The sequence below is a fragment of the Pseudidiomarina halophila genome, assembly GCF_003987215.1.
Lineage (GTDB): Bacteria > Pseudomonadota > Gammaproteobacteria > Enterobacterales > Alteromonadaceae > Pseudidiomarina > Pseudidiomarina halophila.
In genome coordinates, this window is the sequence record NZ_PIPW01000003.1 from 172127 (window position 1) to 287469 (window position 115343).

A 115343-nucleotide genomic window follows, 5' to 3' on the forward strand; every position below is an offset into this window, starting at 1 on the left:
CGGCACAAAAACATCGGTTTGCAGCGTCTGATTTGGTGGCAGGCTACGGAAAAACGAAGTTGTTACCAAGGGATATGGTTCCAGTGCCGATTGTTTTTGCTCTGCCTGGTCCACGGGCCGCGGGGCATTGCGTTGGAACAAAAACTGACGTTCGGGATCAGTTTCAAGCCAACGCAGATAGGCGTTGCGATCAAGGTCTATGGCGATCTGTTGTTCTGCCTCAACGACATAAAAAGGTAGTAAAATCGAACGGGACAGCAACTGCGTACCCTGACTCAAAGTATCGTTGTAGCGGGTTGTGGTATCGAGTTGCGCCTCCAGCTGAAACGATTTTGGGCTGGCGAAACCAGCTGACTCAGCTGCCATTGTCAGCACTTCCCGCAACTGATACGAAGCATCCCAGGGCAGCTTTACTTCAAGGTGGTAAAGTCCCGGCTCGGCAAATTCGATAGTGTAGTTGGTATCAGCGTGGATAAACTGAAAGTCGTGAGACTCGAATCCCGACTCCCGCGTTAAAGTACTGGTATCGTGTGCGTCGCTCAACTTGATCCGGGCATCCCGGGTGTGTTCTGGCATGGCCTCTGTTTCGGAGCGATAAAACTGCATCGCCACCTGCTCAGCGTCAGTAGTTTCCAGCAGCACTATACGTTCGGCCGGTGTCTGCAGATGATAAAAGTAATCGGTGAAGTCATCTTCGGAATGCGCATCCAGAGGGTCGTGACTGATAAAGACGCCATCTCCTTCCGATGACCAAACCTGCGGTGTCTGTGACGCAGTCTCGTCCGTATTATGGTAAACCCGAAGTCGCCACCATTCGCTTGGTGCGACCTCGAGTCTGACGTGCGACGCACCGTGCCGCGTCACATCGACCTCATACCAGAGCGTACGACTGAAAGGCTGTGCTGCTGCGGACTGCAAAATTAGCAGTGCAAGGCCCAGGACTACACTACGAATCATTCGCTCGCAGCTCCTACGATGCACTGCATCGCCCGGAGGGTTTTGTCTTTATCGCTAACCAGGCTGTCGCGTACCCCGCGACTCATTTCAACGTGCACGAATTGCTCTGATTTACCCCAGCGGGCCAGTGCCTGCGCGACGTTATTTTGTGTTCCGCCAAGCTCACCAACTTCTTCCGGGTAACGTAAAACAGTTACATTTAACTGTGCAGCGAGGCAGGACTGGATCTCGTGCAGGCGCGTCTCATGCATGAACTGATCGCTGGTACCGTGACTGAGAATAATATCAGCGCTGCGGCCGGCTTCCGTCACTCGCTTACTTTTGGCATAGCCATGTAACTGCACAATCACACCATCCGGTTGCTCTGCCATCCAGGCCTCTGATGCTGCCAGTAAAGGACTGCGGCGGGCATTGGAAATATCGCTATTGGTCTTTGGCTTTTGCTCCTGTCCGGCATAACGATGGATGGAATTGGACATATACACCTGGGCAAGATCATGCTGCCAGGCGGTTTCGGCGATAGCAGCCGTGTGCAGGTCAAAATAGCGATGCGGCGTTTGCAGGAACACTGCATTTTCGCTACTTGGCCGATAACCGAATGCACCCCATCCCAATTGTGTTTTGCTGGAGGCCAGAATAACTTCAAGATTTTGCCACGGCGCACGCTGTAACTGGTAAAACTCCGTCAGGCCATCTTCCCGCTGGTCACGGAATAATGACAAAAATGACGCTTCTAAGGCCGCCTGGTTCGGTGAAGAAACACTTTGGTAGTAATCACTGCGCGGCACGTTATCAAACCATGGCACTTCGAGAGTTTGACTCTGGACCGGTAACGCTTGAAGTAACAAACCGATAGCACAGTAAAATTTAAAATAGCGCATTGCCGTCCTCCGTATAAATCTCAACTTGATAAGTAGGGGCTTCAGCCAGATATCCAGCCTGAATATATCCGGAATTCGGGACTGAACTGCTAACGATGATTCGGTAGCTATTGTCGTTCAAATCGCGACCCAAAAGAAAGGGTAGTCGTGTTGGTTGCCAGAGCGCAGGCTGATTCTGATTTAACAACAGTACTTGCGGCGCAGCTGTTGCTTCATCTATCTGAAATGTCCGCTTGCTTACAGTATAGTCGGTGAACACTCCAACCTGCTCTTGCTTCACTAATGTTAGAGTCACTTGGTGTGGTTCGGCAATAGCCGGAAAATAATTAAATGTTACCCACTCTTCGGCAGTGCGTTTTTGCAGCTCAAATGACAGCTGATTCTTTAGTTTATAGGCATTCCGGACACGGAAAGGGTGCTGACCCGACATGGGTTGGTAGTTGCTGAACCAACGCACTGAATTCGATGGCGATATTGATAACTGGTAGTTGCCTTGCGGCAGCGCTGGTAGAAATAATTTACCTGTCTGCGCATTGAGCCAGTCGCGTTGCAGCAATTCACCGTTTATCGCAATTTCTATAGCAAGTGGTGCCGCATTCGCTTTTTGATAAACCAGCTGTGGCCGCACTTCCTGGGCGTGATCAGGAGCTGTTAATGTATAGTCCGCATCAACGGTATTGATGGGGTAATAGAGCAGGTTTGCTGGCCGCTCTGTCACATCCGTTCTTAGTTCACTCTTATCCGCAGCCATAAACAGCTCAAAATAAGGGGCATCTTCCAGATTGCTCAGACTGTACCAGTGCTCGCCTTCAAGGGCGTCATCACGAGTCGCTGCCTCCGCCAGCGGCACCTGCCAGGATAACAATCGCGTCACTGGAACCGTTGATTCTGAGGTGCTCAGCGGCCGGGTTAAAAACCACTTTGGAATCTGTTGTTGCTCGGGTTCATTCTCATCCGAGGGATCAACGCGATAAGGCATATCTGCCGGACGCGTGTAGACATTGACCAGCACATCCGCCGCATCAGCGGGCTCTGAGGTCATCAGACGCACTTTGAGCGCTGCCGCAGTGGCAGGTGCCACAATGTATTGTGACGATTTGTGATGAACCTTTGCCGCCAGACTTGAGTCAACCGCCACTTGATAGGGGTTCACACCAAGTTCAGGTCTTAACTGACCGGACAGCAACTGTTCGCCCGCTTCATTGACAACCGACCATTGCAGTTGGGCATCGTTGCCAAAATTTGTAGTATCGGTGGTCAGCCAGCGGGCGTCGAGTCGCAGCGGTTGCAACCGTTGTGATTCACTGACGAGGGTGAATGTTAGCTCGGTATCTGCCTGCGCTACCGCGCTGCGCAAATAGTGATACTCCGGCACAACAACATCGCCGCGCGCATCAAAGAAATTCAATTCACAACGCTGGTCGGCAGCAAACCGGTAAAGGTTCGGTTCGGCTGGCATCGCCAGCCGCTCGGTTGCTGAATTTAGCTGTAACGGAGTGACGACGAGAGCTTCGCTCTCATTGACTCTGCTTAGCTGCAGATTCACCGCTTGATTAGCTGCGAGGCTGGCGCAGCTGAATCCCGAAATAGTACGCTGTATACGGGTATCAATGGTTAGCCAACGTTGCGGACCGATCACTGCCAGTTCGTCGACGACGCTGGGCTCTTCGCTATAGATTTCCGCGTTTTCGTTCACGAACAGGGCACGCGAGATGATGTCGCCGTTGCTGGCTGATGAAGGTCCAATCGGTTGCCAGCGTTGCATTAGTGCCGCAGTGCGCTCGCGTTCCGGAATTAGATCGACCGGATAAATATGGTCTTCAAAATAGGCTGCTCTTTGCTCGTCGTTAAGCCGTTGCCAGGTGCGTGTTACTGATTTCTGATCGTAGCGTTCAAGTACTGCAACGCGAATAGCTAACGGTCGTGAAGCAGCAGTTAAAGTCAGTGCGAACTCGGTCAGTTGCTGGCGATCTGTGAAACTAACCACATGCAGCTGGGTAAGACCTGCGCGGTCATCCTGAGGTGAGTCAAAGAAGCGGGGCGGTAGTTCATTCGCGCCGATTGGTTCGTCGTCACCATGCATAGTGACGGTGTAGGTTTGACTGAGTTCAGTGTCTGGCCGGGCCTGAAATCTCAGCTCAGCCTCTTCATCAACGGCTGGAACGCCGACGGGAGTATGTAAGATACGTACCTGGGTTGCCTCATTTGGCACGTCGAAGTTTAAGGTTTCCCCGGGGCGGAGAATGTAAACAGTCGACTGCTCATAGTTATCTTCCCACGGTTGCACATCGCGTATGGTAAAGGTCGTTATGTTACTAACCGCATAGCCGATCACAAGTAAAACTGTCAGCAGCGTGAACAGCAGCAGGAGGCGCCCGATCATTCTCATTCTGAGGCCTCCCGGTGCAACCATTGAAGACGTGTGCGTACAAATTCATGAACCATTGCCTGGATTTGCATGTTATCGGCAGCCAGCTCAAGCGTTGTGTCCGATAACGGCGCCAGATTCTTCACGGCAATAATTTCATCTTCCGCATTGCTTAATACAAAGTAGCTTTGTAACGACTCGTCGTCCTGCCAGAGCTCCAGCTCAAGCTCCGGGAAGCGGTGTTGCAGGGTCGCCAGCAGTTGAATATTCTGCGATTGCTCAAATTGATTAAGCAAGCGCTTGACGATTTGTAACCTTGATGGCGATATCGCTGCAAAGGATTGCTGAGTTAAAGCCAGCTTCACATCGTAATTACGAACCGGGATCCCAAGGGCCAGCATCTGCTGGTACAACACTGAGTCTGAGGCAAGGGTTCTGAAACTCTCCCGGATGCCACGGGGCAGCCAAATTTCTGCATAATGCGCTGAGGGTATAAATTTGGTAAAGCGTGCTTGTGCGGTATAGCTTGGCGGCGCAGTTTCGATCAATTCATCGGCTGCTGCAATGCCGGCGCCTGCCAGTAACGACTGCAAATAATACCGCAGCTGGACGAAGCCAGGATGTTGCGCGGCGAAAGGTTTATTTAGTTCATAAAAACTTAGTCTGACGTGGTCAGCTTCATCTTCATCATCAGCACTGTAGCCCCTTACTTGCACAGCGGTGACACCTTCGTCCGCATGATGCCTAAGGGCTGCCTGATGGATTAGGTTGAATAAAGACATTGGATTACTTCTGGCGACGACCCGAGCCGAGCCGTCGGTATTTGCCATTGGGTGTGCGCCACTTACCAGTAACGCACTGGCCTCCATTTGCTGGAATAGTGTGCCAGCAAACTCAAAACTACCGGTCTCAAATAGCGGCGACGGTGCTTCAATCACGTAAGGGGTTGTTGCGCCTAATTTGAAAACGAAGGTTCCCCAATGCCGTAATTTATTTGTCTCTGCATCTACTTGTTCCCGCAGTATAAAATACTCTGATCCACTTGATATATGTTTGTACAGAATGATTTGGTAACCCAACTGGGCAGCTGACTGCGCAATCTGATTAATCAGCGGTCTGGCTCTGCTCATCCATTCGCCTGCATCATACTGGTCGATAACCATAAACAGAGGCTTGAGTACCGTCTGATCAAAATAAAGCAGCTCAGACTGTTGCGGAACCACGTAATCCTGGGAGTTCTTTGCCGCAAGCAACCGTTTGTTCTCTTGCAGGAAAGAAAGCAAGTAACCGGCAATTTGTTGTTCGTTGGCGACCGTCTGGATATCATCACTCACGGCTGCATTTGTTAGGATCGAAAGCACCGCCGATTGGGTCAGGAATAGTTCGGCGAATCCGTAACGTGAGACCTCGCGTTGACGGTTTTGAAAATCCGGGGTATCCCAGATGATCTGATAACCTGAAGTTAATTGTTCGAGCGTCGCCAACGATAGATCTGCGGGCGGGCGATCCTTCACCCACATTTTGGTTTCACTGGCGTCAACATCAAGTGCGTCAGCCGAAGCGCGCTGGCCGAGCAACTGGCGCGCCAGGCTTGGCGAGTACTCGCGAACTTGTATGGTGTTGTTAAGCGCTAACGTCTGATGAAAAACCTGGAATAGCGTTTGCGAGTTGAGCAATAACTGATCGCTACCGTCTCGCGCCCTGTTTGCCCGGGCTGAAGCGACAGCGAGGTATTTCGCGTTGAGCCGTTCAAACAGTGGAACCATGACCAGCGCGGTCAGACTTTCATCCATTACTGTAGGAAATTCTAGAGCCAGTTCAGTGCTTTGCGACAGGTCGAAAACAAAAAATCCCCAACCACGCTCAGGCTGATTATCGCGCAATACCAGATAACGTGATTCCGTCCAGATCGCCTCGTAACCAAAGTCATTCGCTAGCCCGGCAATCTGGTTTAACTGCGCTGTGGACGGTGATGGCCCGAGTGTATCGATTGCTAAAAGTGTTTGGCGAAACTGATCAAGCGTTATAGGCGAAATGGTGACACCGCGCTTCATCGATTCCGAAGAAAAATTTGCGCGCCTGGACTCTTCGACGACGGCTGACAAGGATCGCTGTGTCACCGTTATCGTGTTCGACTGTGTCGACGTTACCGTGGGGACGTCGGTTACTGGATTATACAGTGTCAGCGAAAAGCCGATAAGGCTGGCGACAACGGCTGCCACCAGTGATGTTTGTACCGTGGTTCGGGTCAATTTTATGGCGATATTTTTCTGATACATCTTTATCGCCAGCAAAGTCGCCAACAAATAACCAAAACCGTAGAGGTCGGTAATTTTTTGCTCCGGAAACCAGGTAATGATGATGTAACCGAGAATTAACTTGTAAGCGAAGCCGATATTAAAAAACATCAACAGCTGGCGCGCGCCTTCAATGTTTCGATTGCGTATCAAGGGCAGTTTGAGAAGCCAGATAGCAAAAAACAGAATGACGAAAGCTTCAACAAAAGTGGTCAGGATTTTGATCGGGTTATACCACTGTAAAGCCAGCAAGCTGGGAATGAGAATACCGTTAAAATCCCACCCATATCTGAGGTTCAGTCTTGACGATAAAAATGCTGCAGTGATCAGGATGATATAAGCTTTCGGACTCGCGAGAATGTTACTGGCGACGTCTTCGTACATGTAACCTAAAGTACTGATATTAAAGTTGGTGAGCGGTATGAGTATGTAGCTGATGATGGCATAAGTTATGGCCAGATGAACCAACAACGTCGATAGCCCACGCTTAAGTCCACTGTTCCAGAACTGGTTGGCGCTTAGTGCAATGATGATCAGACCAAAGCTATGCAGACTGCTGCGAAATTCATATTCTACGCCGCGTTGTAATAAATAGTCGTCCAGGGCGACAAGCAAATAAGCGTCGAACACCACCCGCACCAGGACACTGACCAGAATAAGAATAAAAAATCGGTCACGGCCAAATAGTTCGCCAAGGCCAAAGCGCACCAATAGTCGATCCGCCAGGGCTCGGGTTAGCAGGTAGGTAACGATACTTTCGATGATGATGACAACAGCTGAACCGGGTCTGACCAACAATAGGGGCACGATATAACCGGGCACCACCAGACCTGATAAGGTGGTACCAAATCGCAGGTTCAGGAACACGACAACAATGACACCAATCCATACGGTGGTGACGACTGAACTTGCTAATCCTCCCGTAGGGAACAGCTCCAACGGCAGCCAGTCCATCATTGCGCTGGCCTTTCGCGATCATTCAGGTCAGCGTCAAAGGTTGGCAACAGGAGCTTAATCTGAAATCCTTTGCCTAACTCTGTAGAAAGTTCGAGCTGCGCGCCCCAATCTTCTATTTGCCTGCCGAGATAAATGATCGTAAACAGTTCGCTACCCTCATTGAATAACTCAAAGTTGGTCAGTTCCCGGAGGCTATCCAGACGCTCTTGCGGAACACCGTAACCGTTATTGGTGAACAGGATCTGAGTACGGCGGCAGCTGTCTTCATATACACATGCGTTCATCGCTACCTTAATGACGCCGGCATCAGTGTCGACATCCTTTACCAGTAGATTAAGAATGGCATCGAGTAACTGCCGGAACGGCTCAAGTGAAACCATCACCAGAGGTATGACGTCGGGCCATTCGTAATCGAATTTGACCACTTTGCTTTCCGGAGTTTTTACTAATTTACGAACCCGGTTGGTGATCAGACGCGCCGGATTTGCAGGAATAATTTCGCTACTGTGTTGCTGCAATTCCAGCATGCGTTCAACGGTAACACTGAGTCTAGAGGCCTTATCCAAGGTCGACCTGAGCTGTTTGAGGTAGTGCTGATGCTGTGTACCGGTCACTTCAGCTAACTCTTCAGTCACCTGCCTGATCGTGGTGAAATCAGCTTCCAGTTTGTTGAAGTAATACTGATGAAGCTCGCGCTTACGTTCAACGACCTGTTGTACTGAATGAACGTCTACAAACTCAAATAAAATACCGGCAAGCAGGAAGGGTGACATATCGTCATTGCGATTGTTTTCGCGTTCAATTGGTAACACGCGAAGAATATAATCTGATTCCAGTTTCGGACTTGAGATTGGCCATTCGACCGTTCGCTGATGCAGCGTGATCTGCAGCATGAGGCGTTTTATATTGGCAGACTGCTCTCCCGTCAATTCGACCAGCAAGTCGTGGGCACTCATGGTAAAAATCTTCAAATCAAGCGCGTTGGCAATTTTGTCCATTTTTTGATTGGACGTCAGTACCTGGCCAAACAAATTGTACAAAGCTAAGGCTGAAGTATTGCGGTTAAAAACATTCTGCAGCAGACCCAAACGACGCTCCAGCAATTCGATGGCGGAATCAAGTTCACGGTGTTCCTTGACTGCATAGTTGAGGTTGACCACCTGCCGCAGCCAGCGATTTTCTTTTGTCGTCCGTTCTACAAATTTACTGCGGTGATAAAGAAGTTCTGCTAACTCGCGTGAAAAGCTAATCAGATTCTGTTCAAAGATGTTAGCGTTCCACTGTTCATCGGGTTCGACAGTTAATGCCCAAAAGCCCAATACATCGCCTGCGAATACCAGCGGAACGATATATTCAATTTCGCTCCTGGTCGCATTTTTAAAGTAACTTTTACCCTCTCCTATGCGATGGGGCCGTTGGGTTTGCAGAGCGTCGCTATAGGGCGCCCGCTGGAAGTCACGCCGGCGCTCCTCAATATCCTCAATGGTGCAGTTGAGCGAGTGAATTGCGACTAAACGATGATCCTGTGCAACCCGATCCAGTAAAATAGAACGTTGCATGTTGAGGTGTTGATCGATAAAAACATGTAAGTTTTTCCACGGATCCTCAGCCTGCAAAAAGGAACCTGGCAGCATTCGCTGATTTAAGCGCGTCTGCAGTTTTGCGGTTCTGGAGGACATGATTTGACTTTCGCGGCGGCGTTCGCTGATTAAAAACTGGAGCAACGCAATCAGTTGGGTAAGGAACAGCTCGCCAAATGGGAACACCAGCTGAAAACTGACAAACAGCAGGTAGGAAAGCAGTAAAGCAATAGCAAGCTGCGTACCTTCGAAGAGCAGAATGCCGTTGGTATTAAATACCTGTAATAAAAAGAACGCAGTGAAGTAAGCGCTCAGCAGGAGAAGTACGATAACCACCATTGGCAGGGGCTCTAAGTCCAGATCCTGAACGATGGTCTCTACCGCTAACGCTTGCATTTCAACATAGGTCTGATAGTCCTGCTCGAGCGACTCGGCGACGTAAAATCGCTCATAGCGATTGCCTGGACTGACTTGAATAAAGACGATTTTATCAGCGACCAGACTCCTGATAATGTCGCCATTCAACGCTTGCTGTGCGGTGATATTCGGCAGCAGACCTGGGCGTATTGCGAAATTAAAAAAGCGCTGCTCGTCAGTATCGGAAACTTTACTGAAGCTCTTATTTGAATTAAGTAATGTAAGTATTGAATTATCCGCACTTGCAAGACTAAATGAGCGATAGTTGCCGTTGTCGGAGTTGAGCTCAAATAACTGAAGTGAATTTGGGTATTCCTTTAAGAAGTCCTGGCCACGTGATGAGGTTACATGGACATTATTGGGCCAGTTATAAGCACGTGTTGTAGAGCGCGAGTAATTATCCAGTATCAGAATATGAGCCGCACCAGCGTTGTTTAACTGCCGCACAAGAGAATTTATTTCGTTATCAGTGAGATCGACGCTACCGGTATTTTTTATCGTAAAGGTTGTGGGCGTAAAGTCGGGGGCCGGGGAGATATACAAAAACGCATCAGTAAGCTTTGCATTAAAGATGCCTAACGGCATCGTCAGCGACAGCGCCAGAACTGCTGCTACAGCAACAACACCGATTGTTATATCAATCAAAAAGCCTTTTATTCTCAAAAGATACCTCGGAGCCAGAGTGCGACGTGAAGTTAACCATGTAATTAGATTGTGCTGGCAAACAGCACCGGTACCTTCAATTTCGACGCTAAATTTTTACTTATATTTAACCAACATTATAATTGTTTGGCCAGTCGATACAATTGTAGATTAACCAATCAGTTGAAAAGATAAAATCAGATTGATTCTGGGTAGCTGTACTGAATCAGTTTGCTTCACTGCGGTCTTGGTGGCAGGATTCAACTAATACAGGTGAGAAAGCACTAGGGGTGGTATCTGATGGCATGGCAGTTAAAAACTCTTGTTGCAGCGGGGGCATTACTTTTATTGGCTGGCTGCGCCTCGCCCTACACCACCAATGTAATTGGCAAGACCCGCCCGGCCATCGCGCCGGAGCAGGTCACCATTTACACCCAGGAACCTGAAAGTTTCGAGGCGATCGCGCTGATCACCGCGACCAGCGATGCGTCCTGGCGGTTGACCGATGAAGCGAAAATGGAAGTGGTACTGACGCGCTTGAAAGAGGCGGCCGGCAAAGTCGGCGCAAACGGCGTATTACTGCGTGCCACTGGTGAACAACAGGACGACTCGGTGCATATCGGCACCGGTGTCGGGCGTAGCACCGGTAATGTTGGCTTTGGCATCAGTCTGGGTAAAACCTTCGGCTTAACGGATAAAACCGCCGAAGGCGTCGCCATCTACGTACCCGAACGCCCATAAAAAAGCCACTCACAAGATAATCATATAGACTACCCGAAAATACATCCACTTTGCAGTCGCCAGGTTACAACAGGAGGTCACATGTCGTTGACTCATGAAGCTGAATTCAGTTGCCCGTATTGCATGGCACCCAACAGCATCGAAATCGATCCAATGAACGATATTCAGCAACAGCAAATTGTTGATTGCCAGATCTGCTGTCAGCCGATTGAAGTTATTATCAGTGAAGGTATGGATGGCGACTTTGAAGTGATCGCCCGCACCGATGACGAGTGAGAACTTATTCGCTGTTGGCCCAGCGGTTGACCGCGCGGTTTAGCCATGCCGGCGAGAGTTTGCTGCCGAGATAGGCAAGTTTGGTTTGGCTACCAACGGGCCAGTGCACCCGGTAACCGTTATGCTGGCTAATTTGCCAGACAGTTCTGGCAACGTCTTCCGCGCCCAGACGCACGCCGAAGCGTTTGATACTTTGCGTCTGCATGCCATCAATCATTGCGGTTCTGACAAAAAGTGGCGCTACTGCCATCACCCGGATGCCCTGGGATTGCCATTCAAGACTCAGTGCCTCACTGAGTCCGTTTACGGCAAATTTGCTGGCTGAGTAGCTGGCCAAATCAGGTTGACCATAAATCGTACTCGCCGAACTCATATTCACAACCCGTGAACCAGGGGTTGCCTGAAGATACGGAAGCGCAGCGTGGCAGCCGTTCATTACGCCTTGCACATTAATGTCCACCAGAGTCTGGTGTTGCTCGATTGATGTATCAGCGAACGGACCTGAACACAGAATTCCGGCATTGTTGAAGAGCAAATCTAATTTACCGTCATTGGCCTGGCAAAATTCAGCCAAGACCTGTTGCCATTGCTCGTGATCCCGTACATCCAGTGCAAAGGTCTGACAACGCTCATGGCCGAGCTCAGCCAACAGGCTAGCCAGGGAGTCCTGGTTGATATCTGCGGCGCCCACGCGCCAGCCCCGCTGGTGAAACAGTTTCGCGGTTGCCCGACCAATTCCGGCGCCAGCGCCGCTGATAAAAAGCGATGGTGTGTTAGTCAAAATGGGTATCCTTTGAACGCGCCTGGGTGGCTTAAGTCATCTTTTGCTCGCAATCTCAAAACTGCGCAAACGTGCGTCATGATCATAAGCATGGCACGTCAACATGAGTTCGTCGACATCGGTTGCTGCAACAAAATCATCCAGGTAGGCATGCACCTGATCAGGCGTACCGCAGGCAGTATATTTTAACGCGTGGTTGGCGCCTGCCAGAGCCATCGGTTCGACCTGCTGCTCAATGTCGTCGATGGGGGCAGGCAATGGGCCGGGGTTGCCCTGGCGTAACGCGATAAACTGCAATTGCATTGAGCTTTTCATGCGCTTGGCTGCCTCTTCGCTATCTGCAGCGAATACATTGATTGCTGCCATCGCATAAGGTTTATCCAGGTATTTCGAAGGTCGGAAATTGTTGCGATAAGCCTCAAGTGCCGCATGCAGATGATCGGGCGCAAAGTGCGAAGCAAAGGCATAAGGCAAACCTAACAATGCCGCCAGCTGGGCGCCGAATAAGCTCGAGCCAAGAATCCATACAGGCACTTTTGAGCCACTACCGGGAACTGCTTTTATGCGCTGGCCGGGTGCCGGATCATCAAGGTACTCCAGCAATTCCTGTACGTCGTCCGGAAAACCGTCGGCGCTGTCATAGCTACGGCGCAGCGCGCGCAAGGTTGCGCCATCAGTGCCAGGTGCGCGACCCAGTCCCAGATCAACACGATCGCCATACAGTGCGGCCAATGTGCCAAACTGTTCCGCTGCTACGAGCGGCGCGTGATTCGGTAACATAATGCCGCCAGCACCAATGCGAATGCTGCTGGTTTGACTGCCAATGTGCGCTAGTGCCACTGCCGTGGCGGCGCTGGCGATACCGGTCATGTTGTGGTGTTCCGCCATCCAGAAACGACGGTAGCCCCATTTTTCAACGTGCTGCGCGAGGTCAGCTGAACGCTTAATTGACACTGCTGCTGAGCTGCCCTCGGTTATGGGCGCGAGATCGAGTACGGAGAGAGCAACCATGGAGACTCCTGAAGGGGAACAGCCCGAAGTTTTATATTCACTTCGGGCTGCGACTACTGCATTCGATTAAGATTCTAACTTAGCATCCAAAGTAATCTTAGCGGTTAACAGCTTCGATATTGGACAATTTTCTTTCGCGGTGTTTGCCGCTTTTTCGAAAGCGTCTTTGTCAGCACCAGGGATGCGTGCTTTCAGGTCAAGGTGAACATGGGTGACCGCAAAGCCGTCGTCTTGTTCTTCCAGTTTCACCGTAGCTTTGGTGTCGATACTTTCGGCTTTCAGATCAGATTCACCGAGTACCATCGACAACGCCATCGAAAAGCAGCCTGCATGGGCGGCACCGATAAGCTCTTCGGGGTTGGTACCTTTGCCATCTTCAAAGCGTGTGCCGAAGGCGTACTGCTGCTTGTCGAGTACGCCACTTTGCGTTGAAATCGTGCCTTTTCCGTCTTTTAATCCGCCTTCCCAATGTGCATTTGCTGTGCGTTTCACTAAGCACCTCCAACTAATTGTTGTGAATGTACTTATTAGTATAGACCATGGGTCAAGTTATAGATCAGCTAGCGGGTGCCAAAGATCTTATCTCCGGCATCACCAAGTCCCGGCACAATGTAGCCGTGGTCGTTCAAATGGTCGTCCAACGCCGCGGTATAGATCGGAATCTCTGGATGCGCTGCGCTCACTTTCTCAACCCCTTCTGGCGCAGCAACCAGAACCAGTACGCGAATATCGTTACAGCCCTTTTGCTTGAGCATATCCAGCGTGGCAATCATGGTGCCGCCAGTCGCCAGCATCGGGTCGATGACCAGCGCCGTGCGCTGGGAAATTTCACCGGCAAGCTTTTCAAAGTAAGCTACGGGCTCCAGGGTTTCTTCATTACGGTAAAGACCGACAACGCTGACTTTCGCACTGGGCAGCAGACCAAGCACTCCCTCCAGCATGCCGATACCGGCGCGTAAAATAGGTACCACGGTGACCTTTTTACCTTGTAGCCGCTGCACTGTGACAGGGGTACCGTCCCAGCCTTTTATCTGATGTGGCTCCAAAGCAAAATCTTGCGTGGCTTCGTAGGTAAGCAAGTTACCGAGTTCGTTGGCTAGTTCGCGGAAGCTTTTGGTGGAAATGCCGGCTTCGCGCATTAAACCGAGTTTATGTTGCACTAACGGATGTTCGATCACATGAAGAGGCATGGTTAATCCCCGCAGTCTGTTCGCTATGAATACCTAGAGTTTAGTTTAAGCCGATGCTGGTCAAGATTGAAGTGGAGAATAAAAGCGCAAGGGTAATTATCGGCTACTCAGCAAATCCGATTGACCTAATCGCTTTTTCCTGTAGGGAATAGAGATCCCAATCTAAAGGAAAAGGTCTATAGTATTTTTGCTGTACCTAAAGTACGTCAATCTTACCCGGTCAATAAGAAAGGAAAATAGCCATGATTAGAAAGTCCCTACCGGTGATTTCTGCGCTTGCTCTCGCGATGTCGATGGGCTTGGCCGCTAACGCGAGCCTTGCGCAGGAAGCCAAATCAAAAATGTTCTGGTGGCCAGAGCAACTCGATTTAACCCCACTCCGTGATCACGATGCAAGCTCGGACCCGTACGGTGAAAACTTTGATTATGCCGAGGCATTTAAGCAACTCGATATCGAAGCAGTGAAGCAGGATATAGAAGCCCTGATGACAGATTCGCAGGACTGGTGGCCAGCTGATTACGGTCACTATGGCCCGTTCTTTATCCGCATGGCATGGCATGGTGCCGGTACTTATCGTGTCAATGACGGACGTGGCGGCGCTGGTGGCGGTCAACAACGGTTTGAACCGCTGAACAGTTGGCCTGACAACGTCAGCCTTGATAAAGCACGGCGCTTGTTATGGCCGATCAAACAAAAGTACGGTCGTAGTATTTCTTGGGCAGACCTGATGGTGCTCACCGGTAACGTAGCACTGGAGTCGATGGGCTTTAAAACCTACGGCTTTGCCGGCGGCCGTGAAGATGAATGGGAGCCGGACAACGTTTATTGGGGGCCGGAAAAACAGTGGCTTGAAGATAAACGCTACAGTGGCGACCGCGAACTTGAAAAACCACTTGCAGCAGTACAAATGGGTTTGATTTATGTGAACCCGGAAGGCCCCAACGGCAACCCTGATCCATTGCTCGCCGCCAAGGATATCCGCGATACCTTTGGTCGTATGGCAATGAATGACGAAGAGACTGTGGCTTTGATCGCGGGTGGTCACACATTTGGTAAAGCCCACGGTGCGCACAAGCCGGACGAATGTCTGGGTGCTGAGCCCGCGGCCGCGCCGCTTGAAGAACAAGGCATGGGCTGGAAAAACAAGTGCGGCAAAGGTCACTCGGAAGATACCATTACCTCTGGTTTAGAAGGTGCCTGGTCCGTTAATCCAACCGCATGGACCATGCAATATTTCGACAATCTGTTCGGTTTTGAGTGGGAACAGACACGTAGCCCGGCGGGTGCGATTCAGTGGATTCCGGTGGATGGTCAGGCGGCCAATCTGGTTCCGGATGCCCACATCGAAGGCAAGCGTCATGCGCCTATTATGTTCACCACAGACTTATCACTGAAGTTTGATCCTGAGTACCGCAAAATCTCAAAACGCTTCCACGAAAATCCGGAAGAGTTTGAGCTGGCGTTTGCTAAGGCCTGGTTCAAGTTGACGCATCGTGACATGGGGCCGCGGGCACGTTATATCGTAGATACCTCCCCGGCAGAACCACTGTTGTGGCAGGACCCTCTGCCTGAAGCGGATTACACGCTGATTAACGCAAGTGATGCGGCGGATTTAAAAGCCGCTATTTTAGCTACTGATCTGACTGTTGCTGAACTGGTTCGTACTGCCTGGGCGTCTGCCTCCAGTTTCCGTGGTACCGACATGCGTGGCGGTGCCAATGGTGCGCGCGTTGCCTTAGCGCCGCAAAAGGACTGGCCGGTAAACAATCCAGCAGAGCTGGCGCGGGTCATTGCGGTACTGGAAGACGTGCAAGCGGACTTTAATAACGACCAAAGCGGTGACAAGCGTGTGTCCCTTGCTGACGTTATCGTGTTAGGCGGTGCTGCCGCAATTGAAAAAGCCGCAGCTGATGCTGGTTACGATATTACCGTGCCATTTGCGCCAGGTCGCACGGATGCAACTCAGGAAATGACTGAAGTTGTTTCGTTTGAATTTCTGGAGCCAAGTGCTGATGGTTTCCGCAACTACTACAGTGAAGAAAGTCGCATGTCACCGGCGGAAATGTTGGTCGACCGTGCTGATTTGCTCACTCTGACCGTACCGGAAATGACAGTCTTGCTGGGCGGTATGCGCGCTTTAGGTGCCAACCATGATAACGCCTCACATGGCGTGTTCACTGACACCCCAGGGCAACTCACCAATGACTTCTTTGTCAATTTGCTGAGCATGGACACTAAGTGGCAGCCAGCTGACACTGCAGGAGTTTACGAGGGCTATGACCGTGCGTCAGGCGAACTGAAATGGACCGCCACACCGGTGGATCTGATCTTCGGTTCGAACTCTGAGTTACGGGCGATTGCAGAAGTTTATGCGCTGAGCGACTCAAAAGAGATGTTCGTGCATGACTTCGTGGATGCCTGGAGCAAAGTTATGACACTGGATCGCTTTGATCTTGAATAAGCACTGCTTATTCTACGCGGAGGCGGCCTATGGGCCGCCTTTTTATTGGCTGGCTATGCACGCCATTCAGTTTAATGTTATTCAGCCTTCATTAGCGTAAGTACCAATCCCCGGCTCGCCGCACGATTCCGATGCTCACATAAATAAATACCTTGCCAGGTGCCTATATTCATCCGGCCGTTGGTGATCGGAACGGATACACTGCTACCTAGCAAGCTTGCTTTAAGGTGAGCGGGCATATCGTCCGGGCCTTCATAAGTGTGACGATAATAGGGAGCATCCTCAGGCACCATTTCATTAAAATGACTCTCAAAATCCTCTCGCACCGTGGGGTCGGCATCTTCGTTGATGGTTAATGATGCAGAGGTGTGCTTGATAAAAATATGCAACAGCCCAGTGGTCACTGGTGTGAGCGTATGAAGCGCCTGTTCGATTTCGTCAGTAATTGAATGGAACCCGCGCGGCCGCGGCTGCAGGGTCAGTTCTGTTTGGTAAGTTGCCATGGGACCAGTCGCTCTGATGTTTACCTATGAAATAAGGGCAACTATGCTATAAAAAAGGACACAAAAAAAGGACGGAATCATGGACAGCAACATCCGCTTTTACTCAGACAACGCCGCTGAATTCAGCGACCAGTACGATAGTCTGACGTTTGAGCAGGTGCACGGTGACTGGATACACCTGCTCGACAACCTTCCGCAAGGAACCGGGGTGCTTGATATTGGTGCAGGCTCAGGGCGTGATGCGCGGGCGCTCGCGGGGCATGGTTTCAAAGTAACCGCGGTCGAACCTGCGGCCGCGTTGCGCACCCTTGCCAGGCAAAAGTCACCGGGCATTCACTGGGTGGATGACCGGCTACCTGATCTCGAAAAAATTGACACGACCTATGCGCTGGTTTTAGTCAGTGCCGTATGGATGCATCTCAACCTGTACGGTCAAATCGAATCGCTCAAGCGCGTATCACAACTGCTCGCCCCCCACGGCTACCTGATACTAACCTTGCGGCACGGTGCATTCCATGACCAGCGTAGCGGCCACGACTTAAGCGAAAAGCACATCATTGAAAGCGCCGGGCAACTCGGCCTCCATCTGGCTCTGTCAGCAGAAAAAACTGATCAACTGGAACGGCCCGATGTCCGTTGGCAAACACTGGTATTCAAGAAGAACGATTAAAGACTTGTCTCTGTATTAAGCTTGGTGACCCTGTTGCGACCGCTGGATTTGCTGATATAAAGCGCTTTGTCGGCGCGACTGATAATGCGATTAAGTGTTTCGTTAGGGCCGAGCTCGCTGACGCCGATGCTAAGGGTAACTGAGAGATCTTTTTTGAGGTTATCGCGCCAGTTGTAGCCATTGATGGCAACTCGCATTCGTTCAGCGACCTGTTCAGCGGTGAGAATGTCTGTTTCTGGCAATACGATCAGGAATTCTTCGCCACCCCAGCGACCGACTAAATCATGCTGGCGCAGTTCCAGCCGAATCAACTTGGCCAGATGCTGCAATACCTGGTCGCCTTTTGGGTGTCCGAAAATATCATTAATGAGCTTAAAGTGATCGATATCGATGAGCAGAACGGACAACGGTTTGTTGTAACGTTCGGCACGGGTAATTTCGGCTTCAGCCAATTCAGTTAAGTGGCGGCGATTATGTAACAGCGTCAGCGAGTCGGTACTGGCCAGACGATTGAGTTCGCGGCTGGCGGAGCTCACGGTGCGGACATAAAAGAAGCCGAGGTAGCTGAACATGGCGAAAACAATGCTGAGGTTGAAGATATTCACGCCGATCAGCGCTTCGGCAGAAATTGGCTGGACTGGCGGAAAATAAAGTCCAGCAGCATAAAGGCCGACGTAATAAAGCCATAACAGGCTGAGAGCTACGATCGCGTAGCGCGCTGACATGGTGACCGCGAGTGCGGGGATAAACATCAATAAATAGTAATGGAAGCCGCTGTCCCAACCGATCAGAATACTACCCAAGGCAGCATGAACCACTACTTCGGTCCAAACCAGCCAGGTGCCGAGGGCATTTTGTCGGCGACCGAAGGCGTAAAACGCCCAGGCATACATGGCAACGCTCACCACATTGACCCAGGCCAGGATGGGGGAGCCCAAGGCCAGGAAAATCCCAAAGAAAGCAATATCAACGGTTGCCGCTATTTGACAACAGCGTCTTGCGACGCGCCAAAACTGCGGACGTTGGCGATTCAAAGTGGTGCGTTCCATGCTGCTCATTGAAGCCCTTATGAATAGTGTTGCGAAACGTTAAGTTTAGGTGAAAAGGACATAAGTATAAAGCGATCCTTGCTTAGCATCTCATATATGTTTTACCATATATTTCAGTTCATATCGTTAATGTGGGTAAAGGCATGAAAGTTCTGTTTTTATGCAGCGCAAATTCAGCGCGATCGCTTATGGCGGAGGCCATATTCAGACAACTCGCTGGCTCCGACTTTGAGGTGATGAGCGCTGGAACTGAACCGACACAACCACAAGCTGAGGCATTAGACGTTTTGCAAGCCATGGGAGTGAGCACGACCGGGTTGAAATCAAAGGCGATTGATGAACTCGAAGATACTGAATTCGACTACGTGATCAGTTTGTGTGATCGCGCTCGGGTCGAATGTCAGGCGGACTTTACCGAGCAAAATTTTGTCGCGTGGGACTTCCCCGACCCTGTGGAGAGTCGTGACAGCGAAGCGTTCAAGAAAACCGCACATGAACTAAGCGAACGGATCCGTATGTTTCTGTTTATTTTGCGGAAACAATCAGACACTCCGCACCTTTATAATTCGCCTCAGGATTTTTTTAAGGTGATGGCTGACCCGTTGCGCTTACAGTTGATAGTACAAACAGCCGGTACTGATGAAATCTGTGTTTGTGACTTTGTTAGCGCTACCGGCATGTCACAACCTAAAGTTTCGCGCCATTTAGCACAGTTGCGCGAATATGGCTTGCTGCTCGATCGTAAAGAGGGACGGTGGGTATATTACCGACTGAACCCCGCGCTTCCCGATTGGATGCGTGAGGTCATTACGACCACGCGCAGCCACAATCCTCAACTCGTTAAGGATCAACAGAATGAGTGTGTTTGAGCGTTGGCTGTCGCTGTGGGTAGCGCTGGCGATTGTTGTTGGTACTTTTTTAGGTAATCAATTCCCCGATGCATTTTCCTGGTTGTCGCGTATTGAATTTGCCAATGTGAATCTGGTCATCGCGGTGTTGATTTGGTTGATGATTTATCCGGTTATGGTGCAGGTCAACTTTACTGCGGTAAAACAAGTCGCCAAAGAGCCACGTGGACTGGTGCTTACCCTGATCATTAACTGGTTGATCAAACCCTTTACCATGGCGGCGATCGGCTGGTTGTTCTTTAAGGGCATTTTTGCGGACTTCATTTCACCTGAAACAGCTAATGAATACCTTGCTGGGGTTATCCTCCTGGGCATCGCGCCCTGTACTGCTATGGTGTTTATCTGGAGCCAACTTACCAAAGGCGATGCCAACTATACCTTGGTTCAGGTATCGGTAAATGATGTGGTAATGATTTTCGCTTTTGCTCCCATTGCGGCGCTGTTGCTTGGCGTAGCTGAAATAGAAGTGCCTTGGGAAACTTTGGTTATAAGCGTAGGTTTGTACGTGATTGCGCCATTGTTAGCCGGCGTCCTGACGCGGCGACAACTAACGCGGGCTGTTTTGGTGGCCAACGAGAAGCTAGCTAACTTTGACCGCACCATGAAACCCTGGTCTATCATTGGTTTATTAATGACCGTAGTGTTGCTCTTTGCGTTTCAAGCCGAGGTGCTACTCACCCGGCCTTTAGATATTGCGATGATCGCAACACCGTTACTGATTCAAACCTACGGCATATTTGCCATAGCCTTTGTGCTGGCGCTATTCCTTAAGCTGCCGCATCGTATTGCCGCGCCGGCATGCTTAATTGGTACCTCAAACTTTTTTGAACTAGCGGTGGCAGTAGCAATTTCGCTATTTGGATTGCAGTCAGGCGCAGCATTGGCGACCGTTGTCGGGGTGTTGGTCGAGGTGCCGGTGATGTTATCACTGGTGTGGTTTGCGAATAGAACCAAACATTGGTTTAGCGTTTAAAAGGAACAGTTATGACAATTAAAGTAGGTATTAATGGATTAGGTCGGATTGGTCGTTTGGCATTGCGCATTGCTACCGAGCGTGACGACCTGGAAGTAGTGAAAGTGAATGATCCGGGTGGCGCTGCGGAAACCTTTGCGCATTTGCTGAAGTTTGATTCGGTACACGGTACCTGGGCGCACGATGCGGCTGCCGAGGGCGGCGACTTGGTGATCAATGGCCAGACGATTGCCTTTTCCCAGTACAAAACCATCGAAGAAAATGACTGGAGTGACTGCGATATTGTGCTTGAGGCATCCGGTAAGATGAAAAGCGTTGAGGTGCTCAATGCTTATCTCGAGCAGGGCGTAAAACGCGTGGTGGTGTCTGCACCAGTTAAAGAAAAAGGTGCGCTGAACCTTGTGGTGGGGGTGAATGACCACCTGTTTGACCCGGCAGAACACCGGATCATTACTGCGGCTTCATGCACCACCAACTGCCTGGCGCCTGTTGTGAAAGTATTGCATGAGAAAATTGGTATCAAACATGGTTCACTGACCACCATTCACTCCATTACCAATACCCAAACCATACTTGATGCGCCGCACAAAGACTTGCGGCGCGGACGTGCCTGCGGTGAGAGTTTGATTCCAACGTCAACCGGCTCAGCGACTGCGATTATTGAAATCTTCCCTGAGCTTAAAGGCCGGCTTGATGGTCACGCGGTGCGGGTGCCTTTGGCGAATGCGTCACTTACCGATTGCGTATTTGAGATGGAACGGCCAACCAGCGTTGAAGAGATCAATGGCTTGTTTGAGGAAGCGGCTAAGGGCGAGTTAAAAGATATTCTGGGCTACGAAGAACGGCCGTTAGTATCCATTGATTACCGCACCGACCCGCGTTCAAGTATTGTCGATGCTTTGTCTACCCGGGTAATCAACGGCACCCACGTTAAAGTTTATGCCTGGTACGACAATGAGTGGGGTTATGCGAACCGCGCGGTCGAATTGGTGGCGAAGGTCGGCGCATGCTAAGTCAGTTCTCCCCTGAGGTGCGCCAGTACTTTCTGGTTACCGGAAATTATTGGGCGTTTACCCTGACCGACGGGGCGTTGCGGATGCTGGTGGTGTTACATTTTCACCAGCTCGGCTACAGCGCTATCGAAGTGGCGATGCTGTTCCTGTTTTATGAGTTCTTTGGCATCGTGACCAACTTATTCGGTGGCTGGATTGGCGCCCGCTGGGGGCTTAACCGCAGCATGAATATCGGCCTTGGTCTGCAGGTTGTTGCGTTAGCTATGCTGCTGGTGCCATCGGCCATGCTGACGGTGCTCTGGGTTATGGCGGCACAGGCACTGTCGGGTATAGCTAAAGACCTGAATAAAATGAGTGCGAAAAGCACCATTAAGTTATTGATACCCGATAGTGAACAAGGTCGGCTGTACAAATGGGTAGCGTTTCTCACTGGTTCGAAAAACACCCTGAAAGGAGTCGGTTTTTTCCTCGGCGGATTGTTGCTTACCCTGATGGGTTTTCAGGGCGCTATTCTGGCGATGGCGGTGATGCTGATCCTCGTTTGGGTAGGAAGCCTGATTTACCTTAAACATGGTGCAGGGAAAGCCGAACATAAGCCGAAGTTTAAAGAGCTATTCTCAAAAAGCCGGTCGATTAACATTCTGGCAATGGCGCGCTTCCTGCTCTTTGGGGCCCGTGATGTCTGGTTCGTGGTTGCTTTACCCGTGTTCCTCGCCAGCGAGCTGGATTGGGGCCATTGGCAGGTCGGCAGCTTTCTTGCCAGCTGGGTTATTATTTACGGTGTGGTGCAGGGTAGCGCACCAAAGTTCACCCGTAATGCCGATATCAGCCCGCGCAAACAGGCTAGGTTTTGGGGCGCATTGTTGACCCTTTGCCCATTGGCATTAAGTTTAGCTCTGTGGCAGAACGCTCCGGCTGCAGCAAGTATTATGCTGGGTCTCAGTTTATTTGGCGTTTTGTTCGCCGTTAATTCATCGTTACACAGTTATCTGATTGTGTCCTATTCGCGGACGGACGGCGTTTCTCTGGATGTTGGTTTTTACTACATGGCCAATGCCGCCGGGCGGCTGCTGGGTACTGTCCTGTCAGGCTGGATCTATCAGGTGTACGGACTAGTTGCCTGTTTAATTATTTCGACGCTGTTGCTGTTGCTTTCCACCATCACCATCAGTGTGCTGCCACAGCGGGTTGCTGGAAAATAACCGGGTTGTCTCCTAATGTTGTGTTACGGCAACACAAATGCAACGCAAATTAGGGACAACTCCACATGTTGATGAAAAAACTTATTCTCTCAGCGCTAGCTCTTTGCTGTTCGAATCTTGCATGGGCAGATGGCAGTGCGACGATTATGTCTGGTGGTACGACGTCGAAGGTCGAATTCGCCGAAGGTAAGTATCTGCGCATGGAAGCGCCGGAAAGCGGCGGCTACATGCTCATGCGCGACGACAAGCTCTATTCGGTAGTAAGCGAAGGTGGCGCTGTCATGGTGGTTGATATTGCTGCCGCGATGCGTGCTATGGGGAGTGCAGGCCAGCAAGAAAGCTTCTGGGATGACGATATTGCCGAAGTAAAAAGTTTTTACAAGACAGGTGAAAGTGAAACTGTCGCGGGTATTACGGGCGAAGTTTACAAGTTAGAGACGCTTAATCAAAATGGCAACGCACAGACCTCCATCCTGGTATTAACCGAGCACGAAACCGTGGTGGAACTCTCGGAAGCCATGTATCACATGAGTCAGACACTGGTCTCCGCCGCGGGTGAAGAAACCCCACAGTCACTTGCTGCCATGTATAACAATGTGATTGCTCATGGTATGGGAATTTTACGTCAAGGTGATGAATTTGAACTTGTGTCTGTTACCGACACAGCCCCGGAAGCGGACCGGTTTCGATTACCAGCTGAACCCATGCAGATACCTGTCAATCGCTAGCTAGGACGACGAGGCATCAAAGCTCGCGCTAGGGCGTCCAAACAGGTAGCCCTGAAAAAACTCGCAGCCGAGATCCTGCAGCCGCTCGAATTGAGCCTGGGTTTCGACCCCTTCAGCAATGACCGCAAGGTTCATGCTGCGGCCAAGGCTAATGATGGTTTCCGCCAGCAAGGCGCCTTTGCTCTGGGGTTGTAAATCATTGACAAAGGCGCGATCGATTTTCAGCTCATCAAGGGGCAACTGCGTCAGATAAGCCAATGACGCGTAACCTGTGCCAAAGTCATCGAGCGAGAGCGAAATACCGAGCTTCCGCAGTTTTTTCATCTGTTCAATGATGAAGCCAAGGTCATGTGCCATCAGACTTTCGGTCAGTTCGAAACGCATTTTTTTCGGATCGGCACCGGTGCGGGTAATAATATCCTGCACCCGATCGACGAAATCCGCTTGGCGAAACTGCAGTGAACTGACGTTTATCGACAACGATAAGTGTTCGAACTCCGGTCGCTTCGACCACTCCACTAATTTTTCGCCGCAGCTTTGCAAGACCCACTCACCTATTTCAATGATGCTGCCGTTGGCTTCGGCGATAGGAATAAATTCGGCCGGTGAAATCGCGCCGTACTCCGGATGCTGCCAGCGAAGCAGTGCTTCGCAACTGATTAATTTCTGGTAGCGGTTCACCTGAGGTTGATAAGCGATCTGGAATTGCTGGTTTCCAACGGCGTGATGCAGAGCTTGTGACAGGTGCAGGCGTTGATGAAGCGACGCCTCCATTTGTTTATCAAAAAAACTAATGGGCGAGTCAAGCCGCCGCTTGGCGGATTTAAGCGCAATATCCGCCTGAGTTAAAATCGTATTCCCGTCCAGGTTATGGTTTCGATCAAATAAAGTGATCCCGACGCGAGCATAAAGTTTGTGGGTCTTATTATTGAGTGTCAGTGGTTGCTGTATCTCGTCCAGCACACATTGCGCTAGCTGCTCTGCTTGTGTCGCCGCCTTAGCAACATCATTTCCCAGATCGGGAAGTAATAATGTGAATTCGTCTTTGCCAAGACGTGCCAGGCCGTCACTGGTTTTGGCAAAATTCATTAGACATTTGGCGCAGTGAATAAGCGCCTGATCACCACTTTCATAACCGAGGCTATCATTAATGCTGTGAAAATTATCAATATCGATCAGCAACAATGCGCTCATGGTTTTTTCAAAGGGACTGACACCATTGATGGTATTCAACCGCTCGAGGAATAAACGCCGATTCGGTAAATCCGTCAGGGGGTCAAAATAGGACAGGCGCTGCACTTCTGCCTCGGCGGAGTCGAGTGCGCGTAGGTCAGCGTCCATACAAAACATGATGGGTTCATCGTTGGGTAAATCGACGACGGTGTGGCTTGAAAAAACCGGGACAGTGGCGCCGGATTTATGTTTTAAGTTCAGCCGTGCCGGTGGAATGCCCCGACGATTTGCGAACATCCAGTCGACATCATGCCGCACCAGGTCGGTCATCCCTTCAGGAATAATGAGCTCAAACAGACTGCCGCCTAAAGCTTCTTCGGCGGAGTAGCCGTAGATTTTCTCTGACGCTGCATTCCAGTAAACAACTGTACCATCGGCTCGGTAGCCTTGAATCGACATTGCCTGAGTGTCATCACACAGCTTGCGGAACCTGGCTTCGCTGATATTTTGCGTGCTTCGTTTGGGCATAAACCTGCAACTAGTGGAGAATTTTAAAACTTTCTACAAGTGTAGAATATGATTGATAAAACCGTTAATTTAGCTACTGTACTTTCAAATCTGAAATAGGCATTACTGCGTGGCAACGAAACAGCATTATGAAGTCATCATCATTGGCACGGGCTTCGGTGGACAGTCTGCCGCATTGCGCTTGAAAAAGCTCGGTATTGATGACTTTATTATGCTTGAACGGCGTGACTTTATGGGCGGTACCTGGTGCCAGAATTCCTATCCAGGCGCCCAGGTGGATGTGCAGTCCCCATTGTACTCGCTGGCAAGTGAGCCTTACCCCTGGTCGCAGATGTTTGCTGAACAACCCGAGCTTGAGGCCTACACCCACCATGTTTTATCGAAACACCAGCTCGCAAATAAGGTGCGGTTGCGCTGCAACGTTACAGAATTACGCTGGTTGCCCGATCGGCTCTGCTGGCAAGTGACAACTAATCAGGAAACCTACTTTGCCCGTTCAGTTATCAGCGCGCAAGGGCCACTAAGTAATCCTCTTATTCCGGAATTCCCCGGCCGCGAAACCTATCAGGGCAAGAGTTTTCATACCAATCAGTGGGACCATAGCTTTGATTACAGCGGTAAACGCGTGGCAATTATTGGCAGCGGCGCCAGTGCCGCTCAGGTGATTCCCGCGATTGCCGATAAGGTTGCCGAGTTGCATGTGTTTCAACGCACCCCACACTGGGTGATGCCGCGTCCGGATCGGAAATTCGCCCCTTGGTTTCAGCGCTTACTGGGGGTTAATGTTTTCTACCAGATGTTGCGTAAATCAATTTATTGGGCCCTAGAATGGCGCGTATTGGCATTTAAATACTCAAAAACATTAATGAAGCTGTTCGCCGAGCGCGAAGCACGCAATCATCTGCGCAAACAGATCCCGGATCCGGAACTGCGCCGGCAGTTGACGCCAGATTACATGATCGGTTGTAAACGCATTATTGTCTCGAATACACTTTACCCTGCGCTGGCGCGGGATAACGTGACCCTGCATGACAAAACGGATGGTATCGCCAGCTTCACTGAGCAGGGCCTGAGAACCGCACAAGGCACTGAGCTCGAATTGGATTTAGTTATTTACTCAACCGGATTTAAAGCGACCGATGGCGCTTTAGGCTTCAATGTTGTCGGTCGCGATGAGCTGCGTCTTGATGAAGTCTGGGAGGATTATCCGCGCGCTTACCTGGGTACCACGATGCCCGGTTTTCCCAACCTGTTTTTGGTGACCGGACCGAATACCGGCATTGGCCATACCTCGGCAATTTTTGTCATTGAGTCACAGATGTATTACATCATGCGAGCGCTTACCGAACTGCGGCGCCGCAATAAAGCTGCTATTGAAGTGACCGCCGAGGCGGAACAAGCTTATACCGATATGATTCACCATGAGATGGCGAAAACCGTGTGGCAAAGCGGTGGCTGCGAAAGTTGGTACAAGAGTAAAAGTGGTAAGGTTACGGCGATGTTTCCGGGCTTTAGTTTTGTCTACCGATTGCTGGCGCAGCGTTTCAAGCCGGCCCACCACCGCTTTAGTGACGGAGAGCAAGCATGAAGAAGTTTCTGATCTCAGTAGCACTGATTGTGCTTCTGCTTTGGGCTGCGACCTGGCACCCGGCCACGGGCCAGTGGGTGTATCAAGCTACGACTCGCGCCGAAGCTATGCTCTATGGCTTTGAAAAAAAATCTGTGGCCTTAGCCGATATCACGTTCTCAGTTTATCAGCGACCAGGCACTGAAGCAGCGGCGCCCACCCTAGTCTTATTGCACGGCTATACCGCCTCGAAAGAGCTGTGGTTACGTTTTGCGAATCAACTTGATGATCGCTATCACGTGCTGATCCCTGATCTTGCAGGGCACGGAGACACCGGTTTTGATCCGCAATGGAGTTACCGTCCGCGGGCTCAGGCGGCACGAATTGAGCGCCTTATGAGTGCTCTGGATGTAAAACACGCGGTGCTGATAGGGAACTCAATGGGCGGTTTAATTGCTGCCAACTTCGCTTTGGATTTTCCGCAACGGACGCAGGCACTGGTAGTGATTGATCCGGCGGGAGTGATTGCACCTCAGCCGAGTCGGGCGGATTTGCTTTTTAAACAAGGACAATCGCCATTTGAAATCGAGTCCTGGCAAGATTTTCAGGAATTTTACGCCATGACCATGGCAGAGCCGCCTTATGTCCCGGAGTTTGTACTGCGCGGCATGGCAGCACGTTACCAGAAGCGCAAAGCACAGTACGTGCAGATTGCTGAAGATTTTCGCAATTTTGATCAACTAGATGGGCGACTTGAACAGCTGACCACGCCGACTCTGGTTATCTGGGGCAGTGCTGATCAACTGTTAGACGTCAGTAGTGCCGCGGTTTGGCAACGCCAGTTACCGAACAGCGAACTGGAAATTTTCGAGGGCATCGGTCACATGCCGATGGTTGAGCGCCCAGCACAAACCGCAACGCGTGTTCAGGAATTTCTGCAGGGGATAGAGCAATGAGCAAAAGACCTGGTGTTAATCCAGTGTTACGGCAATCGTTAGGCTTCGTTGTTCTGGTCCTGCTGGCTTACTTGTTATTGTGGCCGGTAAGCATTGATCCCCGTGCCTGGAATGCGCCCCGCGACCGTGGTTACGTTGGAGCTTATACGGTAAATACCGAACTGCAAGAGGTTCAGGAGGTGGCGCTTCCGGATTCTGTCGGGCCGGAAGATATTGCCATTGACCCCAGCGGCCGTCCTGTTTTTGGGGTGTTAAGCGGCGACATCCTGCGGCTTGAGAGCGATGGTAGTTTTACCACTCTGACCACTACCGGGGGACGTCCCCTTGGTCTGGAGTTCGATGATCAGGGTGGTCTCTGGATTGCAGATGCCTATCAGGGTTTAATGCATTGGTCACCTGCGACAGGCTTAGAATTACTGGTCACCGAAGTTGACGGGGTAGCGGTTCGCTATGCCGATGATGTTGATATTGCCGCCGACGGCACGGTGTATTTTTCGGACGCATCGACCCGATTTCCCGCCGGCAGTGTCGGAATCTATGACGCGAGCTTACTTGATATCATGGAACACTCCGGGAATGGGCGACTTTTAGCATTCGAGCCGGGCAGCGGCCGCACTTATACGGTTCAGGGTGGACTGCATTTCGCCAATGGTGTCGCTGTCAGTCATGATCAACAGTGGGTATTAGTCGCTGAGACAGGCAGCTACCGAATTTTAAAAATAGGCATTGGTCAGCATAATAACGGTGAAGTTTATACCTTGCTGGAGAATCTGCCGGGCTTTCCGGATAACATCAATGATGCTCCTGACGGCAAGTTCTGGATTGGCCTGGTGAGCCCTCGCAGCGCACTACTTGATGAGCTATCGGGTTACCCGTTCCTGCGTAAAATGGTACAACGTCTGCCGGCCTTTATGCGCCCCAGTGCCCAACGCTATGGACATCTCATCGCTATTGATATCAACGGCAATGTGCATCAGAACCTGCAAGACCCAGAAGGCGGCTTTGCCCAGGTGACCGGCGCTGCTGAGTCAGCGGATAAGCTTTATCTCAGCAGCTTGCACGAAGATGCGATTGCTATTCTCGAACGCTAGTCACTCTTGCTGGGACTGAGATCTGAAGTACAGCTGGGACAACGGGTTGCCTTTAATGGAATGGTAGAGAAGCAATAGTCGCATGCCTTGGTGTTGACTGCTGCGGGTTCTTCTTTAGCTTTCAGATTATTCATCCCTTTAACCAGTAAAAATACCGCGAAAGCGACAATGATAAAACTAATGGTATTGGTGATAAACAAGCCGTAATTCATGGTTACCGCGCCGGCCGCTTCCGCGTCAGCAAGAGCGATATAAGGGCCCGGGGTTTCGGCGCCCGCTTTTAACACCCAAAACATATTATTGAAATCAACACCGCCGAGTAACAGACCTATGGGCGGCATAATAATATCCGCGACCAGGCTTTTGACGATGGTACTGAACGCGCCCCCGATGATGATCCCCACCGCCATATCAACCACGTTGCCTCGCAACGCAAACTTCTTGAATTCGTTCAACATAATTAGCCTCTCATAAAAACTCCGCAAGCCGATTGTTTGCGGACACGTATTTTTTATAGCGTATCTGCGAGGGAAGATAAACCTAACGGCTAAATTCGCACCGGTACTTGTCGGTTTAGCTTAGCTCTTTCATAATGAGTACCACGCACTCTGAACAAGGCGCTAAACTGATGATGAATCTGGCCGACTTGACGACCCCTTACCTGTTACTCGATCCGGATAAAATGCGAGCCAATATTGCCCGCTTGCAATCCCATATGGCTGACTTAAACGTACCCCTGCGGCCGCATGTAAAAACCGCCAAGTCGGTCGATATCGTCCGCCGGCTATTTCCGACCGGCAGCGGACCTATTACCGTATCGACTTTAAAAGAAGCTGAGTACTTTGGCGCCCATGGTTTTGATGATATGACCTACGCGGTTGGTATCAGTCCGGATAAGCTGCCGCGGGTGGCACGGCTGATTCGCAGTGGTGTGCGATTAAGTGTTTTGCTCGATAGTAAAGCACAAGCCGAGGCAGTAGTAGCGTTCGCCAAGCGTGACAACCTCGCGCTGCCCGTGTTAATTGAAATTGATTGTGATGGCGAACGGGCAGGGTTACGGCAAGGGGACGGAAAGATCGTCGAAATAGCACGCATTTTGCACGAAAATAAACAGTTTATGGGTATTTTGATGCACGCTGGCGGCTCTTACCACTGTCCGGATAAAGCAGCCAAGGAAGCCGCTGCGGAACATGAGCGTGAAACAGCAGTAGCCGTCCGTGACGAATTATTGGCCGCAGGTTTACCTTGTGATGTGGTGAGTGTCGGCTCCACCCCAACCGCGCATTTTGCCAAGGATTTGACCGGTGTCACCGAAGTGCGTGCCGGGGTGTATGTGTTTCACGATTTGGTCATGGCCGGTATCCATGTATGCAAGTTAGAGGATATTGCGATTAGCGTTGTTGCGACGGTGATCGGACACCGGCCTGACAAAGGCTGGATTATGACCGACGCCGGTTGGATGGCGCTTTCGCGCGACCGCGGCACCGCCAAACAAGAGGTCGATCAAGGCTACGGATTGGTGTGCGCGATGGACGGCACACCTTACACCGACCTGATCGTCACCAACACCAGTCAGGAGCATGGCGTCTTAAGCATACGCAAAGGCAGTAAGGCTAAGCTGCCGAAGCTTGAGGTAGGCAGCAAGGTCCGGATTTTACCGAACCATGCCTGTGCGACAGCGAGCCAGTTCGATGGCTATGTGGTGCCTGATGGTGATGATCTGGTTTACTGGCCACGCATCAACGGTTGGTAATCGCCGGGATTGCGTTTGCATTACTCGGCCGCCGGCGCGGCGCGGGTAGCATTCCAGTTCACGGCTTGCCAGCCATCGCGGCGGTTGACCAGTACCCCGGTATTAAGGAAGGTTTCACGAGTTTGATCCGCAAGCTGCGTTGAAACCAAGGTGAAGTTGACAATAATGGCCTCGCCGAACGATTTGAGTTCAACATCTTCTGCGGTATACCAAGCCGTTACTTCACCTTCCTCAAGCCGCTGCGCCTCGGTTAGGCCTTGCATCAGTTCGGCTTTGCCGTAGCGGGTCCCGCGTGAGCTGGTATAGGTCAGTTCCGGAGCCCAAAATTTATCATGGGCCTGCACATCGTTAATCGACGCACCATAGAGGAAGGCATCGATTGCTGCTACAACCTGCTGTGCTTCCTTGGCGCTAATGGGACGCGCCTCCTGCGCAATACTGGAACTACTGAGAAAAAGTAAAAAACCAAGCAAAAAGGTACGCATGATAAATTCTCCTAGGTTTCGTTGGCAGAAATCCATTTGGGTTGCTGCGGTGCTTTGTGATCTTCCATTAACGCGAGAAGCTGCTTCGGTTCATCATGGCTAATGAGCAGGTGGCGGTGTTCGGCGCGAATAAAGCCTTGTGAGGTAGCGTTCTCAAGAAAGTTGAGCAAGCTGTTGTAATAACCATCGACGTTGAGTACCGCGCAGCTTTTCTGATGCAAGCCAAGTTGCGCCCACGTCAGCATTTCAAACAGTTCTTCTAGTGTTCCCATACCGCCGGGCATAGCAATAAAGCCGTCGGCGAGTTCAGCCATTTTGGCTTTGCGGGCATGCATGGAAGACACCACATGTAATTCTGTCAGACCATGGTGCGCCAGTTCTTTATCAACCAGCGCTTGCGGGATGACGCCAATCGCCTGGCCACCCAGGGTTAACATGCGATCAGCAATAGTACCCATCAGGCCCACGCTGGAACCGCCATAAACTAAGGTAATGCCTGCGGCGGCCAGGGTGTCTGCCAAAGCTATCGCGGCGTCTTTAAAGACCGGGCTAAAGCCCGGATTTGCGCCACAATAAACACAAATTGTGGATAATTTTTGCGCCATCAATACACTCCGTTTAGCGAATCACATGCCACTGGGTTTGCCGCCCTGCCAGATAAGTCACCTGCTCACCGTCAAAAAGCGCACTTTGCTCGAGCATGATTTGCACGTTCTGGCCGTCCCACATGCCTAACGGCACTTTCACATTTCCTTCCAGAGCATAGGCGGTATTAGCGTAGATGGGCCAGTCTCCGCGCACCGGGGTCGGTCCTTGGTTGTCCCACATGCCGATCGTAGGACCTGGCGCATGACCATAGAATCCCAGTGGATGCGTGTAGGTACTGGACATCAGACTGGCTTCGGAGCTTTTGGCGATAACGGCTTCCAGAACTTCATTGCCGGTGCGACCGGTTTTAAAGGCGGCAGCGAGATGATCCTGCCATTGGTTGCCGTGCGCCAGCGCATTCTGCAGTTCTGCGGGCACCTGATCCTCGCCAAATGGCAACACATAAGCCATTTCCTGAGTGTCGGTGCAGAGTTTCAGATAGCAGATACCAACATCCGTATGGATCACGTCGCCCCGTTGAATCGTTTGCCCGCTCTGACCACAAAAAGCTTGCTCATCGGTGCAGCCGTTACCTGCCCGTTGCAGAGTGACATAAGGCATAAACCAGATGGGCAATTGCAATTCTGCAAAGCGATCGCGAATGAACCAGGCGACATCTTCGGTGGTGGTGACCCCGGGCGTAATGACTTTGTTACTGAAAGCTTCAGCGATGACCCCGCGTGCCAGGCCGACTACCTGGGGATAAACTTCGATTTCTTTTGCGCTGCGGGTTTCGACCCAGCGCACCACCAGTTGCTCAGCTGAGACCAGGCGTTGCTGAAACTCCGCGGGCAGAACCTCACGTAAGCGCTGCTGTAAGCCATGGGTCAGACCGTCGGCGACCGGCCAGTCACGTGACACATTGATGCCGATACGCGCAGGATCTTTTTCCGCAATGAGGTCCGCTAACGCCTGCCATTGGTCATCAAGATTGCCGCCAGACCAGACTGACTCATAAGGTTCACCTAAGGGGTAGCGGTTCACCGACAGGCGTTCAACCGAGCCATTTTCTGTCCGGTAGAATACCAGCATGGTGGTGCGCCGGGCAGCAAATGTGGGCTGTGGCACCAGGGTATAGTAAACCGGGTCTTCCGCGTACTCGCGATTGATCACCAGCCACATGTCGAGTTCCGTCTCTGCCATCAGTGCCGGTAGCAGGGCCTCCATACGCTCGTTGAGCATGGCGTTCTCTGGTGCAATACGCGCTTTATGGCTGAGCACAGAGAATTCATCAGCGCCGCTGATGACGCGGCCTTGCTGAAACTCTTCAGCGTTAATCTGAGTCGTACAGACACCTGCTAAAGCAATGGCTATAAAGGTTTTAACGATCGAATGCATAGCTAGTTCCCCGGTCATGGGTTGGCAATGTAGTGGCCAACAAAGCGTAATTTATGCATCGATAGTAGCCAGCTTTACCGGCTTTACGCAACGAACAATTTGTATTCTTCGTTTGCTCACAGATCGATGACAGCGCATCAGACCTTGCGTACACTAGCCTTATTGACTCAAGGAAAGTCTGGACTATGAACGATCTGTTATCAGCACTGCGCCACGCCACCCGTGACGCGCACAGTCAACTGGATCATCATCCGGTATTGGCGCAATTGCTCGCGTCTGAGCTATCGCTTGAGCGTTACGCGGAGGTTTTACTGCTGCTTTACCCTGCCCACGCTGGTATGGAAGATGTGCTTACCGAGTATTGGTGTAAGGCTCCGGTCAGTTACGATTTACATCGGCGCGAAGCCTTATTGAGAAGTGACTTAAAGCAGCTTGGACACCATCCTGCCGAGCCATCCCGCTGGCCAGCGCCACAGAGTTTTTCGGCAGCGGTTGGTATGACCTATGTTATCGAAGGCTCGCGGCTCGGCGGCACTATGCTGGCGCGGCGTATCATGCGCCAGCTTCCGGACGCACCCTGCCGTTTTTTTGCGGAGGATGGCAGCCAACAGTGGTCGGCTTTTCAAAAATTTGTTTTACAACATCAGCAGCTTATCGATCACAATGAAGCCATAACCGCTGCCCTGAAAGGCTTCGACTGTTACCGGACTGTCATAAACCTGGGTTACCCTGAACAGACTGAAAGCTGATTATTGCAGAGGGAGAAAACCATTGAGTTCATCTCGTCTTTTACGGTCTACATCATTACCTGGCGCCATCGTGTTAGGGCTCGGTTCAATTATCGGTACTGGTGCTTTTGTCAGCCTCGGCTTTGGTTACGCATTGGCCGGGGATATGTTACTTGGCGCAATCCTGCTGGCGGCTTTTGTCGCTTTATGTAATGGACTTTCCAGCGCGCAACTGGCTGCGGTGCATCCGGTAAGTGGCGGCACTTATGAGTACGGTTATCAATTTCTCAATCATGATTTAGGCTTCGTTGCCGGTTGGTTTTTTATCTGCGCCAAGAGCGCCTCAGCAGCAGCTGCTGCACTCGCCAGTGCCTGGCTGTTGAATCACTATCTTAACTGGCCGGAGTCTGCTGTAGTGGGCTTAGCCGTAGCTTTGTTGGTTGCTATAACCGCGCTAGTTCTTGGTGGATTAAAACGCTCGAACCAGGTGAATGGGGTATTGGTGACCTTGGCGATACTGAGTTTAGTTTTGTTTGTCATCTGGTCATGGCAACAGCCGCAGGCAGCTTTATCGGGTCTGATGAATAACAAAGCGGATGCGGGTTCAGCGAGCCGGGATGTACTGGCTGCTGCTGCGCTCCTTTTCGTTGCTTACACCGGCTATGGCCGCATTGCCACCATGGGTGAGGAAGTGCTGAACCCCCGGCATACCATCCCACGAGCGATCGTCGCAACGATGTTTGTGGTGACCGTACTTTATTGCGCAGTGGGGATGGCTATCGTCCATTTAGCGCCAGTCACTATTGGTGATGACTTTATCCTCACCCAGCTGCTACCTGCGGGCTGGGTACATAACCTGATTTTCATCGGGGCAATTCTGGCCATGCTTGGGGTGGCGCTGAATCTGGTGCTCGGAGTTTCACGCGTGGTGCTGGCTATGGCGCGTCGTCGCGACCTGCCGTTGGGCTGGGCGAAACTGAATCTGGGCAATACCTCCGCACCGGCGGCCACCTTGGTTACTGCAGCAATTATGATCGTTATTGCCTTGTTTGGCGGTATAAAGTTAGCTTGGACATTTAGCGCATTTACTGTTCTTATCTACTATAGCATCACCAACCTGGCCGCTTTACAGGTAGCTACAGAGCAACGGTTTATCGCTAAGTTTTGGTCTGTGCTGGGGTTAGTCGGTTGTTTGAGTTTAGCCCTTATGGTGGATGTCCAGGTGATAACCGTAGGCGTGCTGCTTCTCGTTGTCGGCCTTATCTGGCATCGCTACCGTTTTGCGAAAACCTATTGATAGACAAGTAATCTTTAGCAATACTCGTTCTGTGGGTAGTATTTACCCGAAGCGCAATTGAAAGGATGGTCTGTGACGATTGGACAACTTGAGTGGCAGCACCAGTTTCTGGTTTACGGGCTGCTGCTTGCACTTTTTTGCATCGCGATTGGCTGGTGGATCGGCCATCGTGAGCGTGTGCGTCTGTCTCGTCTGGTTGATGCCAAATTCCGTACCTTAGCTTCACTTGCCCAAAACAAACCCCTTGAAGAAAAATTGACCGATATTTGTACCTTGATCGAAGGGCAAATTAGCGATGCGATGTGTTCAGTCATGTTGGTCGATCCTGTTAAAGGTGTACTTAATGCCGCAGGTACCCTAAGTCTGCCCAAGGCTTTTACCGACGCGCTACAAGGATTGCCTATAGCTGATGGTGCGGGGGGTTGTGGCACCGCGGCCTATCGTCGCGTTCCTGTGGTGGTCGAGGATATGACTAAAGATGCGCGCTTCGACAGCTACGCAAAACTTATTGAGGACTATAAGTTGCGCGCTTGCTGGTCATATCCGGTCATGTCGCCAACCCATAAAAACGTCATTGGTACCTTTGCTGTTTACTTTACTAAACCGCGTAAACCCTGCCTGAGAGAACTGGATCTGATTCAGCGCAGCCGTGACCTGGTTGCGCTGGTGATCGATCAACATAATGATCGGATACAGCGTGAGCGCAGCGAGCAGCATAATCGTTCACTGTTTAGTTACAATCCAGAGGCTGTCTTTACTCTCGATCGGGACGGTAACTTTATGAGTCTGAACCGCGCTGGCTCAGATCTTATTGGTTATGAAGAGTTAGAAGTACTGGGTCAGCATTATGAACTGGTGATACCTGAGTTTGATCGGGCGCGGACGAAAAACCACTTCGAAGTAGCCTTGTCAGGTAAACCGCAGCGTTATGAGATAAAAATATATGACCGTAGCGGTAAACTGCACGATCTTGATGTCACCAATATGCCTATTGTCATTAATGGGGAAATCACCGGTGTGCATGGGATCGCCAAAGATGTAACTTCCGCGCGTCGTAATGAATCTCAATTGGCGTTGCTTGAGCGAAGTGTTGAATCCAGTACCAACGGTTTGATTATTTGCGAAGCCAATAAATCAAATTTCCCGATCATTTATGTCAATCCAGCATTCAAAGAAATCACAGGTTTTCTCGATGATGAAGAAATTATCGGGCGCAACTGCAGGTTTTTACAGGGGCCTGATACTGATCCGGCAACCGTACAAAAAATTCGTGATGGTCTTAGTACCCGCAGTGAAGTCCGCGTTACCATTCTTAACTACCGCAAAGACGGCACCCCGTTCTGGAATGATTTAATCATTTCGCCGGTGCGCGATAGTGGTGAGAAGGTCACCCACTTTATTGGATTGCAGAGCGATATTACCGAGCGTGTAGAACGCGAAGAGCAACTGAAATTTCTCGCTAAACATGATGTCTTGACCCGGTTACCTAATCGCAATGCCTTAGAAGAGCGTTTGGCTGAATGTCTGGAAGAAGCCTCGGCGGATGATGAAGGATTAATTGCAGTTTTATTTATCGATCTGGACGGTTTCAAACCGATAAATGACAGTCTCGGCCATGCTGTTGGCGATCGCATCCTGGATGAAACCGCTCAGCGCTTACTGGGACAAATGGGTTCGAACGATTTATTGGCACGCTTTGGCGGTGATGAATTTGTCGCGGTGGTGTGTACGACACATGACCGCGACGCAGTAAGTGAGCTCGCGGGTAGTTTGTTAGACCAATTTCATCAACCGTATCGTTTTAATGAGTTGGAAGTATCGCTGTCAGCGACCATAGGTATCGCCGACAACAGTACCCTGTTTACCAATCCGCTTGAGTTAATTCAACGGGCCGATGTTGCCATGTATGAAGCCAAACGCCGTGGCGGCAGCTCGTATCATTGGTACAGTGCTGATCTGGATGCCGGTATGCAGCACCAGATTGAATTACGCACACAGCTGCAAGAGGCAATTCAGGCCGAGCAGTTTGAACTCTTTTACCAACCCATCGTTGATGTTAACGGGCAACCGCGTGCGGTCGAAGCTTTGGTTCGTTGGCGGCATCCGGAAAAGGGTTACATTTCACCTGGCGAGTTTATCCCGTTAGCTGAGGCTACGGGTCAAATTATCGCAATTGCAGACTGGGTGTTCAGGCAAGCCTGTAGTGATGCAGAGACACTACTTGGAACCGGCCTGGAAACTATTAGTATAAACTTCTCGCCGCTACAGTTTTATCGTGACGACTTCATCGAAAATGTTAATGACATCCTGACCGAATTTGCGATACAGCCGGGACAGCTGACCATCGAGATTACTGAGAATGTATTTATGCGCGACAGCAACAATATGATCGCGTTGTTACATAAGCTGCGCGAGCTTGGTCTGGGGATTTCAATCGACGATTTTGGTACCGGTTTTGCCAGTTTAAGTTATTTGAATCAGTTGCCGGTCGATGGTTTGAAAATCGATCAGTCCTTTATTCACAATGTCGATAGCACCCGGCGTAATTCTGCGATCACGCGTGGGGTCCTGGCTATCGCCAGCGAACTAGATATTAGAACGGTTGCGGAAGGCGTGGAAACCGAGGCAGAACGTGCTTATGTGCTTGAGCATGGTTGTGACTTGATGCAGGGGTACTTGTTCTGTCATCCGCAGCCACTTGCCGAGGTGCTGGACTGGATAAAAAAACAGCAAGCGCAATCCTGATTGCGCTTGCTGTGGGTTATTGCATTAACAGCGAAGCTTAGAAACGATAATCAAAGCCTACTGAAACGGTTTGCGGCTTGTTTGGCCGTGCACCATAAGGTAGTCGTGAAATAATAACTTGCTCATCAAATACGTTGTCGACCTTCAAAAATACAGTGGTTTGCTCAGACAACGGATAACGACTTACCCAGTCCATGGTCAGTAGCGCTTCAGTCACCTGCAGCGGGTCGTTTTCACGCTGACAGCCTACGCTGACACAGGTTTCATCCATGTATTTAATGATGAAATGGTTGTCCCAGCCGTTGTCGTGCAAGAAACCAAAGCGGGCACTGAAAATATGCTCCGGAATGTCAGCTAAGGTATCGCCATCTTGTACGCCGCTGACGCTATTATCTTCACTGATTTCGGCACTGGTATAGGTATAGTTGAAGCTTGCAGGAATGGTTACAGCGCCTTGACGCCAGGTTTGTCCCAGTTGAACTTCCAAGCCCTGAACCAAAGCTTCACCGGTAACAAAACTTCCCGAAGTTGCGCCATTGCTACATGGGCTGGCAACCGAGCAGCTTTCTGCCTGATTGTTAAAGTCGCTGCGGAACATGATAGCTTCGGCAAAAAAGTCGGCCTGATTGTAACGTGCGCCAAATTCGAAGTTGGTGCTTGTCTCAGGTTCGTCAGTTTCTTTCGCACCGCCGCCTAACGGGGCAAAACCACGGTGAACACCGGCTAATAGCTGTACTTGCTCATTGAGGTCATAAGTGAAAGAGACGCCCGGCAATACTTCTTGTGCATTGCTGCTGCGGAAGCTTGGCTCGTCGCTACGGTCTGTGTTGCTAAACTGTTTGCGATAGGTTTCAACGTCTTCATAGCGCACTGTTGCCTGAACTTTCAACGCGGCTGTTGCCTGCCAGGTATCCGCGAGCCAGAACGCATTGGCGTCAGCACCTTCCAGGCGATTGTTACTGCCGGTAGGCTGAATGGTTTCCTGATAGACCAGGCTGCCATTGATTTGGTCGTAAACTTCGACTGGCTGGAACCGATCCATACGGTCGCTGTGGTCACGTGCGCCAAACTCAAGCTCATGCTCGCCGAGCAGTGCGGTCAAACGCAGTTCAAGACCATAAGATTCGTAGGCACGATTGTTGTGTTTATAATCCAATCCCGCGTAATCCTGTTCACCATGCAATACGGCGATTGCGTCAGCATCGCCGGCGTTAGCTGCATCAATAAGACCGCCAGGACTGCCTTTGAACCAGTCGCGCTTATAGTCATTGCGGTAGGCGATAGCGGTAAAGTCCACGGTATCTGTTAACGAAGCATCGTAAGTTAAAGTGAAACCAGAATGCTGATTATCCATCTGATCAATTGCGGTCAGACCATAACGGCGATTTGGATTTTCCGCGAAATCTGCTTCGGTAAGCCCGGCGTAGGTCTCGTTAGAAATTTGCTCAGAGTATTGTAACTTAGCGGTCAAACTTTGATTGATCCCAGACCAGCGCAACTTCACCAGATAATCTTCGATATCGTAACCTGCATCACGGTTGCTGCGGTCGATGTCTTTAAAACCATTCGAATCACGCTGCACAGTGTCGATTAGCCAGCCAAAGGAGCCTGCTGTGCCGCCATAGTAGGCATGGATATCGCGACTGTTATTCTCGCCCATACGCAGGGTGACCTGCCCCTGAGGTTCCTGTGGAATAGGCGTGGTCAGCAGGTTGATGACACCGCCTGTCGTCTGCGGACCGTAACGCAGTAAAGGCGCGCCTTTCAGTACTTCAATACTGTGCATACGGTAAGCTTCAGGGAAGTAATAAGCAGCGGGATTGGAGTAGGGAGCAGGTGCAATCAGCACGCCGTCTTCAAGCAGAGTGACTTTGCTTGAGCGACCACCAGCTGCAGCGCGGATACCGATATTAGGACGTAAGCCCTGGCCATCTTCTTCACGAATGTAAACGCCTGGAACTGTTTTTAACAGCTGGTTAATGTCAGCGTTAACTTCCACGTCGAGTTGTTCAGGTGCAATGACGGCTCCTGATCCTGCGACGGTTTTTGCATCAGCTTTTGAGCCGATAATCTGGATAACTTCCGTGCCATCTGGCGCGCTTGTTTCTGCTGCAACGCCGGTTGTGCTTGTTAACGCCACCGCAAGGGCGCTAGCAATCATCGAATAACGCATATTTTCCCCCAATGAAATCAAGTTATTATTAGACGGGGGAGAGTATAAATAAAAACTATTCGCATTTGCAATAGCAAATGCGAGTTATTCCTATTTAGGTAGTCGGGATTTAGCTCAAAACTGTTTAAATCACAAACAAGTTACGATACATGCGTTCCGCGTAATCGTCGGTCATGCCAGCGATGTAGTCACATAAAATCCGGTCAGCTGCAGCTTGCCCGGCCTGTGTAAAAGCTGCCTGCCAGCGCGCTCGCGTGTTTTGCGGCAGCAATCGCATGGGTTCGGCATGGAAGGCGCTAAACAGGTTTAGCAGCATATTTTGACTGCGATAACGTAGTTGCTGAATGGCTGGCTGATTGATGACGTGCTCGAACACCACAGCCTTCAAACTATCGAGTAAATAACGTTCAGGTTGCGGTAAACATGCATTAAAACGTACCAGTGGCTCTTCAGCCTCAGCTAAGACCTCGGTCAGATGTACCTTGGTGACAAAAATATTCACCAGTGCACCAATAGCGTCTTTGCGCACACTGTGTTCCTGAGAGAATAACTGACGGCCGAGTTGCTGCATCAGCTTAGCCAGGTCACTGTCAAGATTAGCAACCACGCCGTCGAGGTGGGCATGCCACTGGCTTTCGGACAGAGTACCGGTAACCACTGCGTCTTCCAGGTCGTGAACACCATAAGCAATGTCGTCAGCCAGCTCCATTAAGGAAGCGTCGAGACTTTTGTGTCTGGACCGCTGCCAGGGGCTTTCTGGTAAAGTATCCACCGCCTGAAACAGCCCCCGGTCTGCCGTTGACAGAGGTTCGAGAACCCAATCCAGCAGGTCTGAATCACAGGCGAACAGTGCCTTTGCCGGACGCCATTGAGCTAGACTACCGGGATTCTCCGCAGCTGATGGTTGCGGCAGTTCGGGCATCAACACCGGGTATTTAAGCAACCCCAACAGTGTCCGGCGGGTAAGGTCCATACCATGTTCAGGGTGATAGGCCTCCAGTTTGCCGACAATACGAAAGGTCTGGCCGTTGCCTTCAAATCCACCGGAGCCGAGCATTTTGAAATTAAGTGCTGTTTCACCACCGTGTCCAAAAGGTGGATGGCCAATATCGTGGGCAAGACAGAGGGTTTCCATGAGATTGAGATCCGGCAGCATCGCGACTTCGTCTTCAGTTCCGACATGGGCCAGTTGATTAATTAGAGATGCCCCTATTTGCGCAGCTTCTAATGAATGGGTCAGGCGGGTTCGATAGAAATCGTTTTCACCTACGTTCATAATTTGAGTTTTTGACTGCAAGCGCCGAAAAGCAGCGGAATGTAATACCCGGGCCCGATCACGCTGCCAGGCGGTACGGCGGTCACCAGGGCGTTGAGTGGAAGGACCTGAGCGGCGTGCTTGCCAATGTGCAGTCATGTTAAATCCTTGCGAACTAGGGTGTTAAAGGTAATGGCTCTAGTATGCTATGTTTGGTCGAAGATACCAACTAAGGACCTGCTGAATGACAAACTTTGTGCAGGGCCGGGAGGGTGCTGCTTAAGGTTGCTTAATCGGGTAGGCGGAAAATCATCGCATCGTCACTGGTGTAAACGTTGTCGAGCTGCCAGTGGTGGGCGAGCCACGCGAAGCTGTTGATATGAAAAAAGCTGATGTGGGTCGGGTCATTGCGGTAAGACCAACCTTTGAACTGTTCGAGATCGCGCCGGCGTTTGGTCATAAATGCCAGGTGGCCCCCCGGGACTAAACAGTCGACAAGCTGTTGAATCACCTGTGCTGGCTGTCCCAGATGTTCGATGACTTCGGTGCAGGTAATGTAGTCATAACTTTCCCGCAGGCGTTCCGGATGAGGGGCGTAATAAATATCGTAGACGCTGCAGGGAAAGCCGGCTTCAGTCATCATTAACGGTAACGTAGGGCCGGGTCCGCAGCCGTAATCAAGACCCCGGGCTTCCGGTGCTAACTGTTGCTGAAGAGGTATCGCGATCCGTGCCAGGAAATCGCGATAACGCTGATCATCGGGCGAATTCTCGTGAAAATCGTAAATGGCTTTTTCTTCGTCGGGAGTTAACCGCTGTTGCTCAGGCACCTGAATAAGTTCACAGCTACAACAGCGCCAGTACTCACGACCGCGTAAACGGCCGCGTCGCTGGGTATAAAACAACTCGTGATTTTGTTGATTGCATAATCCACAGTTCACATCAGGGCCCTGGAACAACTAATCATTTTTGCAAGTGGCGATGCGTACACAGTTGCGACCGTCGATCTTGGCCTGGTACATGGCGCGGTCAGCACAACGGAGAATATCACCGGCCTGACGGGCATGAGCAGGGTAGATTGCGATACCTACACTTGCTGAAATTGTCAGCGTCAGCTGTTCGATAGAAAACGGTTTTGCCAACTCTTCGCGCAACCGATCGGCAATATTACGTGCCACACGTTGGGCTGCTTCGACGTCGGCCAAATCGTTGGCCAGGATCAAAAACTCATCGCCACCGGTGCGACAAGCAACATCCGTATCCCGCAAACAGGACTTAATACGACGGGCAACATGAATTAACAGTTGGTCACCGACACTGTGCCCGTAGGTATCGTTCACGGGTTTAAATTTATCGAGATCGACAAATAGCACCGCCAGTGCCCGCTGTTGCTGGGTGCAGAGTAGTAAGCTACGTTCAAACAGCTCATCAAAATACGCCCGGTTGGGTAGATTGGTGAGCATATCCTGGCGTGCCATGCGCGCCATTTTCTCACGCTGCTGACGCTGTTCAGTTATTTCGCGGGCAATGCCCAGCAAGTGCGGATGCTCGTCCTGGTTATCGTGAATGCACGAGGCGCGACAGGTGAACCACAACCATTCGCCGTTAGCATGACGGATACGGAATTCGATATCCTTTACCGGCGGGCCGCCGTTAATTGTCGAATGAATAAACGCATTGCACGATGGGACATCATCCGGATGAACGATTTCCTCAAAAGACTGATCTATGGATTCGTCAATCTCATAACCGACATGTTGTTTCCAGTTCGGCGATAAATAGCCAATGATGCCGTTAATATTTACCGTGAAGATAATATCATTAGCTTCTTCGATGAGGGTGCGAAAGCGGTGCTCGCTGGCAATCAGCTCGTTCTCGAGGCGCTTGCGCTCGGTAGCTTCAACCAGGTAACCGGTCCAGATCAGGGTGCCATCTTTCTGCTGCTCGCCGCGCTCATGGGCATCGAGCCAGAGTACCTGGCCACTTTTATGGATAAAGCGAAACGGGTGGTGCCAGTCGCGATGCTGCTCTGCAGAAAGCTGCTTACCGTTCATGACCTCAGCGTAGTCGTCCGGGTGGATGGCTGTGAGAAAGTCGTTCGCATCGTTTAACAGATCTTCAACTTGCAAACCCAGCAGCGCCTCAACAGATGCACTGATATAAGTAAAACGAAAACACCCCGCTGGATCACGAATGAGTTGATAGGTGATACCGGGCATTCGCTTAAGGAGACTGTATCCTTTCATTCTCGGCTCATTGCTGCGGGGCTTAATTAAGTAATAGTCTTAATCGCGAAAGTTCTCAAATTGTAGCGGCAATTCGATGTCAGCTTCACGCAGCATTGCCATGGTCTGCTGCAGGTCATCGCGCTTCTTGCCGGTGACCCGTACTTTATCGCCCTGAATTGAAGCCTGGACCTTGAGCTTACTATCTTTGATCAGCTTCACTATCTTTTTGGCTAAAACTTGATCAATACCTTGTTTTAAAGCGACTGTGGTACTATAGGTCTTGCCGCTGTGGGTTAATTGATCGGGTGATTCACTCCCCGCCAGACTAACGTTGCGTTTGGCGCAGTGGTTAGCAAAGATGTCGTGCAATTGCTGGACCTGAAAGTCAGACTCTGAAGCAAGCGTCACGACCAATTCTTTAAGTTCTATACGCGCGTCGACACCACGAAAATCAAACCGTGTTGCTAATTCGCGATTGGCATTATCTACGGCATTTTTAAGTTCGACCGTGTCAATCTCAGAAACAATGTCAAAAGAAGGCATAGTTTTTACCTTTCTAATCAGTTTTACGTAAAATTATGTTTTATTATCTTTAATAAGTGCGCGTATAACAAGGAAATGTATGCAAAATAATCAGCTTACCGCATTAAATGTTATTGGCATCGGTGCCTCAGCAGGCGGGCTTGAGGCTGTCTCAAAGCTACTCCAACATCTGCCGGAATCGATTCCGGCAGCATTAGTTATTTTGCAACATTTGTCACCTGACTATGAAAGCGTGATGGCAGAGATTCTTGGGCGCGAAAGTAAACGTAAGGTGATTGAACTGACCTCAGATACGCTGCTCGAAGCTGGCGGTATCTATCTGGTACCCCCGGGCTATCACGCCAGCTATGCCGACGGTAAGGCCGTACTGCAAAAGGCAAAAGCAGAGGTTTCGGTAAAACCCTCGGTAAACACTTTCTTTGCTTCGCTGGCAGCGCAACTACGAGAACGTGCCATAGGCATTGTGCTTTCGGGGACCGGCTCGGACGGTACCTCAGGTTTGCGTGCCATTCAGGCTGCAGGCGGTATTGCCATTGTCCAGGAGCCGGCTGAGGCGAAATACGATGGCATGCCACGTTCGGCAATCTTAGCCGACGCCGCTGACTTTATTCTTCCGGTGGCCGAAATCGCAGAAAGAATGAATGAGTTTTGTAAACTGGCTGATGTCCATGAGATGCAGGAAACAGCCCAGTTAAAACGTCTGATTAAATTAGTAAAAGCGTCCATCGGTCATGATTTTTCTGGTTATAAGCAGGCAACGCTGTTACGTCGTATTAAACGGCGAATGGCGGCTACGGAAAATGCATCCATGGATGACTATCTCACTTATCTGGAGACACATAAAAAGGAAGTGTCTTTGCTGGGGCGTGACTTGCTGATTTCGGTGACGACGTTCTTTCGTGATCCAGCATCCTTTGCCCGTTTCAGCCAGGTGTTGACTGACTACTATCAGAGCAACACTGAGCTCGCCGAGTGGCGCGTATGGATTGCCGGTTGTGCTACCGGCGAGGAAGCTTACTCGGTGGCGATTCTAATGGCAGAGTTGATGCTCGCAGAAGGCATTGACAAGCAAGTGCAGTTATTTGCCACAGATATTGACGAACAGGCGCTGAAGATTGCCCGACGCGGCCGTTACAGTAAAGGTGCATTGACTGAAGTCGATGAGCAGTTTATTTCCCGTTATTTCGTGGAAGACGGCGACTACTATGAAGTAGGAAAGAAATTACGCGATATGGTGGTGTTCGCCAAGCATAACCTGGTCAGTGATCCGCCCTTTATGCGGGTAGATTTTATCACTTGTAGAAACGTATTGATCTACTTCGATGCGGAGTTGCAACAGCGAGTACTCAAACGCTTTCATTTTGCTCTCAACAGCAATGGTTGCATGTTTCTGGGCCGATCAGAGAGCGTCGGCACAGAAGATGACCTATTCACCGTGCTTGATCGCAATCAGCGCCTGTTTTGTAAGTCAGCGCAGTTAACACAAGCAAAATCAGCGTCGTCGACCCGCCCGCTTACATCAACACAGAGGAAGAGCAATGTTGCTCATGACCACAAGCTGTTAAGTGCGATTACTAAAGAGCTTGGTTGGATTATCGTCGAGTTAAATAGCAAGCACAGAATCAAGCGCAGCTGGGGTAATGTCGGCCAGTTCTTTGAGCTTCCCGAGGATCAAGCTGAAAGCCCGGTGCAGGACGCTATAACAACAGCGTTTCGATCAGAGCTTATTACCCTGTTACATCGGTTCCAGCGCCAACCTCAGTTGCTTGAAGGACAACGCCAGGAGCTCGACGGCGAAGGCTGGCAGTTGCTGATTCTGCCGCTAAAAACCGCAGTGCAATCGTTACCGGTCGTGGTATTACGACCCTTTGGTATGCACAGCGTCATGCACAGCAAAGACAGTTCGATAACAACCGATGATGAACAAACTAACTGGTTACAGGAAGAACTTGTAGCGACCAAGGAGTACTTGCAAAGAGTGTTGGAAGAGCTGGCAAGCTCAAACGAAGAAATGCAGTCGCTTAATGAAGAGTCGCAAGTATCCAATGAACAGTTGCAAGCGAGTAATGAAGAGCTTGAAGCTGCAAATGAAGAGCTTCAGACCAGCAACCAAGAGTTACTGAGTCTGAATCAGGAACTGAATAGCCGCACACATCAGCTGGCTAAACTCAACGAAGAATACACGCACGTTTACGATGCTCTCGATTTCCCTATTCTGGTGTTTAACCGCGAGGCACGACTGCAACGTTTCAATGCTGCTGCCCAGCGCATGTTCGGTCTGCGCCAGAACATGCAGCAACGTTTACTCAGCAAACTGAAGTTCCCGAGTTATTTGCAGGACACAGTGAAAACACTGGCTCAAGCTGCGCTGGCGACCAGTGATGTGCAACAGCACTGGTGCCGCGACCGTGACCAGGTAATGCAAGTCACGGTAGCGCCGGGGTTGGGGTCGAAAGAAACGATTGAAACCCTGTTGCTTACCTTCATCGATGTCACTGATATTGCGCAGGCGCATGAACAGCTGCGAGCCTCACAAGAACAACTGAATAAAATTTTGACCAACACTACAATTTTGCTGGCGATGAAGGATCTGAGCGGGCACTACTCACTGGTCAATCCGCAGTTTTGTGAGAGTTTCTCAGTTGCCGAAGAACAAGCGATAAAACACACTGATTTTGATCTGTTTCCGCATGCATTCGCCAGCGCTGTATGGGAGCATGATTTACGCGCATTACGCGAACTCGAACCCGTTGTTGCTGAACACACCTATCAGTTAAACGACGGTAGTAAACGTATTTTCCGCATTGTCCACCAGGCGCTAACCGATACTAGCGGTAAGGCTTATGCGATCCTTAACGAAGCCGAAGACATCACAATCAAAAAGAACGCCGAACAGCAGTTGCAGATCGCTGCCCGGGTTTACGAACAAGCCGGAGAAGCGATCGTGGTGTTGGATGCAGAGGGTCAGGTGCAAACGGTAAACACAGCGTTCTTAAAGCTGACTCATGAAACCGAAGAGAAAATCGTGCTGCGCTCGTTCTGGCAGTTGTTGGGGAGTTCAGATGAGCGGCATATGGTAGCCGAACGGATTCAGCAGGAAGTCACAGAGGTGGGCTTCTGGCAGGGTGAAACCGCGATTATAGCCGCTGGTGATCATGTCTTACCCATCTGGCTTACAATCAATCGTATTCAGGCTGCAAACGACGCAGAAGCGAACTACGTTGCGGTATTCGCGGATATTTCCAATCTCAAGGAATCGCAACGTAAAGTCGAATATCTGGCAACGCACGATAGTCTGACTGGGTTGCCAAACCGGACGTTATTTCACGACCGGTTAGATCACGCACTGGAACTTGCAAAACGCAAAAAGACCGAAGTTGGCTTGCTGTTTATCGATTTAGATAACTTCAAAAATCTTAACGATACTCTTGGTCACGATGCCGGTGATGAACTGCTAAGACAAGCCGCTGAACGTTTGCAGGATGTGGCGCGCGATATGGATACAGTAGCGCGTCTAGGCGGTGATGAGTTTACGATCATTATCGTAGATTCGACGATGGCGGCGGTTGAACGCGTTGCGCGCAGTGTTATCGAGGTGCTGAGTAAAGCATTTTACATTCAACGTGAACGCCATTATCTGGGCGCCAGTGTTGGTATTGCTATTTTCCCCGACGATGGCATGAGCGTTGCGGCGCTGTTGAAGGCTGCTGATACCGCTATGTACCGCGCGAAAGAAAACGGTCGCGGGCGCTATGAACTCTATAAAGAAGAGCTGCAGTCACAAATGTTGCGGCAAACGCGGCTGGAGAATGACCTGCGGCTTGCGCTACAGAAAGATGAACTTAGCTTGGTCTATCAGCCGAAATATGCATTGCTGGATACGCCTGAGTTTGTTGGTGCTGAAGCTTTGTTGCGCTGGAAACACCCGACGCATGGCTTCATTTCACCGGCGGAATTTATTCCCGCAGCGGAGATATCAAATTTGATCGTCGATATCGACTGCTTTGTGGCTCGCAAACTCATTCGGCAAATCGCGAAGTGGCATGAACAAGGTCTGAAATTCCCGATTATGGCACTTAACGCGTCGCCGAAGAGCTTCCAGAATGAGTCCTATGTCGATTTATTATTGCGCCTTTTAAAACAGTACAAAGTAAGTTCGTTGATGATCCAGATCGAGTTGACTGAACGCACACTGGTGACCCAGCAGAATACCGAGTTAGGGAACATTGAGCGACTCCGAAATGCAGGTATCCAGCTTAGCATTGATGATTTTGGCACAGGTTATTCTTCCCTAAGTTATTTAAAACGTTTACCTTTAGCTGAATTGAAAATAGATAAATCCTTCGTTGACGGGGTTGTGTCGAACACCAACGATGAAGCTATCGCCCGGGCGATATTGGCAATGGCTAAAGCCTTGAATATTCGTACTGTCGCTGAAGGTGTTGAGACCCGGGAACAAGCGGAGTGGCTGCGCAAAGAGGGCTGTGATTACGCACAAGGCTACTATTTTTCCAAACCCATGGCGTTAGCCAAATTTGAGCAACTGATACAGGCAAAAAAGGACGAGCAGGATGGCGACATCGACAAGTGAGTTCATCACCCAATGTGAACAGGAAGAGCTGCATTTAACCGGTGCGATTCAGCCTCATGGCGCCGTGTTTGTGCTTGACCATGACTATCAGGTGACTCATGTGTCCGTTAATATGGCCGCCGTCTGGCGCGGTGATGCGCGGTCCTACCTGGGACGCCAGATACCTCCGCAAATGCGTGGTTTACTTAAGCAATATACCGGCGAGCGGATTTATTTCGCCGCTGAGCTTGAGCGCGAAAATGATTATTTAGATGTGATATTCAGCCCGGTACCTGGTGGCGGCATAGTCGTTGAGCTTATGCCCACCCAACGGGAAAGGCGTATTCCCTCGGCTATGAGCCGATTTCCTGATGCAATTCATTCGCATGACGAGATGCGAGATTATCAGCAATTACTGATCAGCTATATTGCAGAGGTGACGAAGGCGACTCGGGTCATGTACTACGAGTTTCTTGGCACCGGCGACGGTGAAGTCACCGCAGAAGCCAAGCACGAAAGAGCAAACGGCAGCTACTTGCAGCTGCGATTTCCAGCTAGCGACATTCCGCAAATCGCCCGTCATTTGTATCTGCAAAATCCATGGCGCGCAATCTATGACACCCAGGCAACCGCTGTGCCCTTGGTTAGCGCCGAAGACTTGCCAGTACCAGATCTGACCCACGCCGAGTTGCGCAGCGTATCACCTGTACACCTGCATTACTTATGCAATATGAAGGTCAGTGCATCAGTGTCTTGGCCGATTGCGGGTAAAAATGAGCTGCTGGCGTTGATTGCATTGCACCACGATGAACCCCGCGCTTTTGATTACAGCATACTCAGTCATATCAGCGAACTGGTAAAGGATTACAATTTTGCACTGCGTGATTTCCGTACTCAGCAGCGTATTGAAATGCATGAACGGATGCAGCATCAGTTTAATTATTTCCATCAGCAACTAATCAATCGCGAGGATTATGAGCTGTACTGGCAGGAAATGTCTGAGTGGCTAATGCAGGAATTTGCCTGCGACGGCGTGATGATTTCCACCCCCCGACAAATCCTCAAAGCTGGCCTGGAAATTGAGCCTGAAACGCGGGAAGTAATCATTGAACACCTTGCACAAGAGGGCGAGATGTCGTGGTTTTCTGATAACCTTTTAAAGGACTTACCGCAGATTGACTTAACCGCGATAGCTGGTGTGGCAGTGCTGACTAATGTACTGGCACCTGATCATGAGGTCGAGTTTTTTGCCCTTAGGCAAGCTCATATGCACGAGGTCATGTGGGGAGGACGTCCGGATAAACCAGAAGAAAGTTATGATCCTGATGTGCCGATTTCACCGCGGCGTTCCTTTGAAAAGTGGATCGAGACGCGATATTCCAACAGCAAGCCCTGGGATCGGAACACCCGGATTAAGCTGATGAAGCTACGGTTACTGCTAAACGAAATTTAGTTTGGCAGTCTAGAAGTCTATATTGACATAACCAACCTACACCATTAAAGTCGCTTTAACACCTGAGTGACGAGACCCACCTTTGCATGAGCTACCGCCAGTCCGACCATCTGATAACCATTCCACAAGGGCAACTTGCGCTGCGCCAACAGGGCGCCGAGGGCGCGCCTGACGTACTGGTGTTGGGCGGCATATCAGGCGGTCGTGAAATTTATACGGCTGCTGGCAAGGGGTGGTGGCAAGGCTTAATTGATAATGCTGGACTGCTCGGCTATAACCTGTGGAGCCTGGATTACCTTGGCGGAATGGGGGCAAGCACCTGTCAGGTCACGCCAACGACCGTCGAAACACAGGCGCAAGCCATCCAAACTGCGCTAATGAGCCTTGGTGTCGAGCAACTGCATGCAATTATTGGTGGTTCTTATGGTGGCTGTGTCGGCATGGCCATGGCAGCTGCTGGTGATTTGCAGATTGACCGTCTGGTGGTGCTCGGAGCTGCGCATCGCCCTGCGGCGCAAGCGATCATGCTGCGTAGCTTACAGCGCGACTTTGTGGGGTTAGCGGAGGAGCTTGGCGATGCTGAGCGTGGCGTTGCGCTGGCACGGGCTTTGGCGATGGTGAGCTATCGTGGTAGCAGTGGTCTTGATGCGCGGTTCCCCAATGGGGTAGATGCGATTGACTTCATGCACCAAAGGGCGCTCCGTCTGGTGCAACAGGATCCTGTGCGCGCGCGACAGTTGTTTACAGTGTTTGGTCCCGCATTGGACGTTTTTCGGGTCGCGCCGCAACAAATCAAGGTTCCTACTTTACTGATTGGCTTTAAAGACGATCTGCTGGTGCCGGAACATTTGCTGACCGAATTAGCCGGGTTACTGCCTGACTGTTACAGCTATGAAGCAGTTGACACCGCCCACGGCCATGATGGGTTTATCCTCAACACAGCAGCATTTGGTCCTGGCATTAAACACTTCCTGGAGGAACTATGAGTCAGGCAGAAATTGCTATCGGCGTGGTCGGTGTCGGTACCATTGGCGGTTATTGGCTTGACCACTTTGCAGATCAGTTGACGCTCGCGTCTCAGGCCAGAGTCACTGCATTGTTCCGCAGCACCTGTTGGCTTGATGTACCGCGCGGTGTGGATTTAAGTGCCTGGCGAAACAGTCTGAATGACGAGGCTGAACCGGGCTCGGCAATGACAGTAGAAACCTGGCTCCAGCGTACCCGTGAACGCGATCAGCAGGCCATTGTCATCGATTTGACTGCCGCAAAAGCGGTGAGCCGGTGTTATCCAGCCTGGGTTGCTGCTGGCGCGCACATTATATCCGCCAACAAATACGCTGGCTCAAGTGCCCTTAGCTGGTACCAGGAACTACGCCGGGTACAGCAACAATATCAACGCCAGTGGTATTACAACACGACCGTCGGGGCAGGACTGCCAATTTTGACCGCTTTGCGTGAACGCTGCCTGTGTGGTGATAAAGTGCTACGCATAGAGGGCAACCTCTCAGGTTCACTGTCGTGGATTTTTCAAAATTACCGCAGCGGTGAGAAACTCTCAGACTGGCTGCAACAGGCACAGCAGCAGGGGCTGACTGAACCGGATCCGCGACTTGATCTTGGCGGTATGGACGTGGCACGCAAACTGATAATTCTCGCGCGGGAAGCGGGTTGGCCCCTGCAATTAGAGGATCTCGCTATTCACAACCTGGTGCCTGCGGAGTTACGCGAGTGCAGCACGGCAGAATTTGTCGCACAAGGGGACGCCTTTGATACAGCCTTCGATCAGTGGCGTCAGACAGAGCATCCAGACGCGCAGCAGTGGGTGTATCTTGGCTACATTACTCAGGATGATGATGGCAATTACCACGGCGGCACTGAGCTGGTACCCATCAATCAATCATCGGTCTATGCCAACTTGCCAGCCGGCAATGCTAATTTCACCGTCCGCACTAAACAGTATGATGCCAATCCGCTGGTTATTCAGGGACCTGGTGCTGGGCCAGAGGTGACTGCAGCGGGTGTTCATAGCGATGTATTGCAACTGATTGCACAACTTAAAAAACATTAAAGGTAGGGCTTGCAGGACGGCGAAATTTAGCTAATATGGACGTCTAAACGTATAAACATCTATATTGAGGCTGTTATGACACACAACTATCGCGCCGCGACCTTAGCGATTCATCATGGTTATGAAACGGACCCTACCACCAAGTCCGTTGCCACTCCTATTTATCAGACTGCGGCTTTTGCCTTTGACGATGCCCAGCATGGTGCAGATTTATTTGATCTGGCGGTACCGGGAAATATCTACAGCCGCATCATGAACCCGACCAATGATGTGCTTGAGCAACGCGTTGCCGCGCTTGAGGGAGGTATTGCAGGCTTGGCTGTCGCGTCCGGTATGGCGGCAATTCAATATGCCCTGATAACCCTCGCCAAAAATGGCGATAACATTGTCACCACACCGCAGCTATATGGTGGCACCTACACATTGTTTGCGCACATGCTGCCGTCACTGGGTATCGACGTGCGTTTTGCCAAGTCAGAGAAAGCAGAGGATATCGCAAGCTGCATCGATGACAAGACGAAAGCGATCTATTGCGAAACCATCGGTAACCCAGCCGGAACTATCGCTGATCTTGAAGCTTACGCTGAGGTCGCTGAACGCAACGGTGTACCGCTGGTCGTCGATAACACAGTGGCGAGCCCAAGCCTGTGCAAACCCATCGACTGGGGTGCTCATATAGTCGTGCATTCGTTGACCAAATATATCGGTGGTCACGGCACCACTATTGGTGGTTTGATTGTCGATAGCGGTAAATTTGACTGGGTCAAACATGCGGATAAATTTCCCCAGTTCTCGCAACCGGAGCCAGCGTACCACGGTATCGTTTACACTGAAGCCTTTGCCGAGGCAGCTTTTATTGCGCGGGCGCGGACTGTGGCGCTGCGTAACACGGGTGCAGCACTATCACCGTTCAATGCGTTTTTAATTCTGCAAGGTCTGGAAACACTGGAGCTAAGAATTGAGCGGCACTGCCAGAATACCTTACGGGTGCTGCATTTTCTGCAAAACCACCCCGACGTCGCCTGGGTGAACTATGCCGGACTCGAGGGGCACGCGGACTATGCTCTTGCGCAAAAGTATATCCGCGGTGGCTTACCCGCATCGTTGCTGACCTTTGGTCTTAAGGGCGGTTACGAGGCCGGCGTCGCTTTCTACGACAAGCTTAAGCTGTTTAAGCGTCTGGTAAATATTGGTGATGCCAAATCTTTAGCCTGTCATCCGGCCTCGACCACACACCGGCAGTTAACCACTGAAGAGCAGGAAAAGGTGGGTGTAAGCCCTGAAGCGATCCGTTTGTGTGTAGGAATTGAGCATCCTGATGACATTATCGCCGATTTAGAGCAAGCGCTGGTGGTAACCTCTGAAGAAGTAGCTCTGAGTTAACAGTTTGGTTATAGTGTCGGCCTTTCTTTCGACGTTTTAAAGCAGTAGGAACAGGCCATGATACGAGCGAGTTACTGGGGCATGTTGTTGATTGGCAGCATGCTCTTGTCTGGTTGTGCAAGCTATATCGAGCATGAACTTTCACAACGACCACAAGGTGTAAACTGGGAAGACAAATCCGAAGCGGGCATGCGCACTTTGCAGCTCAACAAGCGCGAATTTTGCTTACCTCACCTGGGTGGATGCACTGGCTATTATTTTGGCAAACCCTACCATTTACTCCACACTGAAACCGACGACACAGCGTTCCAGAAGCTAACCCTGGACGTTGATCTGGAAGTGAATGGGCAGGTGGATAATTCATTGCTGGAACTGAATCGGGACGCGATAGCACCGCATAATGGTACGGTCGTGCTGTTACACGGTTACGGCGGTGATAAATCGACCATGGGCTTTCTTGCCGCGTATTACATGTTCCTGGGTTATCACGTTGTCGTTCCTGATTTGCTTGGCCACGGCGGTTCGAGCGCGCAACATGTCGGGTTTGGGGTGCTTGACGCACCATTGATCAATGCTCTTATCGACAGTTTACCGAACCGCGAGGTGCCGCGGCCGCTTTATTTAGCAGGCGTTTCCATGGGGGCGGTGGCCGCCACCCACGTCGCGAAGCAACGTCAGGATGTTAGCGGACTGATGTTATTTGCGCCGATGCGACCTATGGATCAGGCAACCAGCGCCATGATCCAGCTTATGTACCCTAATCTGAGTAAAGTCATGCCGGCGGATTCGATTCAGGATGGCGTCGTCGCGGCGATGCGAAAACAAGGCGTGCCGATGGCAGCGACGGATCTGCTCAGGTTATTGCCGGAGCTGGAGATACCGACACTGATCGTTGCCAGTGATAAGGACGAAATTGCACCCTATGATTATTATTTACCTTTAGAGTCGGAGCAGGTCCGGGTAATCATGGCTCCCGGCCTGCACCACATGAGTCTTGGCGTTATGGACAACGCACGGCATGAGTACGTCAAGGCCTGGCTGGACGAACGTGCAGACTAATTACTGCAACATTTCGTCCGGCAATGGCACCTCGATACAGGCACAGAGAATCGCCAGTAACTGACGTTCAGCTGGCGATATCACAGCGTCAGCCCGAACTGTATTCAGCCAATTATCCACCAGGGTCGCTTTTGCTTTTGGTGCCCAGCCGCGACAGGTATTGAGAGCAAGACACAGGGCCTGGCGATCGACCTGTTTACCCGCATCGGTGCGTTTCAAAGAATCGACCGTTACTTGTAATGCCTCAGCATTATCGATGGTCTCTTTGAAGCGTGATTTAGGCAGCAGCTGGCGCGCCAGAAGTTGATACAACCCCCAGTGAAACAGGTCCTGGCTGTTCGCCATCGCTTCCAGGTCTTTAAGCAGGTTCAAGCGATCTCCTTCACTTGCTTGCCGCAACGCAGGTATCGCGACCTCAACCAAGGCCAACTGTTGTGCGGGTTTCAGGCCTTGCAGTGCTTTATTGGGTTCGTCAAGCAACTGACTAAGTACCAGATCATGTACCAGCTTGGGCGCCTGCTGCGGGCTATGCGCCTGCTCCATCAGCACCGCCGGTAGTGCCAGTAACGCCAGCTTGTTCAGTGCGGAAGGCTTAGGTTGCGCGGCAACATGCTCCTGCTCGGAGCGACTGCGGGCGGTACGTGGTTCCGGAAAGTGACCATTCCAACGCGGCTCGATACGCTTGATGCGTTTATCCAGTGGTGGATGGGTCGCCATCATGCTAAACCAATGATTCAGTGCCTCACCAAAAAATAAATGGGCCGCTTCGTCAGCGTTTTTATGTTTAACCTGACTGCCATTGTCCCGCGCACCAATTTGCTTCAAAGCACCAGACAGCCCATCAGGGTTGCGGGTGAACTGCACGGCTGCGGCGTCGGCTAAGTATTCACGTTGCCGACTTACGGCAGATTTAATCAGATTGCCAAATAAAATGCCGATACCACCAAGGATAATCAAACCTAAACCAAATAACGGCAACGCGTTTTTATTACGGCCCCGGCCACCGCGGCCTGAGTAAAGCAATATCCGGCCGAGGTGAGCCACAGCCAGGATACCGGCTAAGGCTGCAATCAAACGGATATTCAAGCGCATATCGCCGTTCAGTATATGACTGAATTCATGGGCTACGACGCCCTGCAGCTGTTCGCGCGAGAAGGTATCCACTGCGCCGCGGGTCAGGCCAATCACCGCATCGCGGGTATCGTATCCTGCCGCAAAGGCATTGATGGCAGCTTCGTTTGGTAAAATGTACACCGCTGGCACCGGCATATTGGCGGCAATTGCCATTTCTTCAACGACGTTCAGAACACGCCGTTCAACGGCATCCTGAGTATCCGGACTTACCAGTGTGCCACCAAGGTGCTCAGCAATGACTTTACCGCCTGCCTTAAGCTGCAACCACTTAAACAGCATTACGGCGAGGATGCCGCCGCCAACGCTTAAACTAACCCAGATAAAAGGTTCCCAGCTCAGCTGGTACTCGCCCTGGCCATTGGTGCCTACAGCACCAATAATAAATGCGGCGACCAGGGTCACCGCACCAATAATCAACGCGAACGCGAGGAAGAACAGAACCACCAGCAGGCCGGTATTACGCCGCGCCTGCTGTTGATGTTCAAAGAAGTTGACCATAATGCCGCCGGATTAATTAAAACGAAACTTTCGGCGCAGCCTGGATCTCTGCACTATCGGCAAATTCCAGTAAGCTGGCATCTTTGCCATGACCGAAGAAACTGGCAAAAACGACCGGCGGAAATGACTGACGGTAGGTGTTATAACTCATTACCGCATCGTTAAACGCCTGCCGGGCAAAGGCAACACGGTTCTCGGTGCTGGTGAGCTCTTCCGAAACCTGCATCATATTCTCGTTGGCTTTGAGTTCGGGGTAGGCTTCCATCACCACATTTAAGCGGCCTAAAGCACTACCAAGTGCAGTTTCTGCGCCACCTAATTCCTGCATGGCACTTGAGTTGCGGGGGTCTTGCGCGGCTTTAGGTAACGCCGCGGCCGCCTGATTGCGCGCCTGAGTCACCGCTTCGAGCGTCTCACGTTCGTGACTCAAATACGCCTTGGCGGTCTCAACTAAATTAGGGATTAAGTCATAGCGCCGTTTGAGTTGCACTTCGATCTGCGCAAAAGCGTTTTCAAATTGATTTTTCAAGCGCACTAATTTGTTGTAGATACTGATTAGGTAAATAAACAAAGCAATGGCAATGATAATGATGATCCAACTGGTACTCATGGACAGCTTCCTCGTTGTTAAGATGTCGCACCGAAAGATGCAACATGCTATGCTTTGCCGTCAATCGCAAGTGAATAATGTGACCACCAAACCATGACCACTACATCTGCCGCTGCTGACGGAAATCTATTTATTGTTGCCGCACCAAGTGGTGCCGGTAAATCCAGTTTAATCCGCGCATTACTGGAACGCCACAATGACGGCAGCATGCAAGTCTCGGTTTCGTGTACCACGCGCGCGCCGCGACCCGGAGAAATCGACGGAGAGCATTACCACTTCCTCGATGTTGCCACGTTTCAGCGTAAAATCGAAGCGAATGAGTTCTATGAGTGGGCAAAAGTCTTCGATAATTACTACGGTACCTCACGAAAGGTCATCGAAGATACCCTCAAAAGGGGCATTGATGTGTTTCTTGACATCGATTGGCAGGGAGCACGACAGGTTCGCGAAGCTTATCCGCAAGCCCAGTCCATTTTTATTATGCCGCCGAGTCTGGCGGTTTTAGAACAACGCTTGCGCAGTCGCGGACAAGATAGCGACGACGTAATTCGCGGGCGTATGGCGAAAGCGCAGGCGGAAATGTCGCATTATCATGAGTTTGATTACTTACTGGTAAATGACGACTTTAATGAAACGCTGACAAATTTTGAACATATCGTGCTGGCGCGTCGCCATCGAATGGCGTTGCAGCAATCACGGCATGCGACTAAACTGAAAGATCTCTTGGCGAACGACGGGTAAATCCGTATAATTCGTGACCCATTTTGCAATTGCAATCTAATTATTGAGTTGGAGTAACTATGGCGCGCGTAACTGTAGAAGAAGCTGTTGATCGTATTGGCAACCGATTTGACCTGGTATTGGTCGCATCGCGTCGCGCTCGTCAACTGGCGATCCAGGGCAAAGACGCTTTGGTGCCGTGGAAAAATAACGAGAAGGCAACTGTTATTGCCTTGCGTGAAATCGAAGAAGGCTTGATTGATGCTGCACGCCTGGACGTTGAAGAGCGTTCGCAGATGATGCAACAAGAATCAGACGAACAGGCAGAGTTTGAAGCGATTCGTGGTGGTGAGTAACGCGGGTGTATCTATTTGAAGGGCTTCGGCAGCAATTAGCCGAGTACTTACCACCTGATCAGGTGCAGCGTTCGGCTGCGGCCTTTAAACTGGCCGCAGAAGCGCATAAAACGCAAAAACGCCATAGTGGCGAACCTTATATTACCCATCCCGTGGCCGTTGCCGGCCTGCTTGCAGATATGCGTCTGGACCATGAGACCATCATGGCGGCGTTGCTGCACGATGTAATTGAAGATACCGAATTTACCCGTGAAGACCTCGCTGAGCAGTTTGGCTCGACGGTTGCTGAGCTGGTTGAAGGCGTATCGAAGCTCGATAAGCTGACCTTTAATTCCAAAGAAGAATTACAGACCGAAAACTATCGCAAAATGATTATGGCGATGGTGAGCGATATTCGGGTGATATTGATTAAACTTGCCGATCGTACCCACAACATGCGCACGATCGGTCACTTGCGCCCTGATAAACGCCGTCGCATCGCCCGCGAAACTCTCGAAATCTATGCGCCGCTGGCGCACCGATTAGGTATCCACGACATTAAAAACGAGCTTGAACTGCTTGGTTTTTATGCCCTTTATCCGTGGCGCGCAAAGTTACTTGAGTCGCAGGTTAAACAGGCGCGTGGTAATCGTCGCGAGCTGGTCGAACGGGTGCGTAAAGAAATTGAAACCCGGTTGCTGGATCATGGCATTCAGGCACGTGTGATTGGTCGCGAAAAGCACCTGTACAGTATCTATCAGAAGATGTTGCACAAAGAATTGCACTTCGAACAAGTCATGGATATCTATGCATTTCGCGTCATTGTTGATGAAGTGGACACCTGCTACCGCGTGTTGGGTGCTTTGCACAACCTGTACAAGCCAATCGAAACCCGCTTCAAAGATTACATTGCGATACCAAAGTCGAATGGTTATCAGTCGCTGCATTCGTCCTTGAAGGGGCCACATGGTATTCCGGTTGAAGTGCAAATTCGTACCGAAGAAATGAATTTAATGGCGGATCGCGGTGTTGCCGCGCACTGGCTGTATAAGACGGAAGAAAACAGTGGTACCACGGCGCAGGTGCGTGCTCGCCGCTGGATGCAAAGCTTGCTTGAGTTGCAGCAAAGCACCGGTAACGCATTTGAGTTCATTGAAAATGTGAAGTCAGAGCTTTTCCCGGAAGAAATCTATGTATTCACTCCTGAGGGGCGCATCATTGAATTACCCCAGGGCGCGACGCCAGTAGATTTTGCTTATGCAGTGCACACCGACATCGGCAATACCTGTATCGGTGCGCGAGTGAATCACAAAGTGTACTCACTGAGTAAACCGTTGGAAACCGGGCAAACCGTAGAAATAAAAACGGCATCGGGCTCACGCCCCAATATTGCGTGGCTGAACTTTGCCGTAACCGGCAAAGCTCGGGCGAAGATCCGCCAATACCTCAAAGGTCAGGAAACCCGCGAAGCTGAACAGCTTGGGGAGCGTCTGCTGCGGGCAGCGCTCGGGCCGGTTAGCTATAATGATATTAAAGAAGAAGATTTTGCGCGGGTGTGTGGTGAAGTAAAAATCGAATCGAAGGCACAATTGCTGCGTGAGATTGGCTTAGGCAATATGATGTCGGTAGCCATTGCCAAGCGTCTGCTTGGTGAAATGCAGCAGGCCAGAGATGAGCAAGTCGTCACCAATAATTACCGTAGTCTCGCCATTAAAGGTGCAGACGGGCTATTGGTCAGCTTTGCTAAATGCTGTCGGCCGATACCCGGCGACGACATCATTGCTCATGTTAGTCCAGGTAAAGGTCTGGTGATTCACCGTAGCGAATGTAAAAACGTGCGTGGCCATGAAGAAGAGCCCGGCCGTTACTTCCCGGTGCAATGGGATAATAAACCCGACGATGAGTTTATTACTGAAGTGCGCGTTGAGGTAGTCAATCACCAGGGCGCATTGGCGAAATTAACATCAAATATTTCCGCCACGGGCTGTAATATTCACGGCCTGAAAACAGAGGAAGTTGATGCCAACATTTACTATATCGATGTGGCGTTGACGGTTCATGATAGGAAGCAACTTGCGGATGTAATTCGTTATATTCGTAAAATGCCTGATGTGCAACGCGTAGCGCGTTTGAGGAAATAACATGTCAAAAGTCATTATTAGTACTGAAAATGCGCCGGCGGCAATCGGCACCTATTCACAAGCGGTGAAAATCGGCACGACAGTTTATTTATCCGGCCAGATCCCACTTGAACCTGAAACCATGGAGTTCGTTAGTGAGGATTTCCGTGCCCAGGCGGTGCAAGTATTTAAAAACCTCGCGGCTGTTTGTGAAGCTGCAGGTGGTGAATTGCAGGATATGGTTAAATTACAGATCTACCTTATCGATCTTGGCCAGTTCGCGATCGTCAATGAGGTGATGGCTGAATTTTTCAACACGCCATACCCTGCTCGCGCAGCCATCGGCGTCAAAGCTCTGCCGAAGGGTGCGCAAATTGAAATTGACGGCGTTATGGAATTACCGAGCACCGATTAAGTGGTGCTCGGTTCGAGTTTCTCGCGGCCTTCTAACGGCTTACGCCAGATAATCATCGCAATAGCTACGGCTCCCAGGATAAAGCAATAACCGGTGTGCACGCTGACTTGAATTGGCGTTAGCCCAAAGCTGGCGCCCATAAAGAGTGCTTGTGCACCATAAGGCAGTGCACCCTGTACCACACAAGCAAAAATATCGAGCAGGCTGGCACTTTGGCGCGGCGCAAGATTACCTTCCTCAGCTAGTTTCTTACTAACTTCACCGGACAGCAAAATCGTCACGGTGTTGTTTGCCACCGCGAAGTTGGTCAGACCGGTGAGTCCGGCAACACCAAATGCGGCGCGCTGCTGTGGCTGCTTGAACAAACGCTTGGTTAGGTTACCGACGGTGCTGGCCAAAAACTTCAGGCCACCTTGCTGGCGAATCAATGCTGACAGGCCGCCAATCAGCAAGCTAAGCAGGAAAATTTCCTGCATGCTGACGAAGCCTTTGTAGATGTCCTGACTAAACGCTACCCATTGGTAATCGACAGTCACCATACCAAAGGCTGCGGCGAGGATGATACCGAGCGTCAATACAGCAAAGACATTAAGCCCCATGACCGCGAGTACGATGATAAAGAAGTAGGGTAGGCTCAACCATAAGTTAGCATCCGGAATTTGTGGTGGTGTTGCGCCAGTGTCGTAACTAACCAACCACAGTATGGTGATGATGGCGGCCGGAATGGAGATTTTCAAATTAGCTTTGAACTTGTCGCTCATGTTGCAGCCCTGAGTGCGCGTTGCTGCAATCGTGGTATCCGAGATAATGGACAGGTTATCGCCAAACATCGCACCACTGACCAGTACCCCTGCCAAGAGCGGGAGGTCGATACCCGATGCCTGACCCAGCCCCAGTGCTACAGGCGCTAGTGCACCCAAGGTACCCATTGATGTGCCCATCGCGGTGGATACTACGGCGGCAATAATAAACAGGCCAGGTAACAGGAAGCTGGCTGGAATAACATGCAGACCAAGGGCGACCATGGCATCAACGCCACCAGTTGCAGCGGCCACTGTAGAAAACGCGCCCGCCAACAGGTAGATCATACACATGGTGACAATGTTGCGGTCGCCAACACCGGCTACGAAGGTGTTAATTCGCTCTTCAAAGGCTTGTTTACTCAGCAGGACGCCAAGAATAATCGCCGGGAGGATGGCGACCGGGCTGGCAAGCTGGTAAAACGCCATCTCTACGCCAGCGAGCTGGAAGTAAATACCTGCGCCAAGAAAGAGTGTAAGAAAAAGTCCAAGGGGAAGTAGCGCACGTGCACTGGCAGATTCTGTCATGGTACAGCCAACCTTTATTATTAGAGTTAGTTTCGATTTTAGACGTCCAGAAGTTTATATGTCTTAACTTTTGGATGCAATAGCGAAAGCCTATTGGTTGTTGCCAATTACTACGACTTCGTCATACTAGTTATATGTTGTACTAAGGATTACAAAGGATGTCTATGAGTCCCGATGAACTGCACTTGCAATTACGCAATCTGCGCAAAGAAGATTACCCGCAATTAAAAGCATTGATGGATAAGGTGTATACGGATATCGGCGGAAGCTGGGGTGAACACACCATACAAAAGCTGGTGAAAGAATTTCCTGAAGGCCAGATTCTGTTAGAAGATAACGGTCAACTGGTTGGCGTGGCGCTTACCGTGCGGGTGAAGTATGCACGTTTCAGTAACCCGCATACCTACGAAGACTTGATGGATGCACGAGAGAATATTCTCAATGATCGCAAAGGCGACGCGCTGTATGGATTAGACGTACTAATTCATCCTGATTATCGTGGTTTCCGGCTGGGCAGGCGCTTGTATGATGCGCGTAAAGAGCTTTGCCGCCAACTGAACTTAAAAGCCATTTTAGCCGGTGGCCGGATCGTCAACTTCCATAAATACGCAGACGAACTGACCCCCGGGCAATACATTGAAAGTGTTCATCGCCGTGAAATTTACGATCCGATCTTAACCTTTCAGCTGGCCAATGACTTTACTGTGAAGCGCTTACTCGGCAAATATTTGCCTGAAGATAAGCGCTCCGAAGGTTTTGCTACACTGCTTGAGTGGAATAACTTTTTATACGAGCCGTCGGATAATATTTTAGGTAGCCGGATCCGTAACGTGCGTATCGGTGCGGTGCAATGGCAGATGCGTGAAATCGATTCGGTGGAAGAAATGCTCAAGCAGGTGGAGTACTTTGTCGATGCAATGTCGAACTACCAAAGTGACTTTGCCGTCTTCCCTGAATTCTTTAATGCGCCGCTTATGGGGCTAACGGATCAGAGCCAGCAAAAAGATGCGATTCGCTTTCTGGCCGGTTACACGGAACGCTTTAAGCGCGAAATGTCGCAAATGGCGGTCAGTTACAACGTCAATATCATCACTGGCTCGATGCCACTCGACGAAGACGACGTTATCTATAACGTATCCTACTTATGTCGCCGTGATGGCACCGTGGAAGAACAGCGCAAAATACATGTCACCCCGCACGAGAAGCGCGACTGGGTTATCGAAGGTGGCAATCGGGTGCAAGTTTTCGATACTGATGCGGGCAAAATCGGCATCCTTATCTGTTATGACGTCGAATTTCCTGAGCTGGGACGGATCATGGCAACCGAAGGCTTAGAGATTCTGTTCGTACCTTTCTGGACCGATACCCGTAATGCGTATCTGCGAGTGCGGCATTGTGCTCAAGCGCGCGCCGTAGAAAATGAATGTTATGTGGTCACTTGTGGTAGCGTCGGTAATCTGCCGCAGGTGGAAAGTCTGGACGTGCAGTACGCGCAGTCCGCCGTATTCTCACCGTCGGACTTTGCTTTCCCTTATGATGCGATTCTGGCGGAAACGACGCCAAATACCGAGCAGCTGATCTTCTCTGATCTAAACTTAGATGAATTGCGGTATTTACATCACGAGGGGTCAGTGACGAATTTGAAAGACAGAAGAACAGACATCTACGAAGTCACCAGGAAATGGTAAAAAAACAAGAGCGTTATTGGTTCACAGATATTAGTTAGTGGTTGAAACCTAATAACTGATATCTAATAACTAATAACGCAGTTGCATTTTAAGGAGCTATTATGGCTGTGAAACTGATACCACCAGCGGATGAAGCTTACAACTACCCGCTACTTATCAAGCAGTTGCTGTTGTCCGCGGAACGTTATGGCGGCGATAACGAAATTGTTGGCGGCAATAACGGTAAACGTTACAGCTATAGTGAATTCATTGAGCGGGTGCACCGTTTAGCTAACGTGCTGACCGAGGCCGGCGTTAAAGAAGGCGATACCGTTGCCGTGCTGGACTGGGATACTCCACGCTACTTAGAGTGTTTTTTTGCTGTTCCCATGATTGGTGCAGTGCTGCATACGGTAAACGTGCGTCTGGCGCCTGAACAGGTTGTATACACCATGAATCATGCCAAAGATGATCTGGTGTTGGCGCATGACGATTTCCTGCCGTTACTTGCAAAGGTGCAGGGCGAACTGACGACAGTGAAAGGCTATATTCAGCTGAGCGATGAAGCGCAGGCTGCTCCCGCGGGTCTGGAAACTCTGGGTGAGTACGAGGATTTACTTGCCGGCGCCTTAACCGAGTTCGACTTTCCTGATTTTGATGAAAACGCAATTGCCACCACGTTTTACACCACAGGCACTACGGGCAATCCCAAAGGCGTATTTTTCTCCCATCGTCAGCTTGTGCTGCATACCCTGGCGTTAGCGGCGACCACCAGTATGAATGACAACATGCAGCTGATGCAGTCGTCGAGTGTGTACATGCCGATTACGCCAATGTTTCACGTACACGCCTGGGGTGTGCCTTATGTGGCAACCATGATGGGGCTGAAACAGGTTTATCCGGGGCGTTATGAGCCGGCGACACTGCTGAAACTCTTCATGACCGAGAAAGTGACCTTCTCGCACTGTGTGCCAACTATTTTGCAAATGGTGCTGAGTAGTGAGAAAGCGAAAGCCATCGACTTCAGCGGTTGGCAGGTGCTGATTGGTGGCAGCGCGTTGACTGAAGGTTTAGCTAAGGCGGCACTCGAGCGCGGTATTCAGATTTATACGGGTTATGGCATGTCGGAAACCTGTCCACTGCTAAGTACCACCTGGTTACCGCTTGGTGCAGAAGACTTTGATCTTGAACAACAGGTACGTACCCGCGTGAAGACCGGCAAACCTGTGCCCTTGGTGAATATGCGTATTATTGACAGTAATGGTCGCTTCCTGCCCCACGATGGCGAAGCTATGGGTGAAGTAGTCGTACGCACCCCCTGGTTGACCCAGGGGTACTTGCATGAGCCTGAGAAAAGCGCTGAGCTGTGGGAGAATGGCTGGATGCACACCGGCGATGTAGGCAGTATCGATAGCAGCTACACGCTGCAAATTCGTGACCGCATTAAAGATGTCATTAAAACCGGTGGCGAATGGGTGTCGTCGCTGGATATTGAAAACCTGATTAGCCAACACCCTGACATTGAATTATCTGCTGTGGTCGGGTTGCCTGACGATGAATGGGGTGAGCGTCCCCACGCGGTGATCACCGCCCGTGCTGGTGCTGAGGTCGATCATGCGGCAGTGGTTCAACACATGCAGAGCTTTGTTGACGAGGGCTTAATCGAGAAATGGGCAATTCCTGATACCATCAAAGTGGTGGACGAAATTCCGCGAACCAGCGTTGGCAAAGTGGATAAAAAACTGATCCGCAGCCAGTTGCAGGACGACTAAATCAAGCCTTTGATAAATGCGACCACACTTCTGCCCAGGGAGCTGTGGTCGTAACCACCTTCTAGCATAGCAAGCACCCGGCCGCCGCAGTGTCGTTCAGCCATTTCCTTTAGTCTTTTTGCGATCCAGAGATAATCTTCTTCGCGCAGATTAAAATTACCCATGTCATCTTCCGCATGGCCATCGAATCCTGCGGAAACCAGAATGAGTTCAGGTTTGAAATGGTCGATGGCGGGCAACCAGCGGTTTTTAACCTCGGTGCGCCATTCGCTACCACCGGTGCCGGCCGGCATGGGACTATTAATAATATGCGGGCTGATGGTGTCGGCCCCAGTGTCAGGATAGAAAGGGTGCTGAAAGGAAGAGCAAAGCAAAACGCGCTCGTCACCCATGAAAATATCTTCAGTGCCGTTGCCATGGTGTACGTCAAAATCAATGATAGCGACTCGCTCAAGGTCATAATTTGCCATGGCATAGGTTGCCGCCACAGCTATATTGTTAAAAATGCAGAAGCCCATAGCTTGATCATGGGTAGCATGGTGACCCGGCGGGCGTACCACACAAAACGCGCGGGCATTCTCCCCCTGCATGACTTCATCCACGGCATTGATGCCACAGCCCGCAGCATAAAGCGCAGCTTGCAGGGAGCCCGGTGTCATTAAGGTGTCCGGGTCGAGCCAGACGTGGCCTTCGGTCGGTGCTTTGTTGAAGATCTCATTGACGTAATTGACGTCATGGGCGTGATACAACTGCTCTTGCGTTGCGGGGGTACCATCGCGTTGGCTGATAGCCAGTTCCAGTCCGGAGCGAATAATCTGATCATTAATAGCGCTTAACCGCGCCGGTTCCTCAGGATGAATTTCGGTAACCTGGTGTTGCATACAAGCAGGATGACTAAATACAGTGATCGACATATTACGACTCGTCGGTTAAGGCTAGTTTCAGATGAACCTCGCCGGGCTCTTCACTGGGCAGACGCTTAAAGCCTGCCCGCTCAAATACCGTTAACATTTTATTATTTTCCGCGCGGACGTAGGCCACCATATGCGCTAAACCTCGCAACCTGGCGATACGGATCATTTCATCTAACAAGCGGCTGGCCATGCCCTTGCCCTGGTGGATTTCACGGGTGACAAAAGCGACTTCACAACTGTTATCCGCAGGCACGTAGTAGTAACGACCTACGGCTTGTATTTCTGCCGCAGAACCTTTCTGCCGCACGATACACAAGGCTAAATCGGTGGCTTGATCAACACTTACCAGAGTACAGGATTTCTCCCGACTCATTTGCGTAGGCACAGTGTTGTAACGCATTTGCAGGGTTTCTTTCGTATGCGAGTAAAAAAACTCCTGTAACCGGCGCTCGTCACTTGGATTAAGTGGACGTAAATCGTAGAACTCACCTGCGATATTCAGTTCTTTGAAACCAACATCACCTAATTCGGGTACCTCGACGGACTTGATCGTCTGATAGTTGGGTACATGATAGTGCTGGCGTACTTCGTCGAGTAACTGCTGACGAAATTTGGGGTGGGCAACACGGATCAATTCCAGCGCGCGTTCACGGATACTTTTGCCGCGTAGCGACGCGACACCAAATTCGGTGACCACATAATAGACATGGGCACGGGAGGTGGCCACACCCACGCCTTCGGTCAAATGCGGGACGATACGCGAAATGGTACCGTCTTTCGCGGTCGACGGCAGGGCAATCACGGGTTTACCGCCCTTACTCATCGATGCTCCGCGGCTGAAATCGACATGACCGCCGATACCACTGTAGAACTGATGGCCTATGGAATCAGAAACCACCTGACCGGTGAGGTCGACTTCGATGGCACTATTGATGGAAATCATAGTGTCATTGCGGGCAATATTGGCGGGCGAATTGACATATTCACTGGGGTAGAAGCCGATATGAGGATTGCCGTCCACGAAGTCATATAAAGCTTTGCTGCCGATACAAAAGCTGGTCACGGTTTTGTGTTGATGGTACGTCTTCCGGCGGTTATTGATGACACCATTTTGCATAAGTTCCATGATGCCATCGGTAATCATTTCGCTGTGCACGCCAAGGTCTTTATGGTTCCCAAGATAGCGCAACACCGCGTCGCATATATTGCCAAAGCCAATTTGTATGGTAGCGCCATCTTCAACCAGTAAGGACACATACTGACCGATGCGCTCGGTAACCGCATCCAGTTCCGTCGTTGCAATTTCAGGTAAGTCAGCTTCAGCATCGAAGAACGCATCAATTTGGCCTTTGTGAATAAAAGCCTGACCAAAGGTAACCGGCATTTTGGGATTGACCTGAGCGATCACTTTTTTCGCTGAACGTAGTGCTGCCGAAACAATATCGACGGAGACCCCCAGCGAGTGGTAGCCGTATTCATCTGCCGGACTGACCATGATCAGTGCGGCATCCAACGGGAGTATGCCGTCCTGAAACAATGAGGGAATGTCTGACATAAAACAGGGGGTGTAATCGGCACGTCCTTCCGCGACAGCGCGGCGCACTTGCGGCCCGCCTATGAACAGCGTATTCACCTTGAATTGTTGCGTGTATTCGGGTTCTGCCCAGGTGTTATCGCCAAGCGCATACACTTGCACGATTTCAATATCGTGCAAGTGCTGGCTATGGGCACTGAGGTCAGCAATGAGCGCATGTGGCACGGCAGCATGAGAACCAATGAAGATTCGACTGCCTGATTTCAGCAACTGCGGCCAGTGAATGGTTTTGCCTTCACTGCGCAGGCTTCCGTGTTGCGCGCTCATCAGCATATCCTCTTTAGTTGCGGAGTTTATTTTGAGTAGTCAAACACCCAGTTGACGTACATTTCAGTACCAACTTTCAGCGCTGCTTCGTCAGCGTAAAAATAAGGTGAGTGATTACTTGGCGCGGTTGCCGGGTCCTGACCTTCCGGCGTGACGCCCAAGAAAACGAACAATCCAGGCACTTCCAGCGCATAGAACGAGAAGTCCTCAGCGCCAGTGATTAGCGGACTGACAACCACTTTATCGGCACCGGCAACCCGCTTCATAGTAGGCAACATCTGTTCGGTCAGCTCGGCGTCATTCACGGTCACCGGATAGCCTTCGTCGATGTGGACATGCGCTTCTGCACCTGAGCTCTTCGCGGTGTGTTCAGCAGTGGTTTTCAGGTCCTCAAAAATTTGCGCGCGATTATCCATATCGAAGTTACGAATCGTCCCTTCAAGATAAACCTCATCAGGGATAATGTTGTTGCGCACACCGCCATCAACGATACCAAAACTGACAACGGCCGGGCCGTTGGTAATGTTGGTTTGACGACTGATAATAGTTTGCGTGTTATTGATAATTTGCGCTGCTGCAACAATAGGATCTACACCACCCCATGGACGTGAACCGTGGGTCTGCACGCCTTGCACATTGATTTCAAAGCGATCGGCAGACGCCATTAATGGTCCGCTGCGGTAGGCAATATAACCCGTTGGGGCAGAGGAACCGACGTGAATTCCGAATACAGCGTCCGGCTTAAGGTCAGCGAAAAGCCCTTCTTCGAGCATTAACTCAGCGCCGCCTTCTTCACCCTTTGGTGCGCCCTCTTCAGCGGGCTGGAAGATAAACATCACAGTGCCGGCGATGTCTTCGCGCATAGCGGTTAATTTCTCTGCTGCGCCCATCAACATGGCAATGTGCATATCGTGGCCGCAAGCATGCATAACGCCGACTTCTTCACCGCGATATTCAGTGGTTACTCTGGACTTAAAAGGTACATCCGTGCGTTCGGTGACCGGCAGGGCATCCATGTCGGCGCGCAAAGCAACCACAGGACCCGGCTTACCACCTTTTAAAATACCTACCACGCCGGTATGTGCGATGCCTGTTTGCACGTCCATGCCAAGCTCGCGTAAATGTTCGGCAACGATTTTCGACGTGCGGAACTCGCGATTACTCAATTCAGGGTTTTGGTGAAAGTCACGTCGCCATTCGATGACTTGTGACTCAAGGTCCGCAGAAATACGCACGGGATCTTGGGCGAAGCTGGCATGACTTGCCAGCAAACTTGTAACACAGGCTAGCGCCAGAGCGGTAGGTTTCAACATGACAATGTACCTTGCAGGTTTGGGTTAAGAACGTGTCTTGAGTATGCCCTGAACCTTGTTAATTTGCCAATGCGTCTTTGGTCGCAAGTTCAACAAATAATCCGTACTCAGGTAATGGTGCGGTGGCGTGTATTTGCGCGCCCTGATAACTGAAGGCCAGTTGCCAGGCGTGCAGATGCAGATAGGCATGGGGTTCACCGCCATAGCGGTGATCACCAACGATAGGGACACCGAGACTTTTTAGCGCGACCCGTAGTTGATGGGTTTTGCCAGTGCCTGGCTCTAGGCGGTAATAGCGATAGCCGGGACAGAGTGATTCACTGCTAAAATAGGTACGTGCCGGATTCTTTTTACTGTGCAATAAACGCCATCCGCCACGCCGGGATTTTGCCATATCACCGATCACCCAACCTTGCTTTTTCTTTGGTTTTCCAGCGGCAATGGCCAGATAGGTTTTGTTCATTTGTCTATCGGCAAACAGTTGGCTTAACTCTGCCGCTGCGGCTGCATTACGTGCTACCAGCAGCGCGCCGGAAGTAGGCGTGTCGAGCCGGTGGACCGGCCACAGTTCTTCCTGCAATTGGTGGGCCAGCTGATGAACTACGCTTAACTCTTCGGTATTGGCATGCATAGGTGCCCCTGCTGGCTTATTCAACACATAAAAATCAGTATGTTGAAATACTAGGGTTAGCTCGCGCATACCGTTATACTCCTGAACAACAAAAGCGTTATTGGATACTAGATATTAGTTATTAGAAGAACAAAAGCGTTATTGGATACTAGATATTAGTTATTAGAAGAACAAAAGCGTTATTGGATACTAGATATTAGTTATTAGTTGAAACAAAACACCCAATAACTGATATCTAATAACGCTCTAGGATTTTAATATCCAATAACCGATATCTAATAACGCTCTAAGGTTTTAACATCCAATAACTGATATCTAATATCTAATAACTAATATCTAATAACTAATAACGAACTTGGTTTTCTCTATGTCGCCGGAACGATTTGCTCGAATTAATGCACTGCTTGATCGCCGACAGGCCGATCTTACCCTTTGCCTTGAGAGTGTCCATAAAAATCACAATCTGTCTGCACTGATTCGTACCGCCGACGCAGTTGGCCTGCATGAAGTTCATGCCGTCTGGTTTGATCGCCGCGGAAAAGTAAAAGGTGGCACTGCTATGGGCTCACAGCAGTGGGTTAAGGTGCATCATCACCCATCTACTGAGGCTGCCATTGCGCAGCTCAAAGCTGAGGGGAAGCAGGTTCTGGTCACCCAGTTATCTGGTACTGCCATTGATTTTCGTGAGGTTGATTACACTAAGCCAACGGCGATTTTACTGGGTCAGGAAAAGCAGGGGGTATCGGCCGATGCCCTGCGTCTGGCTGACCAGCATATAGTGATCCCCATGGTCGGTATGGCGGAGTCGTTGAACGTATCGGTCGCCGCCGCGGTGATCTTATACGAAGCGCAGCGCCAGCGTGAAGCTGCGGGCTGTTACCAGAGGTCAAATCTGGATCCGGCGGAACGCCATCGGGTATTGTTTGAGGGCGGGCATCCAATTTTTGCCAAGATCTGCCGGCGTAAAAACTTGCCGTATCCTGAGTTGGATGAGCGTGGCCAGATTGTTGCTGACGACGCCTGGTGGCAGGCGGTGAGGTCCAGTTAACTATGGCAACAGAAAGAATGGCGAACCAAGGCTTACATCGTATTCCGCTGTCGGTACTCAAGGGTGTTGGACCCAAGTTGCAGGAGCGGATGGCGAAACTCGGCCTGGCAACCATACAGGATGTGTTGTTGCATTTGCCTTTGCGTTACGAAGATCGCTCACGTATTTATCCTATAGCAGCACTGCAACCGGGAACCACGGCAACGGTTATTGCAGCAGTGGTGAAAGCTGAAGTGGTTTATGGCCGCCGGCGGATGCTCAAAGTAAGAGTTCAGGATGCCAGTGGCGGGCTAAACCTTGTGTTTTTCCAGTTTAGTGCAGCCCAATTAAAGCAGTTTGAGCAAGGTACCCGGTTACAGTTATTTGGCGAAGCCCGGCGCGGTCTGCAGGGCCCCGATATGATTCACCCGGAATACAAAATAATCACCGGAGCGGCGCCGGAACTTGCCGAAAGTTCGCTGACACCTGTGTACCCAACCACTGAGGGAGTGCAGCAGGCCACCTTAAGAAAGATAAGTGAGCAAGCACTAACTTACCTGACCGATAAAGCATTGCCGGAGCTAATGCCTGAGCAACTGCAACCCAACGGCATGGGGTTGGCGGCGGCGATCCGGTTATTACACCGCCCGCCACTGGACGTCAGTTTGGGTGAACTGCAGGATGGGACGCACCCAGCGCAAGAGCGTCTGGCGATGGAAGAGTTGGTTGCGCATCAGTTGAGCCTACTAAAATTGCGCGCCATCAAACAACAGCATCAGGCGCGATCACTGCAACCCCACTCGCAGTTGCAACAAGAGTTTTTGAGTCGCCTGCCCTTTAAGCCAACTGCCGCTCAGCAACGTGTGGTGAATGAAATTCAGCAGGATTTATCTGAACCGATTCCGATGATGCGACTGGTGCAGGGCGATGTCGGATCGGGCAAAACTCTGGTCGCTGCGTTAGCGGCTCTGACCGCAATCGGGCAGGGGTATCAGGTGGCATTAATGGCGCCGACTGAAATACTTGCTGAGCAACACGCGCTGACCTTCCAGCAATGGTTTGCGCCACTCGGCATTCAGGTGGGCTTTTTAATGGGTAAGCAAAATGCCAGACAGCGCAAAGGGAATCTTGCTGCGCTGGCCAGTGGCGAACTTAATATGGTGGTCGGTACCCATGCATTATTTCAGGCTGATGTTGCGTATCACAATCTGGTGCTGGTGATCATTGATGAACAACACCGCTTTGGCGTTCACCAACGTCTTGGCTTGCGTGAAAAAGGTGTGCAACAGGGGTATCAGCCGCACCAGCTGATCATGACGGCAACACCTATACCGCGTACCTTAGCTATGACCGCTTATGCCGATTTAGCCACCTCAATAATTGATGAGTTGCCTCCCGGGCGGACTCCGGTCACCACGGTGGCCGTGCCGGATACCCGGCGTGACCAGGTGATTACCCGGGTGCACGATGTCTGCGTCAAAGAAAAACGCCAGGCCTATTGGGTCTGTACCCTGATAGAAGAATCGGAAGCATTACAGTGCCAGGCTGCTGAAGATAGTGCGAACCAACTTGCTGAAGCGCTGCCGGATCTGCGAATTGGTCTGGTCCATGGTCGCCTGAAAAGCGCCGAGAAAGAAGCTGTGATGCAGGCGTTTAAGGCGCACGAGTTGGATCTGCTGGTAGCGACGACCGTGATTGAGGTCGGTGTTGATGTGCCCAATGCCAGTTTGATGATCATCGAAAACCCGGAGCGGCTGGGGCTGGCGCAATTGCATCAGTTACGCGGCCGGGTGGGGCGTGGCGCCGTAGCCAGTCATTGTGTGTTGCTTTATCATGCGCCGTTATCGAAAACTGCAACCCAGCGATTGGGTGTGCTGCGTGACAGCAACGATGGCTTTGTTATTGCCCAACGCGATCTCGAATTACGCGGACCGGGGGAGTTACTTGGCCAGCGGCAAACCGGGGTGACCGAAATGAAGGTTGCTGACGTAATGAAACATAACTACCTGCTGGATGATGCACAACAGTTAGCGCAACAATTATGGCAGCAGTATCCAGAGACTTCGGAAGCGTTAATTCAACGCTGGTTACCCCGTCGTGACCACTACGCCCAGGCGTAAATTCGTAGTACACTAGGCGTCCATTAATGAAAAGGCAGCATGATGAAAGATTCAAAGTCTGACACCATTGATTTTGGCTACAAGCAAGTTGCTAAAGATGAAAAGCAAGGTCTTGTCGCTAATGTATTTAATTCAGTGGCGCAAAAATACGACATCATGAACGACGTCATGTCGTTTGGTATTCACCGTATCTGGAAACGCTACACCATCGATTGTAGTGGCGTTCGCGCGGGCATGAAGGTGCTGGACATCGCTGGTGGCACCGGTGATTTGACCGCACAATTCTCGCGGCGGGTTGGTCCCAAAGGTGAGGTCGTACTGGCAGATATCAATCAGGCCATGCTCGATGTTGGCCGCGATAAATTGCGCAATAAGGGCATCGTTGGCAATGTCGATTACGTGCAGGCCAATGCCGAAGATTTACCTTTTGCTGATGACACTTTCGATATTATTACCATCGCTTTTGGTTTGCGTAATGTAACTGATAAACAAAAAGCACTGGAATCAATGTTCCGGGTGCTAAAACCAGGTGGCCGCTTGCTGGTACTTGAGTTTTCCAAACCGGTACCGCCAATGTTGTCTCAGGCCTACGATTTCTACTCCTTCAATGTGTTGCCTAAAATGGGTCAACTGGTTGCTGGTGATGCCGAAAGTTATCAGTATTTAGCTGAGTCGATTCGTATGCACCCTGATCAGGAAACCCTGAAAGGAATGATGGAGCAAGCCGGCTATGAACGCGTGACCTACGACAATCTCACTGGCGGCATCGTCGCCTTGCACCGCGGGTTTAAATTTTGATGTTGTGGACTGTGCTACCAACACAATTGGTTGAGAGCTTCGCCAACCATATTCTCCATCTTGATGGACAAACGCCACAGCGTCTGCAAAAGCTTGAGGGGCGCCGTTTACGGCTGTCGTTAAAAGAGCTGGGTAAGCCACTTACCCTAGGGGTAACAGCACAGGGTGTGATGCTCAGCTGGGTCGACGACAGTATCGTTGACTGCCATATCGTAACGGAAATTGCAGTACTGCCGGAGTTACGCGACAGCGCCAATATTACGCGATTGATCAAAGCAGATAAGCTTGATATTGAGGGTGACCCGATGTTGGCGCAGCAGTTAAGCAAATTGTTAACTGATCTTGATATCGATTGGCCGGAGCAGCTGTCGCAACGGCTGGGCGATGTACCTGCACAACTGCTGGTAAATGCGTTTCGTCGCGGCCGTAAGCGCGCAGAGCGATTCCAGGCAGATTCACAGCAGTGGGTCAGGGATGCCTTGGTAGAAGAGCAACACCTGCTGCCGGCGCGCGAGAGATTTATTCAGTTTCAACAGGACATGCAGGCACTGCGTGCCCAGGTCGATAAGCTGGAACGGCACCTCAAAGAGCAGCAAGGTTAACCATGCGAACGAAACGACTGTATCAGATCACCCGTACCTTTTTGCACTATGGCCTCAACGAGCTGATTCCAGCCCGTTGGATGCCATGGTCAGTGCGGCTGGCGCGCTACAGCTTATTCTGGTTACCAAACCGCCATAAAGATAAGCCTGCGGGCATGAGGTTGCGGCTGGCGCTTGAATCGCTGGGGCCGGTTTGGGTTAAATTCGGGCAGATGCTCTCTACCCGGCGTGACCTGCTGCCGCCAGACATTGCACTGGAGCTGGCAAAGCTGCAGGACAAGGTAAAACCATTTCCCGGTGAACAGGCACAACAGCTCATTGAAAAAGCACTGGGACTACGCAGCATTAACGATGCCTTTATCGACTTTTCGGTAACGCCGCTCGCTTCGGCATCCATTGCCCAGGTACACACCGCGACCCTTAGAAATGGCGATGACACAGGCGCTGATGTGGTCATTAAGGTTATTCGTCCCGATATCCGCGGCGTGATCGCTGCCGATTTGCGGTTGATGGAAACCCTGGCCGGCGTGTTGGCTAAACACTTGCCGGATGGGCGCCGGCTAAAACCAAAAGAAGTGGTAAAAGAGTACCGTAAAACGCTACTCGACGAATTAGACTTAGCGCGCGAAGCGGCCAATGCCATACAACTGCGGCGCAACTTTGAAGATTCGAAGTTACTCTATATTCCAAAGGTTTATAGTGATTTCAGTCGCCCGAATATTATGGTGATGGAGCGGATTGACGGCATACCTATCAGCGATGTTGATGCGTTACTCGCTATCGGCGTGGATATGAAAAAGCTTGCTGAGCGCGGGGTGGAAGTGTTCTTTACGCAAGTATTCCGCGATAGTTTCTTTCACGCTGACATGCATCCGGGAAATATTTTTGTTTCGCGCGAGAATCCGCAGGATCCCCAATATCTGGGCATTGATTTCGGCATTGTCGGTACGCTCAATCGTGAAGATAAACGTTATCTTGCGGAGAACTTTTTAGCCTTTTTTAATCGCGACTACCGGAAAGTTGCCGAGCTTCACGTTGACTCGGGCTGGGTGCCTGCACATATTAATGTTGAAGACTTCGAGTCGGCGATTCGGACCGTCTGCGAGCCAATTTTCAATAAGCCGTTGGCAGAGATTTCGTTTGGCCATGTATTAGTGAATTTGTTCAATACCGCGCGACGTTTTGAAATGGAAGTTCAGCCGCAACTGGTGTTGCTGCAAAAAACATTACTTTACGTTGAGGGGCTCGGCCGCACCCTCTATCCTCAGCTCGATCTTTGGCAGACAGCGAAGCCATTTCTTGAGCGCTGGATGAAAGAGCAGTTGGGCTGGCGTGCAGTGTTACGCTCAGTAAAAGAACAAGCGCCATATTGGGCAGAAAAAATGCCCGAGATGCCGAACTTGCTGCACGAATATTTAAGCACGCAAAAGCATCAAATCGAACACCAACAAGCGGCGACACAGGCTCTGCTACGAAGCCAGCGGCAATTCGCCTGGCGCCTTTGGTGGGGAATGACAGGGGCGGCATTGCTGGTAAGCACAACCCTGTTGTGGACCAGTAATCAACCGCTATGGCTGACGTCCGTGAGTGGCGTATTAACAGTCCTGAGTATTGCAATGAGTTGGCGCAAAGCCAGCCACAATTAAATGAGGGTGTTATGGGTATTAGTATTTGGCAACTGCTGATCCTGCTGGTCATTATCGTGCTGTTGTTTGGCACGAAGCGACTGCGGTCGCTGGGTGGTGACTTAGGTTCAGCAATTAAAGGTTTCAAAAAATCAGTCAGTGATGACGAAACCACAAGCAACAATGAACATAAAAAAGTCGACACTAAGTCTGAGCATGACAAGGACAAGGACGCTTAAGCGGTATGTTTGATATCGGCTTCTGGGAGCTGCTATTTGTTGCGCTCATTGGATTGTTAGTTCTTGGACCAGAGCGTCTTCCCGTCGCCCTGCGCGGTTTGCAGCGTGGCATACAGAAGATGAAAAGCTTTGGCACATCGGTGCAGGCTGAATTGAATCATGAGCTGCGCATAAAAGAACTCCACGATCATCTGAAAAAAGCGGAACAAATGGACGTTGAAAAACTCTCGCCAGAGTTGCAACGTTCTATGGCCGAGTTGCGGGAAGCCGCAGCTGGCGTGCAGCGACCCTACGCGAAAAAGCCGAACGCGCAAGATGACGAAAGCGAACCTCCCGCAACCGATGAGTCAAAACCGTCCTCATGAGCCAATCGCCGCTAATTGATCACTTGCTCGAGTTACGGCGCCGGTTGCTTTGGTGCGTCATTGTAGTACTGCTGATTTTCTCGGTTTTTGCAGTTTTTGCCGATGAGCTTTATCGCTACGTAGCAGCGCCGATGCTCGCCAGTTTGCCACAAGGCAGTACGTTAATAGCTACCGACGTCGCAACGCCCTTTTTTACTCCGTTTAAACTTGCGTTGGTCAGTGCTATCGCAGTTGCTGTGCCGATGTTGTTATGGCAGGTTTGGGGGTTTATTGCGCCGGGGCTGTATAAGCGCGAAAAACGTTTAGTGGTACCGCTCATGGTATCGAGCAGTTTATTGTTTTATGCTGGCGTTGCATTCGCTTATTGGGTTGTTTTGCCGCTGGCATTGAACTTTTTGGCAAATTCAGCACCTGAAGGTGTTACGGTCGCGACGGATATCGCCCGGTACCTCGACTTTGTGCTGGCAATTTTTATGGCTTTTGGGATTGCGTTTGAAACTCCCGTAGCGATAATTTTACTGTGCTGGACCGGTGTGACTAACGTCAAGTCGTTGCGCGCCAAACGTCCCTATGTCATTGTCGGTGCGTTTGTGGTGGGGATGATACTGACTCCACCGGATGTTATTTCGCAAACATTATTGGCTATTCCAATGTGGTTGTTGTTTGAACTTGGACTAGTGATTGCTAGTCTATATCAACGCAAGCCACGTGATGCAGATGCAGAGCATGAATAAACTATTGAAGTGGGAATCATTTAAAATGATGAAATTGTTTGGTTTGGGGAGTGTTGTCGGTTGTATCTCGTTGGCAGCTTTAGCAGCTCCAAACGCTATCGCACAAGATGTGTCGCAACAGCAATTGCGCAATTGTGCAAGTATCGAAAATCCGCTACAGCGACTGGTTTGTTTCGATAAACTTGCCGCTGGTGAGGCGCCGGCGCCAGCACAAGAAACTACTGCTGCGCCACAGAACCGTAGTACCATGGAAGATGAATTCGGACGCGAGCACCTTGACGATCCAACCAGCGATCGGCCCGACAAAATTTATGTAAAAATTGCTGATGCACAACGCAATTTTTATGGTAAATGGGAGATAGTGCTCACCAACGGACAGCGTTGGGAGCAGATTGATTCTCGTACGGTTCCGCTTCCTGATGATGCCGAATTCTATATCGAGCGTGGCGTCTTCAACAGCTTCTTCCTTGGTCGTGATGATGACACCCGGCGTATTCGTGTGCGTCGCGTAGAGGACTGAGGTGAATCAGCGGCGGTGGTTCGATGCGGGAGTTAATTTAACCCACTCCCGCTTTACGGAGAATCCTGACGCTATTTTACAACGGGCGCATGCAGCTGGCGTTGAGCGCATTGCCGTCATCGCCTGTAATCTTGCCGAGGCCGAACAGGCCATCGCGTTGGCGGAACGCTTTCCACAGCTAGTTGTGACTGCTGGCGTGCATCCTCATGACGCAGTCAATGCCCCAGCCGACCTACAGCAACAGTTACGTGAGCTGGCGCGCCATCCCAGTGTGCATGCCATCGGCGAATGCGGCCTTGATTTCAATCGCAACTATTCACCAGCGGCGATCCAGCTCGACGTTTTCGAGCAGCAGCTTGAACTGGCGGCAGAACTTAATATGCCGGTGTACCTGCATGAGCGTGATGCTTTTGCGGAGCAACATCGTCTGTTACAAAAATACGCCAGTAAAATACCAATAAAATTAGCACATTGCTTCACTAGTGGTTGCGAAGAGCTCGAAGAGTATCTAAAGTTAGACTGTTTTATAGGAATCACTGGTTGGGTGTGCGATGAGCGACGTGGGGGAGCTCTGCGCAAGGCTGTACCACTGATTCCGCGTGAGCGTTTGGTTATAGAAACGGATGCACCGTTTCTGGTGCCGCGAACGCTTAAGCCCCGCCCAAGCTTTAATGAGCCATGTTGGCTTCCTGAAATTGCAAAAGTTGTTGCTGAGCTACGTCACGAATCATTAGATGATCTGGCTGCAGCGACCTGGCAAAACAGTCACTTATTATTTGGATGCGAAGGATGGCTAAAACCTTAGTTCGATGGTTGGCACTGGTTGGAATAGCTTTCTACTGGGGATTAGGTGCTGCAAGTGCCTCAGCTCAAGAGCCCATGCCACCAATTTATTACCATGTCGACACCAATGGCAGCCAGTCGGTTCAGAATCTAATCGACAAAGAGCCTGGCTTTTGGAGTGTGCTTAATAATAACGCAGCGTCCTTTGGTTATACCTCCGCGACCTACTGGTTCCATTTCACACTACCTCCGGTCGATCATGATCGGGTGATCCGCATTGCTTATCCATTACTGGATAAGGTCGATATCTACTATGTTGCCAATAATGAAGTTATAGAACGGGTTAGCGTTGGTGACGCGCAAGAGTTTAATGAGCGACCCGTTGAGAATCGTAACTTTGTCGTTCCGGTGGCTTCACGTGACCGCGTCCAGGTTTATCTGAAAGTTGAAACCACAAGCTCAATGCGGGTACCGCTGAGTGTCTGGGAACCCACAGAGCTGCTCGGCGATGAGCAAGTCGTTAATACCGCGACAGCGATGTATTTTGGCCTATTGCTGTGCATGATTATTTATAACTTGTTTAGTTATAGCGTCACCCGCGATCCCCGCTTCGGCTATTACAGTGCGTATATTCTCGCCATCGGTCTGTTATTAGCGAGTCTTGATGGTACCGGTTATCAATATTTATGGCCGTGGTCTGAGTGGTTGCAGAGTAAGGCGATACCGCTGTTTGGTAGCGTAGCGTTTATTTTTGCAAGTCTGGTTGCCAGCCAGATTTTGCAAACCAAAGAACGCAGTCCAAAACTACATTTGGGGCTCCAGGCAATTATGGGCATTGCTGGCTTGCTGTTCCTGGCCAGCCTGATATTCCCCTATGAGGTCATGATTTCCATTGTGTTGATAATGGCTATTCTTGCCAGTAGTTTCCTTATCTTCACCGGCTTTGTGTTATGGCGCCAGGGCTTAGCTTACGCCCGGATCTATACGCTGGCCTTAAGCGTATTATTGCTGGCGATTATCATTAATGCCATTGGCTATTTAGGGTTCTTCGATTCGTTCTTCATCCAGCGTTATCTGATCATGTTGGGGTCGGCGATTGAGATTATGCTGTTAAGCCTGGTGCTTGCGATTCGTTTTAATGAAGACCGTAAAGAACGTTTAGCCGTTGAGAAGCGCTTAAATTCCCGACTTGAAGTGAAAGTGAAGCAGCGCACCGAAGAACTTGAAGCGGTGATGCGTAAGCTTAAAGAAATGAACCAGCGGCTAGAGATTAAAAGCAATGAAGACCGGCTGACAAAACTTTATAACCGCGGCGTACTTGATGATGACTTGCCGTTAGAAGTCCGTCGTGCCCGACGCACCGGTTATGACATCGCCGTGGTTATGATAGACATTGACCACTTCAAGAAGGTTAATGATAAATATGGCCACCCGGTAGGTGATGAAATTCTGGTCGAGCTGTCGCGTTTACTGAAAGTGAACTTCCGCCGCGCCGGAGATCGCATCTATCGATATGGTGGCGAAGAGTTTGTAATCCTGATGCCGGGCGCACAAGAACTCGGCTGTCACGACAAAGTGCTCACCGTGACGGAAGTTATTCGCCGGCATACGTTTAAAACTGAGCGGGGAGAGGTTAACATCACCGTCAGCGTAGGTATGGCCTTACTGAATAGCTTACCGGGGCACGCCTCGAGCAAGCAGTTACTGGAAGCCGCCGATAACGCACTTTATCAGGCGAAAAATTCTGGCCGTGATCAAATCCGAATTGCGCGGTCATTAAAAGATGCGAGTGAAAAACCATAGATGCAGAGCATTAGTCAGTTCCCATTCCGCCGCATGAGACGTTTGCGGCGTCACGATTTCAGCCGCCGCATGGTGGCTGAAAATCATTTAAGCGCAGCAGATTTCATCTATCCAATGTTTGTTATTCCTGGTGAAAACCAACGGCAACAGGTGTCATCCATGCCAGGTGTAGAACGGCTGTCGATTGACTTGCTGGTGGCTGAATGCCGTGAGGTTTTTGCGCTTGGCATCCCGGCAGTTGCACTTTTTCCGGTGACACCGGACGCTGATAAATCACTTACTGCTGAGGCAGCCTGGGCAGCCGACGGCTTAGCTCAACGTGCCGTGCGGGCAATTAAAGCGGAGCTTCCGGAGCTTGGCGTCATCACTGATGTTGCGCTTGATCCTTTCACGACCCATGGGCAGGACGGCATTATTGATGAGCAGGGTTACGTGCAGAATGACATCACCACCGAAGCCTTGGTAAAACAGGCTCTTTCTCATGCTGAAGCCGGCGCAGATGTGGTCGCGCCCTCAGATATGATGGATGGACGTATTGCTGCTATCCGTGAAGCATTGGAGGAGAGTGGTTACCACAATGTTCAGATCATGGCCTATTCCGCCAAGTATGCGTCGGCTTTTTACGGGCCGTTCCGTGATGCGGTTGGCTCCTCCGGCAACCTGAAAGGCGGCAATAAAAAAACCTACCAGATGGATCCGGCGAATGCTGACGAGGCACTGCATGAGGTAGCGTTAGATTTGGATGAAGGCGCCGATATGGTGATGGTCAAGCCGGGCATGCCCTATCTTGATATCGTCCGGAGCGTGAAAGATACGTTCAAAGTGCCAACCTTTGCCTACCAGGTCAGTGGTGAGTACGCCATGTTGCAAGCGGCGATAGCGAATGGCTGGTTGACTGAAGAAGTCATTTTTGAGTCTTTGCTTGGCTTCAAGCGAGCCGGCGCTGACGGTGTGCTGACGTATTTTGCGAAATTTGCCGCGCAAAAACTAGCGCAAGACCATTAAGCGAGCGAACGTTTACGCTCGGTGAGCATGGTATGGACGAGCCCCTCGCGCAAAGCCCCTTGCGCGAGGTCAATAGTGCGGATATCGAGACTTTCAGTCAGCGCGACCAGAATCGCTAGCCCGCCACAAAAAACTGCCATGCGGTCATCGCGAATGCCCAGTTGCTCTAATTGCTCAACATGACCTAGTTTGATGGTTTCCTGCATACAATAATTGATAAATTCGGCGCTCATCGTGTCGGACCCATGCTGACGCAGACAGTCCTGCACTGCCCGGAATGTCCCTGAAGCACCACAAACGGTCTGCCAGCCGTGCGCCTGATAGGTTTTCGCCAGTGGCTGTATCAACTTTTTAGCACTATCAATAGCTTCGGCAAAACGCGCAGCGGTAATGAGGCCGTCAGCGAAATAACGGTTTTGCCAGACTACACAGCCCATATCCAGGCTTTTTAAAACATGAGGTTCGGTACCTATGCCAGCAATCACTTCGGTGCTGGCACCGCCAATATCCAGCACCAGCATGGCGCTGTCCGGGCGCGCCAGATCTAATGTTGCACCCTGATAGATGAGACCAGCTTCAGTAGTACCGGAAATAATATCAATGGTGGCGCCAAGGGCGCGCTCGAAGTGTTTTAAGATCTGTTTACGGTTGCTGGCCTTGCGCAGGGACGCAGTTGCAACGCAGCGCACCTGCAGCGGCTCATAGTTTTTAAGTAGCTGGGCAAAGTCTTTGAGACAAGCGACGCCGCGTTCAATTGCAGCATCATTAAGGGTAAGCTCAGGGGTAAGGCCATCAGCGAGACGAACTTTTTGCCGATGGCGGGTAATAATCCGATAGCCCCGCGTAGTCGCTTTGGCAATCAACATGTGGAAGCTATTAGAGCCCAGGTCGATTGCTGCGATACGCGGATGCTGACGCATTAGCCGTTACGCTTTGCTGGCGGTTTGCGTTGACCGGACGAGCGGCGTTGTTGGCCACCACTGCCCCCACGACGTCCACCACGGCTGCGACGACGGCCACTTGGGCGTGGTGTACGCAAATCGCTTAACAGGGCGTCAGGGTCGTATTTGGTTACCGGAATGGTGTGACCAATATAGTCCTCGATAGCAGGCAAATTATAAACGTACTCTTCGCAGGCTAAATTAATCGCTTTACCGCTGGCACCAGCACGGCCGGTACGTCCAATGCGATGGACATAATCTTCGAAATCGTCTGGCAGGTCATAGTTATACACGTGACTTACTTCGGGGATGTGCAAACCCCGGGCAGCAACATCAGTGGCAACCAGAAAATCGAGGGTGCCGGCTGAAAAATCTTCCAGAATCTTCAAGCGCTTGCGCTGCGGTACATCGCCGGTGAGCAGACCAACCCGGTGACCATCGGCCTCAAGCCAATTGAACAGCTTTTCACAAACATGCTTGGTATTTGCGAAAATGATGGCTTTATCCGGCCAGTCTTCTTCAATCAGGGTCAGCAATAGCTTAATTTTGTCTTGTTTCGACGGATAGAAAAGCTCTTCGCTGATGCGGATGCCGGTTTTTTGGGTCGGCTCAACTTCAACTTTGGTTGGCGAGTTCATGTGATCGTACGCGAGTTCCTGCACCCGCTGCGACAATGTCGCAGAGAACAACATACTCTGGCGTTCTTTCGCGCCTGGCATACGCTCAAACATGTAGCGAATGTCTTTGATAAAGCCTAAATCGAACATGCGGTCGGCTTCATCAAGGATGACCACTTCGATTTTATCGAGCTGATAGACGCCTTGTTTGCAGTAATCAATCAGGCGACCGGTGGTGCCGATTAAAATATCAACGCCTTCTTCGAGTTGTTGGCGTTGACTTTCGTAACCCTCGCCCCCATAAATAATGCCAAGGCGCATATCGCAGTGAGCAGCAAGAAGTTCAGCATCGTTTGCGATCTGAATTGCTAGTTCACGCGTAGGAGCCATAATAATAGCGCGCGGATAACGTTTTTCGCCAGAACGCGGTTTGTTAAGCAGGGTAGTAAAAGCCGCAATCAGGAAGGCAAGAGTTTTGCCGGTTCCGGTTTGCGCTTGTCCCGCTACATCCTGGCCTTTTAGGGCAATAGGTAAGCTCAGGGCCTGGATTGGGGTACAATACTCAAAGCCCGCCTTATTCAAAGCAGTTAATACCTGCGGATGCAGGTCGAGATCGGCAAAGCGTGTCTCTGTAAGGTGTGTTTTACTCATAGCATAAGCATACCAGTTTGCGCTAACATTCAAAAACAGAAATAATAGTGTTTTATTATTTCACGCGAATTCAGCAGCGGAGATTACCATGAGTGATAAAATTGTTCAGCTAAGTGATGATTCTTTTGAGGCAGACGTTCTCAATTCTGATAAACCAGTACTTGTCGATTTCTGGGCGGAGTGGTGTGGCCCATGCAAAATGATCGCACCGATTCTTGACGACATTGCAAACGAGTACGGTGACCGCATCACTATCGGCAAACTGAACGTTGACCACAATAGCCAAACCCCGCCGAAGTACGGTATTCGCGGTATTCCAACGTTATTGCTGTTCAAAAACGGCGAAGTTGCCGGTACCAAAGTTGGTGCATTGTCAAAAGCCCAACTGGCAGAATTTATTGAGCAAAACCTGTAAAGGTGCGTTCTGAAAAGTTGTCAAATCTTGAGATTTGGCAACTTTTTCTAATTGTTTGGTTTAAATAACCAGCAAAAAACTGGACGTCCTGGCGTTTAGGTGTTACTTTTCAACCAATATTTCTTCAGGTTGCCAGCCTTACGGCAGCCAGATAGCGAACCCCTAAAGCTATAAAACTTAAACTAACCCTTTGTTTTCCTATGGACACTAAAGTCATATCCCTCTTATGAATCTTACAGAATTAAAAAATAAACCCGTAAACGAGCTGGTACAGCTCGCAGAATCCATGGGCCTCGAATCCATGGCTCGTACCCGCAAACAAGACATCATTTTTGCCATCTTGAAAGCGCACGCAAAAAGCGGCGAAGACATTTATGGTGACGGGGTGTTGGAAATCTTGCAGGATGGCTTCGGCTTTTTGCGCTCGGGAGATTCATCGTACCTTGCAGGTCCGGATGATATTTATGTTTCGCCAAGTCAAATTCGCCGCTTCAATTTACGAACTGGTGACACGGTGGCCGGGAAAATACGCCCGCCGAAAGAAGGCGAACGTTATTTTGCCCTTCTTAAGATTCGTGAAGTCAACTTCGACAAGCCTGAAAACTCCCGCAATAAAATTCTTTTTGAAAACCTTACGCCTCTCCACGCAGAAGAACGTCTGCGGATGGAACGTGGTAATGGTTCGACGGAAGATATTACTGCCCGGGTGTTAGACCTTGCTTCGCCAATCGGCAAAGGCCAGCGTGGTTTGATTGTGGCGCCGCCAAAAGCGGGTAAGACGTTATTGCTGCAGAACATTGCGCAGTCAATTGCTGCTAACCATCCTGATTGTGTGCTGATGGTGTTGCTGATCGATGAGCGTCCAGAGGAAGTTACTGAGATGCATCGCCTGGTGAAAGGCGAAGTTATTGCTTCGACCTTTGATGAGCCGGCAAACCGTCACGTGCAGGTCGCCGAGATGGTGATCGAGAAGGCCAAACGTTTGGTCGAGCACAAGAAAGATGTGGTCATCTTACTTGATTCAATCACTCGTCTGGCACGTGCTTATAACACTGTTATTCCAAGCTCCGGCAAGGTCTTGACTGGTGGTGTTGATGCTAACGCGCTACATAAGCCAAAGCGTTTCTTCGGTGCTGCACGTAATGTTGAAGAGGGTGGTAGTTTGACTATCATCGCGACGGCATTGATCGATACGGGTTCGAAGATGGACGAGGTGATTTACGAGGAGTTCAAGGGCACAGGTAATATGGAATTGCACTTGAATCGTAAGATTGCTGAGAAACGTGTTTTCCCTGCGATTGACTTCAATCGTTCGGGTACGCGTCGCGAAGAGTTGTTAACTTCGCCGGAAGAGCTGCAAAAAATGTGGATCTTACGCAAAATCGTACACCCGATGGGTGAAACGGAAGCGATGGAATTCCTCATCGACAAGCTGCAAATGACCAAAACCAACGACGAATTCTTCGAGGCCATGAAGCGCCAGAAGTCGTAGGCTTGGCTTTGCGCCTCTCTGGGGTCTTCGTCATAGGGACGCCATGAACCCATCCCTGGGGGCTTGGCGGCCGCATCCATGCGGCCGACACCCTATGACGAAGACCCCAACAAGGCACTCGCCGGCGCCCTCGGCGCATCCCTGCGGCGCACACCCTCAGAAATAACCCTGTCGGTTTCGCCGCGCCTCATGCGGCCGACACCCTCAGAAATAACCCTGTCGGTTTCGCCGCGCCTCATGCGGCCGACACCCTATGACGAAGACCCCAGCAAGGCACTCGCCGGCGCCCTCGCCGCATCCCTGCGGCGCACACCCTCAGATATAACGCTGTGGGCTTCGACCGCGCCTCTTGCAGAGTCTCCTAATTCGACAAAGACCTAGCGATTTTCCACTACGATTCCAACAGAATAAACCTACCTTTGCCGTTATCGGCATACTTTCGTTTCCCCTCGATGATATTGTTTGTTAATCTTTGGTTGTTAGTGTTTTCATGTTGTTGGATTTAATTTTGACTCTACGTCTTTGGAGAAGCCAATGAATCAATCTAAAAAGGGCTACAGAATGCGCTCGTGGCTATTCAGTTTTGTTGCAAGCGTTATAGGGCTTTTGACTGGTGTGTGGATGGGGGTGGGTATCTGGCCTACTTCATTATTAGCTAGTGAAAGCGGCTTCATGTTTGCGTTAAGTCTTGTTGAAAAAAGCTTGGCGGAGGACGACATTCCGGAAGCGAAAAGGCGTCTGGAGTTATTCTACTTGAGTAATCGTGATGGTCAGCTTGACGACCTTTATCAAAATGAGTTTTTTCTTAATGAACCGCAGAAGAAAGAGTGGGACTTTGTGCTAGAGAAACGCGTAAAGGAGATTGAAGAATGAAAATTTGGGGACCCCTGTTATCCTTTATTCTATTCTGCGTTATCGGCCTAGCCTTAGGTTTTCAAATGTCGCGTCTATCAACATTACAGATGGAGCTGCGTAGATACGTCATCGCCGCCGAAATTCAACAACGGTTACAGAATAATGAAATTGCCTCCGCTCGCTCGTTGTTGCAGCGCACTTTAACCGATGCAAATGAAATCGTTGAAGCCTTGGCGGAAACTGATCCGGATATATACGAGTATTATCGCGATCGGATGTCAGGGTCAGAACGCACTGACGATAACAAAGTTAAAGAATAGAACAGGTGTTGAGCTGCCAGCCAACTGCCGTCGTTTGCCGTAATCGCAAATCGAAATGCAATAAGCAAGTGAGTGTATCAAGGGAAGAGGTCACGTCACTCTTTCTTCAGCGCCAGTTCAATCAGTAACGGGAAGTGGTCGGATCCGAATTTGGGCAGGCGCCGCATTTTCACCAGCATGAAATGCTCACTGTGGAACAGATGATCCAGTGGCCAGCGCAGTAACGGCAGCTTGGCGTGGAAGGTGTTGAAAAAGCCGCGTCCCATGCGCGGGTCAAGCAATTTACTCTGACGTAAGAATTCGCGACTGGTGCGTGACCAGGCGACGTCATTGAGGTCGCCGGTAACAATCACTGGGCCGGACTCCTTAGCCGCACGTTCCGCAACCTTCAGCAACGCCCGATCCCGGGGCTTCGATTTGTCATTCTCGCTAGGTCCCGGTGGTACCGGGTGGACGCAGTGCAGATGGATTTGGCGGCCGCCTGGCATTTGCACATCCGTGTGTATCGACGGCACGTTTTCCTGCACTAAGTTCTCGATCTTGACGTTTTCTAAAGGCCATACCGAGTACACCATCATGCCGTAGAGGTTGTTCTGAGGCACACGGACGACATGGGGTAAGTCGTCTTCGATATCGGTGAGCTGCTTTTCCCACCATTCGTCGGTTTCAACGGCAACGATGATGTCGGGGCGTTCGCGGTTGATCATGCGCACGAGTTCCACGGCATTGCGGTTATGTTCGAACACATTAACGATGAGAACGCGTAAATGTTCTTCGACGCGTTTTTCATCGCACTTGCGGTTATAGCGCTCTACGGTGCGCTCTGCCAAAGGCGTATAAGGAAAAATCCACCAGAGTTGCCAGGCGCAACAAAGTAATTGTACGGCTACCAATAACCATGTTGCGGGTGACTCGGCGGGTAACCAGTGCGCGCTGGCGACCAGTAACACTATGCCGACACCGGTGAGCTGCAAGCGCGGAAAATCCCACACGCGCACCAGCCAATGGGTGCTGCTCAAGTGTGGTAGCAACGATAGTAATGCAAGTAACGCTGTTAAGAAGCCAATGACGCTAAACGCGAGTATGGAGTGGAACATGAGTACCGTGCATCCTTGAACTGAAGGTAAGGGCTTAGCGTAGCGTAATTTGAAAGCGCTGAAAACAGTAATAAAAACCAGTATAATGGCGGCATTATTTACGATGTGGGATAACCATCAGTGAAGTATCAGGACTTACGCGGCTTTATGGCCTTGCTGGAGGCGCGTGGCGAGTTAAAACGAATTCAGCTTGAAGTCGATCCTTATCTGGAGATGACGGAGATTGCTGATCGCACCTTAAAGGCAGGTGGCCCGGCGTTGTTGTTCGAGAACGTCAAAGGGCACAGCATTCCGGTGCTGGCGAATTTATTTGGCACGCCGGAGCGCGTTGCGCTGGGCATGGGGCAGGATTCTGTGGCTGCGCTGCGCGACGTCGGCAAGCTGTTAGCTTTTCTGAAAGAGCCCGAGCCACCCAAAAGCTTTCGCGATGCGCTGAACCTTTTGCCGGTCTATAAAAAAGTGCTGAGCATGTCGCCCAAACAGCTGAAGAAAGCGCCTTGCCAGGAAGTGATTCAAAGTGGCGATGAGGTTGATTTGCAGCAGTTGCCGATCCAGCATTGCTGGCCGGGTGATGTGGCGCCGTTGATTACCTGGGGCCTCACTGTGACCAAGGGCCCGCATAAGGAACGCCAGAATTTAGGTATTTACCGGCAGCAATTGCTGGCCAAAAATAAAGTCATCATGCGCTGGCTATCGCATCGCGGTGGCGCGCTGGATTTCCAGGAATGGCAACGTCAGCATCCTGGCGAGCGGTTTCCGGTGGCGGTGGCCCTTGGTGCTGATCCGGCTACTATTTTGGGTGCGGTAACTCCGGTGCCGGACAGTTTGTCTGAGTATGCCTTTGCCGGCTTGCTGCGCGATGGCAAAACCGAAGTCACTAAGTGTGTGAGTAATGACTTACAGGTTCCGGCCCATGCTGAAATCATTCTCGAAGGTTATATTGAACCGGGAGAGATGGCACCAGAAGGGCCTTATGGTGACCATACGGGTTACTACAATGAGGTCGATGAGTTTCCGGTATTTACCGTTACGCACATTACTCACCGTCGTGATCCTATTTATCACTCGACCTATACCGGGCGTCCGCCGGATGAACCGGCAGTGCTTGGTGTCGCGCTCAATGAAGTTTTTGTGCCTTTGTTGCAAAAGCAGTTTCCGGAAATTGTCGACTTTTATTTGCCGCCGGAAGGCTGCTCATACCGCGTTGCTGTGGTAACCATGAAGAAGCAGTATGCCGGTCATGCGAAGCGCGTGATGATGGGCGTATGGTCCTTTTTACGCCAGTTTATGTATACCAAGTTTGTTATTGTCTGCGACGACGATGTCAACGCCCGTGATTGGCAAGATGTGATCTGGGCCATGACCACGCGTATGGATCCGGCCCGCGATACGGTGCTGGTGGAAAATACGCCGATTGACTATCTGGATTTTGCCTCCCCGGTGTCGGGGCTTGGCTCCAAAATGGGCATGGATGCAACCAATAAATGGCCGGGTGAGACCGATCGGGAATGGGGTGTACCCATTGTCATGGACAAAGCAGTGCAACAACGGGTGGATGAAATTTGGGACGAACTCGGAATTTTGCAACAGGATAAGCAGGCGCAATGAAACAAATGCTAGGTGAAGTCACAACATTAGAAAATTTGTCGCAGAACGTGTATCGGGTGGTTCTCAGTTTACCCGAGGCGATTACTTTTGACGCCGGGCAATACTTGCAGGTGGTCATGGGTGAACGTGATAAGCGGCCGTTTTCAATCGCTTCATGCCCGTCGAAGACTGATACCGTTGAGCTGCATATTGGTGCAACCGCAGATAACCCCTATGCGATGGAGGTTATTGACGAGATGCGTGCGCAGGGTGAGATCACTATCGAAGTACCACTTGGCCAGGCCAGTTATCGTGGCGCAAGTGAGCGGCCGATAATTCTGATCGCTGGCGGCACGGGCTTTTCTTATACCTGGTCGATTTTGCAGGCGCACCTGCGTCGTGACCCCCAGCGGCCTATAACCCTGTACTGGGGCGGCCGTGCGCTAAACGATCTTTATTATGATGCAAAGTTGCGGGCGCTGAGCGAGCAGCATGCGAATTTTCATTACCGGCCAGTGGTTGAAGAAGCTGCGGGCAACTGGCATGGCGCCATCGGCCTGGTCCATCACGCGGTGATGGCGGAACAAAGCGATCTAAGCGAAGCCGATGTCTACGTCGCCGGGCGGTTTGAGATGGTGCGGGTGATCCGTGATGAGTTTCATGCGCATGGTTTGCCGCTCGAACAACTTTATGGCGATGCGCTAGCCTTCATTTAAAGGCGCTGTTATACTCCGCAGCGCAATACCAAGGGGTGCCCCTGTACAAGATTGTACAGTCAGGCTGAGATGCACGAAGCAAACCCTTTGCACCTGATCCGGTTAATACTGGCGTAGGGATGGTAGCTAACACTCTTAGTCCATTTGAAATCCCACCCGACCGGATTGTTTCTGACTCAGAAGTTGAGGAAATAATCCATGTTTCAAAAATCTTATTTAATGGCCGCTCTGTTGGCCTCTGGCGCGTTCGCGTCTGCCAGTGGCTATGCACAGGCCGAGGCGCAGACCAAAGCGCAAGCCGCGTCTGAAGACAGCGTTGAACGCATTACCATCCAGGGTGAATTCCGCCGTATGACCATTCAGGAAGCGCCTACCAGCGTGACTGCCCTGGTTGCTGAACGGCTTGGTCAGCGCAATGCGTTGCACCTGGAAACCGCCTTGAATGCCCTGGCGAATGTCAATTTTTCTGGCGGCAGTTCACGCGCACGTTTTATTCAAATTCGTGGCGTAGGTGAGCGCAGTCAGTTCGTTGATCCGATTCAGCCGTCGGTCGGTCTGCTCGTCGACGGAATTAACTACAGTGGCCTGGCGCAGGCCGCCCAGCTGTTTGATATCAGTCAGATCGAGGTCTATCGCGGACCGCAGAGTGGTCGCTTTGGTGCTGATGCAATGGCCGGCATGCTGGTTATGGAAAGCACCCAGCCAACACGTGAAACCGAGGGCGTCTGGCAACTCGGCGTCGCCAACTACGATGCGATGCAGGGTGGCTTTGCTGTAGGCGGTTCATTAGGTGCAGTCGGCCGCGCTCGTCTGAGCGTGTTCCAGCAACGTGATGATGGCTTTATCACCAACAACTATCTGGAACGCGACGATACCAATAATCGTTCAGAGCGCAATATTCGATTGAACCTGTTCACCGACCTCGGCTCCAGCTGGCAATTGCGTACCACGATTCATGATCTGCATCAGGACAATGGGTACGATGCGTTTTCCCTGGATAATAGCCGGCAAACGCTCTCTGATGAGCCGGGCGAAGATGATCTGGACTCTACCGCTGCACGGCTCGCGCTGAGCTATGCCGGTCGCCTCGCGAATCTGGAACTATCCTATACTAACCTCAGTGCCGACAGCGTCTACAGCTATGATGAGGACTGGACATTTGTCGGTATTGCGCCGGGCTGGGAATACAGTTCATTTGATGCGTATCGCCGCGATCGCACGGATCAGACGCTCGAAGCACGTTGGGTCAGCGCACGTCCATTAACAATGCTTGGTGGCGAGACCGACTGGGTGGCCGGCGTTTATCATTATCAGCGCGATGAAGAGCTGGTCCGTGATTTCTTTAACTGGGATAGCTATCAGCAGGACCAGTTTTTCAGTACCTATGAAAGTCGCCACCTTGCGGCGTACGGTGAACTTGCACAAAACTTTACCCAGAACTGGCGACTGACTGCAGGTGCCCGGGTTGAGCGCTATGATAATCCTTATCAGGACAGCAATGGTGTGCAGGCCGAGCCGGAAGATACCATGTGGGGTGGACGGTTGAGCCTGAGCTACCTGCCGGCTACGGATCATCTCTGGTATGCGACCCTGGCACGCGGCTACAAAGCCGGTGGTGTCAATGGTGAGGCGCTGGGCAAAGTACAGGATACGGAACTGACTGAGCTGCGTGACTATCTGCTGGCGCGCGCGACTTTCGCGCCTGAGCTGTTAACCAGCTTTGAGGTAGGGCATAAGCGCGTTAATGCCGATGACACCTTCAGTATGCAAGTGGCGGTGTTCATGCATCAGCGTGACGACGTGCAGCTCAAAGGTTGGGTGAATCGCGACCAAAGTTTTGTCGGCTATCTGCAAAATGCAGCCCAGGGCAATGCTTACGGTGCTGAACTGGAAGTTAACTACCGTCCCGTCGAGCAACTTGAATTGTTCACATCTGTGGGCTTACTGGAAACCGAGATTGAAGGCTTTGTCACGGAAGATGGCGTTGACATGAGCGGACGTGACCAGGCTCATGCACCCAACTACCAGTACAATGTTGGTGCTCGCTACGCCTGGAGTAAACAGCTTAGCGGTGTTATCGAAGTGGATGGCAAGGATGGCTTTTTCTATTCGGATTCACACATGAGCCGCGCCGATGCCATGGCTGTGCTACATGCCAGCCTGAAATGGCAGGCAGAAGACTGGCAGGTGACCTTGTGGGCGCGTAACCTGACGGATGAGGACTACGGTATTCGTGGCTTCTACTTCGGCAATGACCCTCGCCTCGAGTATGTGCCGCAGACTTACGAGCAATACGGTGAGCCGCGTCGCGTGGGTGTTACCTTTAACTACTCATTTTAGTGTTAAGCCGGTCCGACAAAAGGTGCTAGATAATGGCAAGTTTTACTGAGATTTGGCAGCAGGTTGTTGCAACTTCAATGTTGGAGTGGCTGGCTGTTGTGCTTGCCATAGCCTATTTAGTGCTGGCCGCCCATCAGTCCCTGTGGTGCTGGCTGGCGGCGGGAATCAGCTGCGTGATCTACACGCAGCTGATGTTTAACGCGCAGCTGTACATGGAATCTTTATTGCAGCTTATTTATATTACGTTGGCGATCTACGGGTGGTGGCAATGGCGTTATGGTAAGGGACAGGACGACGCTGCTGAAGTGCGGGACTATTCCTGGCAATGGCATCTGCAGTGGCTACTGTTATTGACAGTTGTTGCGGTAGCTATCGCCTGGCTGCTGCAAACCTATACCGATGCTGATGCTGTGTGGCTCGATACTTTCACTACGGTTTTTTCGCTGTTTGCGACCTGGTTACTGACCCGCAAACAATTCGCCAATTGGTGGTACTGGTTGGTGATCGATGCTATCTATGTTTACCTGTACAGTAGTAAAGGATTTGTCGTTACTGGTGCGCTTTACTTTGTTTATCTTATACTGGTGGTGTACGCGATGCGACAGTGGCAATCAACGCAGGTGGGCAGCGAACAATGCGACAACAGTGGTTAGAAAGTTTACCTATCCGTGGTGTCATAAAAACCGAACCCTTATTGCGAGGCGTGGCAAATAACGTTTATAAAATTACCACCACGCAAGAAAAGTACATCCTGAAACAATTCCGTTTTGATCATCCCTACGGTCTTGATCGTGATCAGGAAGTACGGGTACAGCAGCAGCTGGCTGAGCATAAGTTAGCACCGGATGTCATTCATTATGATGCAACCCAGGGGCTGGTTTTACAACGCTTTCTGGATGATCCGGACTTAGGCCACGCGAAGCTGCCAATGGCAGAAAAGTTACGCGAACTTGCTGATATTTCTGCCCATATTCACCGCTTGTCAGTTGATGTTCCGGTGTGGTCGTTGCGCGAACGTTTAGCGCGTTATTGCGCACAGCTTGCTGAATTTGATAGTGAGCGGGCGTCGCACTTTCGCAAGCGTTTGGATTCCTTCCGCAAACTACTCGACAGTTTTGCCTCCCATCCGGTGTTTTGTCATAACGACCTGGCTATGCATCATATTTTTCTCTCACCAGACCGACGAGTCATTGACTGGGAATATGCAGGCTTGGGTGAGCGTTACTTTGATCTCGCCAATACTATGACGGTGAACCAACTGGAGTTACCGCAACGTAATGCTTTTATAAACGCGTATGAAGCAGCCGCCGGCTTTACCGTTCAACGCGATACTCTGGAAAGCTGGCGTGAAGTGGTTGCTGTGGTCAATCAGCTTTGGTACGAATTACATCATTACCTGCAACGAATAACTGACTAGGGAGAAGGCATGAGCGGTGGCACTGCAGATCGGGAACTAACGGAACGTTTGTACGGCTATCTCGCCGAGGATGAAGACGCCAGAGTTTGTAAAGATATTCCAGATGCCGCCTGTAATGACCAACCTAAGGCTTTTGTCGCGCACCTGATAGCATTAAGCATGACCAAGCTGGGTGATTCGCTGGTGAGTGCGCGGCTGGTGTTGCCGTGGATTCTGACCTCGCTGGGTGCGCCTTCGGCCTTTATCAGTGCCCTGGTTCCACTACGTGAATCCTTAGCTTTATTACCTCAATTAATTATTGCCCAGCAATTGCGTGAGTCGCCTGTGCGCAAATGGTTCTGGGTGGTGGGTAGTTTCGGTCAGGCACTGGCGCTTGTCGGTATGTTGATGAGTGTGTTGACCCTACGCGATCAGGCCCTGGGTTGGGCGATTGTACTCTTGTTAACCTTTTTTAGTATTTCCCGCGGCGTTTGCTCGGTCTCGATTAAGGACGTTCAGGGTAAAACCATCTCCAAGACGCGACGCGGTCGGTTATCTGGTATTGCCGCGTCCGTAGCGGGGCTACTGTCGGTGGTGAGTGCATTGGTCGTGCTGTTTGCTCCTGCGCTACTGAGTGGCAGTATAGAACAGGGGAATGTGCTTATTTTCGCAGGACTGCTGGGCTTTGCCGCTGCGCTCTGGACTGCTGCTGCGTTGACCTACGCCCAGGTGCCAGAAGTTCCCGGCGCGACAGAAGGCGGTGGCAATGCCATGATAGAAGCGCTTAAATCGATGCGCTTACTCTGGGAGGACAAATTATTCGGTAGCTTCGTGCTGACGCGCGCACTCCTTGTTTCTTCGGCGTTTGCCATTCCTTATGTTGTGGTGATGATTCAACGTAGCGGCGAAGGCAGTTTAACCAGTTTAGGTGGACTTATGCTGGCCAATGGTATTGCCGGTATGGTGGCTGGCAGGTTCTGGGGTAAATGGTCGGACTCGGCCAGTCATCACGTGATGGCGGCAGCTGCATTTATCGCGGTGAGTGTTATGGCGGTTGCGCTGGCGCTTTATACTCTCGCTGGCGATTGGTTAGCTAAGCAATGGCTGGCTGGCTTGCTCATTTTCGCTGCTGCGGTAGCCCATCACGGCGCGCGAGTAGGACGCAAAACCTACTTGGTTGATATGGCGACGCAGGACAATCGGGCGCAACTCACGGCGGTTTCTAACACTGTCATAGGTGGTGTTTTGCTGCTCGGAATCTTGCTGGGCGTGCTGGATAGCTACGCGGGTGTGGAAGCGGTTATGGTCACCCTGATTATACTGGGGCTTATCGCCGGCGTTCGTGCAATGACCCTACCAAATGTCCAACGTGATTAGTGGCAAATGAACGGGCGAACAGGGCAAACAGGCCAATAAAAAAGCCAACACCTGATGTGGTGTTGGCTTAGAACCTTTCTATAACTTGCTTGCGCGTTACGTTCTGTAAGTATTACTTGCCGCGAACAACACCGTACAGACCGACAACGACCGCGACCGCGCCACCAATCAGGTACCACATGGCGTTGTCTGTTGGTTCACCGGTCACCGCCTGAGCAACTTCTGATGCTGGCGAATTGTAAGCTTCATAACCGAAATAAAGCAAAATAATACCAACCACGAGTAAAATAATTCCGATAACTTTATTCATGAAACCGTCCTTTAGTTATTGTTTATCTTCGGGTACTACTGCTTTCAGCATAGCAAAGAACTGACAAAATAGAACTTACGAAATTAAGAGCCTAGATACGACGTCAGCATCCAGGCCGTTTTTTCCTGTTCTTTAATGTAGTCGCTCATCAGCGCCGAGGTTCCCTCATCATCCGCCTGTCCGGCAAGTTCAAGTAGCTCGCGTTGCAGCCGGATTGTGGTTTGGTAGCTCTCCAGGATCTCACGGACGCAAGCTTTACCATCGTGGATATCTTTTGCTTCGCGTATAGAACTGTTCTTGATGTAGGTTGAGTAAGCATGCAAAGGACGTTGCCCCAAGGTCAGAATGCGCTCAGCGATCTCATCAATCTTCATCAATAGATCATTGTAGGTTTCTTCGAATTTTGCGTGTAGCTCAAAGAATTCCTGACCTTTAATGTTCCAGTGGAAGCCGCGAACATTCATGTAAAAGACCTGGTAATTGGATAACAGCTGATTGAGCTTCTCAGCCAGCTGTTCTGCATGTTGTTGATCAAGACCGATAACGTTTAACTGTTGCATCTGTAAACTCCTGCTTATCCGCTAAAAATTGTTGTAACTACAACTAGATGTAAGGGTCAGTATAGACCCTTTCAAGGGTAAGCGGGAATAGACAAAAGCGATTAGGATGATCGGCTTTCTTCAACTTTACCGTCGCGGATGTGCGCTTCACCACGTTGTTTGGCAAGCTGGATCTGTTTCTCCCGCTCAGCAAAGCGTTCTTTCTGTTCAGTCGTGGTTTTGTCATAGCAGTGGGGGCAGCTGACGCCTTTCTGGTAGTGCTCGGATTGCTTTTCGGCATCGGTGATCGGCATACGGCAGGCATAACACTGGTCGTAATCGCCTTGCTTCAACCCGTGGCGCACGGTGACGCGCTGATCAAAGACAAAGCAATCGCCATTCCAGGTGGTGTCTTCTTCTGGTACCTCTTCCAGGTACTTCAGAATGCCGCCTTTAAGATGATAAACATCGTTAAAGCCAAGGGATTTCAGGTAGGCGGTGGATTTCTCACAGCGAATTCCACCGGTACAAAACATCGCGACTTTTTTGTGCTGCTCTGGGTCGAGATGATCTTTTACGTACTGCGGAAAGTCGCGGAAGCTTTCGGTTTTTGGGTTAATTGCGCCGGCAAAGGTCCCTACTGCGTACTCATAGTCGTTACGCGTGTCGATAAGCAGCACTTCAGGGTCGCGGATCAAGTCATTCCAGTCCTGCGGGTCAACATAGGTACCGACGATATTTTTCGGGTCAACCCAATCGACTCCCATGGTGACGATCTCTTTCTTGAGCTTTACCTTGGTGCGGTAAAATGCCTGGGTATCGCTGGGGGATTCTTTATGCTCGATATCTGCAAATTCATCACGGGAACGAATAAAAGCAAGTACGTTGTCGATAGCCTCGCGGGTACCACAAACGGTGCCGTTAATCCCTTCACGAGCTAACAGCAGGGTGCCTTTCACGCCATTTTCGACCATGCAGTCGTAAAGGGGCTCGCGAAAAGCTTCAAAGTCGTTAATTTCCACAAACTTATAGAGTGCGGCGCAAATATACATAAGGACATCCTTCTTTTGGCGGTTCGGATCGCAAATCCGAGGTCAAAAATTGCGCGCGCATGTTACCACAAAATTACTCGTTGAGCAGCTCTTCAACACGCTTACGCAAACTGGTCATGCCGTACTGTTCACCGATAGCCAGTGCTGCTTCAGTATCTGCGCCCTGAAACCAGGCTGCGCGCAATGCCATCATGGCGCCGACTCTGTTGCTGCTGGCGCAATGCATAAAGATATTTTTATCTTCATTAAGCCAGAGCGTTTGATGGAAAAGCTTAACGTTTGCTTCGGTCAGGTCGTCGGCACCAGCGATGGGGATGTGGTAATAAGCAAGGTGATTTTCGGTCGCCCATTCTGGTTCATGAATATCGTTCATTTCCGCATGACTGCGCAGGTTGATCACCATATCCACACCTGCATCAGCAAGTAAGCCCATTTCATGCTTTTTCGGTTGCCCGCCGGCGGCGTGATTTGGCGCTGGCTGCGAGAAGTTGTAAATCTCTTCGACTGCGTTAGTCGCGACTATCCCTTCGCTGCGGTCGGGTTGGCTTGAACAGCCCATCGCTGTGAACAGAAGTAACGCGACGATGATGAGTTGAATTTGTTTCATAGTCGTTCCTTATATCAGTGGCCATTTCACTGGTCGCGCGACACGGAATGTCGTGCAGAGTTGCTAGCCTAGCTGGGCATGATTGGGTAGGATGATCCTCATGCATGGAGAGGATAGCAAATGAGTGAACAAAGCGCAGGATTAATCGTCGCCCACAGCCATAAGTTAGAGGACCTGACTGCGTTGGTTGTCCGGCTCACAAGGATTGCTCCTCTCAAGCCGTTAGAAAGTGAATGTGTATTGGTGCAGTCCAATGGTATTGCCCAGTGGTTGAAGCTGCATCTGGCAGAGGCCACAGGCATAGCGGCTATGCTGGACGTTACTTTACCCGCACGGTTCCAATGGCAAGCTTACCGTGCCGTGTTAGGTGACAACCTGCCGCGTCATTCGCCCTTCGACAAAGACCGTTTAACCTGGCGTCTGATGCGGGTCTTACCGGCCTATTTATCGCATCCGGAATTCGCTGCGTTAACGAACTACATGCGCGACGACATTGAGCAACGCAAGCTCTATCAGCTATGCGAACGCCTCGCGGATTTATTTGACCAGTATCAGATGTACCGTGCGGACTGGCTTGCAGACTGGGCCGCTGGTGGTGATATGCAAGCAGATGCCGAGAATATATGGCAACCCATGCTGTGGCGTGCTTTGCTTGCGGATGTTGGTAATGAAGGTTGGAACAACAGGGCGGAGCTGCATCACCGCTTCGTTACGGCCGCGCGTCAGCTTTCACCAGAACAGCGCCCGCCGGGGTTACCACCGCGCATAATCGTGTTTGGCATCTCCAGTTTGCCGCAGCAAATGATTGAGGTTTTGCACGCGGTGTCGTCCTGCTGCCAGGTGATTTTATGCGTGCATAATCCCTGTAAACACTTCTGGATGGACAGCATTGACGGCCGCGATTTATTTAAAGAAATTAAACGTAAGCGGCAGCAGCGGAAGCCCGGTCAGGCTGAGCTCGACATCACTAACCTGCATAGTGAAACCCATCCGTTGCTGGCCTCGTGGGGCAAGCAAGGTGGTGATTACATCGGCATGCTTGATCAGTTTGACGCCACCGCTGACAAGGCGGCGCAATTTAACACCCTCAACTTTGATCTCTTCGACGACGATTTCCCGGAAAACCCTACGCGATTGCGTCAGTTGCAGTCGGATATTTTGCACCTGCGCAGTACCAATGAAGCACACGCATGCTGGTCTGAGCTGGCGCAGGATGATTCATTACAATTTATCAGTTGCCACAGCCCGCAACGCGAGGTTGAGGTACTTCATGATCAGTTGTTGCATCTGTTTGCGACAGAGCCGGATTTACAACCCGCCGATATTATTGTCATGGTGCCTGATGTCGACGGCTATGCACCCCATATAAGCGCTGTTTTTGGCCGCTACCCGCGCGGTGATGAGCGGCATATTCCGTTCACTATTGCGGATCAGGGTATGCGTCATCGTCATCCTATTCTGGTTGCTTTGGAATATATACTGACGCTGAACCTGCAGCGCGCCACCGCCAGCGAGGTTCTGGATTTATTGCAGGTCGAAGCACTGCAAGAACGTTTTGCCCTAACTGCGCACGATGTTGCTCAACTACAAACCTGGCTGCACGAAGCCGGCGTGCGTTGGGCGTTGCATGAGCAACATCGTCAGCAACTGGGACTGCCTGCTGCAGACGGGCGTAATTCATGGTGGTTCGGTTTGCGCAGGATGTTACTCGGCTATGCGGTGGGTCGCCAGGATGGCATAGATTCGGCCTGGCAGGATGACGAACCCTATCCTGAAGTGGGTGGACTGGCTGCAAATGCCGCAGGGGCACTGCAGCAAGTTGTAAACGTCCTGAACGATGCTTTTCTAATGACCACTCAGGCGGCTACGCCAGCAAAGTGGAGTGAGCAGTTACTTACCCTGATGGACCGTTTGTTCCTGGCAACAGATGATAGCGATGAATTATTGCTCAATCGGCTGCGCAACCAGTTACAGGCATGGGTGGACGCCACCTCTGCAGCGCAGTTTAACGAACCAGTGCCGTTGACGGTCGTCGTTGAAAGTTGGCTATCACGGGTTGATGAACATCAACTGAACCAGCGGTTTCTGGCGGGTAGCGTGAACTTTGCCACTTTGATGCCGATGCGGGCGATACCTTTTAAGGGCGTGTTCTTATTGGGTATGAATGATGGTGAGTACCCACGTCAGCGGAAACCCTTTGATTTTGATTTAATGGCCAACGATTCACGGCCTGGAGATCGTTCGCGGCGCGAGGATGACCGCTATTTGTTTCTTGAGGCGTTACTGTCAGCACGGCGCTGGTTGTATATCAGTTGGTGTGGGCGCAGCATCAAAGATAATACTGAGAAGCCGCCTTCTGTGCTGGTGAGTCAACTGCGGGAACACTTACAGCAGCTCGGCGCCAAGGTGCCCTTACAGCATCACTATCTGCAGCCTTTTAATCCAGCCTATTTCACCAGTTCAGTGAGTGGTGAGGGGTTCTTCACCTACGCTCGTGAGTGGCACAGCTTGCATAGCGAGAGTTATGCCGCGCCCACCGCATCGACAGCTCTGGACGGCTGGTTACCTGAAGGTCCGGTGAATGTCCGCAAGTTGTATCATTTTTACTTAGAGCCTGCGCGGTGGCTGATGAACTTACGTTTTCAGTGCTATTTGCCGGACGCACGGGTGGAAAACCATGATGAAGAATTATTCACCCTTGACGGGCTGACGCGCTGGCAGTTGATTGATGCGTTAAATACACCGCTGCTTGCTGCCGCAGGTTCAGCCGCGACCGATGACGACTGGCAACAGTGGCTGCAAGGCTATGGCGCACGGTTGCAGCGCGAAGGCCGACTTAGTGATGGCGCTGGTGGTGAAGTGCAACAACGGGAATTACAGCAAACAGGACTACTTTTGTGGCAGGCAGTGCGTGAAGAGTGCGCGCGTTTTCCCCACTCACTGGAGGTGGAAAGCGTGCAATTTGGCGCACGTTTGCGGGTGCACGATACGTTTTCCGGGTTGCGTAGGAATGCGTCCGGGCAACGTGTGCGGTTGAAATTATCGGCCTCACGTTTGGTTGAGAAGACTGGCCGTCCGCGCTATATCAAACTTGCGGAAACCTGGCTCGAGCACTTGCTGTTGAACAGCCATGCTGCCACCACCACACAGTTCATCAGTGTCGAAAAGACCCTGAGTTTCAGTGCGCTGGACCCTGATTTCGCGCGGCAGCAACTGCAGCAACTGCTGGATTGGGCCGAACGCGGTCTCTGTGAGCCATTGCCTGTACATTTGGAATTGGTGCTGGCGGGCTGGCAAAAACCACTAACGAAAGGAAGCTCGGAATTTATCGAAAATGGCGATTTCAGCTTTTTGAACGAAGTTGCAGAAAAATTATACGAAGAGGATGACCGTCATAGAAATACCACGGCTTTGCGCCTGCGGGCGCGTTACATGAGTAGGTTCTATCCGGATTTCGCCGCGTTGACGGCTGTGGAAGAGCAAGCCACTGCGCTAGCTGAACAGCTCTACGCACCGCTGCTTGAATCCTTAGCAGGAGGCCAGCCAGATGACGAATAATACTGTACAGCAGTTGGTGCCACTGCAGTTCCCCTTACGTAACAGTCATCTGATTGAAGCGAGCGCCGGTACGGGCAAGACCTATACCATTGCGGCGCTTTATTTACGTTTAGTACTCGGCCACGATGCCGATGACCCTGGCCAACAACATGCCGGGCAACGGATGAAATCGCCACGCGAAATATTAGTGGTGACTTTTACTGAAGCGGCGACGGAAGAATTACGTGATCGCATTCGGGCGCGACTGACCGAAGCGGCTGAATTTTTTCGTAACGCGGATGAACAAGGCGATAGTTTCCTGCAGCAGTTACGCCTTGAATACCCGCCGGAGAGCTGGCCGTTGCAGGCTCGGGTACTGGATTTGGCAGCGCAGCAGATGGATGAAGCGGCGGTATCGACCATTCACGGATGGTGTAACCGCATGCTCAGTGAACATGCTTTTGCCAGCGGCAGTTTATTTACGCAAACTCTGAACGCCGATAACAGTGCATTACGGCAGCAGGCCGCAGAAGATTACTGGCGCCATTTCATTGCCCAACTTGAAGTCGCTGATCTGGCGGCCTACCGGGTTATGACAAGCACCTTCGCCAGCCCTGATGCTATCGTTTCACGTTGTCGCGAGTTGGTGCAAACTCCTGATGTCAATGCATCTGAGGAAAACTCAGACGTCAGTAGTGCGACCGCTGGTGGTCTGCAAGCCGGCAGTTTACAAATAGTGCAGCGGTATATCCATGCGGAACAGCAATTCCGTGAACAGTTCCATCAGCCTGAACTCTGGCAACAAAAGCTAGCGCTATTTCGTGCAACCTTTGTGCCCAAAGTCGGAGATAAAAACTATCTCGACGGACGTAAACTCACCCGCAAAAATCTGGATAACTGGCTGCTCAAAGTTGATGAGTGGCTGGCTGGTCTTGAAGTTTCACCGGCTTCCGCCGAATTGCTCCCGGATTTGACCGAAGCGGCATGGAAGCGACTGACTGCAGAAGGTCTGCAAGATGCCGCGAAATTTGAGCTTAGTGCTGACGAACTCGGGTTCCCGCGGTTACTCGAAGATGCCTTAAGGCAGCATCAGGAGCTTCCTGATCCGTCCGCCGGATTGCTGCAGCATGCAGCGGCATGGACTCAGCGACGGTTCCGGGAATTACAACAGCAGCGGGCGGAAATTGGCTTTGACGATATGTTGACGCGTTTGCGCGACGCTTTACGCGGCGACAACGGTGAGCAGCTGGCAAGCAAATTGCGCGCCCAATTTCCAATTGCCATGATCGACGAATTTCAGGATACCGACCCGGTACAGTATGAAATTTTCGACCGTATCTACTCCATTGCTGATACCGGTGATGACCATGGTATATTTTTGATTGGTGATCCCAAGCAGGCCATCTATTCTTTTCGTAACGCGGATATTTTTACCTATCTTGCGGCGCGGCGGGCTACCGAGAGTCGCCATCACACCTTGGGCGTTAACTTCCGTTCGACTCAAGCTATGGTGGATGCCAGCAACGCACTGTTTGCCCAGGCGGAAGCGTCCGAACGAGGGGCGTTCTTATTTAAACAGGACGATGATAATCCGTTACCCTTTCATTCTGTCAAAGCGAACGATTTGAACACAGAGTTTGTCTGTGACGATCAGCTTCAGCCAGCACTGGAATTTGACGTACTGCCTGCCAGCGGGGGTAAGAGTAACAATCCGGAGTTGGATCATGGCCTGGCCAATGGTTTTGCTGAGAAAATCGTTGCCTTACTGAATAATCCAACCGCGGGTTTTCGTCACCGTAAGACTGGTGCGTTTGTCCGTTTAAAGCCCAAAGATATCGCGATTCTGGTCACCAGCGGTTTCCAGGCTAACCTGATTCGACAAGCCCTGCGTCGTCGCTCGGTGGGCAGTGTCTACCTGTCGGAGCGTGATTCGGTATTTGCCGGGCGGCTGGCGCTCGACCTTTATACCTTGCTCGACGCATGCGCGAATCCTCGGGATCCCAGTCGTTTACGCAGTGTGCTTGGCTGCGAATTGCTGGGGCTGGGATTAGCTGAAATTGCCAGAATCACTGACGAAGAACTACGTTGGGATAGCTTTGCTGAGCAATTTGCCGACTATCATGCGGTCTGGCTGCGGCAAGGCGTGTTAGCGATGCTGCAGCAGTTACTGCATGACTTTGATGTGCCGGCGCAATTGCTGGCCAAAGCCAATGGCGAACGCGAGCTTACCGATGTACTGCATCTGGCTGAACTGTTGCAACAACAGGCGCAACAGGTGGAAGGTCACTATGGCCTGTTGCGGTTTATGGCCGAGCATATTGAACAGGCACAACAGGATAACAACCGCGCCAACAGCACAGAGCTACAGGTGCGTCTGGAAAGTGACGCTGAATTAATTCAGGTGGTCACCATACATAAATCAAAGGGCCTGCAATATCCATTGGTGTTTTTACCATTTATCGCTCGCGGCTGGGACGGCAAAGTGAGCTTTCCTCAACGTTATCATGATGCTGAGGGTAAGCTTTGCATGGCGTTAGATGACAAAGATAAAGCGATCGTCGAACGCATCAAGGAGGAGAGGTTTGCAGAGGAATTACGCAAACTCTATGTTGCCGTAACGCGGGCACAATATGCCACCTTCCTGGGTGTCGCCGATTATAAGACCCGTACGGGGAGTGCGCTGAACTATCTGTTTAAGCAGGGTAAGGTGGCGCAAGACCCAGAGCCTGCGGAGCAAAGCAAAGCCGCTGATCCAGACTTGTATGAATTTTCGTTACCAGGCGTAAGCCACACCCTAGAGTTAGTGAATAATCAGCACGTGACGAGCTATATCTCACAGCTTGAACAGCCACCACACTACCATGTTTGCCGGATGCCCGAGGGACACCGCTTCGCGAGCTGGTGGGTGGCAAGTTACAGTGCCTTACGCTATGGCGAGTGGGTGGCAAGTGATGATGCCGAGGGCAGTACCTTGCTTGAAGAGTTGCACGACGAACAGGCTGATGTGAAGGAGCAACCTGAAGCGCGGACGATTCACAGTTTTCCCCGTGGCGCTAATCCCGGAACCTTTCTACATGGGTTGCTGGAGGATGCCGGTAACGATGGTTTTGCGGCCGTGGCTGCGGCGCCGGACGAGTTGGCTGCATGGGTGGCGCAACGGACACCGGGTGCACCCTGGCAAGAGTATCAGCAGACCTTGCAGCAGTGGCTAGGTGAATACCTGCACACTTCATTCGCGCTGGCCGACGGTGAGTCTTGCCGGCTAGTGGACCTGCATACGTATCAAGCCGAACCGGAGTTCTGGTTTCCTGCTCATCAGGTCGATGCCGAGCATCTTGACCAACTGGTTCGCACTCATGTGTTACCCGAATACGGACGACCGCGGGTGCTGGCCACTACCTTAAACGGAATGTTAAAAGGCTTCATTGATTTGGTCTTCGAGTGGCGCGGCAAATATTACGTCGCTGACTATAAATCTAATTATTTGGGCGCAGACGATGGCGCATATTTACCTGAGAAAATGCGCGATAAAATTCTGGAAAGTCGTTACGACATGCAGTTCGTAATTTACACCTTAGCCCTGCATAAATTACTAAAAGCCAGGGTCCCGGATTACGCTTACGATACGCATGTCGGTGGTGCGGTCTATTTGTTCTTACGTGGCCATAACGCGCCTTCCGGCGGTGCTTTTTTTCATCGCCCGAGCCGCCAACTCATTGACGAACTTGAGCAACTTTTCGACCAGACGGAGGCCGCATGCAATTAATGTCGAGTTTGCGAACCTGGTATGAACATGGCTGGTTGCGCGCCATTGACCTGAGCCTGGCGGAATATATCTACACCAAACTTGAGCAGGATGCTGAACCTGTGGCGGTGCTGGCCGCTTTAGTCAGTCATCAACTTGGCCGCGGACATCCATGCCTTGAACTCGAACAGTTGCGTGCTGATGTTACGGCAACTTTGCAACTGCCGCCCGAGCATGCATCGTCTGAGAGCTTGCGCGCTTGTGCGTCGGCGCAGCAGATGATCGCCGAACTCGGCACCGATATCTGGACGAAACTGGCCGATTCCGCTGCCGTTTCAGAAGCAAATTCTCCCTTGGTGCTGCAAGGACAAGAACGTCTCTACTTGAGGCGTTATTGGGATTATGAGCAGCAGATAAAACGTGATCTCTTTGCCCGTATGGAACGGCACTATCCCGTTGCCAGTGAGCCGGTGGCCAGCGACGAACTGCGGGAGACCCTTGATGATCTGTTCGGCAGAAGCGGTAGCCTGAGTTGGCAACGCCTGGCCTGTGCCATGGCGGTACGTAGCGGCTTTACTATTATTACTGGCGGGCCGGGCACGGGAAAAACCTACACCGTAGTGCGGTTGCTGGCGACACTGCAACAACATCGTCCCAGTGCGGAACCGTTGCGGATCCGGCTGGCAGCTCCGACCGGCAAAGCGGCAAAACGCATGGAGGACTCCATCAATGAAGAGATCAAAAGGTTGCCGGCGCGCTATACTGAGGTGCTGACGGAGAACCAGGCGGTCACCCTACATCGTTTACTCGGCACCCGAGCGCGTAGCAGGGCATTCCGGCACAACGCGGGTAATCCTTTATTAGCTGATGTGGTCATCATCGATGAAGCTTCAATGGTCGATATTGAGATGATGGCGGCGATCACCGCAGCGTTACCTCCGGATGCCCGCCTCATCCTGTTAGGTGACAAAGACCAATTGGCGTCGGTCGAAGCCGGTGCGGTTTTAGGACAACTCTGCGAGGGGGCCGAAAACGGCCACTACGCGCCTGAGCTGGCGACGTGGCTGGATGCCACCCAGAGCGAGCATGCGTCTGGTGACGACAAGCCGGAACAATCAGCTCAATTGCCCCGGAAGTTGCTGGATGAGCAGGGCAAGCAGCAGTGGCCTTACCTGCAGCATACGGTGATGTTGCGCGAAAGCCGCCGGTTTAAGGCTGAAGAGGGTATTGGTAAGTTGGCGACTGAAATTAACCAGCAGCAGACGACATGGTTGAGTGAATGGTTGCGCGACGCGTCACAAGGACAGGTCACAGATAGCAAACTGGCGAATATTCAGTTTCTCCAAATCAGAAAAAGCTCGGCGGATTCATTAAAGAAATTAGTGTTAGCAGGCTATCAGCCGTTACAGGAACTGTTGCAAGCGGGCCCGGCGGCCTTCACTGATGTCACCGCCTGGGGTGAAGCTTTATTGCAACAGCTGGAACAGTTTCAGTTGCTTGCCGCGCTGCGCCGTGGTGACTGGGGCATGCAACGACTGAACGAACTGGCGACTTTATGGCTGCATGGCGACCGGGTCACCAGTGAGCAATGGTTTGTCGGCCGACCGGTGATGATCACCCACAATGATTACAGTCTCGATTTACGTAATGGTGATATCGGAATTGTTGTACAAGCCAGTCCAGACGAGCCTCCGCGCGTACTCTTTCGCGGGCATAAAAAGGGCAGTCTGCGTTGGTTGTTGCCGTCGCGTCTGACCCATGTCGAAACGGCTTATGCGATGACCATTCACAAATCCCAGGGTTCCGAGTTCACTCATACGGTGGTGGTAGTACCTGATCATGATACCCCGCTGTTGACCAAAGAGCTGCTCTACACTGGCATTACCCGGGCGCGTGAACAATTAACCTTAGTATGCGCCGAGCCAAAACTTGTTCTGCAGGCAACCCAGAGACAAATTGAGCGGGGTGGAGGCTTAACATGAACGCAATCCAGATATCGCAGCGCGTAGCTGTGCCAGAAAATGAAATTGAGTGGCAGTTTATTCGTTCAAGTGGTGCTGGTGGTCAGAACGTCAACAAAGTGGCCACCGCAGCACAGCTTATTTTTGATATTCATGCGTCTTCGTTACCTGACTTTTATAAGCAACGCTTGTTGGGGCGGAGCGATCATCGCATTACCCCCAGCGGGAAAATTATCATTAAATGTCAGACGACCCGCAGCCAGGTACAGAATCGCGAGTTAGCTTTGGCACAATTTATCGAGTTGGTTGCCAGTGCCGGTAAGGTCCAGAAGCGACGAATTGCCACCAAGCCAACTCGCGCGAGCAAAAAACGCCGCATCGAAAAGAAGAAAAAACGCGGCGATACAAAAAGTCTGCGACAGAAGCCATTGGTCTAATTCAACTTGCGACTCATCCCGGTAGTCGCCATACTCGAATGAGTTAAAACAAAAAAACAACAGGTATTTACAATGGCAGAACACAATAAAAAAGGCCTCTGGCTCCCTTTACTGGCAGCCGCGTGCGCCGTCTCACTTACCGGCTGCGGTGATGGCCATGACCCCGATCCCGTCGATGAAGTCGTGGTTACCAATCCTGAGCCGACAGGATTGATCGCTTTCGCTCCCGATGGTGAAGTCGAAGCAGACATCACCTGGACCGATTACGGCGTGCCCTATATCACCGCCGACAATTTAGAAAGTCTGGGTTACGGTGTGGGTTATGCCTTTGCGCGTGACAATATTTGTATTCTCGCCGACCAGGTGGTGAAGTTTAACTCTCAGCGCGCGCGCTATTTCGGTCCGGACCGCGTGCCAGGTAGTGGTGACTCTGACAACATTCTGAACGACTTTGGTTATTTAGCCTTAGGTATCCGGGAAAATGCTGAGCAGGGCTTTGAGCAAATCAGTGAGCGCGCACAAGCGCTTATTACTGGCTATGCTACGGGCTATAACCGTTACCTGGCCGATACCGGAGTCGAGAACATCGCTCCTGCATGTGCGGGGCAGCCCTGGGTGAAACCCATCACGCCGATCGATATTATGACCTACGCGCAGGGTGTTGCCTTACTCCCCGGAGCGGCCAATTTCACCGGACCGTTATTTTTAGCTATTCCACCTAATCAGGCAGGCGCAGCTTCGAATAAGGAGACTGGTGAAACGATGGCGGTCGGGCCTATTGCAGCCTTACACGCGGAAGTCCCGGATACTAATCCGACTGAAGCCGGCTCGAATGGCTGGGCGATAGGAAGCGATTTGAGTGCTACAGGACAGGGCATGCTCATTGCCAATCCGCATTTCCCACATACCGGCAATCAACGTTTCTGGCAGTTCGGTATCGAAATCCCTGACGAACTCAAGGTTGTTGGAGGTTCGTTGTCGGGTATGCCGGGTATTGTCAATATAGGTTTCAACGAAGATGTCGCATGGACCCATACGTTTTCCACAGCATCGCGTTTTACCATTCATCGTTTAACTCTGGACGCGAATGATGACGATGGCAAAACCTACATGCTGGACGGCGAACCGGTTGCCATGACCAGTAAGTTTCATGAAATCGAAGTGGCCACGGGCCCGGGTACCTTCATGACCTTACAGCGGACAAGCTACCATAGTGAGTTTGGTCCGGTTATTGTCATCCCGAACGCATTGCCATGGGGTACAGATCCTGTGACCGGGCAGGAAGTTGCCTACGCATTACATGATGCAAACCTGCCAAATTATGATCTCTTTGATCATTGGCTGGGCATGAACCTGGCCGACAGTATCGAAAGCTATAAACAAACTTTCGTCGATTACACCGGCACCGTGTTCAATAACGCGATGGCAGTGGATAAAGACGGCAATGCTTTCTTTACCGATGGTTCGTCGGTGCCCAATATAGTGCCAGAAGCATTAGCCGCCTGGTCTGAAAATGCGCTTTACCAGGGCTTATCGCAACAAGCCGGACTGTTTATCTTTCCAGGCGACGATAGTCTCTACTTGCCCCAGGGCACAATTCCATTCGCTCAGGCGCCACAGCTCGAACGCAATGATTTTGTTCAGAACTCCAACGATAGTTACTGGTTAACTAATCCAGCAGCGCCAATTACTGGAGTCTCACCGTTGTGGGGACCGGTGGGCAATCAACAGTCTTACCGCTCACGATTGGGCCAGAAAATGCTGGCCGAGGGCGGCTCTGTCGACGGTAAGTTTACCCGCGCCGACCTGGTTGATCGCCTGATTGGTAACCGTACCTGGTTAGCGGAAGCGGTATTGGCCGACGTGGTGACTCACTGTCAGGCACAAGGTACCACTCCGGTCACCAGTAGCAGCGGTGCCAGCGTTGATATTTCAACTGGTTGTGCAGCTTTAGCCCAGTTTGACGGTCATATGAACCTAGGCAGCGTTGGGGCGATGATGTTCCGCGAGTTTGCTACGGAATTCCGTCGCAACCCACAATGGCAAGTCGCATATGATCCGGCGCATCCGGTAACCACGCCGAACACACTGGCCGCTAATGCGACTGTGTTACAGCAATTAGCGACGGCACAGGAACGTATTGAAAATGCCGGCCTGGCGGTTGATGCAACATTGGCCGATGTGCAATTCGTCGAACGCAGTTTGCCAGACGGAACGCCGTCCGGAATGCGACTGCCCTGGGGCGGTGCGAACAATATCGAGGGTGGTTTTAATGTTTTCCGCAGCAACATGGGGAACGACGGTACCTTGTTACCGCGGCACACCTACCCATTGTTACCGGGATCTGACTTAAGTGCTGCCGCAGGTGGTTACCATATCACTTATGGTTCAAGTTGGATGTTCGCGCTGGAGTTCACTGCAGACGGGCCGGTTGCTGAAGGCTTGCTGACCTACTCTCAGGCATCGGACAGCAACTCAGATCATTATCTTGATCAAACCCTCTTGTATTCGTCACAGCCGCAATTACGTCAGTTGCACTTCAGCAATGAAGATGTGGCCAGCGTAGCAGCTGAACAGATTACTTTGACTGAAGAGTAAAACTTCCTTCCAGGCGCTGCAGGTGATCCTCAGCGCCGCAAATCTGGTAGTGGCCGCTGTTGTCGTCGTTTGAGGGTTTTTGCCAGAGCGCTATTTTGGCAGGCAAAGGCACTGGACGTTTAAAGGCAACATCAATTCTTTGTACTGCAGTCTGGTGAGTCCGCTCAAGTTCGGCCTGGGCTCGCCCTGCCATGTACATGCCGTGAATGATCGGCTTTTCAAAACCGAACCAACGCGATAACAACGGATGCAGGTGGATGGGATTAAAATCACCGGACAGGCGGGCGTAAGCACGGCCGACAGTCGTATTTAAATACCATTGTGCTAATTGTTGCCAGTCTTCGCCCGGCGGTACAGCGGCTTTCTGTTCTCTCGGCCTGGTCGGTTTCGGACCCTGTTTGGGCATGACCTGATATTGGCTCACACAGGTCACTACTTTGGTTTCCTGCTGCCAGAACTCAACATTGAAGCGCGGTCGCAAACGTCTTGGCGAGACCGCAGGACCACGTGCCGGCAGGTCGATATTGGCACGGATAAAAAACTCCAGGCCTAATTCTATCGGCGCATGCTGTTCAAGCTCGTTACTAACATGGACCAGACCCGGCGCCGGCCAGGGGAAAGCTTCATCTAACATTTGTGCAAGATGTACGCGTTGCGCCAGACAATACATCAAGGTCAGCGGAACTTCACTGACGAAGCCACCAAAAGCATCTTTATAACGGCCCACCTGTGCCTGACTCAGTGCGGGAGCTTTAAACTCATTCCGCATCCGGGTTGCAGATGCCTCGGCCTGATCGTTCCGTGCTACGGTAAATAGCGAACGAAAGAACATTCCGGGTAACTTCGGCAATTGTGAAGGGTGCGCCATTGGCTCCTGTAGATCCTGCATAATCATTCCTTACGTTAGATGCCCAGACTATAACATAATTTTGACGTTTATAGCCATTCGCCAGTAGCATCGAAGTCACAACCAGTATACATGGAATAGAGCGACGGAAGGACAAACCACTGCCGGGTCAACACATAGGATTAGTTACATGTACATGTTTTGTAATTTCGGAGGTTGAAGCTGTTTTTCTTCGGAATATTCATCAAAAGTACTTGACGAAAATTTAACCGGTGCTAATACTTTAGGTAAATCTAAAGTAAGGGTCGATTATGAGTCACATTTTAGTCGCTGGAGCTGGTTTAGGGGGTGTTTCTGTAGCTTTTGAGTTGCGCGAAAAATTACCCAAATCGGTGACTATTGAAGTCATTGGGGAGGGTAGCGAATTTAACTTCGTACCTTCGAATCCATGGGTAGCACTAGGCTCGCGAACACGTGAGCAAGTGACGATGCCTATCGATGATATCTTCGCTAAACATAAGATCGAGTTTAATGGTTCAGGTATCGCAAGCATAGATGCCGTGCAAAAGCAGGTTAGCTTAGGAGATGGTTCACAGCGCGATTACGATTATCTGGTGTTATGTACCGGACCCAAGCTTGCGTTTGAGAATGTGCCGGGCGCAGGACCCGAAGATGGATTTACGCAGTCGATTTGCACCGTTGATCATGCGGTCAAGGCGCATGACGCGTTTACAGAGTTGCTAAATAATCCAGGGCCTGTGCTGGTTGGCGCACTCGCTGGAGCGAGCTGTTTCGGCCCGGCTTACGAATATGTATTGTCGCTCGAATATGAACTGCGTAAACGGAAGTTGCGAGATCGGGTGCCGATTACTTTTATTACCCCTGAACCTTACCTGGGCCACATGGGATTAGGTGGTGTTGGCGACTCAAAGGGGTTGATGGAGCACAAATTCAGAGAACACGGCATCAAATGGATTTGCAATGCTAAAGTGACGGAATTTAAAGAGGCTGAGGCTGAATTTGTCGTTCTTAATCCTGATGGTTCAGTGACATCAGAGGAAGCGATGCCATTCAAGCTTGCGATGTTTCTGCCCGCCTTCAAAGGTTCGCCAGCTGTCGCTAATGTTCCTGATTTATGCAATCCGAAAGGGTTTGTGAAGACTAATAGTTACCAACGTTCTGTGCATTATCCAGAGATTTATGCGGCTGGTGTGTGTGTTGCAATCGCACCGATTGAGGACACTCCGGTGCCAGTAGGCGCGCCCAAAACCGGTTTGATGATTGAATCTATGACGACCGCAATCGTGACCAATATTAAGGCGTCACTTGGCGGCAGTGAAGCGTGGGTTGAGCCTACTCTCAGCGCGCTGTGCCTGGCTGATATGGGAAATACCGGGGCAGCATTTCTGGCCATACCGCAAAATCCGCCAAGAAACCGTAATTGGACCGGGTCTGGGCGCTGGGTACACTGGGCTAAAGTCGCGTTTGAAAAGTACTTCATGTTCAAAGTTCGGAATGGTACAAGTGAGCCGGTATACGAGAAAGTTGGCTTGCGAATGATGGGATTAAAGCGCTTGAAGTAAACAACAACAAGCGCTTTAGTTTGCTTTAAATCAGACCCGGACTAGATGCCAAAGTCGTCGAAACGAATGCGATCACGAGGTACCCCGGCCTCAGCCAACATTGTCATGGTGGCTTTTAGCATCGGCGGTGGACCGCAGACATACACATCAATGGCAGTGACGTCCTGTGAGGCCAACCACGTGGCAACGGTTTCATGAACGAAGCCGGTTGCGCCCTGCCAGGCGTCGCTGGTTTCGGGCTCCGAAAGCACCGGCGTATAGGCGATACCGGAATGTTGCTCGAATTCATCGCGGTAGCACAGCTCGCTGGTATGGCGTGCACCATAAAAGAACACGCAAGGTCGTGGTTGCGACGTATCCTGTTCCGTTTGCAGCAATGCACGTAATGGTGCGATGCCAGCGCCGCCACCGATAAAGAGTTGCGTGCGGGGCGAAGCTTCAGTTAACACAAAGTCACCAAATGGACCAATGGCTTCAATCCGATCGCCGACACTCAGATTACATAAGTAGGTAGAACCCACACCTGGAGGCACACCTTCGCTAGGCGATGGCATCTGACGCACGGTAAACACCAACTTATGCGGGTCTGCTTTTGTGGCTACCGAATAATGACGGGTAAGGACCTCTTCCTGATGCGGGATCAGGAATTGCAAGAATTGTCCTGCCTCGTAGTCGATGGCCTGCTCGCTCGAGAACGTCAACTCGACGATTGAAGGCGTCAGTTGGCGTTTACTCGCTAACTGCAATTCAACCGTAGCGACATTTTCATTAGGTAGTTCAATTTCAACCTTGTCGTTGACCCGGTGCTGACACGATAAACGTAATCCAGCATTGAGTTCTGCCGGACTTAGCATTGCTTTCTCTGCTGCGCTCGGTTGCGGTAGTTGTTCGCCATGCAGGGTCACTTTACAAAGTCCGCAGGTACCGCCACCGCCACAACTGCTGGCGACAGGCTGACCGGTTTTTTGCAAATGTTCAAGCATGGTGGCTTTACGGCGTGGATTGAAGTCGCCCTGGGCCACATTGCGGCCCAACAGAATGAGACCGGATAGCGAGAACCATAGTGCAAACAGACCAGCACTCCAGATCAGCAGGTGGTTGAAACTACGTTCGCCACTGTAATCCATGAAGTGCAGACGAAACGCCCAGTCGGCAATAGTCCAGGGTGTGTTGCGGTGGTCAACAACTTGTCCCGAAGCAGCCTCGACATAAATACGAGTATTCAGGTCGTCGGCCATATCAATGCGAAAGCCAGCGTCATCCCAACCAACAATCTCTTCACTACCAGTAACGGGAGTAACTTGCTCAACTTCGCCGGGACCATTGTAAGAACTAAGCGCAATTTCCCGGGCTAAGTCCGCATCGGTTTCCCATGCAGTGCCGGTATTGGCATTGATATAAACTGTACTGTCGTTCAGGGTGACAACGTATTGGCCTATGCCCATCACGCTTGAGAGTTGAATTGTTTTGGCATCAGGGTACTCACTGTGCACGGTTTCAATACCAACTTGTGGCGCGGCATCAACCAGCATCGGTGGATGTTGATGTTCCATATATTGATGACCGGACATGCCATGGTGACCGGTAAAAGCGAAAAACAACCCGCTCGATAACCACAATACCACCTGCACAATAAGAATCAGGCTAACCCAACGGTGAAGCCACTGCATAAAGCGCATCATTGGGCACCTCCCGGCTTTTTCTTTTTGAAACTAATGGTGTACACCAACAAAACTGCACCGGTAATCATCAAAATAAAGGTGCCGATAATGAAAACCTTCAGCCACCATGTTTCGATGTCAACACGGTCGCTGTAATCCATGATGTGGGTCATCCACATGATGTCGAAACCGCGCCAGAACGTATGACGTTTTACCAGCATGTCGCCGGTGGTTTCCGATAGATAAAGGCTGGTATTGCCAAAGTCATCGTAGTTAACCTGCCAGATAGGTAGTAAAGCAGGATTTAGTTCGGTCGGCGGGTTTTCAGTTAAGTAAACCACCGAGTCAATAGTAGGTGCCTCAAGCGCGTAGTAGCGATTGGCAAGCTCCCTGATATGGTGCTCTTCAAGGGTGATCGGTGCCAGGGTTTCAGCGCTGACGATAGTTTGTCCCTGATGGCCATCAAGTTCATAAACTGCGGTGAGCTGATTGTTAAGCCAACGGGTTTCGAGCGCCACCGTCTGGGTGTGGGGATAACGTTCAAGCAGCTGATCTAACGGAGCTACTTGCGTGTCTGCTGGAACAGCGGCAGACGTGTCCTGGACCAAATGGTCGCCGTGAATAAAGTCGAGCTGAAAAAACACCATATAAGCGCCGCTAATGGTCCAAATCACCATTTGAACGCCGAAAATTAACGACAGCCAGCGGTGCCACACTCGCCATTGACTGGAACGCTGATGTTGCGCCATGTCATACCTCAGAATAAGTTAAATAAAAAGCTGCCGCTCGCGAGCGAGCGGCAGAAACAGAGATTATCAGAAACTATACCGAACTTTCAGATAAAGCTGACGACCCAATAAGTTGTAGGTCATGGTGTCAGTGTTGGCATCAGTCCAGCTCTGGATAAACGGTGGCTCTTTATCAAACAGGTTGTTCACACCAGCCGTAAGGCTAAGGTTGGTGTCCATGAAGTAAGTACCTTGCACGTTATGGTAGAACACACTTGGCGCGTGGTCACCAATATCGCCTGGTGAGGCATTAATATCATCGGCTTCGCCGATGTATTGAACGTTGTAA

The 115343-nt window shown here is 51.0% G+C and carries 95 protein-coding genes and 1 riboswitch (2 of these 96 running past the window's edge); of the genes, 56 read left to right on the forward strand and 39 right to left on the reverse strand.

Annotated features, from left to right (window positions below):
- The 5 genes in view from CWI69_RS09910 to CWI69_RS09930 are tightly spaced (each overlapping or abutting the next) and all read right to left on the reverse strand, a layout consistent with a single transcriptional unit that may run on beyond the window.
- Window positions 1-957, reverse strand: partial view of a DUF4381 domain-containing protein gene (locus tag CWI69_RS09910; RefSeq protein ID WP_126764050.1) — the start only. It extends 3507 nt beyond the left edge of the window; only the first 957 of its 4464 coding nucleotides appear in the window; it begins with the start codon at window positions 955-957; its stop codon lies off the left edge, out of view.
- On the reverse strand, window positions 954-1838 hold the full coding sequence (locus CWI69_RS09915; RefSeq protein ID WP_126764051.1) for a hypothetical protein: 885 nt from the start codon (window positions 1836-1838) through the stop codon (window positions 954-956). Before CWI69_RS09915 ends, CWI69_RS09910 begins: the two co-directional genes overlap by 4 nt.
- On the reverse strand, window positions 1825-4227 hold the full coding sequence (locus tag CWI69_RS09920; protein ID WP_126764052.1) for a hypothetical protein: 2403 nt from the start codon (window positions 4225-4227) through the stop codon (window positions 1825-1827). The genes CWI69_RS09915 and CWI69_RS09920 overlap by 14 nt, the downstream gene beginning before the upstream one ends.
- Entirely contained in the window at window positions 4224-7460 is a 3237-nt protein-coding gene (locus CWI69_RS09925; RefSeq protein ID WP_126764053.1) for a poly-gamma-glutamate biosynthesis protein PgsC/CapC, read from the reverse strand. Before CWI69_RS09925 ends, CWI69_RS09920 begins: the two co-directional genes overlap by 4 nt.
- Window positions 7457-10102, reverse strand: a complete 2646-nt coding sequence (locus tag CWI69_RS09930) for a hypothetical protein (RefSeq protein ID WP_126764054.1) — start codon at window positions 10100-10102, stop codon at window positions 7457-7459. The genes CWI69_RS09925 and CWI69_RS09930 overlap by 4 nt, the downstream gene beginning before the upstream one ends.
- 297 nt (window positions 10103-10399) lie before the next feature.
- Here CWI69_RS09930 and CWI69_RS09935 point away from each other — a divergent pair, with 297 nt between their 5' ends.
- Both CWI69_RS09935 and CWI69_RS09940 read left to right on the forward strand, forming a co-directional pair.
- On the forward strand, window positions 10400-10840 hold the full coding sequence (locus CWI69_RS09935; RefSeq protein ID WP_126764055.1) for a hypothetical protein: 441 nt from the start codon (window positions 10400-10402) through the stop codon (window positions 10838-10840).
- A gap of 81 nt (window positions 10841-10921) precedes the next feature.
- Entirely contained in the window at window positions 10922-11116 is a 195-nt protein-coding gene (locus CWI69_RS09940) for a zinc ribbon domain-containing protein (RefSeq protein ID WP_126764056.1), read from the forward strand.
- 4 nt (window positions 11117-11120) lie between these two features.
- Here the strand turns inward: CWI69_RS09940 and CWI69_RS09945 are convergent, their stop codons facing one another.
- The 4 genes from CWI69_RS09945 to upp all read right to left on the reverse strand — a co-directional run bounded on the left by CWI69_RS09945 (window position 11121) and on the right by upp (window position 14098).
- The gene (locus tag CWI69_RS09945; RefSeq protein ID WP_126764057.1) at window positions 11121-11897 is read right to left on the reverse strand and encodes an SDR family oxidoreductase; all 777 of its coding nucleotides are present in this window, start codon (window positions 11895-11897) and stop codon (window positions 11121-11123) included.
- A 36-nt stretch (window positions 11898-11933) separates the two neighbouring features.
- A complete protein-coding gene (locus tag CWI69_RS09950; protein ID WP_126764058.1) occupies window positions 11934-12908 on the reverse strand; it encodes an LLM class flavin-dependent oxidoreductase in 975 nt (324 codons plus the stop codon).
- A 66-nt stretch (window positions 12909-12974) separates the two neighbouring features.
- Entirely contained in the window at window positions 12975-13400 is a 426-nt protein-coding gene (locus CWI69_RS09955) for an OsmC family protein (RefSeq protein ID WP_126764059.1), read from the reverse strand.
- Window positions 13401-13468: 68 nt separating this feature from the next.
- Window positions 13469-14098 (reverse strand): uracil phosphoribosyltransferase, encoded by a 630-nt coding sequence (gene upp, locus CWI69_RS09960; protein WP_126764060.1) that lies wholly within the window; start codon window positions 14096-14098, stop codon window positions 13469-13471.
- A gap of 287 nt (window positions 14099-14385) precedes the next feature.
- On the opposite strand from upp, the gene katG reads away from it, so the two are divergent.
- On the forward strand, window positions 14386-16560 hold the full coding sequence (gene katG / locus CWI69_RS09965; RefSeq protein WP_377094730.1) for a catalase/peroxidase HPI: 2175 nt from the start codon (window positions 14386-14388) through the stop codon (window positions 16558-16560).
- A 77-nt stretch (window positions 16561-16637) separates the two neighbouring features.
- Here the strand turns inward: katG and CWI69_RS09970 are convergent, their stop codons facing one another.
- Window positions 16638-17063, reverse strand: a complete 426-nt coding sequence (locus tag CWI69_RS09970) for a secondary thiamine-phosphate synthase enzyme YjbQ (RefSeq protein WP_126764062.1) — start codon at window positions 17061-17063, stop codon at window positions 16638-16640.
- 79 nt (window positions 17064-17142) lie between these two features.
- On the opposite strand from CWI69_RS09970, the gene CWI69_RS09975 reads away from it, so the two are divergent.
- The gene (locus CWI69_RS09975; RefSeq protein ID WP_126764063.1) at window positions 17143-17733 is read left to right on the forward strand and encodes a class I SAM-dependent methyltransferase; all 591 of its coding nucleotides are present in this window, start codon (window positions 17143-17145) and stop codon (window positions 17731-17733) included.
- Here the strand turns inward: CWI69_RS09975 and CWI69_RS09980 are convergent.
- A complete protein-coding gene (locus CWI69_RS09980; protein WP_241971090.1) occupies window positions 17730-18782 on the reverse strand; it encodes a GGDEF domain-containing protein in 1053 nt (350 codons plus the stop codon). The two genes, CWI69_RS09975 and CWI69_RS09980, sit on opposite strands and share 4 nt — an antisense overlap.
- 143 nt (window positions 18783-18925) lie before the next feature.
- On the opposite strand from CWI69_RS09980, the gene CWI69_RS09985 reads away from it, so the two are divergent.
- From CWI69_RS09985 to CWI69_RS10005, 5 genes are all read left to right on the forward strand, one after another.
- Entirely contained in the window at window positions 18926-19651 is a 726-nt protein-coding gene (locus CWI69_RS09985) for a metalloregulator ArsR/SmtB family transcription factor (protein ID WP_126764065.1), read from the forward strand.
- Window positions 19638-20663 (forward strand): ACR3 family arsenite efflux transporter, encoded by a 1026-nt coding sequence (gene arsB, locus CWI69_RS09990; RefSeq protein ID WP_126764066.1) that lies wholly within the window; start codon window positions 19638-19640, stop codon window positions 20661-20663. The genes CWI69_RS09985 and arsB overlap by 14 nt, the downstream gene beginning before the upstream one ends.
- An 11-nt stretch (window positions 20664-20674) precedes the next feature.
- Entirely contained in the window at window positions 20675-21676 is a 1002-nt protein-coding gene (locus tag CWI69_RS09995) for an ArsJ-associated glyceraldehyde-3-phosphate dehydrogenase (RefSeq protein ID WP_126764067.1), read from the forward strand.
- Window positions 21670-22878 carry an organoarsenical effux MFS transporter ArsJ gene (arsJ, locus tag CWI69_RS10000; RefSeq protein ID WP_126764068.1) on the forward strand — a complete coding sequence of 403 codons (1209 nt, stop codon included), beginning with the start codon at window positions 21670-21672 and terminating at the stop codon, window positions 22876-22878. Before CWI69_RS09995 ends, arsJ begins: the two co-directional genes overlap by 7 nt.
- Before the next feature lie 65 nt (window positions 22879-22943).
- A complete protein-coding gene (locus CWI69_RS10005) occupies window positions 22944-23606 on the forward strand; it encodes a hypothetical protein (protein WP_126764069.1) in 663 nt (220 codons plus the stop codon).
- Here CWI69_RS10005 and CWI69_RS10010 read toward each other — a convergent pair whose 3' ends face one another.
- Window positions 23607-25307 (reverse strand): putative bifunctional diguanylate cyclase/phosphodiesterase, encoded by a 1701-nt coding sequence (locus CWI69_RS10010; protein ID WP_126764070.1) that lies wholly within the window; start codon window positions 25305-25307, stop codon window positions 23607-23609.
- Between the two features lie 109 nt (window positions 25308-25416).
- Here CWI69_RS10010 and CWI69_RS10015 point away from each other — a divergent pair, with 109 nt between their 5' ends.
- The 3 genes from CWI69_RS10015 to CWI69_RS10025 are packed head-to-tail and all read left to right on the forward strand — an operon-like array spanning window position 25417 to window position 28921.
- On the forward strand, window positions 25417-26895 hold the full coding sequence (locus CWI69_RS10015; protein WP_126764071.1) for a flavin-containing monooxygenase: 1479 nt from the start codon (window positions 25417-25419) through the stop codon (window positions 26893-26895).
- Complete coding sequence (locus tag CWI69_RS10020; RefSeq protein ID WP_126764072.1) at window positions 26892-27830, forward strand: alpha/beta fold hydrolase; 939 nt, start codon at window positions 26892-26894, stop codon at window positions 27828-27830. The genes CWI69_RS10015 and CWI69_RS10020 overlap by 4 nt, the downstream gene beginning before the upstream one ends.
- On the forward strand, window positions 27827-28921 hold the full coding sequence (locus CWI69_RS10025) for an SMP-30/gluconolactonase/LRE family protein (protein ID WP_126764073.1): 1095 nt from the start codon (window positions 27827-27829) through the stop codon (window positions 28919-28921). The genes CWI69_RS10020 and CWI69_RS10025 overlap by 4 nt, the downstream gene beginning before the upstream one ends.
- On the opposite strand, the gene mscL is transcribed toward CWI69_RS10025, so the two are convergent.
- A complete protein-coding gene (mscL, locus tag CWI69_RS10030; protein ID WP_126764074.1) occupies window positions 28918-29379 on the reverse strand; it encodes a large-conductance mechanosensitive channel protein MscL in 462 nt (153 codons plus the stop codon). The genes CWI69_RS10025 and mscL overlap by 4 nt on opposite strands.
- A gap of 134 nt (window positions 29380-29513) precedes the next feature.
- Between mscL and CWI69_RS10035 the strand changes: the two genes are divergently transcribed.
- On the forward strand, window positions 29514-30674 hold the full coding sequence (locus CWI69_RS10035; RefSeq protein WP_241971091.1) for an alanine racemase: 1161 nt from the start codon (window positions 29514-29516) through the stop codon (window positions 30672-30674).
- Window positions 30675-30694: 20 nt separating this feature from the next.
- On the opposite strand, the gene CWI69_RS10040 is transcribed toward CWI69_RS10035, so the two are convergent.
- The 3 genes from CWI69_RS10040 to CWI69_RS10050 are packed head-to-tail and all read right to left on the reverse strand — an operon-like array spanning window position 30695 to window position 33145.
- Window positions 30695-31159: a DUF4440 domain-containing protein gene (locus CWI69_RS10040; protein ID WP_126764075.1), complete on the reverse strand. Its 465-nt coding sequence runs from the start codon at window positions 31157-31159 to the stop codon at window positions 30695-30697.
- A gap of 11 nt (window positions 31160-31170) precedes the next feature.
- Window positions 31171-31764 (reverse strand): LOG family protein, encoded by a 594-nt coding sequence (locus CWI69_RS10045; protein ID WP_126764076.1) that lies wholly within the window; start codon window positions 31762-31764, stop codon window positions 31171-31173.
- 13 nt (window positions 31765-31777) lie between these two features.
- Window positions 31778-33145, reverse strand: a complete 1368-nt coding sequence (locus CWI69_RS10050) for a M24 family metallopeptidase (RefSeq protein WP_126764077.1) — start codon at window positions 33143-33145, stop codon at window positions 31778-31780.
- A 185-nt stretch (window positions 33146-33330) separates the two neighbouring features.
- Between CWI69_RS10050 and CWI69_RS10055 the strand changes: the two genes are divergently transcribed.
- The 3 genes from CWI69_RS10055 to CWI69_RS10065 all read left to right on the forward strand — a co-directional run bounded on the left by CWI69_RS10055 (window position 33331) and on the right by CWI69_RS10065 (window position 37915).
- Window positions 33331-33894: a biliverdin-producing heme oxygenase gene (locus CWI69_RS10055; RefSeq protein ID WP_126764078.1), complete on the forward strand. Its 564-nt coding sequence runs from the start codon at window positions 33331-33333 to the stop codon at window positions 33892-33894.
- A 22-nt stretch (window positions 33895-33916) separates the two neighbouring features.
- Window positions 33917-35170: an APC family permease gene (locus tag CWI69_RS10060; protein WP_126764079.1), complete on the forward strand. Its 1254-nt coding sequence runs from the start codon at window positions 33917-33919 to the stop codon at window positions 35168-35170.
- Between the two features lie 72 nt (window positions 35171-35242).
- On the forward strand, window positions 35243-37915 hold the full coding sequence (locus CWI69_RS10065) for an EAL domain-containing protein (protein ID WP_126764080.1): 2673 nt from the start codon (window positions 35243-35245) through the stop codon (window positions 37913-37915).
- Window positions 37916-37952: 37 nt separating this feature from the next.
- Here the strand turns inward: CWI69_RS10065 and CWI69_RS10070 are convergent, their stop codons facing one another.
- The 5 genes from CWI69_RS10070 to CWI69_RS10090 form a co-directional block, all read right to left on the reverse strand.
- Window positions 37953-40088 (reverse strand): TonB-dependent receptor family protein, encoded by a 2136-nt coding sequence (locus CWI69_RS10070; protein ID WP_126764081.1) that lies wholly within the window; start codon window positions 40086-40088, stop codon window positions 37953-37955.
- Between the two features lie 124 nt (window positions 40089-40212).
- Window positions 40213-41502, reverse strand: a complete 1290-nt coding sequence (locus CWI69_RS10075; protein ID WP_126764082.1) for an anti-phage deoxyguanosine triphosphatase — start codon at window positions 41500-41502, stop codon at window positions 40213-40215.
- A gap of 130 nt (window positions 41503-41632) precedes the next feature.
- Window positions 41633-42283 carry a class I SAM-dependent methyltransferase gene (locus CWI69_RS10080; RefSeq protein WP_198678939.1) on the reverse strand — a complete coding sequence of 217 codons (651 nt, stop codon included), beginning with the start codon at window positions 42281-42283 and terminating at the stop codon, window positions 41633-41635.
- Window positions 42284-42301: 18 nt separating this feature from the next.
- Window positions 42302-43588 (reverse strand): sensor domain-containing diguanylate cyclase, encoded by a 1287-nt coding sequence (locus tag CWI69_RS10085; protein WP_126764083.1) that lies wholly within the window; start codon window positions 43586-43588, stop codon window positions 42302-42304.
- 39 nt (window positions 43589-43627) lie between these two features.
- The gene (locus CWI69_RS10090) at window positions 43628-44113 is read right to left on the reverse strand and encodes a YajQ family cyclic di-GMP-binding protein (protein ID WP_126764084.1); all 486 of its coding nucleotides are present in this window, start codon (window positions 44111-44113) and stop codon (window positions 43628-43630) included.
- Window positions 44114-44192: 79 nt separating this feature from the next.
- On the opposite strand from CWI69_RS10090, the gene CWI69_RS10095 reads away from it, so the two are divergent.
- The 6 genes from CWI69_RS10095 (at window position 44193) to CWI69_RS10120 (ending at window position 54646) form a co-directional block, all read left to right on the forward strand.
- Window positions 44193-48704 (forward strand): EAL domain-containing protein, encoded by a 4512-nt coding sequence (locus CWI69_RS10095; protein WP_126764085.1) that lies wholly within the window; start codon window positions 44193-44195, stop codon window positions 48702-48704.
- Window positions 48685-50136, forward strand: a complete 1452-nt coding sequence (locus CWI69_RS10100) for a GAF domain-containing protein (protein ID WP_126764086.1) — start codon at window positions 48685-48687, stop codon at window positions 50134-50136. Before CWI69_RS10095 ends, CWI69_RS10100 begins: the two co-directional genes overlap by 20 nt.
- Window positions 50137-50222: 86 nt before the next feature.
- Entirely contained in the window at window positions 50223-51122 is a 900-nt protein-coding gene (locus tag CWI69_RS10105) for an alpha/beta fold hydrolase (RefSeq protein WP_126764087.1), read from the forward strand.
- Complete coding sequence (locus CWI69_RS10110) at window positions 51119-52204, forward strand: hypothetical protein (protein WP_126764088.1); 1086 nt, start codon at window positions 51119-51121, stop codon at window positions 52202-52204. Before CWI69_RS10105 ends, CWI69_RS10110 begins: the two co-directional genes overlap by 4 nt.
- A gap of 75 nt (window positions 52205-52279) precedes the next feature.
- A complete protein-coding gene (locus CWI69_RS10115; protein WP_126764089.1) occupies window positions 52280-53587 on the forward strand; it encodes an O-acetylhomoserine aminocarboxypropyltransferase/cysteine synthase family protein in 1308 nt (435 codons plus the stop codon).
- A 57-nt stretch (window positions 53588-53644) separates the two neighbouring features.
- On the forward strand, window positions 53645-54646 hold the full coding sequence (locus tag CWI69_RS10120; protein WP_126764090.1) for an alpha/beta hydrolase: 1002 nt from the start codon (window positions 53645-53647) through the stop codon (window positions 54644-54646).
- Here the strand turns inward: CWI69_RS10120 and CWI69_RS10125 are convergent, their stop codons facing one another.
- Complete coding sequence (locus tag CWI69_RS10125) at window positions 54647-56278, reverse strand: M48 family metallopeptidase (protein WP_126764091.1); 1632 nt, start codon at window positions 56276-56278, stop codon at window positions 54647-54649. It abuts the gene before it with no gap.
- 16 nt (window positions 56279-56294) lie between these two features.
- Complete coding sequence (locus CWI69_RS10130; protein WP_126764092.1) at window positions 56295-56888, reverse strand: LemA family protein; 594 nt, start codon at window positions 56886-56888, stop codon at window positions 56295-56297.
- A 93-nt stretch (window positions 56889-56981) separates the two neighbouring features.
- On the opposite strand from CWI69_RS10130, the gene gmk reads away from it, so the two are divergent.
- Genes gmk through CWI69_RS10150 form a run of 4 tightly spaced genes read left to right on the forward strand, consistent with a single transcriptional unit; the run spans window position 56982 to window position 60478 of the window.
- Window positions 56982-57629 (forward strand): guanylate kinase, encoded by a 648-nt coding sequence (gene gmk, locus CWI69_RS10135; protein ID WP_126764093.1) that lies wholly within the window; start codon window positions 56982-56984, stop codon window positions 57627-57629.
- Window positions 57630-57688: 59 nt separating this feature from the next.
- A complete protein-coding gene (gene rpoZ, locus CWI69_RS10140; protein ID WP_126764094.1) occupies window positions 57689-57964 on the forward strand; it encodes a DNA-directed RNA polymerase subunit omega in 276 nt (91 codons plus the stop codon).
- A gap of 5 nt (window positions 57965-57969) precedes the next feature.
- Complete coding sequence (gene spoT, locus CWI69_RS10145; protein ID WP_126764095.1) at window positions 57970-60084, forward strand: bifunctional GTP diphosphokinase/guanosine-3',5'-bis pyrophosphate 3'-pyrophosphohydrolase; 2115 nt, start codon at window positions 57970-57972, stop codon at window positions 60082-60084.
- Window position 60085: 1 nt separating this feature from the next.
- Window positions 60086-60478 carry a RidA family protein gene (locus CWI69_RS10150; protein ID WP_126764096.1) on the forward strand — a complete coding sequence of 131 codons (393 nt, stop codon included), beginning with the start codon at window positions 60086-60088 and terminating at the stop codon, window positions 60476-60478.
- Here CWI69_RS10150 and CWI69_RS10155 read toward each other — a convergent pair.
- A complete protein-coding gene (locus CWI69_RS10155) occupies window positions 60475-61806 on the reverse strand; it encodes a Na+/H+ antiporter NhaC family protein (RefSeq protein WP_126764097.1) in 1332 nt (443 codons plus the stop codon). The two genes, CWI69_RS10150 and CWI69_RS10155, sit on opposite strands and share 4 nt — an antisense overlap.
- A 164-nt stretch (window positions 61807-61970) precedes the next feature.
- Between CWI69_RS10155 and CWI69_RS10160 the strand changes: the two genes are divergently transcribed.
- Window positions 61971-63494: a bifunctional GNAT family N-acetyltransferase/carbon-nitrogen hydrolase family protein gene (locus CWI69_RS10160; protein WP_126764098.1), complete on the forward strand. Its 1524-nt coding sequence runs from the start codon at window positions 61971-61973 to the stop codon at window positions 63492-63494.
- Window positions 63495-63595: 101 nt separating this feature from the next.
- Window positions 63596-65245, forward strand: a complete 1650-nt coding sequence (locus CWI69_RS10165) for a fatty acid--CoA ligase (RefSeq protein ID WP_241971092.1) — start codon at window positions 63596-63598, stop codon at window positions 65243-65245.
- On the opposite strand, the gene CWI69_RS10170 is transcribed toward CWI69_RS10165, so the two are convergent.
- The 4 genes from CWI69_RS10170 to CWI69_RS10185 form a co-directional block, all read right to left on the reverse strand.
- Window positions 65242-66159 (reverse strand): histone deacetylase family protein, encoded by a 918-nt coding sequence (locus CWI69_RS10170; protein ID WP_126764100.1) that lies wholly within the window; start codon window positions 66157-66159, stop codon window positions 65242-65244. The two genes, CWI69_RS10165 and CWI69_RS10170, sit on opposite strands and share 4 nt — an antisense overlap.
- 1 nt (window position 66160) lies before the next feature.
- Window positions 66161-68020: a GNAT family N-acetyltransferase gene (locus CWI69_RS10175; RefSeq protein WP_126764101.1), complete on the reverse strand. Its 1860-nt coding sequence runs from the start codon at window positions 68018-68020 to the stop codon at window positions 66161-66163.
- A gap of 26 nt (window positions 68021-68046) precedes the next feature.
- On the reverse strand, window positions 68047-69330 hold the full coding sequence (locus CWI69_RS10180) for a M20 family metallopeptidase (RefSeq protein ID WP_377094732.1): 1284 nt from the start codon (window positions 69328-69330) through the stop codon (window positions 68047-68049).
- 61 nt (window positions 69331-69391) lie between these two features.
- The gene (locus tag CWI69_RS10185) at window positions 69392-70033 is read right to left on the reverse strand and encodes a TIGR01621 family pseudouridine synthase (RefSeq protein WP_126764103.1); all 642 of its coding nucleotides are present in this window, start codon (window positions 70031-70033) and stop codon (window positions 69392-69394) included.
- A gap of 298 nt (window positions 70034-70331) precedes the next feature.
- Here CWI69_RS10185 and trmH point away from each other — a divergent pair, with 298 nt between their 5' ends.
- Genes trmH through hemB form a run of 12 tightly spaced genes read left to right on the forward strand, consistent with a single transcriptional unit; the run spans window position 70332 to window position 81585 of the window.
- Window positions 70332-71012 (forward strand): tRNA (guanosine(18)-2'-O)-methyltransferase TrmH, encoded by a 681-nt coding sequence (trmH, locus tag CWI69_RS10190; RefSeq protein ID WP_126764104.1) that lies wholly within the window; start codon window positions 70332-70334, stop codon window positions 71010-71012.
- Between the two features lie 17 nt (window positions 71013-71029).
- Window positions 71030-73111 (forward strand): ATP-dependent DNA helicase RecG, encoded by a 2082-nt coding sequence (gene recG / locus CWI69_RS10195; protein ID WP_126764258.1) that lies wholly within the window; start codon window positions 71030-71032, stop codon window positions 73109-73111.
- A 42-nt stretch (window positions 73112-73153) separates the two neighbouring features.
- Window positions 73154-73909, forward strand: a complete 756-nt coding sequence (gene ubiE / locus CWI69_RS10200; RefSeq protein ID WP_126764259.1) for a bifunctional demethylmenaquinone methyltransferase/2-methoxy-6-polyprenyl-1,4-benzoquinol methylase UbiE — start codon at window positions 73154-73156, stop codon at window positions 73907-73909.
- Window positions 73909-74511: a ubiquinone biosynthesis accessory factor UbiJ gene (locus CWI69_RS10205; RefSeq protein WP_241971094.1), complete on the forward strand. Its 603-nt coding sequence runs from the start codon at window positions 73909-73911 to the stop codon at window positions 74509-74511. Before ubiE ends, CWI69_RS10205 begins: the two co-directional genes overlap by 1 nt.
- Window positions 74512-74513: 2 nt before the next feature.
- On the forward strand, window positions 74514-76157 hold the full coding sequence (gene ubiB / locus CWI69_RS10210) for a ubiquinone biosynthesis regulatory protein kinase UbiB (RefSeq protein WP_126764106.1): 1644 nt from the start codon (window positions 74514-74516) through the stop codon (window positions 76155-76157).
- An 11-nt stretch (window positions 76158-76168) separates the two neighbouring features.
- Window positions 76169-76375 carry a twin-arginine translocase TatA/TatE family subunit gene (gene tatA, locus CWI69_RS10215; RefSeq protein ID WP_126764107.1) on the forward strand — a complete coding sequence of 69 codons (207 nt, stop codon included), beginning with the start codon at window positions 76169-76171 and terminating at the stop codon, window positions 76373-76375.
- A 5-nt stretch (window positions 76376-76380) separates the two neighbouring features.
- A complete protein-coding gene (gene tatB, locus CWI69_RS10220) occupies window positions 76381-76740 on the forward strand; it encodes a Sec-independent protein translocase protein TatB (RefSeq protein ID WP_126764108.1) in 360 nt (119 codons plus the stop codon).
- Complete coding sequence (tatC, locus tag CWI69_RS10225; protein WP_126764109.1) at window positions 76737-77474, forward strand: twin-arginine translocase subunit TatC; 738 nt, start codon at window positions 76737-76739, stop codon at window positions 77472-77474. Before tatB ends, tatC begins: the two co-directional genes overlap by 4 nt.
- Window positions 77467-77994, forward strand: coding sequence for a hypothetical protein (locus tag CWI69_RS10230; RefSeq protein ID WP_126764110.1), 528 nt, complete (start codon window positions 77467-77469; stop codon window positions 77992-77994). Before tatC ends, CWI69_RS10230 begins: the two co-directional genes overlap by 8 nt.
- Before the next feature lies 1 nt (window position 77995).
- Window positions 77996-78799 carry a TatD family hydrolase gene (locus CWI69_RS10235; protein ID WP_126764111.1) on the forward strand — a complete coding sequence of 268 codons (804 nt, stop codon included), beginning with the start codon at window positions 77996-77998 and terminating at the stop codon, window positions 78797-78799.
- Window positions 78784-80580, forward strand: a complete 1797-nt coding sequence (locus CWI69_RS10240; RefSeq protein WP_198678940.1) for a sensor domain-containing diguanylate cyclase — start codon at window positions 78784-78786, stop codon at window positions 80578-80580. Before CWI69_RS10235 ends, CWI69_RS10240 begins: the two co-directional genes overlap by 16 nt.
- On the forward strand, window positions 80581-81585 hold the full coding sequence (gene hemB, locus CWI69_RS10245; RefSeq protein WP_126764113.1) for a porphobilinogen synthase: 1005 nt from the start codon (window positions 80581-80583) through the stop codon (window positions 81583-81585). It abuts the gene before it with no gap.
- On the opposite strand, the gene CWI69_RS10250 is transcribed toward hemB, so the two are convergent.
- Both CWI69_RS10250 and rhlB read right to left on the reverse strand, forming a co-directional pair.
- Window positions 81582-82505, reverse strand: coding sequence for a Ppx/GppA family phosphatase (locus CWI69_RS10250; RefSeq protein WP_126764114.1), 924 nt, complete (start codon window positions 82503-82505; stop codon window positions 81582-81584). The two genes, hemB and CWI69_RS10250, sit on opposite strands and share 4 nt — an antisense overlap.
- Complete coding sequence (gene rhlB / locus CWI69_RS10255) at window positions 82505-83794, reverse strand: ATP-dependent RNA helicase RhlB (protein ID WP_126764115.1); 1290 nt, start codon at window positions 83792-83794, stop codon at window positions 82505-82507. The genes CWI69_RS10250 and rhlB overlap by 1 nt, the downstream gene beginning before the upstream one ends.
- Before the next feature lie 88 nt (window positions 83795-83882).
- Between rhlB and trxA the strand changes: the two genes are divergently transcribed.
- The 4 genes from trxA to CWI69_RS10275 all read left to right on the forward strand — a co-directional run bounded on the left by trxA (window position 83883) and on the right by CWI69_RS10275 (window position 86876).
- Complete coding sequence (gene trxA, locus CWI69_RS10260) at window positions 83883-84209, forward strand: thioredoxin TrxA (RefSeq protein ID WP_126764116.1); 327 nt, start codon at window positions 83883-83885, stop codon at window positions 84207-84209.
- A gap of 226 nt (window positions 84210-84435) precedes the next feature.
- Window positions 84436-85701 carry a transcription termination factor Rho gene (gene rho / locus CWI69_RS10265; protein WP_126764117.1) on the forward strand — a complete coding sequence of 422 codons (1266 nt, stop codon included), beginning with the start codon at window positions 84436-84438 and terminating at the stop codon, window positions 85699-85701.
- A 534-nt stretch (window positions 85702-86235) separates the two neighbouring features.
- Entirely contained in the window at window positions 86236-86574 is a 339-nt protein-coding gene (locus tag CWI69_RS10270) for a hypothetical protein (protein ID WP_126764118.1), read from the forward strand.
- 65 nt (window positions 86575-86639) lie between these two features.
- Entirely contained in the window at window positions 86640-86876 is a 237-nt protein-coding gene (locus CWI69_RS10275) for a hypothetical protein (RefSeq protein ID WP_126764119.1), read from the forward strand.
- 95 nt (window positions 86877-86971) lie between these two features.
- Here the strand turns inward: CWI69_RS10275 and CWI69_RS10280 are convergent, their stop codons facing one another.
- A complete protein-coding gene (locus tag CWI69_RS10280) occupies window positions 86972-87973 on the reverse strand; it encodes an endonuclease/exonuclease/phosphatase family protein (protein WP_126764120.1) in 1002 nt (333 codons plus the stop codon).
- A 120-nt stretch (window positions 87974-88093) separates the two neighbouring features.
- Here CWI69_RS10280 and ubiD point away from each other — a divergent pair, with 120 nt between their 5' ends.
- The 6 genes from ubiD (at window position 88094) to CWI69_RS10310 (ending at window position 95389) form a co-directional block, all read left to right on the forward strand.
- Complete coding sequence (ubiD, locus tag CWI69_RS10285) at window positions 88094-89581, forward strand: 4-hydroxy-3-polyprenylbenzoate decarboxylase (protein WP_126764121.1); 1488 nt, start codon at window positions 88094-88096, stop codon at window positions 89579-89581.
- Complete coding sequence (gene fre / locus CWI69_RS10290) at window positions 89578-90276, forward strand: NAD(P)H-flavin reductase (RefSeq protein WP_126764122.1); 699 nt, start codon at window positions 89578-89580, stop codon at window positions 90274-90276. Before ubiD ends, fre begins: the two co-directional genes overlap by 4 nt.
- Window positions 90277-90297: 21 nt before the next feature.
- Window positions 90298-90413, forward strand: a riboswitch (TPP riboswitch).
- Window positions 90414-90474: 61 nt separating this feature from the next.
- On the forward strand, window positions 90475-92616 hold the full coding sequence (locus tag CWI69_RS10295; RefSeq protein ID WP_126764123.1) for a TonB-dependent receptor: 2142 nt from the start codon (window positions 90475-90477) through the stop codon (window positions 92614-92616).
- 32 nt (window positions 92617-92648) lie between these two features.
- Window positions 92649-93269, forward strand: a complete 621-nt coding sequence (pnuC, locus tag CWI69_RS10300; RefSeq protein WP_126764124.1) for a nicotinamide riboside transporter PnuC — start codon at window positions 92649-92651, stop codon at window positions 93267-93269.
- A complete protein-coding gene (locus tag CWI69_RS10305; protein WP_126764125.1) occupies window positions 93251-94033 on the forward strand; it encodes a phosphotransferase in 783 nt (260 codons plus the stop codon). Before pnuC ends, CWI69_RS10305 begins: the two co-directional genes overlap by 19 nt.
- Window positions 94034-94042: 9 nt before the next feature.
- Window positions 94043-95389, forward strand: coding sequence for an MFS transporter (locus CWI69_RS10310; RefSeq protein WP_126764126.1), 1347 nt, complete (start codon window positions 94043-94045; stop codon window positions 95387-95389).
- A 112-nt stretch (window positions 95390-95501) separates the two neighbouring features.
- Here CWI69_RS10310 and CWI69_RS10315 read toward each other — a convergent pair whose 3' ends face one another.
- The 4 genes from CWI69_RS10315 to CWI69_RS10330 all read right to left on the reverse strand — a co-directional run bounded on the left by CWI69_RS10315 (window position 95502) and on the right by CWI69_RS10330 (window position 97897).
- Window positions 95502-95699 carry a DUF3185 family protein gene (locus CWI69_RS10315; RefSeq protein WP_126764127.1) on the reverse strand — a complete coding sequence of 66 codons (198 nt, stop codon included), beginning with the start codon at window positions 95697-95699 and terminating at the stop codon, window positions 95502-95504.
- Between the two features lie 83 nt (window positions 95700-95782).
- Window positions 95783-96259, reverse strand: coding sequence for a Dps family protein (locus CWI69_RS10320; protein ID WP_126764128.1), 477 nt, complete (start codon window positions 96257-96259; stop codon window positions 95783-95785).
- 101 nt (window positions 96260-96360) lie between these two features.
- Window positions 96361-97290 carry an oxygen-dependent tRNA uridine(34) hydroxylase TrhO gene (gene trhO / locus CWI69_RS10325; RefSeq protein ID WP_126764129.1) on the reverse strand — a complete coding sequence of 310 codons (930 nt, stop codon included), beginning with the start codon at window positions 97288-97290 and terminating at the stop codon, window positions 96361-96363.
- A 73-nt stretch (window positions 97291-97363) separates the two neighbouring features.
- Entirely contained in the window at window positions 97364-97897 is a 534-nt protein-coding gene (locus tag CWI69_RS10330) for a protein tyrosine phosphatase family protein (RefSeq protein ID WP_126764130.1), read from the reverse strand.
- A 120-nt stretch (window positions 97898-98017) separates the two neighbouring features.
- Here CWI69_RS10330 and recC point away from each other — a divergent pair, with 120 nt between their 5' ends.
- From recC to CWI69_RS10355, 5 genes are all read left to right on the forward strand, one after another.
- Window positions 98018-101455, forward strand: coding sequence for an exodeoxyribonuclease V subunit gamma (gene recC, locus CWI69_RS10335; protein ID WP_126764131.1), 3438 nt, complete (start codon window positions 98018-98020; stop codon window positions 101453-101455).
- Window positions 101445-105200, forward strand: coding sequence for an exodeoxyribonuclease V subunit beta (gene recB / locus CWI69_RS10340; protein WP_126764132.1), 3756 nt, complete (start codon window positions 101445-101447; stop codon window positions 105198-105200). The genes recC and recB overlap by 11 nt, the downstream gene beginning before the upstream one ends.
- Entirely contained in the window at window positions 105191-107161 is a 1971-nt protein-coding gene (gene recD, locus CWI69_RS10345; RefSeq protein WP_126764133.1) for an exodeoxyribonuclease V subunit alpha, read from the forward strand. Before recB ends, recD begins: the two co-directional genes overlap by 10 nt.
- Complete coding sequence (gene arfB / locus CWI69_RS10350; protein ID WP_126764134.1) at window positions 107158-107577, forward strand: alternative ribosome rescue aminoacyl-tRNA hydrolase ArfB; 420 nt, start codon at window positions 107158-107160, stop codon at window positions 107575-107577. Before recD ends, arfB begins: the two co-directional genes overlap by 4 nt.
- Window positions 107578-107649: 72 nt before the next feature.
- On the forward strand, window positions 107650-110175 hold the full coding sequence (locus CWI69_RS10355) for a penicillin acylase family protein (RefSeq protein WP_126764135.1): 2526 nt from the start codon (window positions 107650-107652) through the stop codon (window positions 110173-110175).
- On the opposite strand, the gene CWI69_RS10360 is transcribed toward CWI69_RS10355, so the two are convergent.
- On the reverse strand, window positions 110156-111064 hold the full coding sequence (locus tag CWI69_RS10360) for a MaoC family dehydratase (RefSeq protein ID WP_241971095.1): 909 nt from the start codon (window positions 111062-111064) through the stop codon (window positions 110156-110158). The two genes, CWI69_RS10355 and CWI69_RS10360, sit on opposite strands and share 20 nt — an antisense overlap.
- A gap of 269 nt (window positions 111065-111333) precedes the next feature.
- Between CWI69_RS10360 and CWI69_RS10365 the strand changes: the two genes are divergently transcribed.
- Window positions 111334-112605: an NAD(P)/FAD-dependent oxidoreductase gene (locus tag CWI69_RS10365; protein WP_126764136.1), complete on the forward strand. Its 1272-nt coding sequence runs from the start codon at window positions 111334-111336 to the stop codon at window positions 112603-112605.
- 41 nt (window positions 112606-112646) lie between these two features.
- On the opposite strand, the gene CWI69_RS10370 is transcribed toward CWI69_RS10365, so the two are convergent.
- The 3 genes from CWI69_RS10370 to CWI69_RS10380 form a co-directional block, all read right to left on the reverse strand.
- Complete coding sequence (locus CWI69_RS10370) at window positions 112647-114287, reverse strand: 2Fe-2S iron-sulfur cluster-binding protein (RefSeq protein ID WP_126764137.1); 1641 nt, start codon at window positions 114285-114287, stop codon at window positions 112647-112649.
- The gene (locus tag CWI69_RS10375; RefSeq protein ID WP_126764138.1) at window positions 114284-115015 is read right to left on the reverse strand and encodes a hypothetical protein; all 732 of its coding nucleotides are present in this window, start codon (window positions 115013-115015) and stop codon (window positions 114284-114286) included. Before CWI69_RS10375 ends, CWI69_RS10370 begins: the two co-directional genes overlap by 4 nt.
- Before the next feature lie 66 nt (window positions 115016-115081).
- A protein-coding gene (locus CWI69_RS10380; protein ID WP_126764139.1) for a TonB-dependent receptor crosses the window boundary here: on the reverse strand, window positions 115082-115343 show its 3' end. It continues 2441 nt past the right edge of the window; the window shows 262 of its 2703 coding nt (coding positions 2442-2703); its start codon lies off the right edge, out of view — the gene reads right to left on this strand; it ends in the stop codon at window positions 115082-115084.

Excerpts from the sequence above, each read along its gene's own strand:
- tatC (WP_126764109.1), top strand. The coding sequence starts at position 76,737 with ATGAGCCAATCGCCGCTAATTGATCACTTGCTCGAGTTACGGCGCCGG.
- CWI69_RS10280 (WP_126764120.1), bottom strand. The coding sequence starts at position 87,973 with ATGTTCCACTCCATACTCGCGTTTAGCGTCATTGGCTTCTTAACAGCG.
- CWI69_RS10155 (WP_126764097.1), bottom strand. The coding sequence starts at position 61,806 with ATGACAGAATCTGCCAGTGCACGTGCGCTACTTCCCCTTGGACTTTTT.
- CWI69_RS10095 (WP_126764085.1), top strand. The coding sequence starts at position 44,193 with ATGCAAAATAATCAGCTTACCGCATTAAATGTTATTGGCATCGGTGCC.
- CWI69_RS10320 (WP_126764128.1), bottom strand. The coding sequence starts at position 96,259 with ATGCAACAGTTAAACGTTATCGGTCTTGATCAACAACATGCAGAACAG.
- CWI69_RS10005 (WP_126764069.1), top strand. The coding sequence starts at position 22,944 with ATGTTGATGAAAAAACTTATTCTCTCAGCGCTAGCTCTTTGCTGTTCG.
- CWI69_RS10270 (WP_126764118.1), top strand. The coding sequence starts at position 86,236 with ATGAATCAATCTAAAAAGGGCTACAGAATGCGCTCGTGGCTATTCAGT.
- trhO (WP_126764129.1), bottom strand. The coding sequence starts at position 97,290 with ATGTATATTTGCGCCGCACTCTATAAGTTTGTGGAAATTAACGACTTT.
- hemB (WP_126764113.1), top strand. The coding sequence starts at position 80,581 with ATGCAGAGCATTAGTCAGTTCCCATTCCGCCGCATGAGACGTTTGCGG.
- CWI69_RS10305 (WP_126764125.1), top strand. The coding sequence starts at position 93,251 with ATGCGACAACAGTGGTTAGAAAGTTTACCTATCCGTGGTGTCATAAAA.
- CWI69_RS09915 (WP_126764051.1), bottom strand. The coding sequence starts at position 1,838 with ATGCGCTATTTTAAATTTTACTGTGCTATCGGTTTGTTACTTCAAGCG.
- gmk (WP_126764093.1), top strand. The coding sequence starts at position 56,982 with ATGACCACTACATCTGCCGCTGCTGACGGAAATCTATTTATTGTTGCC.
- CWI69_RS09975 (WP_126764063.1), top strand. The coding sequence starts at position 17,143 with ATGGACAGCAACATCCGCTTTTACTCAGACAACGCCGCTGAATTCAGC.
- CWI69_RS10150 (WP_126764096.1), top strand. The coding sequence starts at position 60,086 with ATGTCAAAAGTCATTATTAGTACTGAAAATGCGCCGGCGGCAATCGGC.
- arfB (WP_126764134.1), top strand. The coding sequence starts at position 107,158 with ATGAACGCAATCCAGATATCGCAGCGCGTAGCTGTGCCAGAAAATGAA.
- CWI69_RS10085 (WP_126764083.1), bottom strand. The coding sequence starts at position 43,588 with ATGAAAGGATACAGTCTCCTTAAGCGAATGCCCGGTATCACCTATCAA.
- CWI69_RS10250 (WP_126764114.1), bottom strand. The coding sequence starts at position 82,505 with ATGCGTCAGCATCCGCGTATCGCAGCAATCGACCTGGGCTCTAATAGC.
- CWI69_RS10295 (WP_126764123.1), top strand. The coding sequence starts at position 90,475 with ATGTTTCAAAAATCTTATTTAATGGCCGCTCTGTTGGCCTCTGGCGCG.
- CWI69_RS10315 (WP_126764127.1), bottom strand. The coding sequence starts at position 95,699 with ATGAATAAAGTTATCGGAATTATTTTACTCGTGGTTGGTATTATTTTG.
- mscL (WP_126764074.1), bottom strand. The coding sequence starts at position 29,379 with ATGTTGAACGAATTCAAGAAGTTTGCGTTGCGAGGCAACGTGGTTGAT.
- CWI69_RS10360 (WP_241971095.1), bottom strand. The coding sequence starts at position 111,064 with ATGCAGGATCTACAGGAGCCAATGGCGCACCCTTCACAATTGCCGAAG.
- CWI69_RS10115 (WP_126764089.1), top strand. The coding sequence starts at position 52,280 with ATGACACACAACTATCGCGCCGCGACCTTAGCGATTCATCATGGTTAT.
- CWI69_RS10375 (WP_126764138.1), bottom strand. The coding sequence starts at position 115,015 with ATGGCGCAACATCAGCGTTCCAGTCAATGGCGAGTGTGGCACCGCTGG.
- CWI69_RS09920 (WP_126764052.1), bottom strand. The coding sequence starts at position 4,227 with ATGAGAATGATCGGGCGCCTCCTGCTGCTGTTCACGCTGCTGACAGTT.
- CWI69_RS10035 (WP_241971091.1), top strand. The coding sequence starts at position 29,514 with ATGAGTACCACGCACTCTGAACAAGGCGCTAAACTGATGATGAATCTG.
- CWI69_RS09925 (WP_126764053.1), bottom strand. The coding sequence starts at position 7,460 with ATGATGGACTGGCTGCCGTTGGAGCTGTTCCCTACGGGAGGATTAGCA.
- tatA (WP_126764107.1), top strand. The coding sequence starts at position 76,169 with ATGGGTATTAGTATTTGGCAACTGCTGATCCTGCTGGTCATTATCGTG.
- CWI69_RS10050 (WP_126764077.1), bottom strand. The coding sequence starts at position 33,145 with ATGCATTCGATCGTTAAAACCTTTATAGCCATTGCTTTAGCAGGTGTC.
- CWI69_RS10160 (WP_126764098.1), top strand. The coding sequence starts at position 61,971 with ATGAGTCCCGATGAACTGCACTTGCAATTACGCAATCTGCGCAAAGAA.
- CWI69_RS10075 (WP_126764082.1), bottom strand. The coding sequence starts at position 41,502 with ATGACTGCACATTGGCAAGCACGCCGCTCAGGTCCTTCCACTCAACGC.
- CWI69_RS10025 (WP_126764073.1), top strand. The coding sequence starts at position 27,827 with ATGAGCAAAAGACCTGGTGTTAATCCAGTGTTACGGCAATCGTTAGGC.
- pnuC (WP_126764124.1), top strand. The coding sequence starts at position 92,649 with ATGGCAAGTTTTACTGAGATTTGGCAGCAGGTTGTTGCAACTTCAATG.
- upp (WP_126764060.1), bottom strand. The coding sequence starts at position 14,098 with ATGCCTCTTCATGTGATCGAACATCCGTTAGTGCAACATAAACTCGGT.
- CWI69_RS09970 (WP_126764062.1), bottom strand. The coding sequence starts at position 17,063 with ATGGCAACTTACCAAACAGAACTGACCCTGCAGCCGCGGCCGCGCGGG.
- CWI69_RS10175 (WP_126764101.1), bottom strand. The coding sequence starts at position 68,020 with ATGAGCGCGCAACACGGAAGCCTGCGCAGTGAAGGCAAAACCATTCAC.
- CWI69_RS10070 (WP_126764081.1), bottom strand. The coding sequence starts at position 40,088 with ATGCGTTATTCGATGATTGCTAGCGCCCTTGCGGTGGCGTTAACAAGC.
- CWI69_RS10310 (WP_126764126.1), top strand. The coding sequence starts at position 94,043 with ATGAGCGGTGGCACTGCAGATCGGGAACTAACGGAACGTTTGTACGGC.
- CWI69_RS10240 (WP_198678940.1), top strand. The coding sequence starts at position 78,784 with ATGGCTAAAACCTTAGTTCGATGGTTGGCACTGGTTGGAATAGCTTTC.
- recG (WP_126764258.1), top strand. The coding sequence starts at position 71,030 with ATGGCGAACCAAGGCTTACATCGTATTCCGCTGTCGGTACTCAAGGGT.
- trxA (WP_126764116.1), top strand. The coding sequence starts at position 83,883 with ATGAGTGATAAAATTGTTCAGCTAAGTGATGATTCTTTTGAGGCAGAC.
- CWI69_RS09980 (WP_241971090.1), bottom strand. The coding sequence starts at position 18,782 with ATGGAACGCACCACTTTGAATCGCCAACGTCCGCAGTTTTGGCGCGTC.
- CWI69_RS10100 (WP_126764086.1), top strand. The coding sequence starts at position 48,685 with ATGGCGACATCGACAAGTGAGTTCATCACCCAATGTGAACAGGAAGAG.
- CWI69_RS09940 (WP_126764056.1), top strand. The coding sequence starts at position 10,922 with ATGTCGTTGACTCATGAAGCTGAATTCAGTTGCCCGTATTGCATGGCA.
- CWI69_RS10130 (WP_126764092.1), bottom strand. The coding sequence starts at position 56,888 with ATGAGTACCAGTTGGATCATCATTATCATTGCCATTGCTTTGTTTATT.
- CWI69_RS10230 (WP_126764110.1), top strand. The coding sequence starts at position 77,467 with ATGAATAAACTATTGAAGTGGGAATCATTTAAAATGATGAAATTGTTT.
- CWI69_RS10185 (WP_126764103.1), bottom strand. The coding sequence starts at position 70,033 with ATGCGCGAGCTAACCCTAGTATTTCAACATACTGATTTTTATGTGTTG.
- CWI69_RS10365 (WP_126764136.1), top strand. The coding sequence starts at position 111,334 with ATGAGTCACATTTTAGTCGCTGGAGCTGGTTTAGGGGGTGTTTCTGTA.
- recC (WP_126764131.1), top strand. The coding sequence starts at position 98,018 with ATGAGTGAACAAAGCGCAGGATTAATCGTCGCCCACAGCCATAAGTTA.
- trmH (WP_126764104.1), top strand. The coding sequence starts at position 70,332 with ATGTCGCCGGAACGATTTGCTCGAATTAATGCACTGCTTGATCGCCGA.
- CWI69_RS10170 (WP_126764100.1), bottom strand. The coding sequence starts at position 66,159 with ATGTCGATCACTGTATTTAGTCATCCTGCTTGTATGCAACACCAGGTT.
- ubiB (WP_126764106.1), top strand. The coding sequence starts at position 74,514 with ATGCGAACGAAACGACTGTATCAGATCACCCGTACCTTTTTGCACTAT.
- CWI69_RS09935 (WP_126764055.1), top strand. The coding sequence starts at position 10,400 with ATGGCATGGCAGTTAAAAACTCTTGTTGCAGCGGGGGCATTACTTTTA.
- recB (WP_126764132.1), top strand. The coding sequence starts at position 101,445 with ATGACGAATAATACTGTACAGCAGTTGGTGCCACTGCAGTTCCCCTTA.
- CWI69_RS10020 (WP_126764072.1), top strand. The coding sequence starts at position 26,892 with ATGAAGAAGTTTCTGATCTCAGTAGCACTGATTGTGCTTCTGCTTTGG.
- arsB (WP_126764066.1), top strand. The coding sequence starts at position 19,638 with ATGAGTGTGTTTGAGCGTTGGCTGTCGCTGTGGGTAGCGCTGGCGATT.
- CWI69_RS10055 (WP_126764078.1), top strand. The coding sequence starts at position 33,331 with ATGAACGATCTGTTATCAGCACTGCGCCACGCCACCCGTGACGCGCAC.
- CWI69_RS10165 (WP_241971092.1), top strand. The coding sequence starts at position 63,596 with ATGGCTGTGAAACTGATACCACCAGCGGATGAAGCTTACAACTACCCG.
- CWI69_RS10275 (WP_126764119.1), top strand. The coding sequence starts at position 86,640 with ATGTCGCGTCTATCAACATTACAGATGGAGCTGCGTAGATACGTCATC.
- CWI69_RS10370 (WP_126764137.1), bottom strand. The coding sequence starts at position 114,287 with ATGATGCGCTTTATGCAGTGGCTTCACCGTTGGGTTAGCCTGATTCTT.
- ubiE (WP_126764259.1), top strand. The coding sequence starts at position 73,154 with ATGAAAGATTCAAAGTCTGACACCATTGATTTTGGCTACAAGCAAGTT.
- CWI69_RS10205 (WP_241971094.1), top strand. The coding sequence starts at position 73,909 with ATGTTGTGGACTGTGCTACCAACACAATTGGTTGAGAGCTTCGCCAAC.
- rho (WP_126764117.1), top strand. The coding sequence starts at position 84,436 with ATGAATCTTACAGAATTAAAAAATAAACCCGTAAACGAGCTGGTACAG.
- CWI69_RS10120 (WP_126764090.1), top strand. The coding sequence starts at position 53,645 with ATGATACGAGCGAGTTACTGGGGCATGTTGTTGATTGGCAGCATGCTC.
- recD (WP_126764133.1), top strand. The coding sequence starts at position 105,191 with ATGCAATTAATGTCGAGTTTGCGAACCTGGTATGAACATGGCTGGTTG.
- fre (WP_126764122.1), top strand. The coding sequence starts at position 89,578 with ATGAAACAAATGCTAGGTGAAGTCACAACATTAGAAAATTTGTCGCAG.
- CWI69_RS10040 (WP_126764075.1), bottom strand. The coding sequence starts at position 31,159 with ATGCGTACCTTTTTGCTTGGTTTTTTACTTTTTCTCAGTAGTTCCAGT.
- CWI69_RS10125 (WP_126764091.1), bottom strand. The coding sequence starts at position 56,278 with ATGGTCAACTTCTTTGAACATCAACAGCAGGCGCGGCGTAATACCGGC.
- CWI69_RS10355 (WP_126764135.1), top strand. The coding sequence starts at position 107,650 with ATGGCAGAACACAATAAAAAAGGCCTCTGGCTCCCTTTACTGGCAGCC.
- rpoZ (WP_126764094.1), top strand. The coding sequence starts at position 57,689 with ATGGCGCGCGTAACTGTAGAAGAAGCTGTTGATCGTATTGGCAACCGA.
- CWI69_RS10330 (WP_126764130.1), bottom strand. The coding sequence starts at position 97,897 with ATGAAACAAATTCAACTCATCATCGTCGCGTTACTTCTGTTCACAGCG.
- CWI69_RS10090 (WP_126764084.1), bottom strand. The coding sequence starts at position 44,113 with ATGCCTTCTTTTGACATTGTTTCTGAGATTGACACGGTCGAACTTAAA.
- CWI69_RS09950 (WP_126764058.1), bottom strand. The coding sequence starts at position 12,908 with ATGGTTGCTCTCTCCGTACTCGATCTCGCGCCCATAACCGAGGGCAGC.
- CWI69_RS10010 (WP_126764070.1), bottom strand. The coding sequence starts at position 25,307 with ATGCCCAAACGAAGCACGCAAAATATCAGCGAAGCCAGGTTCCGCAAG.
- CWI69_RS10105 (WP_126764087.1), top strand. The coding sequence starts at position 50,223 with ATGAGCTACCGCCAGTCCGACCATCTGATAACCATTCCACAAGGGCAA.
- CWI69_RS09995 (WP_126764067.1), top strand. The coding sequence starts at position 20,675 with ATGACAATTAAAGTAGGTATTAATGGATTAGGTCGGATTGGTCGTTTG.
- tatB (WP_126764108.1), top strand. The coding sequence starts at position 76,381 with ATGTTTGATATCGGCTTCTGGGAGCTGCTATTTGTTGCGCTCATTGGA.
- katG (WP_377094730.1), top strand. The coding sequence starts at position 14,386 with ATGTCGATGGGCTTGGCCGCTAACGCGAGCCTTGCGCAGGAAGCCAAA.
- CWI69_RS09985 (WP_126764065.1), top strand. The coding sequence starts at position 18,926 with ATGAAAGTTCTGTTTTTATGCAGCGCAAATTCAGCGCGATCGCTTATG.
- rhlB (WP_126764115.1), bottom strand. The coding sequence starts at position 83,794 with ATGAGTAAAACACACCTTACAGAGACACGCTTTGCCGATCTCGACCTG.
- arsJ (WP_126764068.1), top strand. The coding sequence starts at position 21,670 with ATGCTAAGTCAGTTCTCCCCTGAGGTGCGCCAGTACTTTCTGGTTACC.
- CWI69_RS10110 (WP_126764088.1), top strand. The coding sequence starts at position 51,119 with ATGAGTCAGGCAGAAATTGCTATCGGCGTGGTCGGTGTCGGTACCATT.
- CWI69_RS10045 (WP_126764076.1), bottom strand. The coding sequence starts at position 31,764 with ATGGCGCAAAAATTATCCACAATTTGTGTTTATTGTGGCGCAAATCCG.